The organism is Microvirga terricola (genome assembly GCF_011777495.1).
GTDB lineage: Bacteria > Pseudomonadota > Alphaproteobacteria > Rhizobiales > Beijerinckiaceae > Microvirga > Microvirga terricola.
The window spans coordinates 285,309-399,349 of the sequence record NZ_JAATJS010000001.1 but is presented as its reverse complement, the minus strand read 5'-3'; the positions used below and the strand labels follow the sequence as shown (position 1 = coordinate 399,349).

The 114,041-nt window shown below is 62.8% G+C and carries 103 protein-coding genes, 2 tRNA genes and 1 pseudogene (2 of these 106 cut by a window edge); 61 read left to right on the top strand and 45 right to left on the bottom strand.

Annotated features, from left to right (window positions below; all coding sequences use genetic code 11):
• On the top strand, positions 1-497 hold the final stretch of the coding sequence (locus tag HB375_RS01795; RefSeq protein ID WP_167671237.1) for an MFS transporter. The gene continues 733 nt to the left of window position 1, outside the view; the window shows 497 of its 1,230 coding nt (coding positions 734-1,230); its start codon lies off the left edge, out of view; its stop codon occupies positions 495-497.
• Here HB375_RS01795 and HB375_RS01790 read toward each other — a convergent pair.
• Together HB375_RS01790 and HB375_RS01785 are read right to left on the bottom strand one after the other, a co-directional pair.
• Positions 494-874, bottom strand: a complete 381-nt coding sequence (locus HB375_RS01790; protein ID WP_167671236.1) for a DUF2794 domain-containing protein — start codon at positions 872-874, stop codon at positions 494-496. The two genes, HB375_RS01795 and HB375_RS01790, sit on opposite strands and share 4 nt — an antisense overlap.
• A gap of 657 nt (positions 875-1,531) precedes the next feature.
• On the bottom strand, positions 1,532-2,545 hold the full coding sequence (locus HB375_RS01785; protein ID WP_167671235.1) for a zinc-binding alcohol dehydrogenase family protein: 1,014 nt from the start codon (positions 2,543-2,545) through the stop codon (positions 1,532-1,534).
• A 99-nt stretch (positions 2,546-2,644) separates the two neighbouring features.
• Here HB375_RS01785 and HB375_RS01780 point away from each other — a divergent pair, with 99 nt between their 5' ends.
• From HB375_RS01780 to HB375_RS01770, 3 genes are all read left to right on the top strand, one after another.
• Positions 2,645-2,995, top strand: coding sequence for a winged helix-turn-helix transcriptional regulator (locus HB375_RS01780; RefSeq protein ID WP_167671234.1), 351 nt, complete (start codon positions 2,645-2,647; stop codon positions 2,993-2,995).
• A gap of 117 nt (positions 2,996-3,112) precedes the next feature.
• Positions 3,113-7,948, top strand: coding sequence for an NAD-glutamate dehydrogenase (locus HB375_RS01775; RefSeq protein WP_167671233.1), 4,836 nt, complete (start codon positions 3,113-3,115; stop codon positions 7,946-7,948).
• Positions 7,949-7,950: 2 nt separating this feature from the next.
• A complete protein-coding gene (locus HB375_RS01770) occupies positions 7,951-9,345 on the top strand; it encodes an MFS transporter (protein ID WP_167671232.1) in 1,395 nt (464 codons plus the stop codon).
• A 119-nt stretch (positions 9,346-9,464) separates the two neighbouring features.
• Here the strand turns inward: HB375_RS01770 and purH are convergent, their stop codons facing one another.
• From purH to htpX, 5 genes are all read right to left on the bottom strand, one after another.
• A complete protein-coding gene (gene purH / locus HB375_RS01765) occupies positions 9,465-11,057 on the bottom strand; it encodes a bifunctional phosphoribosylaminoimidazolecarboxamide formyltransferase/IMP cyclohydrolase (protein ID WP_167671231.1) in 1,593 nt (530 codons plus the stop codon).
• A 105-nt stretch (positions 11,058-11,162) separates the two neighbouring features.
• Positions 11,163-11,582 (bottom strand): hypothetical protein, encoded by a 420-nt coding sequence (locus HB375_RS01760; RefSeq protein WP_167671230.1) that lies wholly within the window; start codon positions 11,580-11,582, stop codon positions 11,163-11,165.
• Between the two features lie 53 nt (positions 11,583-11,635).
• Positions 11,636-13,399, bottom strand: a complete 1,764-nt coding sequence (locus HB375_RS01755) for a heparinase II/III family protein (protein ID WP_167671229.1) — start codon at positions 13,397-13,399, stop codon at positions 11,636-11,638.
• A gap of 95 nt (positions 13,400-13,494) precedes the next feature.
• Entirely contained in the window at positions 13,495-14,808 is a 1,314-nt protein-coding gene (rsmB, locus tag HB375_RS01750) for a 16S rRNA (cytosine(967)-C(5))-methyltransferase RsmB (RefSeq protein WP_167671228.1), read from the bottom strand.
• 3 nt (positions 14,809-14,811) lie between these two features.
• Positions 14,812-15,729 (bottom strand): zinc metalloprotease HtpX, encoded by a 918-nt coding sequence (gene htpX / locus HB375_RS01745; protein WP_167671718.1) that lies wholly within the window; start codon positions 15,727-15,729, stop codon positions 14,812-14,814.
• 132 nt (positions 15,730-15,861) lie between these two features.
• Between htpX and HB375_RS01740 the strand changes: the two genes are divergently transcribed.
• The gene (locus tag HB375_RS01740; protein WP_167671227.1) at positions 15,862-16,098 is read left to right on the top strand and encodes a DUF1674 domain-containing protein; all 237 of its coding nucleotides are present in this window, start codon (positions 15,862-15,864) and stop codon (positions 16,096-16,098) included.
• A gap of 108 nt (positions 16,099-16,206) precedes the next feature.
• Positions 16,207-17,535, top strand: coding sequence for a class I SAM-dependent methyltransferase (locus HB375_RS01735; protein ID WP_167671226.1), 1,329 nt, complete (start codon positions 16,207-16,209; stop codon positions 17,533-17,535).
• Here the strand turns inward: HB375_RS01735 and HB375_RS01730 are convergent.
• The 10 genes from HB375_RS01730 to tsaD all read right to left on the bottom strand — a co-directional run bounded on the left by HB375_RS01730 (position 17,502) and on the right by tsaD (position 26,547).
• The gene (locus HB375_RS01730) at positions 17,502-19,160 is read right to left on the bottom strand and encodes a saccharopine dehydrogenase family protein (protein WP_167671225.1); all 1,659 of its coding nucleotides are present in this window, start codon (positions 19,158-19,160) and stop codon (positions 17,502-17,504) included. The genes HB375_RS01735 and HB375_RS01730 overlap by 34 nt on opposite strands.
• Positions 19,157-19,633 (bottom strand): thiol-disulfide oxidoreductase DCC family protein, encoded by a 477-nt coding sequence (locus HB375_RS01725; RefSeq protein ID WP_167671224.1) that lies wholly within the window; start codon positions 19,631-19,633, stop codon positions 19,157-19,159. Before HB375_RS01725 ends, HB375_RS01730 begins: the two co-directional genes overlap by 4 nt.
• Before the next feature lie 43 nt (positions 19,634-19,676).
• Positions 19,677-20,177 (bottom strand): L,D-transpeptidase, encoded by a 501-nt coding sequence (locus HB375_RS01720; RefSeq protein WP_167671223.1) that lies wholly within the window; start codon positions 20,175-20,177, stop codon positions 19,677-19,679.
• Positions 20,178-20,315: 138 nt separating this feature from the next.
• A complete protein-coding gene (locus HB375_RS01715; RefSeq protein ID WP_167671222.1) occupies positions 20,316-20,573 on the bottom strand; it encodes a DUF6356 family protein in 258 nt (85 codons plus the stop codon).
• A 149-nt stretch (positions 20,574-20,722) separates the two neighbouring features.
• Positions 20,723-21,460 carry a hypothetical protein gene (locus HB375_RS01710; RefSeq protein ID WP_167671221.1) on the bottom strand — a complete coding sequence of 246 codons (738 nt, stop codon included), beginning with the start codon at positions 21,458-21,460 and terminating at the stop codon, positions 20,723-20,725.
• Between the two features lie 70 nt (positions 21,461-21,530).
• Positions 21,531-23,483 (bottom strand): acetate--CoA ligase, encoded by a 1,953-nt coding sequence (gene acs, locus HB375_RS01705; RefSeq protein ID WP_167671220.1) that lies wholly within the window; start codon positions 23,481-23,483, stop codon positions 21,531-21,533.
• A 99-nt stretch (positions 23,484-23,582) separates the two neighbouring features.
• Positions 23,583-23,996: a DUF1761 domain-containing protein gene (locus HB375_RS01700; RefSeq protein WP_343232335.1), complete on the bottom strand. Its 414-nt coding sequence runs from the start codon at positions 23,994-23,996 to the stop codon at positions 23,583-23,585.
• A gap of 20 nt (positions 23,997-24,016) precedes the next feature.
• On the bottom strand, positions 24,017-24,430 hold the full coding sequence (locus HB375_RS01695) for an EVE domain-containing protein (RefSeq protein WP_167671218.1): 414 nt from the start codon (positions 24,428-24,430) through the stop codon (positions 24,017-24,019).
• A gap of 10 nt (positions 24,431-24,440) precedes the next feature.
• A complete protein-coding gene (locus HB375_RS01690) occupies positions 24,441-25,424 on the bottom strand; it encodes an NAD(P)H-dependent glycerol-3-phosphate dehydrogenase (RefSeq protein ID WP_167671217.1) in 984 nt (327 codons plus the stop codon).
• Positions 25,425-25,491: 67 nt separating this feature from the next.
• Positions 25,492-26,547: a tRNA (adenosine(37)-N6)-threonylcarbamoyltransferase complex transferase subunit TsaD gene (gene tsaD / locus HB375_RS01685; RefSeq protein ID WP_167671717.1), complete on the bottom strand. Its 1,056-nt coding sequence runs from the start codon at positions 26,545-26,547 to the stop codon at positions 25,492-25,494.
• Positions 26,548-26,764: 217 nt separating this feature from the next.
• Between tsaD and hemC the strand changes: the two genes are divergently transcribed.
• The 5 genes from hemC (at position 26,765) to HB375_RS01660 (ending at position 31,597) form a co-directional block, all read left to right on the top strand.
• A complete protein-coding gene (hemC, locus tag HB375_RS01680; protein WP_167671216.1) occupies positions 26,765-27,691 on the top strand; it encodes a hydroxymethylbilane synthase in 927 nt (308 codons plus the stop codon).
• Positions 27,691-28,401 carry a uroporphyrinogen-III synthase gene (locus tag HB375_RS01675; RefSeq protein WP_167671215.1) on the top strand — a complete coding sequence of 237 codons (711 nt, stop codon included), beginning with the start codon at positions 27,691-27,693 and terminating at the stop codon, positions 28,399-28,401. Before hemC ends, HB375_RS01675 begins: the two co-directional genes overlap by 1 nt.
• A gap of 102 nt (positions 28,402-28,503) precedes the next feature.
• Complete coding sequence (locus tag HB375_RS01670) at positions 28,504-29,766, top strand: COG4223 family protein (RefSeq protein WP_167671214.1); 1,263 nt, start codon at positions 28,504-28,506, stop codon at positions 29,764-29,766.
• Between the two features lie 15 nt (positions 29,767-29,781).
• A complete protein-coding gene (locus HB375_RS01665) occupies positions 29,782-31,332 on the top strand; it encodes a heme biosynthesis protein HemY (RefSeq protein ID WP_167671213.1) in 1,551 nt (516 codons plus the stop codon).
• Between the two features lie 189 nt (positions 31,333-31,521).
• Positions 31,522-31,597 (top strand) — tRNA-Thr (locus HB375_RS01660).
• A 171-nt stretch (positions 31,598-31,768) separates the two neighbouring features.
• Here HB375_RS01660 and HB375_RS01655 read toward each other — a convergent pair.
• Positions 31,769-33,811, bottom strand: a complete 2,043-nt coding sequence (locus HB375_RS01655; protein ID WP_167671212.1) for a hypothetical protein — start codon at positions 33,809-33,811, stop codon at positions 31,769-31,771.
• Positions 33,812-33,957: 146 nt separating this feature from the next.
• Between HB375_RS01655 and HB375_RS01650 the strand changes: the two genes are divergently transcribed.
• Positions 33,958-34,191: a helix-turn-helix domain-containing protein gene (locus HB375_RS01650; RefSeq protein WP_167671211.1), complete on the top strand. Its 234-nt coding sequence runs from the start codon at positions 33,958-33,960 to the stop codon at positions 34,189-34,191.
• Between the two features lie 49 nt (positions 34,192-34,240).
• Here the strand turns inward: HB375_RS01650 and HB375_RS18560 are convergent, their stop codons facing one another.
• A complete protein-coding gene (locus tag HB375_RS18560) occupies positions 34,241-34,561 on the bottom strand; it encodes a DUF6626 family protein (RefSeq protein WP_425515152.1) in 321 nt (106 codons plus the stop codon).
• A gap of 444 nt (positions 34,562-35,005) precedes the next feature.
• Here HB375_RS18560 and HB375_RS01645 point away from each other — a divergent pair, with 444 nt between their 5' ends.
• The 3 genes from HB375_RS01645 (at position 35,006) to HB375_RS01635 (ending at position 37,237) form a co-directional block, all read left to right on the top strand.
• Positions 35,006-35,995: a hypothetical protein gene (locus HB375_RS01645; RefSeq protein WP_167671210.1), complete on the top strand. Its 990-nt coding sequence runs from the start codon at positions 35,006-35,008 to the stop codon at positions 35,993-35,995.
• 175 nt (positions 35,996-36,170) lie between these two features.
• Positions 36,171-36,422, top strand: a complete 252-nt coding sequence (locus HB375_RS01640; RefSeq protein ID WP_167671209.1) for a hypothetical protein — start codon at positions 36,171-36,173, stop codon at positions 36,420-36,422.
• Positions 36,423-36,448: 26 nt separating this feature from the next.
• The gene (locus tag HB375_RS01635; RefSeq protein WP_246728288.1) at positions 36,449-37,237 is read left to right on the top strand and encodes a recombinase family protein; all 789 of its coding nucleotides are present in this window, start codon (positions 36,449-36,451) and stop codon (positions 37,235-37,237) included.
• 51 nt (positions 37,238-37,288) lie between these two features.
• Here the strand turns inward: HB375_RS01635 and HB375_RS01630 are convergent, their stop codons facing one another.
• The 3 genes from HB375_RS01630 to HB375_RS01620 all read right to left on the bottom strand — a co-directional run bounded on the left by HB375_RS01630 (position 37,289) and on the right by HB375_RS01620 (position 40,687).
• Positions 37,289-38,848, bottom strand: a complete 1,560-nt coding sequence (locus HB375_RS01630; RefSeq protein ID WP_167671208.1) for a hypothetical protein — start codon at positions 38,846-38,848, stop codon at positions 37,289-37,291.
• A gap of 160 nt (positions 38,849-39,008) precedes the next feature.
• Positions 39,009-40,025 carry a tryptophan--tRNA ligase gene (gene trpS, locus HB375_RS01625; RefSeq protein WP_167671207.1) on the bottom strand — a complete coding sequence of 339 codons (1,017 nt, stop codon included), beginning with the start codon at positions 40,023-40,025 and terminating at the stop codon, positions 39,009-39,011.
• 239 nt (positions 40,026-40,264) lie between these two features.
• Positions 40,265-40,687 (bottom strand): Lrp/AsnC family transcriptional regulator, encoded by a 423-nt coding sequence (locus HB375_RS01620; protein WP_167671206.1) that lies wholly within the window; start codon positions 40,685-40,687, stop codon positions 40,265-40,267.
• A gap of 93 nt (positions 40,688-40,780) precedes the next feature.
• On the opposite strand from HB375_RS01620, the gene HB375_RS01615 reads away from it, so the two are divergent.
• Positions 40,781-41,761: an NADPH:quinone reductase gene (locus tag HB375_RS01615; RefSeq protein ID WP_167671205.1), complete on the top strand. Its 981-nt coding sequence runs from the start codon at positions 40,781-40,783 to the stop codon at positions 41,759-41,761.
• 7 nt (positions 41,762-41,768) lie between these two features.
• Here the strand turns inward: HB375_RS01615 and HB375_RS01610 are convergent, their stop codons facing one another.
• Entirely contained in the window at positions 41,769-42,656 is an 888-nt protein-coding gene (locus HB375_RS01610; protein ID WP_167671204.1) for a cation diffusion facilitator family transporter, read from the bottom strand.
• A gap of 287 nt (positions 42,657-42,943) precedes the next feature.
• On the opposite strand from HB375_RS01610, the gene HB375_RS01605 reads away from it, so the two are divergent.
• The gene (locus HB375_RS01605) at positions 42,944-44,284 is read left to right on the top strand and encodes a calcium-binding protein (protein ID WP_167671203.1); all 1,341 of its coding nucleotides are present in this window, start codon (positions 42,944-42,946) and stop codon (positions 44,282-44,284) included.
• A gap of 20 nt (positions 44,285-44,304) precedes the next feature.
• Here the strand turns inward: HB375_RS01605 and HB375_RS01600 are convergent, their stop codons facing one another.
• From HB375_RS01600 to HB375_RS01590, 3 genes are all read right to left on the bottom strand, one after another.
• Entirely contained in the window at positions 44,305-46,329 is a 2,025-nt protein-coding gene (locus tag HB375_RS01600; RefSeq protein WP_246728287.1) for a CHASE2 domain-containing protein, read from the bottom strand.
• Between the two features lie 58 nt (positions 46,330-46,387).
• Positions 46,388-50,029 carry a FecR domain-containing protein gene (locus tag HB375_RS01595; protein WP_167671202.1) on the bottom strand — a complete coding sequence of 1,214 codons (3,642 nt, stop codon included), beginning with the start codon at positions 50,027-50,029 and terminating at the stop codon, positions 46,388-46,390.
• Positions 50,030-50,188: 159 nt separating this feature from the next.
• Positions 50,189-50,584: a response regulator gene (locus tag HB375_RS01590; RefSeq protein ID WP_167671201.1), complete on the bottom strand. Its 396-nt coding sequence runs from the start codon at positions 50,582-50,584 to the stop codon at positions 50,189-50,191.
• A gap of 437 nt (positions 50,585-51,021) precedes the next feature.
• On the opposite strand from HB375_RS01590, the gene HB375_RS01585 reads away from it, so the two are divergent.
• The gene (locus tag HB375_RS01585) at positions 51,022-51,759 is read left to right on the top strand and encodes a glutamine amidotransferase (protein ID WP_167671200.1); all 738 of its coding nucleotides are present in this window, start codon (positions 51,022-51,024) and stop codon (positions 51,757-51,759) included.
• Here HB375_RS01585 and HB375_RS01580 read toward each other — a convergent pair.
• Positions 51,756-53,189, bottom strand: coding sequence for a helix-turn-helix domain-containing protein (locus tag HB375_RS01580; RefSeq protein ID WP_167671199.1), 1,434 nt, complete (start codon positions 53,187-53,189; stop codon positions 51,756-51,758). The two genes, HB375_RS01585 and HB375_RS01580, sit on opposite strands and share 4 nt — an antisense overlap.
• A 187-nt stretch (positions 53,190-53,376) precedes the next feature.
• Here HB375_RS01580 and aceA point away from each other — a divergent pair, with 187 nt between their 5' ends.
• The 6 genes from aceA (at position 53,377) to HB375_RS01550 (ending at position 58,978) form a co-directional block, all read left to right on the top strand.
• Positions 53,377-54,693, top strand: a complete 1,317-nt coding sequence (aceA, locus tag HB375_RS01575; RefSeq protein ID WP_167671198.1) for an isocitrate lyase — start codon at positions 53,377-53,379, stop codon at positions 54,691-54,693.
• A gap of 47 nt (positions 54,694-54,740) precedes the next feature.
• Positions 54,741-54,950 carry a DUF4170 domain-containing protein gene (locus tag HB375_RS01570; protein ID WP_167671197.1) on the top strand — a complete coding sequence of 70 codons (210 nt, stop codon included), beginning with the start codon at positions 54,741-54,743 and terminating at the stop codon, positions 54,948-54,950.
• A 190-nt stretch (positions 54,951-55,140) separates the two neighbouring features.
• Positions 55,141-56,055: a glycine betaine ABC transporter substrate-binding protein OsmF gene (gene osmF / locus HB375_RS01565; protein WP_167671196.1), complete on the top strand. Its 915-nt coding sequence runs from the start codon at positions 55,141-55,143 to the stop codon at positions 56,053-56,055.
• A 43-nt stretch (positions 56,056-56,098) separates the two neighbouring features.
• On the top strand, positions 56,099-57,304 hold the full coding sequence (locus HB375_RS01560) for an ABC transporter permease (RefSeq protein WP_425515151.1): 1,206 nt from the start codon (positions 56,099-56,101) through the stop codon (positions 57,302-57,304).
• Positions 57,297-58,235 (top strand): ATP-binding cassette domain-containing protein, encoded by a 939-nt coding sequence (locus HB375_RS01555; protein ID WP_167671195.1) that lies wholly within the window; start codon positions 57,297-57,299, stop codon positions 58,233-58,235. Before HB375_RS01560 ends, HB375_RS01555 begins: the two co-directional genes overlap by 8 nt.
• On the top strand, positions 58,232-58,978 hold the full coding sequence (locus HB375_RS01550) for an ABC transporter permease (protein ID WP_167671194.1): 747 nt from the start codon (positions 58,232-58,234) through the stop codon (positions 58,976-58,978). Before HB375_RS01555 ends, HB375_RS01550 begins: the two co-directional genes overlap by 4 nt.
• Before the next feature lie 4 nt (positions 58,979-58,982).
• Here the strand turns inward: HB375_RS01550 and HB375_RS01545 are convergent, their stop codons facing one another.
• The 7 genes from HB375_RS01545 to HB375_RS01515 are packed head-to-tail and all read right to left on the bottom strand — an operon-like array spanning position 58,983 to position 65,490.
• Entirely contained in the window at positions 58,983-59,948 is a 966-nt protein-coding gene (locus HB375_RS01545; RefSeq protein WP_167671193.1) for an isoaspartyl peptidase/L-asparaginase family protein, read from the bottom strand.
• 5 nt (positions 59,949-59,953) lie between these two features.
• On the bottom strand, positions 59,954-61,006 hold the full coding sequence (locus HB375_RS01540; RefSeq protein ID WP_167671713.1) for a DmpA family aminopeptidase: 1,053 nt from the start codon (positions 61,004-61,006) through the stop codon (positions 59,954-59,956).
• Positions 61,003-61,902, bottom strand: coding sequence for a polysaccharide deacetylase family protein (locus HB375_RS01535; RefSeq protein WP_205800007.1), 900 nt, complete (start codon positions 61,900-61,902; stop codon positions 61,003-61,005). Before HB375_RS01535 ends, HB375_RS01540 begins: the two co-directional genes overlap by 4 nt.
• Before the next feature lie 51 nt (positions 61,903-61,953).
• Positions 61,954-62,709, bottom strand: coding sequence for an SDR family NAD(P)-dependent oxidoreductase (locus HB375_RS01530; protein WP_167671192.1), 756 nt, complete (start codon positions 62,707-62,709; stop codon positions 61,954-61,956).
• Positions 62,706-63,722 (bottom strand): ketopantoate reductase family protein, encoded by a 1,017-nt coding sequence (locus tag HB375_RS01525; protein ID WP_167671190.1) that lies wholly within the window; start codon positions 63,720-63,722, stop codon positions 62,706-62,708. Before HB375_RS01525 ends, HB375_RS01530 begins: the two co-directional genes overlap by 4 nt.
• Positions 63,722-64,417, bottom strand: coding sequence for a creatininase family protein (locus HB375_RS01520; RefSeq protein WP_167671189.1), 696 nt, complete (start codon positions 64,415-64,417; stop codon positions 63,722-63,724). Before HB375_RS01520 ends, HB375_RS01525 begins: the two co-directional genes overlap by 1 nt.
• Positions 64,414-65,490, bottom strand: a complete 1,077-nt coding sequence (locus tag HB375_RS01515; RefSeq protein WP_167671188.1) for a GntR family transcriptional regulator — start codon at positions 65,488-65,490, stop codon at positions 64,414-64,416. The genes HB375_RS01520 and HB375_RS01515 overlap by 4 nt, the downstream gene beginning before the upstream one ends.
• Positions 65,491-65,586: 96 nt before the next feature.
• On the opposite strand from HB375_RS01515, the gene HB375_RS01510 reads away from it, so the two are divergent.
• From HB375_RS01510 to HB375_RS01485, 6 genes are all read left to right on the top strand, one after another.
• On the top strand, positions 65,587-67,167 hold the full coding sequence (locus tag HB375_RS01510) for an ABC transporter substrate-binding protein (RefSeq protein ID WP_167671187.1): 1,581 nt from the start codon (positions 65,587-65,589) through the stop codon (positions 67,165-67,167).
• Positions 67,168-67,271: 104 nt separating this feature from the next.
• The gene (locus HB375_RS01505) at positions 67,272-68,246 is read left to right on the top strand and encodes an ABC transporter permease (RefSeq protein WP_167671185.1); all 975 of its coding nucleotides are present in this window, start codon (positions 67,272-67,274) and stop codon (positions 68,244-68,246) included.
• Entirely contained in the window at positions 68,243-69,136 is an 894-nt protein-coding gene (locus HB375_RS01500) for an ABC transporter permease (protein WP_167671184.1), read from the top strand. The genes HB375_RS01505 and HB375_RS01500 overlap by 4 nt, the downstream gene beginning before the upstream one ends.
• Positions 69,133-70,152: an ABC transporter ATP-binding protein gene (locus HB375_RS01495; protein WP_167671182.1), complete on the top strand. Its 1,020-nt coding sequence runs from the start codon at positions 69,133-69,135 to the stop codon at positions 70,150-70,152. Before HB375_RS01500 ends, HB375_RS01495 begins: the two co-directional genes overlap by 4 nt.
• Positions 70,104-71,108, top strand: coding sequence for an ABC transporter ATP-binding protein (locus HB375_RS01490; RefSeq protein WP_167671181.1), 1,005 nt, complete (start codon positions 70,104-70,106; stop codon positions 71,106-71,108). The genes HB375_RS01495 and HB375_RS01490 overlap by 49 nt, the downstream gene beginning before the upstream one ends.
• Positions 71,109-71,126: 18 nt before the next feature.
• Positions 71,127-72,647: a carboxypeptidase M32 gene (locus HB375_RS01485; RefSeq protein ID WP_167671180.1), complete on the top strand. Its 1,521-nt coding sequence runs from the start codon at positions 71,127-71,129 to the stop codon at positions 72,645-72,647.
• Between the two features lie 12 nt (positions 72,648-72,659).
• Here HB375_RS01485 and HB375_RS01480 read toward each other — a convergent pair whose 3' ends face one another.
• Positions 72,660-73,409 (bottom strand): HugZ family pyridoxamine 5'-phosphate oxidase, encoded by a 750-nt coding sequence (locus HB375_RS01480; protein WP_167671179.1) that lies wholly within the window; start codon positions 73,407-73,409, stop codon positions 72,660-72,662.
• A 73-nt stretch (positions 73,410-73,482) separates the two neighbouring features.
• Positions 73,483-74,343 carry a glycoside hydrolase family 16 protein gene (locus HB375_RS01475; RefSeq protein ID WP_167671178.1) on the bottom strand — a complete coding sequence of 287 codons (861 nt, stop codon included), beginning with the start codon at positions 74,341-74,343 and terminating at the stop codon, positions 73,483-73,485.
• 169 nt (positions 74,344-74,512) lie between these two features.
• Here HB375_RS01475 and HB375_RS01470 point away from each other — a divergent pair, with 169 nt between their 5' ends.
• The 7 genes from HB375_RS01470 (at position 74,513) to HB375_RS01440 (ending at position 81,291) form a co-directional block, all read left to right on the top strand.
• The gene (locus tag HB375_RS01470; RefSeq protein ID WP_167671177.1) at positions 74,513-75,811 is read left to right on the top strand and encodes an amidase; all 1,299 of its coding nucleotides are present in this window, start codon (positions 74,513-74,515) and stop codon (positions 75,809-75,811) included.
• A 157-nt stretch (positions 75,812-75,968) separates the two neighbouring features.
• Positions 75,969-77,522 (top strand): sensor histidine kinase, encoded by a 1,554-nt coding sequence (locus HB375_RS01465; RefSeq protein ID WP_167671176.1) that lies wholly within the window; start codon positions 75,969-75,971, stop codon positions 77,520-77,522.
• Positions 77,519-78,145: a response regulator transcription factor gene (locus HB375_RS01460; RefSeq protein ID WP_167671175.1), complete on the top strand. Its 627-nt coding sequence runs from the start codon at positions 77,519-77,521 to the stop codon at positions 78,143-78,145. The genes HB375_RS01465 and HB375_RS01460 overlap by 4 nt, the downstream gene beginning before the upstream one ends.
• A gap of 110 nt (positions 78,146-78,255) precedes the next feature.
• On the top strand, positions 78,256-78,744 hold the full coding sequence (locus HB375_RS01455) for a GlcG/HbpS family heme-binding protein (protein ID WP_167671174.1): 489 nt from the start codon (positions 78,256-78,258) through the stop codon (positions 78,742-78,744).
• 56 nt (positions 78,745-78,800) lie between these two features.
• Positions 78,801-79,493 carry an ankyrin repeat domain-containing protein gene (locus HB375_RS01450; RefSeq protein WP_167671173.1) on the top strand — a complete coding sequence of 231 codons (693 nt, stop codon included), beginning with the start codon at positions 78,801-78,803 and terminating at the stop codon, positions 79,491-79,493.
• A gap of 773 nt (positions 79,494-80,266) precedes the next feature.
• On the top strand, positions 80,267-80,719 hold the full coding sequence (locus HB375_RS01445) for a hypothetical protein (RefSeq protein ID WP_167671172.1): 453 nt from the start codon (positions 80,267-80,269) through the stop codon (positions 80,717-80,719).
• A 101-nt stretch (positions 80,720-80,820) separates the two neighbouring features.
• The gene (locus HB375_RS01440; RefSeq protein ID WP_167671171.1) at positions 80,821-81,291 is read left to right on the top strand and encodes a helix-turn-helix domain-containing protein; all 471 of its coding nucleotides are present in this window, start codon (positions 80,821-80,823) and stop codon (positions 81,289-81,291) included.
• Here the strand turns inward: HB375_RS01440 and HB375_RS01435 are convergent.
• The 3 genes from HB375_RS01435 to HB375_RS01425 form a co-directional block, all read right to left on the bottom strand.
• A complete protein-coding gene (locus HB375_RS01435; protein WP_167671170.1) occupies positions 81,288-81,515 on the bottom strand; it encodes a hypothetical protein in 228 nt (75 codons plus the stop codon). The genes HB375_RS01440 and HB375_RS01435 overlap by 4 nt on opposite strands.
• Before the next feature lie 4 nt (positions 81,516-81,519).
• Positions 81,520-82,158, bottom strand: coding sequence for an acyl-homoserine-lactone synthase (locus HB375_RS01430; RefSeq protein ID WP_167671169.1), 639 nt, complete (start codon positions 82,156-82,158; stop codon positions 81,520-81,522).
• Between the two features lie 77 nt (positions 82,159-82,235).
• On the bottom strand, positions 82,236-82,970 hold the full coding sequence (locus tag HB375_RS01425; RefSeq protein WP_167671168.1) for a helix-turn-helix transcriptional regulator: 735 nt from the start codon (positions 82,968-82,970) through the stop codon (positions 82,236-82,238).
• A gap of 276 nt (positions 82,971-83,246) precedes the next feature.
• Here HB375_RS01425 and HB375_RS01420 point away from each other — a divergent pair, with 276 nt between their 5' ends.
• From HB375_RS01420 to HB375_RS18015, 3 genes and pseudogenes are all read left to right on the top strand, one after another.
• On the top strand, positions 83,247-83,396 hold the full coding sequence (locus HB375_RS01420; protein ID WP_167671167.1) for a ParB N-terminal domain-containing protein: 150 nt from the start codon (positions 83,247-83,249) through the stop codon (positions 83,394-83,396).
• Positions 83,393-83,581 (top strand): annotated as a pseudogene (locus HB375_RS18555) (recombinase family protein); the annotation flags it as partial. The gene HB375_RS01420 and the pseudogene HB375_RS18555, both read left to right, overlap by 4 nt.
• A 258-nt stretch (positions 83,582-83,839) precedes the next feature.
• The gene (locus HB375_RS18015) at positions 83,840-84,397 is read left to right on the top strand and encodes a resolvase (protein WP_246728286.1); all 558 of its coding nucleotides are present in this window, start codon (positions 83,840-83,842) and stop codon (positions 84,395-84,397) included.
• 332 nt (positions 84,398-84,729) lie between these two features.
• On the opposite strand, the gene HB375_RS01410 is transcribed toward HB375_RS18015, so the two are convergent.
• On the bottom strand, positions 84,730-85,560 hold the full coding sequence (locus HB375_RS01410; protein ID WP_167671165.1) for a DUF2971 domain-containing protein: 831 nt from the start codon (positions 85,558-85,560) through the stop codon (positions 84,730-84,732).
• A 592-nt stretch (positions 85,561-86,152) separates the two neighbouring features.
• On the opposite strand from HB375_RS01410, the gene HB375_RS01405 reads away from it, so the two are divergent.
• Positions 86,153-88,351, top strand: a complete 2,199-nt coding sequence (locus tag HB375_RS01405; RefSeq protein WP_167671164.1) for an AIPR family protein — start codon at positions 86,153-86,155, stop codon at positions 88,349-88,351.
• Here HB375_RS01405 and HB375_RS01400 read toward each other — a convergent pair.
• Both HB375_RS01400 and HB375_RS18455 read right to left on the bottom strand, forming a co-directional pair.
• Positions 88,320-90,116: an ATP-binding protein gene (locus tag HB375_RS01400; RefSeq protein WP_167671163.1), complete on the bottom strand. Its 1,797-nt coding sequence runs from the start codon at positions 90,114-90,116 to the stop codon at positions 88,320-88,322. The genes HB375_RS01405 and HB375_RS01400 overlap by 32 nt on opposite strands.
• 14 nt (positions 90,117-90,130) lie before the next feature.
• Entirely contained in the window at positions 90,131-91,432 is a 1,302-nt protein-coding gene (locus tag HB375_RS18455; RefSeq protein ID WP_167671162.1) for a DNA double-strand break repair nuclease NurA, read from the bottom strand.
• Positions 91,433-91,494: 62 nt separating this feature from the next.
• Here HB375_RS18455 and HB375_RS01390 point away from each other — a divergent pair, with 62 nt between their 5' ends.
• Positions 91,495-91,959 (top strand): very short patch repair endonuclease, encoded by a 465-nt coding sequence (locus tag HB375_RS01390; RefSeq protein ID WP_167671161.1) that lies wholly within the window; start codon positions 91,495-91,497, stop codon positions 91,957-91,959.
• Positions 91,960-92,071: 112 nt separating this feature from the next.
• Entirely contained in the window at positions 92,072-93,061 is a 990-nt protein-coding gene (locus tag HB375_RS01385; protein WP_167671160.1) for a DNA cytosine methyltransferase, read from the top strand.
• A gap of 478 nt (positions 93,062-93,539) precedes the next feature.
• Here HB375_RS01385 and HB375_RS01380 read toward each other — a convergent pair.
• Positions 93,540-93,615 (bottom strand) — tRNA-Ala (locus tag HB375_RS01380).
• 178 nt (positions 93,616-93,793) lie between these two features.
• Here HB375_RS01380 and HB375_RS01375 point away from each other — a divergent pair.
• Genes HB375_RS01375 through folD form a run of 3 tightly spaced genes read left to right on the top strand, consistent with a single transcriptional unit; the run spans position 93,794 to position 95,314 of the window.
• Complete coding sequence (locus HB375_RS01375; RefSeq protein ID WP_167671159.1) at positions 93,794-94,084, top strand: YggT family protein; 291 nt, start codon at positions 93,794-93,796, stop codon at positions 94,082-94,084.
• 13 nt (positions 94,085-94,097) lie between these two features.
• Positions 94,098-94,409 carry a DUF167 family protein gene (locus HB375_RS01370; protein ID WP_167671158.1) on the top strand — a complete coding sequence of 104 codons (312 nt, stop codon included), beginning with the start codon at positions 94,098-94,100 and terminating at the stop codon, positions 94,407-94,409.
• A complete protein-coding gene (gene folD / locus HB375_RS01365) occupies positions 94,409-95,314 on the top strand; it encodes a bifunctional methylenetetrahydrofolate dehydrogenase/methenyltetrahydrofolate cyclohydrolase FolD (RefSeq protein ID WP_167671157.1) in 906 nt (301 codons plus the stop codon). The genes HB375_RS01370 and folD overlap by 1 nt, the downstream gene beginning before the upstream one ends.
• A gap of 22 nt (positions 95,315-95,336) precedes the next feature.
• Here folD and HB375_RS01360 read toward each other — a convergent pair whose 3' ends face one another.
• Positions 95,337-95,960, bottom strand: a complete 624-nt coding sequence (locus HB375_RS01360; protein WP_167671156.1) for an acyloxyacyl hydrolase — start codon at positions 95,958-95,960, stop codon at positions 95,337-95,339.
• A 255-nt stretch (positions 95,961-96,215) separates the two neighbouring features.
• Here HB375_RS01360 and HB375_RS01355 point away from each other — a divergent pair, with 255 nt between their 5' ends.
• A complete protein-coding gene (locus tag HB375_RS01355) occupies positions 96,216-97,640 on the top strand; it encodes an FAD-binding oxidoreductase (protein ID WP_167671155.1) in 1,425 nt (474 codons plus the stop codon).
• Here the strand turns inward: HB375_RS01355 and HB375_RS01350 are convergent.
• Entirely contained in the window at positions 97,637-98,545 is a 909-nt protein-coding gene (locus HB375_RS01350; RefSeq protein WP_167671154.1) for a LysR family transcriptional regulator, read from the bottom strand. The genes HB375_RS01355 and HB375_RS01350 overlap by 4 nt on opposite strands.
• Before the next feature lie 203 nt (positions 98,546-98,748).
• Here HB375_RS01350 and sdhC point away from each other — a divergent pair, with 203 nt between their 5' ends.
• The 14 genes from sdhC to lpdA form a co-directional block, all read left to right on the top strand.
• Positions 98,749-99,144 carry a succinate dehydrogenase, cytochrome b556 subunit gene (sdhC, locus tag HB375_RS01345; RefSeq protein WP_167671153.1) on the top strand — a complete coding sequence of 132 codons (396 nt, stop codon included), beginning with the start codon at positions 98,749-98,751 and terminating at the stop codon, positions 99,142-99,144.
• Between the two features lie 10 nt (positions 99,145-99,154).
• Positions 99,155-99,559, top strand: coding sequence for a succinate dehydrogenase, hydrophobic membrane anchor protein (gene sdhD / locus HB375_RS01340; protein ID WP_167671152.1), 405 nt, complete (start codon positions 99,155-99,157; stop codon positions 99,557-99,559).
• A 12-nt stretch (positions 99,560-99,571) separates the two neighbouring features.
• The gene (sdhA, locus tag HB375_RS01335; RefSeq protein WP_167671151.1) at positions 99,572-101,380 is read left to right on the top strand and encodes a succinate dehydrogenase flavoprotein subunit; all 1,809 of its coding nucleotides are present in this window, start codon (positions 99,572-99,574) and stop codon (positions 101,378-101,380) included.
• 14 nt (positions 101,381-101,394) lie between these two features.
• Positions 101,395-102,177 carry a succinate dehydrogenase iron-sulfur subunit gene (locus tag HB375_RS01330; protein ID WP_167671150.1) on the top strand — a complete coding sequence of 261 codons (783 nt, stop codon included), beginning with the start codon at positions 101,395-101,397 and terminating at the stop codon, positions 102,175-102,177.
• 244 nt (positions 102,178-102,421) lie between these two features.
• Positions 102,422-103,030 carry an AprI/Inh family metalloprotease inhibitor gene (locus tag HB375_RS01325; protein ID WP_167671149.1) on the top strand — a complete coding sequence of 203 codons (609 nt, stop codon included), beginning with the start codon at positions 102,422-102,424 and terminating at the stop codon, positions 103,028-103,030.
• 42 nt (positions 103,031-103,072) lie between these two features.
• Entirely contained in the window at positions 103,073-104,266 is a 1,194-nt protein-coding gene (gene zapE / locus HB375_RS01320) for a cell division protein ZapE (RefSeq protein ID WP_343232334.1), read from the top strand.
• A complete protein-coding gene (locus tag HB375_RS01315) occupies positions 104,263-104,895 on the top strand; it encodes a TetR/AcrR family transcriptional regulator (protein ID WP_167671148.1) in 633 nt (210 codons plus the stop codon). Before zapE ends, HB375_RS01315 begins: the two co-directional genes overlap by 4 nt.
• Positions 104,896-105,125: 230 nt before the next feature.
• Entirely contained in the window at positions 105,126-106,088 is a 963-nt protein-coding gene (mdh, locus tag HB375_RS01310; RefSeq protein ID WP_167671147.1) for a malate dehydrogenase, read from the top strand.
• 97 nt (positions 106,089-106,185) lie between these two features.
• The gene (gene sucC / locus HB375_RS01305; RefSeq protein ID WP_167671146.1) at positions 106,186-107,385 is read left to right on the top strand and encodes an ADP-forming succinate--CoA ligase subunit beta; all 1,200 of its coding nucleotides are present in this window, start codon (positions 106,186-106,188) and stop codon (positions 107,383-107,385) included.
• Between the two features lie 65 nt (positions 107,386-107,450).
• Positions 107,451-107,924: a hypothetical protein gene (locus HB375_RS01300; RefSeq protein ID WP_167671145.1), complete on the top strand. Its 474-nt coding sequence runs from the start codon at positions 107,451-107,453 to the stop codon at positions 107,922-107,924.
• Between the two features lie 7 nt (positions 107,925-107,931).
• On the top strand, positions 107,932-108,819 hold the full coding sequence (sucD, locus tag HB375_RS01295; RefSeq protein ID WP_167671144.1) for a succinate--CoA ligase subunit alpha: 888 nt from the start codon (positions 107,932-107,934) through the stop codon (positions 108,817-108,819).
• Positions 108,820-108,880: 61 nt separating this feature from the next.
• Entirely contained in the window at positions 108,881-111,841 is a 2,961-nt protein-coding gene (locus HB375_RS01290) for a 2-oxoglutarate dehydrogenase E1 component (protein WP_167671143.1), read from the top strand.
• A 61-nt stretch (positions 111,842-111,902) separates the two neighbouring features.
• The gene (gene odhB, locus HB375_RS01285; RefSeq protein ID WP_167671142.1) at positions 111,903-113,120 is read left to right on the top strand and encodes a 2-oxoglutarate dehydrogenase complex dihydrolipoyllysine-residue succinyltransferase; all 1,218 of its coding nucleotides are present in this window, start codon (positions 111,903-111,905) and stop codon (positions 113,118-113,120) included.
• A 118-nt stretch (positions 113,121-113,238) separates the two neighbouring features.
• Positions 113,239-114,041 carry the 5' portion of a dihydrolipoyl dehydrogenase gene (gene lpdA / locus HB375_RS01280; protein WP_167671141.1) on the top strand. It continues 598 nt past the right edge of the window, so 803 of the gene's 1,401 nt are visible here — the first part of the coding sequence; it begins with the start codon at positions 113,239-113,241; its stop codon lies off the right edge, out of view.

The window sequence follows — 114,041 nt, the reverse complement described above, 5'->3', positions numbered from 1 at the left end:
TCTACGTCCTCTTCGCGGTGCGCGAACTCGGCATTCAGCCGGGTGTGCTCGGCTTCGTCATCGCCTTCGGCGGCATCAGCGCGCTCGTCGGCGCACGCTTTGCGGAAAAGGCGGGTTCACGCTTTGCGCCGCGTCCCCTGTTGATGACCACGCTCATCGGCTACGGCGTCGTGGCCTGTCTGATTCCGCTGGCGCAGGGCCCGCTCTGGCTGAAGCTGATGCTTCTCGGCATTCCGCAGCTTCTCGGCGACGGGCTGTGGGTGGTCTTTTACACCAATGCCGTTGCGCTACGCCAAAAGGTGACGCCCGACGCCTTGCGCGGACGCGAGGGCGGCACGCTGCATCTGTTGTCGGGCGGGTTGGGACTCATTGCAGCGCTGATGGCGGGGACGCTCGCGGACCTCGTCGGCATCCGCCTCGTGCTGTGGGGCGGCGCGCTCGGCGTCATAGCCTCGGCGTTCTGGCTGTTGAGCCTGCCCCGGGACGCTGAAGGCTAGTTCGACACCACCCGCAACTTGTCGAGCACGCGAATCACGCGCTCAAGCTCATGACCACGCTTGAGGATCAGGCCGCTTGCCACGACGACCGAATAAGCGCCCTGCTTGCGTGCCAGGCGGGGGGCTTTCTCGATGCGATAGAGCGGCACTTCGGAGGTGCGTCGGTAGATGGAAAAGACCGCCTTGTCGGGCGTGAAATCGATGGCGTAGTCGCGCCACTCGCCCTCGGCGACCATGCGCCCGTAGAGATTAAGGATGACCTGCAACTCGGCCCGGTCGAAGGACACCCGTTTCGGCGCGGCGGGGAAGGGGAGAATGGAAGCCAGCCCCTGCGCCGCGCCGCTGCGCAACGGCTCTGCGACGTCACCTTCGCTCATGAGCCCTCCCTCCCGATGAAGCTTGTCATCTGTCTGTCATGATGGGCCTGTCGCGCGGTTCATTCAACCCCAATGCGCCAGCGCTATTCACAGCCTCGTTGGGCGAATCTTATTGTTGCCGTAATCGTGCCGCGTGGTGGCCCCACTACATGACGATAACATTTACGTTGCCTCGACGGCCCGGCTCGCCGCTTGATTCGGACACGTCAGCCCCCCAGCCCTCCGGGTCATTGCGATGGGTCGGGCCAATTTTAAGTCGAGGTTCAGACCGCCCCTCAAAAGGCGGTCTTCTTTTGCGCAGGGACGTCCCCGAGAGCCTCACGCTTCGGTTTGGATTGCGTAAACCACGAATTCACTGCCTCCGATGTCCAGGGATTTGCGCCAAACGTGTTTTCGATTGGGCACCTCAGCGAAAGGGCTGGAATGTGTCTTCCGACCTAATTCGTTTCTAAGGCTGGGCGTTAATTCGGGCAGGGCGTGGGGAGGAAGGTCCGCGCTCCAACTCTTAGCAAACCCAGTGAAATTGCTACGTCGATCTTGAGCGACGTAGCTGCTGCCTTTGAAGGTGGCAATGTACGTATAAAGAGGCACGATAGGGGCTTCTCATTGATTGTAATACCGATTCATTTTGGATGAGAGCAATGTTGGAGGTCATTGTCAAAACCCCGTCAGCACGATCTTGCCGCGCGCCTTGCCGCTTTCGATGAAGGCGTGCGCGCGCCTGAGATTCTCGGCGTTGATCGCGCCGAAGGATTCGGCCATCGTCGTGCGGGTCGTGCCTGCATCCACAAGGCTCGACACCTCGTTGAGAATGTCGTGCTGGCGCTGCATGTCGGCGGTCTGGAAGATCGAGCGCGTGAACATGGATTCCCAGTGCAGCGAGACGCTCTTGCCCTTGAGGAGCGCGACGTCGAGGACGCCGGGATCGTCGATGAGCGCGAAGCGGCCCTGAGGCGCGATGAGCGCTGCAATCTCCGCAAAATGCGTCGGCGTTTGCGTGATCGAAAACACGAAACCGGGCGCGCCGAGGCCAAGCGCATTCACCTGTGGTGCAATGGGCTGGGAATGATCGATGACATGGTGCGCGCCGAGCGTCTTCACCCATTCCTTGGTGTCGGGGCGCGAGGCAGTGGCGATGACCGTCAGGTCCGTTAGCCGGCGCACGAGCTGGATCGCCATGGAGCCGACGCCGCCCGCCGCGCCGACGATGAGGATGGCCTTTGCCGCGCCCACCACCGGACGCTTGATCTCCAAGCGGTCGAACAGCGTCTCATAAGCGGTCAGGCTGGTGAGGGGCAGGGCGGCAGCAGCCGGGAAGTCCAGGGATTTCGGCTTCATGCCGACGATGCGTTCATCCACGAGGTGATATTCCGCATTGGTGCCGGGCCGGTTGATGGTGCCCGCGTAAAACACCGAATCGCCCGGCTTGAAGAGCGAGGCCTCCGGTCCAACGGCGCTGACGATGCCCGCTGCGTCGAAGCCGAGAATGCGGGCGGCATCCCCTTCCGGCTGCGCCCGCAGGCGGACCTTCGTATCCACCGGATTCACGGAGATTGCCTTGATCTCGACCAGCAGGTCCCGCCCCGTCGGCTCGGGGCGCGGCAGGTCGAGATCGATGAGGGATGCCTCTTTGTCGATGGGCAGCGAAGTCTTGTAGCCGACGGCGCGCATGGCCTGTCTCCTTGTTGCTGGTGGAGACCAGATTGCGGATACGGTTTTTTGTTGCAAGAACGCACTTTAAACGCACATAGTGTCGAAAAGGATACCGTCATGCCGCGCAAAAACGCGAAGCCGCCCCAGTCCAGCTGCTCGGTCGAGGCCACGCTCAGCCTCATCGACGGCAAGTGGAAGGTTATCATCCTCTACAAGCTGCTCGTCGGCGGCACGCTGCGTTTCAACGAGATCCGCCGGCTCATCCCGGCGGTCACGCAGCGCATGCTGACCAACCAGCTGCGCGAGCTGGAGGCCGACGGGCTTCTCATCCGGAAGGTCTATCCGGAAGTTCCGCCGCGCGTCGAATATCGTCTGTCGGAGAGAGGCCGCTCCCTTGAACCGGTGGTCATGGCGCTCAAAGTATGGGGCGACATGAATCTGTCGTCGGAGCGTGCTCGGGCAGCATAAAACGTTTGTGCACCGCAGCGCCCTGCCGCTTCAATGTGCAGAATCGAACGCTGTGGTTGCTTCCGTCGCGGGTCTGTGCGAACGGTCCCCGCAACGATCATAAGCGAGGATGTGCGCATGAAGCTGGAAACGCCGACCAGCGGAGGCGAACTGACGGCGGAAGCCGTCGCCGTGCTGGAAGCCGGGCACAAGGCCATTCCTTCGACCTTCGTGCAGGACCTTTTCGGACGCGTTCCGCCCGAGGATCTTGCCTCCTACTCTCCCCAGGCCCTTGCAGAGCTTGCCGCCAGTGCGTTCGAGCACCTGAAGGCGCCGCGCAGCGGCGGCGGCACGGATCTCCGCCTCGTGGATCTCGAAGTCGAGCGTGGCGGTCGCCATCACGACGTGACGGTTCTCGAAATCGTCAACGACAACATGCCGTTCCTGCTCGATTCGACGCTCGCGGAAATTGTCGACGAAGGATACGAGCCGCTGCTCGTGGCGCATCCGATTCTCGCGGTCGAACGCGATTCCAGCGGCGCGCTGGTCCGCTTGGTCGGTGAGGCCACGGCCTCCGCGCGGGTCGGCGTGAAGCGCGAAAGCTTCATTCACATCCATCTGCCGCGCATCGACGACCAGGACGCGCGCAAGCGCCTGATCGAGGCGATGCGGCGCGTGCATCAGGACGTGTCGCTGGCCGTGCATGACTGGCCCGGCATGCGGGCGCGCGTCACCGAATTGGTGCAGAACTACCGCCTGCATTCCCCGCCGCTGCCCGAGGACGAAATCAAGGAAGCGGTCGCGTTTCTCGACTGGATCGCTGAGGACAATTTCACCTTCTTAGGGTTGCGCGAATATCGTTTCCCGGCCGGCGACACCGCCGCCGATCCGGTGGAGGGCTCGGGCCTCGGCCTGTTGCGCGATCCGTCCGTGCGCATTTTGCGCCGCGGCCGCGAGCTTGTGGCGATCACCCAGGAAATCCGCGATTTCCTGGCGCGCCCGAAGGCGCTCATCATCACCAAGGCGAATGTCAAATCCCGCGTGCATCGCCGCGCGCATCTCGACTATATCGGCGTGAAGCTTTTTGACGACGACGGCCGCCTGCAGGGTGAGCTGCGCATCGTCGGCCTGTTCACGGCGAGCGCCTACACCAACACGACCGGCGAAGTGCCGTATCTGCGCCACAAGGTGGCGAAGGTCATCGCGCGCGCCGGGTTCGACCCGGCAAGCTATGCGGGCCGCGCGCTTCGCAACGTGCTTGAAAGCTATCCGCGCGACGAACTGTTCCAGATCGACGAAGAAACGCTTTATCATTTTGCCATCGACGTCATGAATCTCTCTGAGCGTCCGCGGGTGCGGGCGCTCGCGCGCGTCGATGAGTTCGACCGTTTCGTCTCGGTTCTCGTCTTCGTGCCGAAGGATCGTTACGACACCAACATTCGCCGCCGCATCGGCGAGTTCCTGGCCAGCACCTATGAAGGCCGGGTGTCCGCGTCCTATCCCACCTATCCGGAAGGGCCGCTTTCTCGCACGCATTTCATCATCGGCCGCGACGAGGGCAAGACCCCGCAGGTCAGCCGCGACACGCTTGAAAAAGGCATTTCCGGCATCGTGCGCACCTGGGCCGACGCGCTGCGCGATCAGCTCGACGCCACCGTCGGCGGCCAGCGCGCCCGCGCGCTCGCCGCACGCTATGCGGATGCCTTCAGCGCCGCCTATCGTGAGGCATTTGGGGCCGAGCAGGCCATCGTCGATGTCGGCATTCTCGAACAATTGTCCGACAGCCGTCCGCGCGCGGTCGATCTCTACCGCCGCGAGGGCAATGACGAGGCGCGCGTGCACCTGAAGGTGTTTTCGCGCGGCAGCGCCCTGCCGCTCTCGGAGCGCGTTCCGCTTCTGGAAAACCTCGGCTTCCGGGTGGTGAACGAGCGAACCTATCGCGTCGCCTTGTCCGACACGCCTGAAGCGAGCCGCGTCTGGCTGCATGACATGACGCTGGAGCGCGCCACCGGCGGGCCCATCGACATCGATGCGATCCAACATCTGATTGAGGCCGCGTTGCTTGCCCTGTTCCGGGGCCTTGCGGAATCGGATGCGTTCAACCGCCTCGTGCTCGAAGCCGGGCTCGGTTGGCGCGACGTCGCCATGGTGCGCGCGTTCGGGCGTTATCTGCGCCAGGTGCCGGTTGCCTACGCGCAGGACTATCTCGCCGACACGCTCGCGCGCCACAGCGCGATTGCGATCCGCATCGTCGAGCTGTTCTATGCCCGCTTCGATCCCCGCACCGAGCAGGACGCGAAGCGGACCGCGAGCCAAGCCGCAATCCGTGCCGATATCGAGGAGCGCCTGAAGGCCGTCACCAGCCTCGACGACGACCGGATTCTTCGCCGCTTCATCAACCTCATTGAGGCGGCGATCCGCACCAACTTCTTCCAGCTCGAAGCCAACGGCCTGCCGCGCCAGACCATCGCCTTCAAGTTCGAATGCGCGAAGGTCGAAGGGCTCCCGCTGCCGAAGCCGCTCTTCGAGATCTTCGTCTATTCGCCGCGCGTCGAGGGTGTGCATCTGCGCTACGGCAAGGTGGCACGCGGCGGCTTGCGCTGGTCCGACCGGCCGCAGGATTTCCGCACGGAAGTGCTCGGCCTCGTCAAGGCGCAGCAGGTCAAGAACGCGGTCATCGTGCCGGTGGGCGCGAAGGGCGGCTTCGTGCCGAAGCAGCTGCCTCCGGCAAGCGACCGGCAGGCTTGGCTCGCGGAAGGCACCGAGAGCTATCGCATCTTCGTGCGCACCCTGTTGCAACTCACCGACAACATCGTCGACGACGCCTTGGTGCCGCCGCCGGATACGGTGCGCCATGACGGGGACGATCCTTACCTCGTGGTCGCCGCCGACAAGGGCACCGCGACCTTCTCCGATACTGCGAACAAGCTCTCCGCCGAAAAGGGCCATTGGCTCGGCGATGCCTTCGCCTCGGGCGGCAGCCAGGGCTATGACCACAAGGGCATGGGCATCACGGCACGCGGCGCGTGGGAAGCGGTGAAGCGTCATTTCCGCGAAATCGACATCGATATCCAGTCGGAGCCGGTGACGGTGGCGGGCGTGGGCGACATGTCGGGCGACGTGTTCGGCAACGGCATGCTTCTGTCGCGCGCCATCAAAGTCGTCGTAGCCTTCGACCACCGCGATATCTTCCTCGATCCGAATCCGAACGCCGAAACGTCCTACGTAGAGCGCGAACGCCTGTTCAAGCTGCCGCGTTCGAGCTGGCAGGATTATGACAAGGCGCTGATCTCGAAGGGTGGCGGTGTCTTCTCGCGCAGCGCAAAGTCCATCGCGCTGTCGGAAGAGGTACGCACGCTTCTCGGCCTCGACGCGGCGGAGGCGACCCCCGCCGAGGTGATGACCGCGATCCTGAAGGCGCAAGTCGGCCTGCTCTGGTTCGGCGGCATCGGCACCTATATCCGCGCCTCCACTGAGACTGACGAGCAGGTGGGCGACCGCGCCAACGATGCTATCCGCATCGCCGGGACGGACGTGCGCGCCAAGGTGATCGGCGAGGGCGCCAATCTCGGCATGACGCAGCGCGGGCGCATCGAAGCCGCGCGCGCCGGCGTTCGCCTCAACACCGACGCCATCGACAATTCGGCGGGCGTGAACACCTCGGACGTCGAAGTGAATATCAAGATCGCGCTGACCGTGCCGGAGCGCGACGGCCGCCTCACTGAAGAGGCGCGCAATGCGCTTCTCGTCGACATGACCGACGAGGTCGGCAAGCTCGTCTTACGCAACAACTACCTGCAGACGCTGGCGCTCTCGCTTTCCGAGCGGCGCGGCGTGGGCGATCTCGGCTTCGCGCGTCGTCTGATGCACATGCTCGAAGGCCAAGGCCGTCTCAACCGCAAGGTCGAATACCTGCCGGACGACGCGACGCTCACCGAGCGCGCCCGCCGTGGCGAGGCCCTGACACGGCCGGAACTCGCGGTGCTGCTGGCTTATGCCAAGCTCTCGCTGCACGACGAACTGCTCGAGAGCGCGGTGCCGGACGATCCGTATCTCAGCAAGGAGCTGGAGCGTTATTTCCCCGCCGAGATGCGCGAGCGCTTCCCCGATGCCATTGCAAGCCATCGCCTGCGCCGCGAGATCATTGCAACGCAGCTCGCCAATGCGATCATCAATCGTGGCGGCGCGACCATGGTGGCGCGACTGGTCGATCAGACCGGCGCGGATGCGCCCACCATCGCGGCGGCCTATGCGGCGACCCGCGATGCCTTCGGCCTTGCCGATCTCAATCAAGCCATCGATGAACTCGACGGCAAGGTGCCGGGACAGCTCCAGCTTCGTCTCTATGGCGATTTGCAGGAACTGCTCATGAACCGCATCGTGTGGTTCATCCGCAATGTCGATTTCGCCAACACGCCGCTCGACGCTATCGTCGGCGCCTATCAGGCCGGCATTGCGGAAGTGGAGCGCAATCTCGAAAAGTCCCTCTCGCACGAGGAACGTGCGGCGTGGGATGCGCGGATCAAGGCGCTCGTCGACGAGGGCGTGCCCGAGGCTCTGGCGCGTCGTATCACGGCATTGCCCGATCTCGTCGCCGCGCCCGACATCGTGCTCACCGCACAGAAGACCGGAAAGCCGGTGCTCGACATCGCGCGCACGCACTTTGCGCTGGAGACGGCCTTCCGTCTCGGCTCGCTCATCTGCGCGGCGCGGGAGATCAGTGTCAGCGATTACTTCGACCGTCTCGCGCTCGACCGCGCTATCGATGGCATCGCCTCCGCTCATCGCAATCTCACGGCAGAAGTCTCCGCGCTCAACATCGCGGGAACGGAAGCAGTGAACGCGTGGAGCGAGAAGCGCGGCGCGGATGTCGTGCGCATCCGAAGCGCGGTCGACAGCATCGTGTCGTCGGGTCTGACACTGTCGAAGGTCACCGTGGCGGCGAGCCTCCTGGGCGATCTCGCGCGGGCATGAACATGGAACGGCCCTTGTCGTCGCGGGGCGGGGATGACACCCTCGCGCCGATGAAAGCCGTTCCCCGCCGCGCGATTCTCGGCTGGCTCCTGTTCGACTGGGCCTGCCAGCCCTTCTTCACGTTGGTCACGACCTTCGTCTTCGCGCCCTATTTCGCCGCGACGCTTGCGCCCGATCCGGTCGCCGGGCAGAGCCTTTGGGGCTATGCGACCGCAGCGGCGGGGCTGGTGCTGGCTTTCCTCTCGCCTGTGCTCGGCTCCATCGCCGACGCAACTGGCCCGAAGAAGCCCTGGATCGCGAGCTGCGGCCTCGTTCTCGTCTTGAGTTCCTTCGCGCTCTGGTACGCCGCGCCGGGCGGAGCTTACGCCATTCCCATCGCGCTTGTCGGCTTTGCCATTGGCACGGTCGCGGTCGAGGTCGCGGCGGTGTTCAACAACGCCATGATCCCGCATCTCGTGCCGCCGGAGCGGTTCGGGCGGCTCTCCGGCACGGGTTGGGCCATCGGTTATTGCGGCGGGCTGGTCTCGCTGGTGATCGTGCTCGGCTTCCTCGCCGCCGACGGCACGACGGGGAGGACGTTTTTTGGCCTTACGCCGCTCTTCGGGCTTGATCCGGCTTTGCGTGAAGGCGACCGCATCACCGGGCCGTTCTCGGCTGTGTGGTTCCTGCTCTTCGTCATTCCGCTCTTCGCCTTCACACCGGACATCGTGCGCACGGGCGTGAATTTGCGCGATGCGGCGCGGAAGGGCCTCGTGCAGGTCAAAAGCACTATCGCCGATGCGCGCCGCCATGAGAGCGTGGGCCGCTTCCTCCTCGCCAACATGGTCTATCAGGATGCACTCGTCGCGCTCTTCGCCTTTGGCGGCATCTATGGCGCGGGCGTGTTCGGCTGGGAGGCGACGGAACTCGGCGTCTTCGGCATTCTGCTCACCATCACCGGCACCATCGGCGCATTGATCGGCGGACGTCTCGACGACGCCTTCGGCGCAAAGCCGGTGATCCAGGGCGCCATCGTCGTTCTGTCCCTCGTCTGCTTCGGCGTGTTGTCGCTCGGGCGCGATCACATTCTCTTCGTCGTCGCGACCGACCCGTCCACGGGTGGGCTTTATGGCAGCCTGCCGGAAAAGGCGTTTCTGGCGCTCGGCCTCGTCATCGGCGCGGTCGCGGGGCCGTTGCAAGCCTCCTCGCGCAGCATGCTCGCGCGTCTCGTCCCCGCGCGGGAAGCGGGGCGTTATTTCGGGTTGCTGGCGCTATCCGGCAAGGTCACGTCTTTCCTCGCCCCGCTTGCCGTGGCGACGGCGACATGGGTTTTCGGCACGCAAGCCGCGGGGCCCGCCGTGCTGATCGTGTTCTTCAGTGTCGGCGGATGGTTGATCCGGGGTGTGAAGCGGGTGTGACCTTCACCGCTGTCATCCCGGGCTTGTCCCGGTGATCCCGATACGAAGCGTCTCTCATGAATCGAGATGGCCGGGACAAGCCCGGCCATGACAAGGGTTTGGATGTTCGCGCCTGAGTGCTAGTGCCGAAAGTGCCGGTGCCCCGTGAACACCATGGCGAGGCCTGCGTCATCCGCGGCCTTGATCACTTCCTCGTCGCGCATCGAGCCGCCCGGCTGGATCACCGCGGTGGCGCCAGCTTCCGCTGCCGCGAGAAGGCCGTCGGCGAACGGGAAGAAGGCGTCGGAGGCGACGACGGAGCCCTTGGCGAGGCTCTCCGGCAGGCCTGCGGCCTTCGCTGCTTCGGCGGCTTTCCAGGCGGCGATGCGGGAGGAATCGACGCGGCTCATCTGGCCGGCGCCGACGCCGACGGTGGCGAGGTCCTTCGCATAGACGATGGCGTTCGACTTCACGTGCTTGGCGACGCGGAAGGCGAAGCGAAGATCCTGCAGCTCGCGGTCGGACGGCGCGCGCTTGGTGACGACCTTCAGGTCCATGGCGTCGACCACCGCATTGTCGCGCGATTGTGCCAGGAAGCCGCCCGCGACGGTGCGCAGCGTCAAGCCCTCCTGACGCGGATTGGGCAGGCCGCCCGCGAGCAGGAGGCGCAGGTTTTTCTTCGCGGCAATGATGGCGATGGCTTCTTCGCTCGCATCGGGCGCGATGATGACTTCGGTGAAGATTTCGGTGATCGCCTTCGCGGCCTCCGCGTCGAGCGGACGGTTCATGGCGACGATGCCGCCGAAGGCCGAGACTGGATCGCAGCGCAAAGCCTTTTCATAAGCCTCGCGAAGCGTCGTTCCTTCCGCGACGCCGCAGGGGTTCGCGTGCTTGACGATGACGATGGCGGCGGAGCGTTCGGGCAGGAACTCTGCCACCGCCTCATAGGCCGCATCGGTGTCGTTGATGTTGTTGTAGGAGAGCTGCTTGCCCTGCACCTGCCGCGCGGTGGCGACACCGGGGCGCTGCTCGGGCGTGCGATAGAACGCGGCCGATTGGTGCGGATTTTCGCCATAGCGCAGCACTTCGGCAATCGAGCCCCCGAGCGCGCGATAGGCGGGCGTGTCCTCGCCGAGCTCGGCAGCGAACCAGTTGGAGATCGCGGCGTCGTAAGCCGCCGTGCGCGCATAAGCCTTCTGCGCCAGCTTGCGGCGAAGCTCCAGGCTCACCGCTCCGTCATGCTTGGCGAGTTCGTCGAGAACGGCGGCATAATCGCCGCCATCCACCACCACGGCCACGTCGTTGTGGTTCTTGGCAGCGGCGCGGATCATCGCGGGGCCGCCGATATCGATGTTCTCGATGCAGTCGTCGTAAGGTTTGTTGGCGGCAATAGTGGCCTCGAAGGGGTAGAGGTTCACCACCAGAAGGTCGATGGGCACGATACCGTGGGCGAGCATGGCCGCTTGATGCTCAGGGTTCCCGCGGATGCCGAGAAGGCCGCCATGGACCGCCGGGTGAAGCGTCTTGACCCGGCCATCCATCATTTCCGGAAAGCCGGTGAGGTCGCTCACATCCTTCACCTTCAGGCCCGCCTCGCTCAGCGCTTTGTGGGTGCCGCCGGTCGAAACCAGCTCGATGCCGCGCGCCGCAAGCGCCCGGGCGAAGTCCACGAGACCCGTCTTGTCGGACACGGAAAGAAGGGCGCGGGAAACACGCTTCAGGTCGCTCGGCATGGGGCGGCTCCATCAGGGATTTTTAGATTGCCGGCGCGATAGCACGATGGCGGCGGCAGGGGAACCGGGTAGGCGACAGAAGCGCCGGAACCGGCCAACCTGACCCTACTCGCTCCGCCACCAGTCAATGCGCCAGCCCCGCAATGCCGAGAGTAGCACGAACGCGGCGTAGGGGATGACAATCCAATAGGGACTGGGCGTCGGATACCACCAGGCAGGCGTCGAGTTCAGAAGCGCGACCGCGATCCCTAGGAAGACGATCGTCGCCAGCAGAAAATGTCCTTTGTTCACGACGCGTTGTCGTCCGCTGTAGGGGTGGATTCCACGCTCGCCTCTCCAGAACACGATTGCCAAGGCTATGCACATCGCGGCCGGGACAACGTCAGAGAACAGGCCCAAGCGATGCATCCATAATGCCAAGATCACGACAGAGGCAGTGATCCCATACCATGAGCGTTCGTGAGCCTGGTCTTCAGAGGGATTGGGTTTGCTGAATTGTTTGATGAAATCCCACATCTGATCCATTCCGATGCCCTTAGGGCTACCTTGCGTGCCTCAACGGATTGACAGGTCCGCGCTCAGATCAATTCAGGCGTCGCCGCGCCCTGCTGCGCCTCGGCATTGTAGGGACGTGCCAGGCGCTCGAAGCGCCAGCGGATGGAGGGCGTCTCCAGCGGGCGGATGGCCAGGACGATCTGTTCTGTGCGGCGCATGCCGTCGGAGGCAGCAAGGAAAACGCTGTCCTCGACGAAAGCCTCGCCCGGCGCAACGGAGAACTGCCACGCCTCGCGGTTCGGCAGGAGCAGCATGACCACCCGTCCCCCCTGCGCGCGGCTGGCCTTCACCCCCGGCGCGAGGTGGAAGCGGATGATGACTTCGCCGGGCTTCGCCTCGCCGCCGTCGCTGCGGAAGACGTCCTCGCCCAGCAACGCCTCGCCCTTGGGCGCCAGCAGCCAGCGCCGCTCATGGATGAGGCCGAAGCGGGCGCGATAGCCGTCATGGCTGGCATGAAGGGTCGGGGCGTGTTCGCGCTCGCCGCGCTCAGTGCTGACCTGCTCCGGACCGCTGATGACGACGGGGCCGATCCGCTTCAGGAGCCAGCGCGCCACCGCGCGGTCGAGCGCCATGCCTTTGACCGTGACCATCTGGCAGGAGGAGATGTCGTCGCAGGAGGCAGTGGAATGCGCCACCGTCGAGCGCGCGGCCTGCAAAATCGTGTCGGTGGCGATGCGCGGCGTGCCGCAATTGACGACGATCCGCTGCGGGCCGCTGGAAAACTCGAAGGACAGGCAGCCCGCGCCCGCTTCCGCCGAGAGCAGGGTCGGCGGCACGCCGCCGACATCCGCGATGACGAGCGAGCGCCCCGCCTCCAGCCGCTCATAGCCGGAATAGGGCGCGTGCTGGATCGGCTGGCTGCGCATGTCGTCATAGGTCAAAAGCGTCGCCAGATGGTCCGCTGCTGTCACGCCCATGCCGTTGAAGTGCGAGAGCGTGCCGTCGCCATGGCGGAACAGGCGCACCATCGGCAACATGCGGTCGATGGCGTGCAGCAGCTCTTCCGGCGTATCGACCTCGCGGCTCGCGAACATCTGGCGCAGGGGCAGAAGGTCGAACAGGAGATCAACGACCGCACGCGGGTTGCGGCTGGCATGGCCGCCATCGGCCAAAATCTGACGTTCGAGTTCGCGCACCAGAAGGCGGCTCGACCGTCTCAAAGTCTTTTCTAGCCCCTCGCAGCACAAGCCCGCATAGCAAAGCGCGATGGCGGCGATGAGCTGGTCGTAGGGAAGGGCACCCGCGCGGACATGGCGTTCGAGGTCGCGGACGCTCTGGCCGATGATGCGCAGGAAGCGCTGGTAAAACGCGTGGTCCGCACCTTCGAGAATCAACGGTGACTGGCTGATGAAGGACATCAGCCGCCGCGCCAGCACTTGCGTGTTGGAGGCGACGCTGCGGTCGCCGAGTTTCGAGGTCACGAATTCGTCGACGAGCGAACGGGCATTGGCTTGGGCGAGCGCCGTGCCAGCGGCGCGCAGGTGGCGCAGCCAGCCGAAGCCATAAAGCGTTTCCGCCCAGGCGCGGCTCGGCGGCGCGAAACCGAAAGGCGAGCGCCCGCTGGTCGTGATCGCGCGGCCCGCGAAAGAGAAGAAGCCGGAATAGATGTCGGTGGCAATGGTCGGGTCGGCGGTGCGCAGATCCTGCGGCGCGAAGAGCAGCCGCGTCGGAACCGTGGTGCCGAGGAAAACCTTGGACAGGCCCCAGGCGACGCCGCCACGCAAAGCGCGACCGCTCTCGCTTAAGGCGAGACGGTATAGCCGCCAGCGATCCGGCCCCCAATCCAAGCGTCGCGCTCCTCTTGTCATGCCTAGTCCAACGGCAGCTTAGATTAGGAGTTCTCGCCAATCGGTTAACAACTGGTAATCGGCGGGCCCGACTCTCAAGACTCGCTGTGGATGAACCGCGCCGCGAAGAACCCGTCGAGGCCGCTGCGGTCGTGGTCGGGCAGATCCAGGTGGCAGGGCAGGGTGCGCAGGTCGCCGGCGGGCGTCAGGCACTCAGTCATGCCGCCGATCTCGTCCGGCGTGATCGGCTCGCGCTTCATTTCGGGATGGCGGTTGAGGAAAGCCTCCGCTTGGATTTCACCTTCCTCGGCTTCGAGGGAACAGGTGCAATAGACCAGTCGTCCGCCGGGTTTCAGCAGGCTTGCCGCCTTGTCGAGCAGACGCGACTGGAGGGCCGCGAGCTTGCGCAGGTCATCCCCGTCCTTCGTCCAGGCGACGTCGGGATGGCGGCGGATGGTGCCGGTGGCGGAGCAGGGGGCATCGAGCAGGATGGCGTCGAAAGGCTTTTCGTCGAGCTTTTCTGCGTCGATGGCGCGGGTCGCGACCGTCAGGTTGAGGCGCGCCAGATTCTCCTCGAGCCGCTTCAGGCGCTTGGCCGAGCGGTCGACCGCGAGCACATCGGCGCCGGCGGCGGCAAGCTGCGCCGTCTTGCCGCCCGGCGCGGCGCAGAGATCGGCGATGCGCTCGCCGGGTTGCGGGCGCAGAAGACGGGCGGGGATGGCAGCGGCGGTGTCCTGCACCCACCACGCGCCTTCGTCATAGCCGGGCAGGTCGCGGATCGCGGTGCGTTCGGTGAGGCGCACGCTGCCGGTCGGCAGCAGAATGCCGCCGAGGCGCTCGGCCCAAGCAGCCGCGTCGCCCTTCACGGTCAGATCGACTGAAGGCATGGCGCGATGAGCCGCGGCGATTTTTGCAGCCAGCTCCTCGCCGTAATGAGACACCCAGCCCTCTTCGAGCCAGGTCGGCGTGTCGAGCCAGGCATCCTGCTTGCCTAGAATCGCCTCCCGCTCGCGCGCCACGCGGCGCAGGACGGCATTGATGAGTCCGCCTGCATGCTTCAGTCGATGCTCGGACTGCGCCAGCTGCACGGCGGTGTCGACGGCGGCATGGTCGGGCACGTCGAGATAAAGAATCTGCGCCGCGCCGATGGCGAGAAGGTGCAACAGCCGCTCATCCCGCGCGGCCTTGTCGAGCCGGTCGCGCAAAGCCTGCCCGATGGTGCCGAGGCGGCGGAAGGTGACGATGGCGATGGCGCGGGCCAAGGCTTCATCGCGCGACGAAAGGTTTTCCGCTGGTCCTAACTCATCGAGAACGTCGTCGAGCGGCACGCGGCGCTTCAGCGTCTCGGTGACGGCGTTCCAGGCGAGACGGCGCGGGCCGAGGCCCGCCTGTTCTTGAGATTGATCCACGTCTTAACCCCAGGGTCCGCGGCGGGTGGAGGTGTTCCACGGGCTCGTGGAAGCCTGGCGCGAGAACGCGCCGGGCGCGGCGGTCGCGCCCATCTGCTGCGCCAGCGCCTGCAGAGCGGCGATGCGATTTTCCGTCGCCGGATGGGTCGAAAACAAATTGTCCATACCTTGGCCCGAGAGGGGATTGATGATGAAGAGCGGCGCGGTCGCCGGGTGGCTTTCCGCGTCGGGGTTGGGGATATGGGCCACACCGCCCGCGATCTTGGCAAGGGCGGAGGCGAGCGCCAGCGGCTGGCCGGAAATTTCCGCGCCGATCCGGTCGGCTTCATACTCGCGCGAGCGGCTGATCGCCATCTGAAGAATCATGGCGGCGAGAGGCGCGATGATCGCGGCGAGAAGTCCCGTCATTGCGCCGCCTCGGTTGCCGCGCCCGAAAAACAGGCCGAATTGCGCAAGCGAGGAAATCGCGCCCGCAATCGTCGCGCTGATCGTCATGGTCAGCGTGTCGCGATTCTTGATATGCGCCAGTTCGTGCGCCATCACGCCCGCCAGCTCTTCGCGGGAGAGGGCTTGCAGAATGCCCGTCGTCGCGGCCACCGCCGCGTTTTCCGGGTTGCGCCCGGTGGCGAAGGCATTGGGCTGCGGATTGTCGATGAGATAGACTTTTGGCATCGGCAGGCCCGCCCGCTGCGACAGGGCGCGGACCATGGCGAAAAGCTCAGGCGCGGCGCGCTCGTCCACCTCGACCGCGTGATGGGCAGCGAGCGCGAGGCGGTCGGAGTTCCAATAGGCGAAGGCGTTGGTCGCCACCGCAAGCCCGAGCGCGATGAGCATGCCCGCAGTGCCGCCGAGCAGGTACCCGACAACGCCGAAGAGGGCGGTCAGCGCCGCCAGCAGCATTCCGGTCTTGACGGTGTTCATCGGGGTCTCCACCTCGTTTTTGTTCATCGGGGTCTCCACCTCGTTTTAAGGCCTCTCTGCGGTGATGTGGGGAGGGTTTCGCCCTGTCCCAAGGCCTCGCAACGGCCCCAAAGAGCTGGCATAAGACGCCTCATGAGCACGAACGAGACGACCAAGACAAGCCTTCCGCATGAAATCGCAGGGGCGGCCCCCGGCAAGGACCTCTCCCCCGCCGCCCGGCGGGCGCTTGCAGAGGCGGCCGAGCGCCGCCGCGAGATCGACGCCCGCGCGGCGGAGCTGGCCAAGCAGAAGGAACATCTCGGACGCGGCGGGTTGGAGCCGGTGCGCTACGAGGATTGGGAAGTCAAAGGCCTCGCGAGCGACTTCTGAAAACCGTCTCATCTTTTTCAGGGGGTAACGCGCCCGTTGCCCCTGCCGGGGGCGTTGTTCCCTGGCGAGGGTCCCGTTACGGTGTCGCCGACCAAAGGGGGTAAGGATATGACGGGGGCAAAAGAGCGGCTGGAGATGTTTCGCGATCTCCTGGCCGAGGCTCGGCGGGCGCTCGACCTCTCTTTCGGCTTCGAGTTGTGGGACGGCTCCACGGTCCCAGTGGATCTTGCGCCCCACGCCATGCGCCTCGTGATTGCCCGCGAGAGCGTGATCGCGTCTCTCTTGCGTCGCCCGACCCTCGACACCGTCATCAACGCCCACGTGGCGGGCCTGCTCGATTTGAAGAACGGCACGATCTTCGATCTCGCGGCGCAGCGCCCGCGCGGCAAGGTCGCTCGTCAGCTGCGCGGCGTAAGCAAGCTGAAGGCGCTCAAGACGGCTTTCCAATTCCTGAAAGCGCCCGCGAATATGCCGCGCCCGCTCGACGGGGTGAAGGACAACCCCGATGCGCGCGACGGAAAGCCTGAGACCAACAAGCGCAACGTCGCCTATCATTACGACGTGTCGAACGAGTTCTATCAGCTCTTCCTCGACCCGGAGATGGTCTATACCTGCGCCTATTTCACGCCCGATTGGCACAACGACATCGCCAAGGCGCAGTTCGACAAGCTCGATATGATCTGCCGCAAGCTGCGCCTGCAGCCCGGCGAGCGCTTTCTCGACATCGGCTGCGGCTGGGGCGCGCTCATCTGCCATGCGGCGCAGCACTATGGCGTGAAGGCGACGGGCGTGACGCTGGCCGAAGAGCAGGCCAAGATCGCCCGCGAAAAGATCGCCCGCCTCGGCCTGCAGGAACGCGTGAAGGTCGTGCTGAAGGACTACACGCAGATGGAAGGCGAGTTCGACAAGATCTCCTCCATCGGCATGTTCGAACAGGTGGGCCTGCGCAACCACGCCGAATATTTCAGCTCAGTGAACCGTCTGCTGCGCCCGCGCGGACTTTATCTGCATCACACCATCGCACGCCGCGCCAAGCGCTCCGACAAGGCGTTCCAGAAGCTCAAGCCGGAATACAAGGCGCTCACGCGCTACATCTTCCCCGGCGGGGAACTCGATCATCTCGGCATGTCGGTCGCCAATCTCGAACGCCACGGCTTCGAGGTGCACGACGTCGAGGCTTGGCGCGAGCACTATCAGCACACGACGCGGCTGTGGTGGGAAAACCTCAACGCCCGCCGCGCCGAGGCGGAGGCGCTCGTCGGCCCCGAGAAGACGCGCATGTGGCTCATCTATCTCGCGGGCTGCTCGCTCGCCTTCGAGCGCGCAGCGGTGGGCGTCAACCAGACCCTCGCCTCCAAGCGCACCCGCGGCCCGGCAGGACTGCCGTCGACGCGGGCGGATCTTTATTCGTCGACCGGCAGCAACCAGCCGCGATAGCGCACCAGCCGCCCGAGGAAGGGCAGCGTGATCGTCACGTCGAAGCTATAGCGGCCCTCCTCGTCGACGAAAGCCTTCGAAGGCGTTCGCGGTGCGAGACATTGAGGCAGGCGCAGGGGGCCGATGCGCCATCCGACGACGGCCAGCGTGAAGCCGGATTCGTCAGGCGTCACCTCCAGCTCGAAATCGAACGGGCCGAAGCGCTCATAGACACGCCGGGGCGCGGGACCGGGCTTGAGCGTGCTGTGAAACGCCGAGCGCCCGAAGCGGCGGGTCCAGATTTCCTTGTTGTCGTGTCGCTTGAGCAGAACGTCCGCTGTTTCATCCGGCGTGCCTGCGGGAAACCGAAAAAGCCGCGCGATGATTCTCGCCATCCAATGCGGGGCGCTCTCGATGGTGGCGCGGCCCGTGAGACGGACGAGAGCGCTTGTGTGAATTTTTCGCACAGAAGGCGGAAGGCGCGCGATGTCGGGGCCGATGGCTTTCGCGAACACGCTGTCGCCTTCAGGCCAACTCAAGGCGCGGCGCACCGTGATACGAAAGCGGGCGAATTCGCGTTCAATGGCATCGAGGGAGAGGAGATCGCTCGCGATCCTTGCGCCGCTTGCCGCGATGTGGCCATCGAGCTGGCCGCGGATGAGCGCGAGCGCCGGCAGGACCGGAATGTTGGGGCCGTCGCCGGCCTCCGCGACCAGCGACCAGACGGCCTGAATGGGGCGGCCATCCCGATCTCGGCCTGAGGCTTCTACACTCATGCCGCCGCGATCCGTGCCGAAAGGTTCGAACCAGGATGCGACGGTCTGAAGGAGGAACGCATAAGGACGAAGAGAGCGGATGATCTTCAGGCGCACCGGCAGCGTGAGCAGCCAGAGCCCGAGATGCAGGATGGAAAGCTCCAATCCGGCACGAAAGATGACCGTGCGGGCCGAAGGATAGCGAACGGGCAGAAGGTCGAGATCCGGCGTTTCGCACAAGGACAACCAGCGCGGCCCGGGGCCCGGCATGTCGCGCCTCACCAGCGCGCCCCAGCCGCGGCGCGTGGTCCAACGGCCATCGAGCCGGAGGTGGATGGGTTGTCCCGCATAGGCCAGGATCGCGGCGATCACCGACAGGCCGCGCGGCGCACGGTTGCCGGGCGAGATGGCGAGAGCGATCTCATCGACCTGCCACCAGCCATCCGTCAGCGCCGCCAGCGCTGCGCCGGAAAGGGCCGGCGTCGAGCTCGCGCCTGTCACGGCCAGGACATTCGCCTCGCGCGCCGCCTCATCGAGACCCGTGAAGCCGGCCACGAAATCGCGGGCATCAGCCAGGTCCACATAATGGCAGCCTGTCGCAATCGCTGCGCGCCCAAGATGAGGCTCTTCACCTTGAAATGGCCCGGCGGCATCAATCACGCAGAAGGGCTTTGCTGCGCCGAGCACTTCGAGGGCTGCATTGCGGTCGATGATGAGCGTCTCGGTCCGCCCATGGCCGTAGCGATTCTTGAAATCCTGAATCAGGTTCGCATGACGCTCAGGATTGCGCCCGCCGATGAGCACCACGGCATCCGTTGTGGCGAGAAGGCTTTCGACGAGCCTCCGGCCGAAGGCGCCCGCACCGCCGACGACAAGAATGCGCCGCTTCATGATGCGTTCGTCACGCCGGCATCGTCGAGGCATCGCGCCCGCATTTCAGGCGTCGGCCGCAGGCAGGCCTCATCGCGCCCGAACCAGGCATAGCGATTGCGGGCGATTCTATGGTAAAACAGGTTGCGCAAACCCCTTGGGACAACGTGAAGGATGCGCGTCCATGACAGGCCGCGGAGGTTGCGTGCGATCATCAGAGCCGCATCGGACTTGAAATAGGCCATGCTGTCGATGATGGCGACGTTGGTCTGCGGCTCATCCGGGTCGATGCCGAAGCTCTCGGCCAGCGCACGCCCTTGCGGAGATTGCGTGCGCAGAAAACGGAAGCCGAAGCCGTCGTCCCGCTCCACTACGAAACGCGCCCAGGACGAGCAGAGCACACAAACGCCGTCGATGAGAATGAGCCGGTCCGGCGCGCCGGGCGCAGGCTGAGGTAACCAGCGATCGGGTGTTTCTGGGCAACGAGGTTTCATTGCCCTACCTGTAGCCCAACGCAGACCGGCTTGTAAGAGGCCCCTACCGCTCCACCACCACCCGCGTGCCGACGCCGACCTGTTCATACAGGTCCACGATGTCCTCGTTGAACATGCGAATGCAGCCGTAGGACGCGAAGGTACCGATGGAACTCGGGCGGTTCGTGCCGTGGATCGCATATTGACCGCGGTCGAGAGTGATGGCGCGCGCGCCCATCGGATTGCCCGGCGAGCCACCCGGAATCACGCTCGGCAATCGCGGGTTATCGCGCCTCACCTCATCGGGCGGCGACCAGGCGGGGCGGACGAACTTTCCGTCGACGCGCGCTTCGCCGAACCATTGCTTGCCGAGACGACCGACAGCGACTTTGTAGCGGAAGGCGGTTCCGTCACCGCGCACGAGATAGAGTTTTCGTTCGGCGGTCTTGATCACGATGGTGCCGGGCATCGCACCGACGGGAGAGGGAACGACTTCGCGCGCCATGGCGCCTGCGGAAGAGAGACAGCCGAAGCCGATCAGGATCGCGTAGGCGACCTTCGCCATGTTTCAATCCTCCTGCACGAGCTACGCGCGGGAGAGACGCGAAATGAAGGCGTAAGGTTCCTAGACCGAAAGAGTTAGAATCCCGCGTAAAACGCGGATTCCCGTTCCCATCCTCGTGAGTGTGTCGGCCGGATGTTTTTAGATCACCGGATCCCAGGCCATCATGCGGTCGGCTTGCGCAACCGGACGCGGCGTGCGGTTCGTCATGCGCGCATAGAGGCGCTTCACGGTCGCACTCGCCGTCGTGACACAGAGGAACGGCAGGAAGGCGTGGATCAGCGCTGCGAAACCGGCCGCCAGGAGCGGACCGGCGAAACTCAAGGCGACGAACATATGCTCGACATAAGATTCGCCGACGGATTCGGGGTGCTCGGTGAACAGCCGTTTCAATGACATGGGAATCTCCTTTGGAGGCAGCCATCCTAAGGCCGGCATGGCGCTGGCTCAAGAGCGGTCGGATGCTGAAAATCTCAGGCGGAGAAACGCGTTTCTCCGCCTGACGATCCCGATGCAGAGAGCTCGATGAAGGAGAATGCTCTCTACCTTCAGGAACCTTGCCCCGAAAAAGCGGTCAAGATCCGATGCGCGTAGCCGTCCTTCGGGAGATCTTCAGCAACAACCTTTCGAATGAATTCGTGCTCGGCGACATTTCTCGAAAGAGCGACAAGAATGGCACTGGCCAATGCCATGTCGAGGAGGGTCGCGCGATCATATCGCTCCTTGAGCCAGCGGATGTCGCCCTTCTTTGTCTGCATGAACTCCGATATGGCGAGGATATCGTTTGCTTTTTCCGGTTGGTCGACCAGCTGAGTGAAGCGTTTCACGATAGCGCGAATGTAGAGAGGGTTGCCTGTGGCGAAGGCCGCGCCCCAGAGATAATCCAACTCTGTTGGGTTTCGCACCGTCAGCGTTTTGAGGGATGGAGCGGAGCGGATGAAGGCCTGTCTCTTCTCGTCAAGGCCGATCTGTCGGGCAATCGCCAACCCGCGCTCGGATTGCCCGGAAAGACTGTAGGCCAATGCGAGATCGGCCTGGAGCACCGTCGACGCGTCATTGGGCAGGAGATCGAAACGGCTGGGATTCTCGATCAGAATTCCAGCAATGAAGCCGATAATGGGCGGGTGTGCCGTCCAATCCCCTCCCGCAGATCGATCGAGATCTTGCAAAAGATTGGGAAGCCCACCGACATCGCGACTCTTGTAGAACGAGCGAAAACGAGTGTGGGCCGAAGAGTCTTGCTCCGGAGAAATGGTTTGAGCTTCGGCGCTGGAGAGAATGCCCAAAACTAGGGCCCCCATGAGGAATTTTCTGACATTCGCCATGGGGGCTTTATAGCATAAAAGTGTTATACTGCTACGCCGCCTGCGTGCGCTTGTTCTGGCGGTTCGTCACCAGATCGTCGACGACGCCGGGATCGGCGAGCGTCGAGGTGTCGCCGAGATTGGAGAACTCGTCCTCGGCGATCTTGCGCAGGATACGGCGCATGATCTTGCCGGAGCGGGTTTTCGGCAGGCCCGGCGCGAACTGGATCAGGTCCGGCGAGGCGATGGGGCCGATCTCCTTGCGCACCCAGCCCACAAGTTCCTTGCGCAACTCCTCGGAAGGCACTTCGCCCGCCATTAGCGTGACATAGGCGTAGATGCCCTGGCCCTTGATGTCGTGCGGATAGCCGACGACGGCGGCCTCCGACACCTTGGGATGTGCGACAAGTGCGGATTCGACTTCCGCCGTGCCCATGCGGTGACCGGAAACGTTGAGCACGTCGTCGACGCGGCCCGTGATCCAGTAATAGCCATCCGCGTCGCGGCGGCAGCCATCGCCGGTGAAGTACTTGCCCGGATAGGTCGAGAAATACGTCTGCACGAAGCGCTCATGATCGCCATAGACCGTGCGCATCTGGCCGGGCCAGGAATCGGCGATGACGAGATTGCCTTCCGCCGCGCCGTTCAGCACGTTTCCTTCAGCATCCACCACCTGCGGCTTAACGCCGAAGAAGGGGCGCGTCGCGGAGCCGGGTTTCAGGTTCGTCGCACCGGGCAGCGGCGTGATCAGGATGCCGCCGGTTTCCGTCTGCCACCACGTATCGACGATGGGGCAGCGGCTGTCGCCGACCACGCGATGGTACCATTCCCAGGCTTCCGGATTGATCGGCTCACCGACCGAACCCAAGAGGCGCAGCGACTTGCGCGAGGTCTTCTTCACCGGCTCCTCGCCCGCCTGCATCAGCGAGCGGATGGCGGTCGGCGCGGTGTAGAAGATGTTGACGTTGTGCTTGTCGATCACCTCCCAAAAACGGGAGATCGAGGGATAGGTCGGCACGCCTTCGAACATCAGCGTCGTCGCGCCGTTCGCGAGCGGTCCGTAGAGAATGTAGGAATGGCCCGTCACCCAACCCACGTCGGCGGTGCACCAGTAGATGTCGCCGTCGTGATAGTCGAAGACGTATTCATGCGTCATCGCGGCATAGACGAGATAGCCGCCGGTGGTGTGTAGCACGCCCTTCGGCTTACCCGTGGAGCCGGAGGTGTAGAGGATGAACAGCGGATCTTCCGCATTCATCTCCACGGCTGGGCATTCATCGCTGACCATTTTGGCGGCTTCGTCGTAATAGACGTCGCGACCCGGCACCATGTTCACGGCTGCGCCGGTGCGGCGCACGACGAGCACATGATCGACACCGTCGACACGAGCGATGGCGGCGTCCACGTTGTCTTTCAACGGAACTTTGCGTCCGCCACGCAGGCCCTCGTCGGCGGTGACGACGAAGCGGGATTGCGCATCCTCAATGCGCCCGGCCAGCGATTCCGGCGAGAAGCCGCCGAACACAACGGAATGGATGGCGCCGAGCCGCGCGCAAGCGAGCATCGCATAGGCCGCTTCTGGGATCATCGGCATGTAGATGGTGACGCGGTCACCCTTCGAGACGCCGCGATTGCGCATGATGTTCGCCATGCGGCACACTTCGGCGTGCAGCTCGCGATAGGTGACCTTTTTCGATTCCGACGGGTCGTCGCCTTCCCAGATGATCGCGACCTGATCGCCGCGTGTCTCAAGATGCCGGTCGATGCAGTTATAGGCGACGTTGGTGGTGCCGTCCTCGAACCAGCGGATGGTGACGTTCTCCGGGCCGAAATTGGTGTTCTTCACCAAAGTGAAAGGCTTGAACCAATGGATACGCTTGGCCTCTTCCGCCCAGAAGCCGTTGGGGTCCTTCACCGAGGCCTCGTACTTCGCACGGTATCCGGCGTCGTCGAGGTAAGCGCGGTGCTTCCACTCGGCGGGAACCTCGTAGATCTTCTCTGCCATGGCGTTTCTCCCAGACCTTTGTACCTAGTTGGCATTAGCTTTACGGAAAGAGCGAGGCAGCGGGCAAGCGCTGGCGGATCGGACTTTCGTCGCGAACGATCAGCGCCCGAACGCGCCGATGATCGCTCCCTGGATCAGCATGACTCCGAGCCAGTGGCCCGCGTCGATGACGGTGAGCATCGGCCGTGCTCCGCCAAAGCCGTGATTGACGGCCATGGTGGTCAGAACGAAGCCGAACCACGCGATGAAGGCGGTTGAAAGGCCGCTCGCCACCGTCACTGGCCCGGCGTGCCAGATGATGCCGGAGAGCACCACGGCCATGATGATTTCGGCGAGGAAGGAGACGATGAAAGGAATCGGCGAGGGCTTGCCCGAGGGGCCCATCAATTCGGCCTTGCTCTTACCGAGTGCACTCATCCAGGGCTTGGCGAGCGCCATGTACCAGACTGAGCCGAACAGCCACGCCGCGATTGCCGCAATGAGAATCGCCCAGAGATTGGTTGTTGCGAGCACTTGGGAGCCCCCTGTTTTTGTTACAAACCGCCCATCTTGCAGATGAGCGCCCATTCCGCGTCGGTGACTGGCTGCACCGAGAGGCGCGAATTGTTGACGAGAATCATGTCTTTCAGCTTGGGCTCAGCCTTGATTTCCTCCAGCGTGACAGGTCTCTTCAGCGGCTTCACCGCCTTGATGTCGACCATGCCGAATTTGCCGCTCTCATCCGTGTGATCCGGATAGTATTCCTTGATCACTTCGACGATGCCGACGATCGCTTTGCCCTCGTTCGAATGGTAGAAAAAACCTTTCTCGCCCTTTTTCATGGCCATCAAATTCTGTTTCGCAACGTGGTTGCGCACACCGCTCCAGAACGTGCCTTTGGCGCCCTGCGCCACTTGCTGATCCCAGGACCAGACGGATGGTTCGGATTTGTAGAGCCAGTAAGCCATGGGGGTCGTCTCAAGTTTCGGATTTGAGGGGACGGTTCATCAACGCATCGACGGCCTGATCGACCGTCCAGGCGCCGCTCAAAATCTGCTCGACTGCTTCCGCAATCGGCATGTCGATCTCTTTGTCGCGGGCGAGCGCCATGAGCGCGCTGGCGGTGGCGGCACCTTCCACGAGCTTGCCGCCTGCGGCAGCCTCCGGGGACAGGCCCTCGCCGAGACGCATGCCGAAAGCGAAGTTGCGCGATTGCGGGGTGGAACAGGTCAGCACGAGATCGCCGAGGCCCGAGAGGCCCATTAGCGTTTCCGCCTGCCCGCCATAGGCGCGGGCGAAGCGCAGCAATTCGGCAAAGCCGCGCGCCACGAGCGCGGCTTTAGCGCTCTCGCCGAGCTTACGTCCGGCGACAGCCCCGCAGGCGATGGCGAGCACGTTCTTGGCCGCGCCGCCGATCTCGACGCCGCGGATGTCCGTGGCGTGATAGACCCGAAAGGTCGGGCCCGAGAGGGCAGCGGCGATGGTCTCGGCCAAAGCGGCGTCCTCGCAGGCGAGCGTCACAGCGGTGGGCAGGCCGCGCGCGACGTCGTGGGCGAAGCTCGGGCCGGAGAGCACCGCAACGGGCGCGTCGGGGCGCACTTCCTGCACCACATTGCAGAGAAAGGCGCGGGTCTGGCGCTCGATCCCCTTGGCGCAGAGCACCAATGGCGTTGCGGGCGGCAGCACGGCGGCAAGTGCTGCCGCCATTTCGCGGGTCGTCTGTGCGGGGGTGACGAGGAGCACTGCATCGGCTCCAGCCAGATCCGACAGATTCGTGGTCAGGCTGATCCGATCATGCAGCCGGATTCCGGGCAAAAAGCGCTCGTTGGTCCGCGTCTCGGCAAGCGCTGCGCACTGGGCGGAATCGCGCATCCACAAAATCACATCGTTTCCGGCCAAGGCGGCGGCATTCGCCAGGGCCGAGCCCCAGGCTCCTGCTCCTGCAATGCCGATCACGCTCATGAAACGGGCCTATGGGTTCGGGATGAGAAACGTCTGCCAATGCGGATTGTGTCCGGGCACGGGCGCATCAGGCTTTGGCTCCGGCCTCGTCGCGGCTGGTGTCAAGCGGCCAGCGGGCGCGGGCAGGGGCGGCAATATCGTCGATCAGGCCGAGCCGCAGGCGTTCGAGCCCGGCCCAGGCGATCATCGCGCCGTTATCGCCGCACAGATTGAGCGGCGGCGCGATCAGGCGAAGACCCGTCTCGACCGCAAGCCGCTGCAAGCCGGAGCGCACGGCCCCATTGGCGGAAACGCCGCCCGCCACCACAAGCGCAGTCGGGTGGCCCGCGATGTCGCGGAAGGCGCGCAGCGCGACGCGGGTGCGGTCCACCACCACGTCGACGACGGCCGCCTGGAAGCTCGCGCAGAGATCGGCCACATCGCTCTGGGTCAGGGGGGCGATGCGCTCCGCCTCCAACCGCACGGCGGTTTTGAGGCCCGAGAGCGAGAAGTTCGGCTCCGCGCGACCCTGCATGGGGCGGGGCAGGGCGAAGCGCTCGGGGTTACCCTTGGCCGCTTCCTTCTCCACATGCGGCCCGCCGGGATAGGGCAGGCCCAGAAGCTTCGCGACCTTGTCGAAGGCTTCGCCGATGGCGTCGTCGATAGTGGTGCCGATGCGAACATAATCGCCGACGCCGCGCACCGCGACGAGCTGGGTATGGCCGCCAGAGGCGAGAAGCAGCAGATAGGGGAAGCCGACGCCATCCGTCAGCCGCGCGGTCAGCGCATGGGCTTCGAGGTGGTTCACCGCCATCAGCGGCTTGCGGGTCACGAGCGCCATCGCCTTGGCTGTGGTGAGGCCCACCAGCACCCCGCCGATCAGGCCGGGACCTGCGGCGGCGGCGATGCCGTCGATGTCCTTGATGGTGCAACCGGCTTTTTTGAGCGCCCGCGCGATCAGGCGGTCCAGCACCTCCACATGGGCGCGGGCGGCGATTTCCGGCACCACGCCACCATAGGCGGCATGCTCCGCGATTTGGCTCAAAACCTCGTTGGAGAGAATTTCCCCGCGACCGTCGAAGCTCACGCCGACCACGGCGGCGGCGGTTTCGTCACAGGTTGTCTCAATCCCGAGAATGCGCATGGTCGTCGACAAGGTCCTTCGCGGTGATTGTCGGGCTTTGCGCCCCCATATCCTCCCCCTAGAGCATTTCGCTTTTCGATGGAATCGAAAAGCGTTCTTATGTTTCTGGCACCGCATGATTTTTCGCGAAAAAGTGGCGTCCACTTTTTCGCATCATGCTCTATAGTCCGCCGCGCCCGACACGATCGGATGTCGCTTGCAGGAGTTTACGACAGGAATGGCCGATTCATCCGCCCTGGTCATCGGCACGCGCGGCAGCCCGCTCGCGCTCGCCCAGGCTCACGAGACGCAAAACCGGCTGGTCGCCGCCCATGGCTGGACACTGGAACAATTGCCGCTGGCCATCATCAAGACCACCGGCGACACGATTCAGGATCGCGCGCTCTCGGAAGCAGGCGGCAAGGGCCTCTTCACGAAGGAGCTGGATATCGGCCTTCTCGACGGCTCGCTCAATCTCGCCGTCCATTCCGCAAAAGATCTGCCGACCGTTCTGCCGGAGGGCCTCGTGATCGCCGGCTACCTGCCGCGCGAAGACGTGCGCGATGCCTTCATCAGCCGCCGCTTCAAGAGTCTTCGGGATTTGCCCGCCGGTGCGGTCGTCGGCTCGGCCTCGCTGCGGCGGCAGGCGGAGATCCGCCGCCTGCGGCCGGATCTGAAAGTCACTCTGCTTCGCGGCAACGTGCAGACGCGGCTCGACAAGCTTGAGCGGGGCGAAGTCGACGCGACCCTGCTCGCCATGGCGGGCCTGCGGCGGCTCGGCCTGACCGATCACGTGACGACGGTGCTCGAAACCGACGACTTCCTGCCGGCAGTGGGGCAGGGGGCGATTGCCATCGCCATCCGCACCGATGATCAGCGGGCGCGGGAGGCTCTCGCGCCGATCCTCGATGCGCCGACCGGCATCGCGCTTGCGGCCGAGCGGGCTTTTCTGACCGTGCTCGACGGCTCCTGTCGCACGCCGATTGCGGGCCATGCCCGTATGGTTGGCTCTGACCTTGAAATCCGCGGTCTCGTGATGCGTCCTGACGGCTCGGAAAGCCTGGAAGTCGTGCGGCGCGGTGCGCCCGCCGACGCCGCCGCGCTTGGCCGCGAGGCGGGGCTCGATCTTCGCGCCCGGATGCCTGCAGGGTTCACCGAGTCCTGATGCGCATTCTCGTCACCCGCTCGCCGGAGGATGCCGAACGCACCGCCCAGCGCCTCGCGGCGCTTGGAGCCGAGGCGCTCATCGCGCCCGTGACACGCATCGTGCCGACCGGCGAGCCGATGCCACACGAGATGCCGCAAGAATCTTGGGACGCGCTGATCGTCACCAGCGCCCACGCGCTCGAAGCCTTGAAGACGGTGGAGGACAAACGGATTCCGGTTTTCGCGGTGGGGCCGCATACGGCCTCTGCCGTGCATGACGCCGGGTTCTCCTCCGTCCTCGTGGCGGATGGGGATGCGATATCGCTTTCTGCGCTCATCCGTCATGCGTTGAGCCCCGGTTTGAAACTGCTGCATGTGACGGCGCGGCATCATAAGGCCGAGCCAGCCACCTCGTTGCGCGCTGCCGGCTTTTCGGTGGCGCATTGGCGGGCCTACGAGGCGCAAGCCGTCGAGGCCTTGCCACCCTCCGCCCGGGAGGCGCTTTCCGCTGGCCAGATCGATGCCGCGCTCCACTATTCCCGCCGCAGTGCCGACATCGTTCTGCGGCTGACGCAGGAGGCGGGGCTGCTTGCCGCCCTAAAATCCGTCCCACAGCTCTGTCTGTCGGCGGATGTGGCGGCCCCGTTCGAGGCGCTCGGAATCGAGACGATGTCCGCGTCCCAGCCGGATGAAGACTCGATTCTGGCGCTGCTGGAGCGCCTGCCGTGACGGTTGTGACCGGTTCCTTTACCATCTGCTCTTAGGAGGGAACCAAAGGCAGCGCCTAAGCTTGCCCCATCGAGACCGCAGAGCGACCGCCAAGAGGGACCCGTGACCGATTCATCCGATCCCAATGCCCCGAACTCCACCCGCAAAAAGACGACGCGGGAACCGGCGACTATCGACCTGAGGGCGACCGTCATCGATAACGGGGCGCGGAGCGGCGAGAGGACTGCCGCTGAGGCGGAGCGGATGTCCGAGGAGACGTTGGCGCAGCCGGAAGAGACGTTCGATTCAGGGGCGGGCACCGATTCCATCGGAGGGGCGGCTCTGCCGCCGCCTGCGTCCCCGCCGATCCATCGCCATCAGACAGCGGCCTTGATCGGGGCCGGGCTGATCGGCGGCCTTGTCGGTGCGGGGCTCGTCTATGGCTTCGAGGCCTGGCGCGGGGCGGAGGATTCACGGATCGCCCAGCTGGAGCAGAAGATCGCGGCCTTGAGCCAGCCGGGCACCCTGCAGACCCTCGATGGGCGCGTCAAAGCGCTGGAGACAGCCCGAACCGTGTTCGACCAGCGTCTGCAGGGCGCGCAGGCCACGGCAGAAAGGGCGTCGACGCGCGCTGAGGAAGCCATAAAGCGCCCCCTCGCCGTGGCACCCGCTCCGCAAAACGACGTGGCGGTGCTGGATCTGACGAAGCGTTTGTCCGCGCTCGAGGATCAATCCCGTACCGAGGGGCAAAGCACCGCCGACGTGAGCAACGCCGTTCAAACCCTCACGCGCCGCACGGCCGAGCAGGATCAGCGTGTCGCCGCTCTCGCCCAAAAGATCGCCGAGAACAGCAGAAACGTCGAATCGGCGGGCCAGGCCGGCATCCGCCTTGTGCTCGCCGAGCGCCTGGGCGATGCGCTTCGCAGCGGCATGCCCTTTTCCGATCTTCTGGAAGGCTTGAAAAAGACCGGGTCCGACCCGGAGAAGCTGAAAGCCCTGGAGCCCTTCGCTGCGAAGGGTGCGCCGACCGCCTCCGCCATGCTCCAGAGCTTCGAGCCTCTGGAAGCGCAGATCCTGCGGGAAGAGCGCGCGGCCTCCAGTACGTGGTCCGATCGGCTTTGGCGCATGATCGACAAGGTCGTGACGGTTCGGCCCGTGACCGAACCGGGCGAGGTGGGCACTCCGGCCATTCTCGCCCGCATCCGCCAGGCTCTCGCCTGGGGCGACATGGGCGGGGCGGCGGCAGCCTGGGCCTCTCTGCCCGAGCCGGCGCAGAAGGCCTCCGAGGATTGGGGGCAGCGGGCTGCGGCTCTTGCGGGAGCGCAGCAGGCCTCCCGCGCGATCTCCGAAGAGGCGCTGACCGCCCTCAACCGTTCGACGCAATAAAAGGAAAAGCCGGTCATGTGGCGTGCTCTCCTCTTCATCGGTCTTCTTTGCGTCGCCGCCCTCAGTGCGGTCTGGCTCGCCGACCGGCCCGGCACGGTGCTCGTCACCTTCGGCGGGTATGAGATTCAGACCTCGGTCGCGGTGGCGGCAGTCGCGTTGATCGGCGTCGCTCTCCTCCTGACCCTGCTCTGGTCGGTGATCACCGCCGTCATCGGACTCCCCTCCCGCCTGACCTTCGCCTCACGGGCGCGCCGCCGGGCGCGGGGCTATCAGGCCGTGTCGCGCGGCATGGTTGCTGTCGGCGCGGGCGATCCCGTTGCCGCCCGCCGCTTTGCGGGCGAGGCGGAGCGCCTGCTCGGCCAGGAGCCGCTGGCGCTGCTTTTGAAGGCGCAGGCGGCGCAGGTTTCCGGCAATCGGGCAGGCGCGGAGGCCGCCTTCACCCAGATGATCGACAAGGACGAGACGCGGGTGCTGGGCTTACGCGGCCTGTTCGTTGAGGCCCGCCGCCGCGGCGATGCTGCCTCCGCTCGCGAATACGCCGCCGAGGCGATCCGCCTCGCACCTGCCGCCTCCTGGGCGAGCGATGCGGTACTCGAAGCCCGCTGCGCCGACCGCGATTGGCGCGGGGCGCTGGAAGCTATCGAACGCCGCGCTTCGCTGGGGCTCGTCGACAAGGCGACCGCGAAGCGGCATCGCGCGGTGCTCCTGACCGCCGACGCACTCGACCGGGTCGAGCACGATCCCGAGGGCGCGCTCTACAGCGCGCAGGAAGCGGTCAAACTGGCGCCAACCCTCGTTCCGGCTGCCGCGCTGGCCGGCCGTCTCCTGTCCCACAAGGGCGAGCTGCGCCGCTCCGCCAAGGTGGTGGAAACCGCCTGGCGCAATGAGCCGCATCCGGATCTCGCGGATGTCTATCTCAATCTCCGTCCTGGCGATTCGGCCCTCGACCGGTTGAAGCGCGCCGACACTCTGCTCAGGCTCTCGAACGGCGCGGCGGAAGGCCGCCTCGCGGTCGCCCGCGCCGCGCTCGAAGCGCGCGAGTTTGGCCGCGCCCGCGCCGCCCTCGACCCTCTCATCGCCGACCGCCCGACCATGCGGGTCTGCCTGCTGATGTCCGATCTGGAGCAGGCCGAGCATGGCGCGACGGGTAAGGGCCGCGAATGGCTCGCCCGCGCCACGCGCGCGCCGCGCGATCCGGCCTGGATCGCCGATGGCGTCGTGTCGGAGCACTGGGCTCCGATCTCTCCCGTCACCGGTCGTCTCGATGCTTTCGTCTGGGAAGCCCCGCCGGAGGTGCTCATCGCGCCCGAACTGATGATGAGCGACGAGGTGACCGCCGATCCTGACGAGGAACCGAAAGCTCTGCCCCCCGCTCCGGTTGCACCGCCCCCGGCGGCTAGAGAAGAGGTGGCCCCGCCTGTGGCCAAAGCTGTCGAGCCGCCCGTCAGAGAGAAGACGGCGCCGCCTGTCCCAGCTACTCCTGAGCCTGTCGTCTTTCCCGCGACCCCGCCGGATGTCCCCGCCCCAGAGGAGGCACCCCCGGCGCGCAAGGGGCTTTTTCGCTAAAGTACTTTCTGATCTGATAGGATCAGATCGGATGCTCTATCTTTTTGTTCTTGCCGCATTTTCTTCGCCGAACCGGTGTCCACTTTGCCGGAAAATGCTCCAAAGGGCACACACCCGCGTCTGGCATCCCTTGCCAAGCGCCGGGCTTGAGGTTATGAGGTCGCCCTCTCCAGATCGCATGATCGCGACGCCGCAATAGCTCAGCTGGTAGAGCACCTCATTCGTAATGAGGGGGTCGGGGGTTCGAATCCCTCTTGCGGCACCATCATTGTTTTTCAATGACTTAGCGGCGCATTTAGCTGCAATAGCTACAGCTTTTAGATACAAACTCTCGCGCCGCGTGAAAGCCGATCTTGAGCGGGGGCGATCAGGAAAAACAATTTTCTGACGAATCGCCCCCGGTTCAGGTGCGGCCAAATCTCTCGCTCCAACTCCGTCAGATGACGAAGAAGTCTTTATGGGTCAGGCCCAAGCCCTTTGAGATTGTGGCGATTTGAATTGCCGCACCTTTTCCCGACCCATCGGCATCGTACAAAAGCGCGCCTGTCTTCTTGTTGTAGATAATTCGATCATCAGCCTCATGAGCCTTTGATCCGATCCAAAATGCACCGCTCGCGAGCGTCCCCTTCTTTGCGATCTTCGAGAAAATTGTTTTCGCCAACTGGATCGTATCGTCCTTGACGTTGAAGTCGGTGATTTGAACAAGGTTCGCCTTCGAGAGTTTCACGTCGAAGACAAAGGTGTCCTTGCCCGCACCGCCGGTCAGAATATCGCGGCCTCCGCCGCCCGAAAGCCGGTTAGACCCAGCGTTCCCGACGAGAGTATTCGCCAAAGCGTTGCCCGTGAGGCTGATCCTTCCGCTTCCTATGGCTTCGAGATATTCCACTTCCACAGACGCGCCGAGGGTGAAACTCGCGCTCGCATAGATGATGTCATGACCGCCGCTCGCGCTTTCGATCACCTGATCGTTTGCGTCGTCAACGTAGTACGTGTCGTTGCCGGCAAACGCGGCCATGGTATCCGCACCGCCCATGCCGTTGAGCACGTTGTTCCCAGTATTTCCGAGAATTTTGTTGGCGAAGGAGCTACCTGTCAGGTTGATGGCCTGAGACGAATTTTGATCGATTGTCCGCAGAACCTCGACCTCTGCCTCAAGGCTAAGGGTATAGCTGGCGCTCGCATAAACGGTGTCCGTTCCTTCGCCCGCAAACTCCACAACGACATCTAAGGCGCGGTCCACGTAGAAGGTATCATCACCGAGACCGCCCTTGAGCGTATCGGCCCCATCGCGGCCATCCAGGAAGTCGTTGCCAGCATTGCCAGTGAGAACGTTGGCAAGTGCGTTGCCATGAAGAACATCGTTGAAGTCCGTTCCGGTCGCATTCTCGACGCGGACGAAGGTGTCTGTCGTTCCAAAGCCGTCTTTGGCCGTACCGAGCGCAAGATCGACGGTAACACCGTGCATGCCGCCCCGGCTCTTGTCGCGGGCATAGCTAACAGTGTCATTTCCACCACCGCCGTCGAAGCTATCCGCGCCGCCTAATCCCTCGAAAGTCTCGTCCGCATTGGAGCCGATAACAGTATCATCGTTCCCGGTTCCACGGACGCGCTCGATACCGGACACATGGTCGGTGTCGCCCCAGGGGTCGATCACAATGCCGGTCGAAAGATTTGCATTCAGCTTCCCGGTTCCCGCATAGTCCGAGTACATGATTGTATCGAAGCCGGAGCCGCCAAGGATAGTGTCAGCCCCGCGACCGGGTGAAAAGAGGTCGTCGCCGTCTAGGCCGCTCAGGCTGTCGTTTCCGGCTTCTCCGTAGAACCCATTGTTTCCATTGTTGCCGGTCAGTGTGTCATTGTACGCGGTCCCCGAGACACCTTCTATGGAAATAAGCCGGTCGATGCTTCCCCATGGATCGAACACCGTCCCAAGGCCGAGATCGACGTTCACGCCTTTGTCGGATTCCCCGTAACCGACGTAGTCGAAACCGTCACCGCCATCGACGATGTCCGACCCCCAGCCGGGGCTGATATCATCGTCTCCTGCGCCACCGCGAATGGTGTCATCGCCTCCGCCGCCAAAGAGCGCGTCTTGCCCCGTGCCTCCGACAACGCTGTCATCTCCCCCGAACAGGAGACCTGCCGGACCGGCTGGCGAGTCCAGGGCTGGTCCAAAATCGGCCAATGCGATGTTAAAATCGCTGATTTCTACGATCTTGTGATCGTATGCTCTGGACCAGAGTTGGATGGAACTAATAGTGCCACCAAGCCATGGATTTGCCTGCATAGGATCGAAAACAAAATCCGAACCGGCCAGAACGAGCCGATCCCCGGAGGCGGTGCCCAGCACGAGCGTCGTCGGCGAACTGAACCGGACGGAGGCAGACGTCACGCTCTGAAAAAGCATTTGTACGCGGTAGACCTCGTAAGGCAGAGGCGCGCCATAATTGTCAGATGATGTAACTGCTAAAACGGTCACCGCTCGCCTCTGTCGCTATTAGATTTTACCGGTTCAATTGCCTATTGAACCGCATGATTAGGAACATTTCCATATAGAATGTAGCATCATTTCATATGTAGTATGCGACATAGCGTCAACTGCCTGTCCTTGGCTCCGTCTCGGCCATGGACATTCAAACGGCAGTGGGTCGCAACGTGAGGAAATACCGCCTCGCCGCGAACCTTTCACAAGATGAATTGGTAAAACGTCTTAAGGGCGGCGCGCCTGAAGACTGGTTCGATCAGGCCTACATAAGCCGCTTGGAAAACGGTCAGTGGAACGTAACCATTAAGACCCTCTGGCACATCTCCCGTGCCCTCGGCGTCACGGTCGCGCAACTGGTCGAGACGGAAAACTAATTTTTCGCCGGGCGAGGCATCGCACGGGCGGTTTTCAGAAAATCAATTTTCATGTCTCGCCCCTGGACGTTTGGGGCGCTCGCATCAGTAAATTGGCAACCGCGACAGAACAATCAATGTCGTGAACGATGCCCGCAATTTCCGCGCAAATGCCGTCTGGCATACGGGCAGATATCGCGCAGAGCCGCGTCCGTAACGTAGAAACTGTGTCCAGCGACACTCGTTCTCGGCTCCTTCCTTCACGAAATTCGAAGTCTCGCAGGTAGGTCTTGCCGCGCCCCAGCCATCTTCGGGCGAATTCGCGTTTTGACCTCGTAAGGCCCAATGCGAGCATTTCTCCATAGATTTTTATGAGTGTACTGCCAAACATGCTCTTCAATTCAATTATGTTAAATATTGTAGGATAAAAGTATTTGTGAAATAATTACGACATTGCTTTGTAATTGTTTTGAAAGGTAAGTTTGGACTACAATTTTGATAATCAATTAATTATCCAGCGTTTTATTAGTAATTATTTATTGGATGAGATGGAGAGCGTCTGGGCCATCGAGGGCGCGTACATCTCGGCTCGGACTATAGGAAACCGGTGCGGGGTTCCGCCCGACGCGCAGACCAAACGCTATTTGATCGAGCACGCGGATCAGGGTTGGGCGCTGTCAGTGCGCGCCGTGTGGCGGTCCGGCAGGCTTATGCAGCCAGCGGCAGTTCACACTGCAATCGAGCGATATTACGCGGATGACGACGATCTTAAAGCCTCATGCTCAAAGGCGAATGAGTGGCTGCGATCTCTGCCTCTGTAACTCAGGGCAGCGCAATGGACATCGAAACATGGCGGACGACCGTCGACGCTGCTTACCTGACCATGGCACGAACGCAACGCGAGCGGCTGCGCTGGATCACATTGATCATGGCCGTTCGGGTGGTCAGGCTTGGCGACGATCTCTCCGATGAGGTCATCAAGATCATCGAGCAGTTGACCGACGAGTTGCGGGCTTGTGCAATGATGTCGGGATACCTCAAGCGCGGCACCCGATGGGCTGGCGTGGTCGAGATCGACCTCGTGCATCCGAAACTCTTGGGGAGCGAGACCAAACGCGATCTGATTGGCACTCTCGCCGGGGTCGATCCCAACTCACTGGCACCCGATCAGCGACTTATCGTCGTTCACTTGCACGCTGTTGTGGACTGCAAGGGCCACGCAAAACCTGACCTCCTCGTTCGCGATATGCGTAAGTGCTGGCCAGGACCGCGCCGGGTGCATTCGGCCTCGATTTGGGAGGACGGAACAGTCGCGGAAAATCTCACCCGGCTGGCGAGCTATAGCACGAAGTTGTGGAGCTACTACAGCGAAGCGTGGGAGGGGCGGCCAACCCGTCGCTTGATGGACCGTGAGCCTGAGTGGGACGCGTGGATGGACCGCTTGATCGACAATGTAGGGCTATCCAACATGATCGTCGCGTCGGTCTCATCGCGGGCTCTCTGGTGTCCACGTGATGATGAGGAAAGCCTTGTAGCGTCTGGGTTCGATGAAGATGCCGATGAGACCCAGTTAAATAATCAAGATAACCCCCAAAAGCCTCAGATCATGACAATCATGAAGGCAATCATGGAGAAGAAGAACAATGCGGCATTGCCATCTAACGAACTATCTCGACGATCAACACCGACGATTGGCCAACCGTCGCGAAACCATCAAGCGGCAGGTTCAGGACGATATCCTGAAATTGAAGCAGGACATTGTCTTGTTATTCCGGTTGCTTCGGCGGATGAAGCACGACCGACTGACCGAGACGAAGCCGGTTAAGCCCATGACGCCAGAACAGTCGATGAAGAAGGCGGCTGCGGATCGGAACCGCCAGCAGAAGATCAGGGATATTCAGGCGTCGGCGAACAAGCGAATTGCCGACATCAGGGCCAAGATCGGCTGATCATTCCCTTCGCTTGAAACAAGCGTGACAATGCGATACTACTGAAATGTAGTGTTCGAAAGTGTGCGCTGCGCCGAACCCGCCCATGGCGGGTTTTTTTGTCGGTACGAATCTTCCCGCCCTGTGTTTGAAAACATCGGGGACTGGATGCTCTCCGCGATCACGATCATCTCGTTCGCCCTCCAGCTTTGGCAGATGATGAGCCCGCGTCCGCGCCAGCGGTCTCGGGTCTTTTTTCGCAAACTGAAGATCGGGTTTATCGAGATGACCTCCTACGAACGCGAAGACGACATCCGGTCCTAATCCTCGACCTATAGCTTGAGTTCCTAATGGAGCAGCATGGAGCGAGGCCGTTGACACATGGTCGAGTTGTTCTTATTTCTTCAGAAATCAGAACATATTATGAGTTTAAACTCTTACAAATTATGGCAAAAGCACATAAAGAAACTGTCAAAGTCGTTGCCTATTATCGGACTTCCAGCGCCGCCAACGTTGGCCCGGATAAAGACAGCCAGCGCCGCCAGCGTGAGGCCGTTCAGGCGCATGCAAAACAAGTCGGGTTCGAAATTGTTGAGGAGTTCTATGACGCCGCCGTAAGCGGTGCGGACCCCGTTGAGACGAGACCCGGCTTCTCTGCCCTTCTCGACCGGATCGAAGGCAATGGAATTCGCGTAGTCCTCGTTGAGGACGCAAGCCGCCTTGCTCGCTCAGTTCTCGTTCAAGAAACTGCCATTTTAGTGCTGAAAGCCCGCAATGTTCGCGTGCTCGCGTCCAATGGCGACGATCTCACCGAAACGGACGACGAGATGAAAGTTGCCATGCGGCAGATCGGCAGCGCGTTCGCTCAGTTGGAAAAGACGCGCCTCGTGAAGAAATTGCGGGCCGCTCGTGACAGGAAGCGAGCCACAGGCGTGAAGGTCGAGGGCCGGAAATCACATGCAGAGACGCGGCCCGAGATGATCTCTGAGGCGAAGCGCCTCCGCCGCCGTTCACCCAAGACAGGCAAATGTCGGTCGCTCCGGGAAATCGCGGATGAACTTGCGCGTAAAGGATATAAGGCCGCCAGTGGACGCCCGTTTTCCTCGTCAGTCGTGAAGGCGATGGTTGAAGCCCGATAACTGACCGTTATCGGGCTTGTTCAAAACAAGGGCACATCGCGTTTAAGCGCATCAAGTGTCCGCGTCATCATTATATGCGTCCGGATCGGGAGCGAAGCTCGCCTCGTCATAGCATCCGATAAGTTCCACGTACGGTTTAAGCACGGTCATCGCGAACCCCTTGCCATATCCATCCGCGACGGTCTTCTTTTCATGGCCGAGGATGGCCCATTGGACGTCGACGGGGCAAGCCTCGGCGCGCAGCCGGTCTTTGGCCCGGTGTCGGAATGAATGCAGCGTCTTTGTTTCGTCCGTGATCCCAAAGCGCCGCATCGCTCGGTTGAGATTCTTACCGACGTTTATTGGGTCGTCCGTGAACAACGATCCATCAATTTGCGTCGGGAGGTGGGGCAGTAGAGCATCCGGGATCGGGATGCGACGGACCGATTGTTCGTTCTTGGACCCGAACCAGATCACGCGCAGCCCCTTCTCCCTCGTCTCCTCGATCTGCCACGCTTCGCCGCGACGGCAGCCCGTATGTCGACAGATGAGATACAACAATCGTTCGTTCGATCCGAGCTTGTCGAGGTTCCTGTCGATACGCTTCAGGTCCTCATTATAGAGAGGTGACTTGCGCGTAGCGTCGCGGACGTCCGGCACGACGCCTCGGAATGGATTGAAACGAATTTTCGGATTCTTATTCTTAAGCTGGTGGTTTATCGGCGCGGACAGAAAGTTGAGTTTTTTGGCAACGGTCGCGGTCTTGATGCCTTGCACGCCGGTCTTCCTGGCTTTCAGCGGCACGTGCTCTTTTAGATAGTATTGTGCCAGTTTCTCGCCGTCCGGGAGGTCCGCTCGATTGAACGTCTTTCCAACGATCCGCCGCCAGTCTTCATAGACTTCGCGGGCCTCTCTCTCCCACGCCTTGGACTTGTTCTTGGCGTCGATGTACGCGTTGACAATCTGCCAATCGGTGTCGCCGGTCCGGTTGGTCAACTGCTCTTTCCGTTGAGTGGCAATAAGAATGCCCCGCCGCTCATTTTCGGTCATGAAGATCGGTTTGATACCGACGATACTCTCATTGGGTCGGGTCGCCACGGTTTTGCCATTGGCGTTGACGAAGACCTCGGTCGGAGTGGCGAAGGAAGTTGTCCCATCCGCGTTCTCGACCGTCGTAAACGGCTCCTGGCTCGGTCGGGCCGGACTGGTGATGAGTTCCACGATGTCTTGCAGAGACAGCGGTTGCGCAAGAGTGGCCTTCAGCTTGTCGTGCATGGCCCGGACCTGCTCGTGCTCGGCGATATCTTCCTCCGTCGCCAAGTCGAGCACGGACCGGCCTTCCTCAATCACCTGCTTTAGTTTTGCAAACATGTCCCGCATTGGTTTGTGTGCGGCACTGTCGCTCTCCGGCATGATCCATTGCTGGGTCATGCCGCGCTTGATTTGATTGCGGAGAGCGAGAAATTGTTTGTGCTCGATGATGTCATTCGCGACCGCAAGCCACGCTTCATCGTAATTTCTCTTGCCTGTCGTGCGTTGGAGCGTCTTGATACCCAATTCTTTTGGGTACTGAAATTTTACCCAGTACATATCGCCGCGCTTAAAAAGGTAATCCCCTTTTCGTCCTGCCATTATTTGTTCTTTTAACTACATGGTTTAGGTACAAAAATTTATATACACGTTTAGATACAGTCAATATTTTCCGAAAGGGCTTAAAATAACGGACAAATTACGATTGAGAAAACTAAGTTTCCGCATCCCTCTTGCGGCACCATTTTCCCGACGCTGAATTTCATAACGCAAACAGTCCCAATGCTTCGCGCAGCTCGTCCAACGTTGCCTGCGTGAGTTCCTTCGCCCGTTGGGTGCCGGTGCGCAGCACGTCCTGCACATGGTCTAGCTCCTGCGCCAGCGCCGCACGGCGTTCTCGAATCGGGGCCAGAAGGGTCTGCAAAATCTCCTCCAGACGCCGCTTCACAGCCATGTCGCCGAGCCCGCCGCGGCGGTAATGGTCCTTGAGTTCCTCGACAGTCGCGCGGTCATCATCGAAGGCATCGAGGTAGGTGAAGACCACGTTGCCTTCCACGGTGCCTGGGTCGGAGGCGCGCAGGTGGTTGGGGTCGGTGTACATGCGCCGCACCGCATCGCGGATCTCATCAGGCGTGGCGGACAGGGGAATGGCGTTGCCCTGTGATTTGCTCATCTTGGCCTTGCCGTCGACGCCGGGAAGCCGGCCCATGTCGGGGATCAGGGCCTTGGCCTCGGGCAGAACGGGGCGCCCGATCTGGCGGTTGAGGCGGCGGACGATTTCGTTGGTCTGCTCGATCAGCGGTGCCTGATCTTCGCCCACGGGCACGAGCGTGGCCTTGAAGGCGGTGATGTCGGCCGCCTGGGCGACGGGATAGCAGAGAAATCCCGCTGGGATGTCACGCCCGAAGCCACGGGCCTGGATTTCATCCTTGATCGTCGGGTTGCGCTCCAGCCGAGCGACGGTGACGAAGTTCATGTAGAGAAGCGTCAATTCCGCAAGCGCAGGCAGGCCTGACTGCACGCAGATCGTCGTCTTTTCGGGATCGATGCCGACGGCGAGATAATCGAGCGCGACTTCCAGCACATTGCGGCGCACCTTTTCAGGGTCACCCGCATTGTCGGTGAGCGCCTGCGTGTCGGCGAGAAGCAGAAATTGCTGGCAGGTATCTTGAAGGGCGACGCGGTTCTTGAGCGAGCCGACATAGTGCCCGAGGTGAAGCGGGCCGGTGGTGCGGTCCCCCGTGAGGATCACGGGGCGCTGATCGGTTGCGATGGACATGGCGATGTTCTCCGGAAAATGGAGCCGCCATGGAAAAGACCTGTCTTGTGAAATTAAGAACGCGCCGGCCTGACCATGGCGGCGACGTTCGTTGCAAGGCATGACGACGGGCCGCTCCTAGAAGGAGCGCCACCAAAGGGTTCTGGTCAGGGTCCGGCCGTCGATCATGGGCGGGATTGTTGCCACGGGTTCTGCTCGCAAGCAAGCAGTCATGGGTCCTCGCTGATCGGCGAAGAGCATCAGCCGGGCAGAACGAGGCAGGTTCTCACGGAACCGACCTCCGGCAGCGCGGCCACGCGATCGCGCACGGCACTGAACGCGTCTGGCCCGCTCGCAACGACATGGACGACGACATCGATTTCGCCCGAAACAGCCCGGCAGCTGCGTACGCCGTCGATTCGACGGATCGATGCGACTTGGCGCGAGCACAGTCCTGAGCCTAGACTGACAAGCAGATAGCCTTCCGTCACCGACGAGTGGGGCTCCCGCGTTTCCGTTGTGTAGCTGAGGATAACGCCGTCCCGTTCGAGTCTCGCAATCCGCTCTTGCGTTGCGGAGCGCGAAAGACCGACCTGCCGGGCGATTGCGACGACAGGGGCACGGGCATTGGCGTGGAGGACGGCGAGGATCGCCGTATCTTTTGCGTCGAGTTGTTGCTTCATGGCGACGAACTGCCGGGTTTCACGACATTTTGCTGAATAGGAGAACGGCGACGGGGAATCTAGTTACGCCATAACGCTCAGGAGACCGTGTTTATGCAAGCTGCTTTTTACACCTGCCAGGGGGACGCTCACGAGGTGTTTCAGGTCGGGGCTCTGCCAGACCCAATTCCGGGGCCTGGCGAAGTTCTGGTGCGCGTCGAGGCGTCGGGGGTGAATCCGTCGGATGTGAAGGGGCGCCAGCTGGGACGTGGACCGATGGAACACCCGTTGATCGTTCCGCATAGCGACGGAGCGGGAACGGTTGTGGCGGTTGGGCAGAACGGGCCTTCCCAATTGATTGGGAGACGTATCTGGACGCATAACGCGCAATGGAACCGTGCTTTTGGAACAGCCGCCGAACTGATTGCTCTGCCCTCCAATCTTGTGGCGCCTCTGCCTGACGAGATGAGTTTTGAAGAAGGAGCCTGCCTGGGGATCCCAGCCATGACCGCTCATCAGGCGATCTTCGCGGATGGGCCTGTGTCGGGGCGATGGGTTCTCGTCACCGGCGGCGCCGGAAGCGTCGGGCATTATGCGATCCAGTTTGCCAAATGGGGTGGGGCACGCGTCATCGCGACGGTCAGTGGGGAAGCGAAAGCCGCCCATGCCGCCAAAGCTGGTGCAGATTACGTTCTGAACTACCGCACGACCGACATCGCTGCCGCAGTCCTGGATCTGACAAACGGCAGGGGTGTCGATCACCTCGTCGAGGTTGAATTTGGGGGCAATCTCGAGACGACGAAACGGGTCATCGCGGAAAATGGCAGCATCGCGGCCTACGCCTCATCCGCTGACAGGTATCCTTCCTTGCCATTCTACGAATTCATGTACCGCAACGTCCTGCTCCGCACGATCCTTGTCTATTCGATGAGGGATGAAGCGAAGGCCGGCGCAATCAGAGGCATTCTCAAAGCCCAACAAGATGGCGCTTTGACCCATGCGATCGGAGCGCGCTTCGATATCCGCGATATTGCGGCTGCCCACGAAGCGGTGGAGCAGGGCTCAATCGGCAACGTCATCGTGACTCTGAGATAGTCTGGACCTACAGCACCACGATGCCCGCGTGCTTGGCCTTGTTGTCAGGCTCCACGTGGATCGTGATCTGCGCGTCCTGCACTTCGCTCTTCAGCGCCCGTTCGATGCGGTCGCAGATGTCGTGGGCATCGGTGACGCTCATGGCGCCGGGCACGACGAGATGGAAATCGATGAACGTCAGTTTTCCAGCGTGCCGCGTGCGCAGATCGTGCGCTTCGATGGCGCCTTCCGCATTGCCGGAAATCACGTCGCGCACGCGGGTGAGCATCGTTTCGGGAATCGCCTCGTCCATCAAGCCGCTGAGGCTTTCTTTCATCAGGCCCCAGCCGGACCAGAGGATGTTGAGCGCAACGAGCGCGGCGAGCGCCGGGTCGAGCTGATACCAGCCGGTGAGAGGTACGAGGAGCAGGCCCGCCAGGACACCGACCGAGGTGATGACGTCTGTCAACAGATGCCGCCCGTCGGCGGTGAGCGCGGGCGAGCGGAGCTTGCGGCCCTGGGTGATTAGGACCCATGACCAGACCACGTTCACGAAAGTCGCCAGTGCGTTGACGGCGAGGCCTTCGAACGGTGCATCCAGCGCCTTGGGCGAGAGGAAGCCGAAATAGGCTTCCCGCAGAATCGTCAGCGCAGCGACGATGATCAGCACGCCTTCCAGAACGGCGGAAAAATATTCGACCTTGTGGTGGCCGTAAGGATGGTTCGCATCGGCCGGCTGCGCGCTGAAGCGCACGGCCATGAAGGCCACGACGGCCGTGACGACGTTGATGATGCTCTCGAGCGCGTCCGAATAGAGCGCGATACTGCCTGTGAGGTAATAGGCGGCGTATTTCAGGACGAAAACCAGCGTCCCAATGACAATACTGCCAATGGCAAGTTTTTGGATCTTGTCCATCGCGTCACACACAATTTCGAGGCGGCAGGGAGTTGCGGAGGCGACCTTATAAAGCCTGAAGGCGAAGGCGCAAGCCTTTGTTTATATTTGCAAATAGCTTGCAACAGCACGAGGATTCAGCTGAGCAAATGGGGATGGAGCCGGGGTTCCATGCCTGGCGTCTCGATAGGAGGGCTTTCCTTTAGAAACTCCATTCTCTACAAGCTTCCCAAAGGGAAGGTGCGCGGGCGGCATGTCGATTCCAGGGCTGTCGCTGCAGACGCGAAATCGTTGCGGGGATGACGTTGATGCGGAGAGACGGCGCAGAGATCGTCGGGAATAGCGCAGGAACAGTGGGGTTCTCGACTGAGATCCTCTTCGGCGAGTTGGCCGGGGTGCCGAGAAGCGACTATTTGATCCAAATCCTGCCTAACAGAGGCTCGAGGGAGGGTCAGACCCTCATTCAGGTCAATGCCCTGATCGTGCAACGCGATGCCGCGACCATCCCCTTTTCCGTCCGTATGAATAAAACGAAAGTCACCGCAATATCGGTCGGGGATATTGTGAGCGCGGTCTTCGGAGCCGCTGTCGGAGCTCCGATCACCTGGTCGAACACGCTGTCGGATCAGGAAAATTTCAAGACCAATCCAGGCCTGTTCTCCCGGTACAATCCCCATCTCCCGGCCATAGCTTTGTCAGGCGCTGACAAGATCGTGGGCGGTGGAGGAAACGACACGCTCAATGGGTATGGCGGTAATGACACCATCGATGGTGGTGGAGGTGCCGATATTCTGACGGGCGGCAGCGGCACGGACGTGTTTTCCGGCACCGCAGGCTCGCTGTCCGGCGACACGATCACCGACATCGAGGATGGCGAGACCATCGTCCTCATCGGCGGCATTTTGAAATCGGCGTATCTTTCAGGCGGAATCCTCTCGTTCCGCGTGGATCATCGTGATTACACGATGACCTTGAGCGGGGCGCACGGACGCGTCATCCACTCGGGCAATACCATCACCTACACGAGTGCACCTGCATCTCTGGCTGATGACGAACTGTTTTATGGAGATGGCAAGAGCGGCGTCCTCTCCGGCAACAGAGAGAATAATTACCTGAACGGCGGTGCGGGCAATGACACGGAGCGAGCCGGTGCAGGGCGGGATACCGTCAAGGGTGGATTAGGTAACGATCTGCTCTACGGCGATGCCGGTGACGACATCCTCTATGGCGGCAGCGGCAACGATACCATCACTGGCGGCAGCGGTAACGACATCATCGTTGGCGGCATTGGAGCCGACCGGCTCAAAGGCCAGTCCGGCCGCGATGCCTTTGTGTTCAATACCAGGCCGAGCACGAGCAACGTCGACACCATCACGGACTTCAACGTGATAGATGACCAGATCTGGCTGAGGAACACAGTGTTCAAGGCCCTCGGCAACAAGGGCTCCGCAGCCGCGCCCGTGCAGATCAAAAAGGGTGAATTCTACAAGGGCAAGGCCGCACACGATCGCGATGATCATATCATCTACGATCAGACGACAGGCGCCCTCTACTACGACGCAGATGGCACCGGCCCATCGGCCCAGATGCAGATTGCGCGCCTCTCCAAGAACCTGAAGATGACCTATAAGGACTTCTTCGTCATCTGAGAGCCGTCCGACATCGACGCTCAACCTTTTTGGGGATGGGCTCCCCCGCGCTCTGAAAACCGCGCAGTCAGACGGGTGTAATAGGTCGAGAGCGAGGGCGCGAGGATCTTGCACCGTTCAATCAGCACGGCGGCTTCGTCGAACTGTCCGGCGCGCAAGGCGGTGAGAAGGCGTGGGTGGAGGGTTTCGAGGTCGGCAATCATCGGCGCCGTGCGCTCCACTGCCGGAGCGACGACGGTGAAGATCGCGGATTCGGTCGCCCGCCCGCGCACGGCGATACGGTCGAGTTCGATCAGGACATAGTGATTGCGCACGGCCTCAGCCGTTGCGGGGCCCAGAATCAGCGAGACGCCATATTCCTTCGACAGGCTTTCCAGCCGCGAGGCGAGGTTCACCGCATCGCCCAACACCGAATAATCATAGCGCCAGCGCGAGCCCACATTGCCCACCACGCAATCGCCGGTGTTGATACCAACCCCGACCGCGAAGACGGGCGCGGTATCGCCTTGCTCTTTGCGCAGCACGCCGTTCAATTCGGTGACGGCCTCCATCATGCGCAGCGAGGCGCGCACGGCGCGCAAGGCATGGTCCGGCGTCGGCAGCGGAGCGTTCCAGAACGCCATCACGCAATCGCCCATATATTTGTCGATGGTGCCGCCCTCGGCGAGGACCGCTTCCGACAAGGGATCGAGCAGGCGGTTGATGAGGCTCGTGAGCCGCTCGGGCGAATCCTTCAGCTTTTCGGAAAGCGTCGTGAAGCCGCGCACGTCGCAGAACAGGATCGAGAGATTGCGCCGCTCGCCGCCGAGCTTGAGCGCACCGGGATCGCGCGCCAACTGTGCCACGAGTTCCGGCGAGAGATAGCGGGAGAAGGCCTCGGAAACCGCGTGGCGCATCTGCCGCTCGCGGGCGAAGTCGAGGCCGAAGCGCGTACCGAAAACCGTGAGCGTGGCGGCCACGGGCAGCGCGGGCGCGGCCCAGACGCGCCCAAACCGCAAAAGGGCCCACGCGCCGAGAACGAAGAACAGGACGCTCCCGCACGCGACAAGACCGGTCCGCCACGAAACGCCGCGGCGACTGAGGGCTGCGGCGGCAAGGGCGGCAGCAAGCACCAGGCCTGCCATCGCAAGACGCGGGGCGGGCAGGGCGTAAAGGCCGTGTTGGAGATTGTCGAGAATCGTCGCATGGACCTCGACACCGGCCGTGAGGTTCTCGTCGGTCAGCGTATAAGCGGTCAAAAAGCTGTCCGGCGTGCCGCTATCGGCCGAGGTTGCTGCCTTCAGGCTCAATCCGACCAGGACGATCTGGTCCTTGAAACGGCCGGGCGGCAGAAAATTCTCGGGGTCCAGCGCCTGGTAATAGGACACCGTTGGGTAGGTACGGGACGGCCCGAAATACTGAATCAGCGCGCCTTCCGGCGGCGGTGTTGCTGCGCGCCCACTGAGCCGCAATGCCTGCGCCGCAAAACCATCGGCATAGGTCGGCATGCGGCGTAGATAGGCGTCTCCATCGAGATCAACTGAGGTCACGCCGGGGCTGACGTCCGCATCGAGAAAGGGGTCGATTGGATTGACGCGCGTCGTCTGGATGCCCTGATCGAGTGGAGTTGTGACGTCATCCGCCGCCAGCACCACATCCGGGCCGAGTGCTTCGGCCAGTTTCTCGTCCGCCTCGTCTTCCGAGGGCTCGGCGAAGATGATGTCGAAGGCGATGACCTTCGCACCCGCTTTGCGCAGGCTCTCGATGAGCTTCGCGTGCAGATCGCGTGGCCAGGGCCAGCGTTGGCCCACTTCCGAAAAGGACGGCTCGTCGATGGCGACGATCACGGCTCCCGGTTGCGGTGGGCGCGGCGGCCCGACAATCGAGAACAAGTCGTAGAGCCGCATCTCCACCAGATGGAACGACTTGGTGAACGACACGGGGATCAGGAGCGCCCCAATCAGCGCTGCCATGGCGAAGTGACGCCAGGGCGAAGCCGCGTCAGTGGTTCCCGACGCCGCTGCGCCCTTGCTGCCTACGGACCCGATGGGCGCGGCCATTGTCATCGCATCCGCTCTTTCATGACGAGGTCGGACAACCGGGCTCAAGTCGTCCCATCATGCGCTAGAAACGCGCCTTGATGGTAGCGGCAAAGGTGCGTCCGGTTCCGGGCACGCCCGGTGCGAATTCGAAACGCTGATTGAAGAGGTTGAGGAAGGTCAGGCCGAAGAGCATGCGTCGGTCCGGCGTCTCCCAGGTAATGTTCGCGTCGGTGGTCCAGTAGTCGTCGAGTTTCAATCCCGCGAGATTGCCTTTGCGGTCGCCGACGAAGGTCGCGGCGACGGCGACCTTGAGGCGGCTCGGATGAGCGAAGGTGACACCCGCCCGCGCGAAGCGGCCCGAAACGAAGGGGATGTCCGCGCCGAATGAATCGCCCGAGCGGACATCGCTCGACAACGTGCCGACCGTGCCGAAAACGCCGAAGCCGTACCCGAGCCAGAGATTGGCCGTCGCCGCCAACCGGTCGATGCGGCCTTTGTCGATGGAGACGGTGTCGAACGTGTTGATGATGGGAACCTCGAGGCCCTTCACGTCCTGCCGCTGATATTCGACTGACGTGAAAAGTTGCGGCGTCCATTCCGCATCCCAGCGCAGCGCCATCGTGTCGGTGCGTCCGCCGAGCGATACGGGGAGATTGTTGGCAGCAAGGCCCACCGTCGTCACCGGCGATAGCGTGAAAGACACAGGCAAAACGCCGTCACGGCGATAGGCGGCGCGCAGCCATTGTCCGTCGAAGGGGGACACGCCGATGCCGATGCGCGGCGCGGCCGTGTCCTCCGAGCGGCGCGATCCGATATCGAGGAAGTCCCCCTCGATCCCGGCCTGGATCTCAAAACGATCCGAGGGGCGCCAGAACATATCGGCGTAAAGGCGCGTGGCCTGGAACGTCGTCTTCGTCCGATCGTCGATATCGACGGTGTCGAATTCGTTGGTCAGGAAGTTGAAGGTCAGCGAGTTGCCGAGAACGCGCCCGAACGTCCGGCCCTTCTGTCCCTCAACGCCGTAGTGCAGGGTAAAGTCGCCAAAGCCGACCACGTGGCTCAAGGCTGCCGTGACACCTTCGGTTCGGTTGCGGGCCCATTGCTCGCCGGAAACGAGGAACGGGAAGAGATCAAGGCTCGCGACCTTGGAATAGCGCTGGTCGATGCCGCGAATGGCATAGACCGCGCCGGTCAGTACGTTCCGGTCGCCGAAGCTGTGGCTCCAGCCCGCGCCCGCCTGCAGGGAGGTCAGCTCCTGCGTGCCGGTGAAGAAGCGCGTGGCGTTGTCGACCTTCACCAGTCCAGGCTCGAGGGTCGAGGCTGAGCCGAAGACCAGGAAGCGGTCGGCTGCGGAGGGCGCCATGCCGATGAAGAAGGAGGCGTTGCTCGTGTCCTCCTTGTCTAGCGAGTTCTTCGGACCCACGAGCGCGCGGCCTGCCGCGAGCGAGAACGACGTTGGCACCGGCTCGTTCGAGAAGCCCTGTACGCTGGCATCGGCTTCCCAGCCGACCCGGTTGTTGCGGACGAGAAGGCTGCCGCCGAATTCCGTGTCGATGAAGGGGCGGCGCAACAGGTCGGTTCGCCCAGCGCGACCCGAGACAGCCAGCGGATCGAAGAAGAGCCCCTGGATCGTCAGCGTGTAGGACGTCAGGTCGAAATCATCGCCTTGCGCGGATGAGATCGTCGGCCTGGTGGCGAAGATGCTGGGGCGTCGTGCGGCCGCCTGGTCGAAATAGCTTGAGCCGGTGAAGGGGTCGAACACGCGGTCGCCGTAAAAGCGCGCCCATTCGTCGAGATTGAGAAACCGATAGGCCTGCGCCGGGTAGGAGCCCGCCTGACGGTTTACCGCAATGCCCGCGAAGTCGCCGCCCCGCTGGCGGAAGCGGCGCACGGCCTCGCGTGCGCTCACGATGGCCTCGTCGGCGCGGTATTGATCGAGCGCGATGGCGGTGCGGACGATGGACACGACCGGATCGTTCGGGTCGAGCCGGTCGGCGTTGTCGAGCGCCTGTTCCGCAAGCTCCACATCGTCATTCTGGTAATAGGCGATGGCAGTCAGGAGCAGACCTTGCGAGTAGGCCGGATTGGCTGTGGAACCCGCAAGGATGGCTTCCAGTCCCTTTGCCGTCTCGCCCTTCTGAAGAAGGTAGCGGCCGAGCGCGATGTATCCGACATTAAAGGAGGGATCGATGGCGAGCGCCTTTTCGATCAGCGCGCCGGCCTCATCGACACGGCTCTGGTCGAGCAGCAGGATCGCGAGATTGGCGTAGGCGACTGGGCTTTCCGGATCTTCCGCGATGGCGCGGCGGAACGCCTCCTCGGCGGCGAGCGGCCGGTCCTTCGTCGATTCGAAAAGGCCGATACCATTCCAAAGGTCGGTATTGCCCGGCGCGACGGCAGCGGCGCGGCGCAGATCAACAATGGCCTTGTCGATCTCGCCGTCGATCTCGCCTCTAATGGAGGCTTGGGTCAGGATGACGTTCGGATCGTCCGCGTCGATGGCGACGGCGCGCTCGACCGCCTTGCGCATGTCCTCGCGCTGGTTGAGCGCCATGGCAAGCTGCGCGGCGAAGATCGCGACGCGAGCATTGCGCGGAAAGCGCTTCTCGGCCTCTTTAATGATCTTCGCCGCCGCAGGCAGCCCCTCGCGGAAGGCGACCACATAGGCGTGGGCCAGCACCGCTTCCGGCTCGTTGGAGTTCAGTTTGGGTTCGGGCTGAACCCGCTTGGGATCGGCGAGCGATTGCGTGATGTAGCGGCCGTAAATCGCGCCGACGCGGCGCTTGGCATCGAGGCCGCCTTGTTCCGCCCGCGCGAAATGGGTGGCAGCGTCCTTCCAGCGCCTCTGTGCGGCGGCGAGCACGCCTTCGACCAGTTCGGCTCGTGCCCGCTGCGTTCCGCTCAGCGAAAAACGGCGCGCCTCGGCGAGCGCCTGAGTCGCGAGGGGGCGACCATCGAAGTAGGAGGCGATTTCGGCGAGGCTCAGCCAGTCCTCCGCCTTGCGCCGCTCGGAGGCTATGGCCTCGATCCGCGCGCGCTCGGCGCGCAGTGCCGGCCCCTCGAGCGGGGAGAGCGACATCGACGTGAAGGCGTCGCGAAGGGTCATGTAAAACAGCATCTGCTCGCGGTCGTCGGAATTCACGAGCACGAACTTCGTCGGCGCGGCTCCGATGGATGCGACCGCACCCTCGCCCTGGCGGACCGTGACGGACCCTTGTGCGTTCTTCAGCTCGACCACGCCTTCGAGCACGACGAGCGCGGTTTTTCCTGACCCGTCAACGGTGAGCGACCAGTCGGTGCCGCGGATTGCCGCCACCGCAGCCGGCGTCTTGACGTCGACGCCGGTGCCCCCGCGCGCGGCACGCGCCCAGATGTTGCCGCTCTGTAGATCGAGCTGGGTCGTCCCAGCGTCATTTTTCGCGACGTCGCTGACGGTCAGGGTCGAATTGCGCCCGACCCTGATCTGCGTCCGGTCGGCAAACAGAATGGCGAGATTGCCGATGGCGTTGGTGCGCAGGGTGTCGCCGCCGAGAATATCCTGCTTCAACTCTGCCGCGCGCCAGTTGTCCTCCCGCACGAAGCGAAGTTCTTCCCCGCCCTTGGCGGCAACGATGGAACCGGCAGCCGTAGCCGAACGCGCCACGGGAGACTGGGCGTGTGCTGCCGTCAGGCCGATCGCGAGAGCGCTCGTCGTAATGAGGAAACGGAGAAAGCGGGTTTTCATAGGAAAAGAGATGACAAAGTTACAAAGTATCCCAAGGGCACCAGGACCTTAGCAGGGATGAAATAACTTTAAAGCCGATTCCGCGGTCACAAGATGTGTTTCACGACACATTGTGAATAACGTAACGGAATGTGTCGAGGAAACCCGCTCTGCTTAAATTTAACTGCCGCGGGCGAGCAGGAGCTTTTGCTTAAGATCGTGCTGAGCAAAGGGTTTTTGCAGCACCGGGCGGTCGCGGAAGACGTCCCGAATGCCCGCGCTGCCGTAGCCGGTCGAGAAGACGAAAGGAATGGAGCGCGCGGCCAGCGCCTCGGCGACCGGATAGATGGGCTCACCCGCCACGTTCACGTCGAGAATGGCAAGATCGACCTTTTCCCGTGCCACCACCTCCAGCGCCGCCGACAGCCGCGCCGCCGGGCCGACCACCTCGCAACCGAAATCGAGCAGCATGTCCTCAAGCAGGAGAGAGATCGCGGCTTCATCCTCTACAACGAGGATACGCAGGCCCGTGAGGCCGCCTGTCGCGGTTTCTGTCACGATTTGTCTTTCTTCCATGCGAGTGGGCCGCAAGGCCTTTTGCAGCTATCGAGAGTCGCTCGCTTGTACCATTCCCGTGCGTCGTCGCAAAAGGCAGGCGGAAGCCAACGGATCACGTGCAGCCCAAAGCCTTGGGACTATATGCAAAGATATAGCGTCGACAAAGATTGATAAAAAGCTCCGTCTAGTCAATGCGTTGGTCTTAAGTCCTAAGACACTCGCTGCGATTGCGCCGCGATTTCCCTCCCTTCCGGATGATCGACATGAGGAGGAGATAGATCTTAAGGATAACGGTTAAGGTTTTTCTCACGGGCCGGCGGGTGGGGGCCTACGCTGAAAAGCTTGCGGAGAGCGTCACAGCGCCGAATAATCGGCTATGCCCATCACGCCACACCTCCCTTCCTTGCCTCGCCAGACAGCCGAATTCGACCGCAGCGCGCCATCGGGCCAACGCCATGGCTGAGCCCGCTGACAAAGCGCCGATCCTCGTCGTCCTGCACCAGGAGCACTCCACGCCGGGGCGTGTCGGGCGTCTCTTGTCGGAGCGGGGTCATGCCCTCTACATTCGCCGCCCGCGCTTCGGCGATCCGCTGCCTGAGACGCTCGCGGAGCACGGGGGCGCGATCATTTTCGGCGGACCGATGAGCGCGAACGATCCAGACGACTTCATCAAGGCCGAGATCGACTGGATCGACGTGCCGCTCAAAGAAAAGAAGCCCTATCTCGGTCTTTGCCTCGGCGCGCAGATGCTGGCGAAACACCTGGGTGGAACGGTCTGGGAGCATCCCGATGGCAAGGCCGAAATTGGCTACTACCCGCTCTTCCCGACGGATGCCGGCGAGGCGCTGAGCGAGCGCTGGGGCATCTCCTGGCCAAGCCATGTCTATCACTGGCACCGGGAGGGGTTCGATTGTCCGCCGGGCGCGGAAATGCTTGCGACGGGCGACGACTTTCCGACTCAGGCCATCCGGGCGGGCGAAGCGGCGTTTGGCCTGCAATTCCACCCCGAGGTCACGCATGCCATGATCTGTCGGTGGACGGTGCGCGCCGCGGAGCGTCTGTCGATGCCCGGTGCGCAGGATCGCGCGCGTCAGATCGAGGGCCGTCTTCTCTACGATCCGCATGTCTCCCGCTGGCTCGACCTGTTCCTCGACCACTGGCTCGACGGGGCGAGGTTTGCTGAGCAAACTTAAGTCGCGTCGAACTCGAACGGTGACACGCCGCGTTTCATCTCGTCCACGATGAGCGAATGCATCAGCGGCGGCGCGGCGCGCTGCGGGCATCCGACCCGCTCGCACAGGCGGCAATTGATGCCGATGGGCGTCGGCTCCGGCGAGGAGAGGTCGAGCCCGCGCGCATAAACGAGACGGTGGGCATATTTTAATTCGCAGCCCAGCCCTACGACGAATTGCGGATCGGGTGTGCCCCAGGGGCTGAAGGCGCGCTTCACCGAGCGCGCGACGGAGAACCAGCGCGAGGTGTCCGGCAATTCGATGATCTGCGTCACCACCTGGCCGGGTGTCTTGAACGTGGCGTGCACGTTCCAGAGCGGACAGGTGCCGCCGAACTGCGAGAAAGGAAAACGCCCGGACGAGAAGCGCTTGGAGACGTTGCCCGCCGAATCCACCCGCACGAGGAAGAATGGGATGCCGCGCGCGCCGGGACGCGCGAGCGTTGTGAGGCGGTGCGCCACCTGCTCGAAACTCGCGCCGAAGCGCGCGCCCAGCACCTCCACATCGTAGCCGAGCGCTTCCGCCGCCGTGTGGAATTTGCGGTAGGGCATCATCAGCGCGCCCGCGAAGTAGTTGCCGAGCGAAACACGCAGCAGACGCCGCGCAGGACCCTCTACCGGCTCAAGTCTCGTGGCGAGCGCATCCAACGTCTCACGCATCTCGGTGAAGGCGAGTTGATACGCCGCCTGGAAGGTGCGGCCCGCGGGCTCGACCATTTCGGAGATCAAGAGTTGACGCCGGTGATGATCATACCGGCGCAGCGTGTCGGACATGATGTCGACCGGCATGATGCGCACGCGGATGCCGTGCTTCGCATTGAGTCGCTCGGCAATGGCGTAGAAGGGCTCGTGTCCTGTGAGCTGTAAATCGGAGGCGAGCGTTTCGGCGGCTTCGTCGAGCTCGGGAAAATAGTTTTTGGCTTCCTGAATCAGATCGCGGACTCGGTCGACGGGGTTGTCGCGCGGCGCATCCTCGGCGCGGTCGCGGTCGCTCAACGACGGCATGCGCGCATCGCTTGCGCCGCGCATGGCGACATAGGCGCGATAGAGCCGGTTGATCGCGTCGACGAGTGTGGGCGCGCTCTCCACCGTCTCGCGCAGCTCAAGCCGCGCGACGGGCGCGTTGCGAAACAGCGGGTCGGCAAAAACCTCGTCCAGCTCCGAGATCGTGCGCTCGTGATCGTCGGTGGCGAATTCTCGCGGGTCGAGCGAATAGGCGTGCGCGAGGCGGATCAGTACCTGGGCCGTGATGGGCCGCTGGTTGCGCTCCATCAGGTTCAGGTAACTCGGCGAAAGACCCAGCTCCTCGGCCATGCGGGCCTGGCTGAGGTTGCGCTCACGCCGCAGGCGTTTCAGGCGCGGACCGACGAAAAGCTTTCGGCTCTCATCCATTTGTAAATAACTTTACAGTTTTACATACCGTGATCTGTCATTGTGTGACAGCGCGACTTTTCTTCGAAATTCCTTCGTTGAACGGGGCGATGGCTTCCGAATTAATACGAGACATCGCCCTGCCAACACCATGAGATTGGAACCGGCAGGCGCGCTTTGTCAACGGATGTAAATGGAAGAAAAGATAATGAGCGCCCAAGCCAAGCCGTCCACGTTCGAAGCCCTGATCCCCTCGGCTCCCGCCGGGCGGTTCGATGGGGTCCGCCGTCCTTACTCCGTGGACGATGTGCTGCGGCTGCGCGGCTCCTTCCCGATCGCGTACACGCTCGCCGAACGCGGAGCGAACCGGCTGTGGCAACTGCTGCATGAGCGTCCTTACGTCCATTCGCTCGGCGCGATGACTGGCAATCAGGCCATGCAGATGGCGCGTGCGGGTCTCGAGGCGATCTATCTTTCTGGCTGGCAGGTGGCGGCGGATTCCAACGTCGCTGGCGCGATGTATCCCGATCAGTCGCTCTATCCGGCGAATTCCGGCCCGGAGCTCTGCCGCCGCATCAACCGCGCTCTTCAACGTGCCGACCAGATCGAGCACGCCGAAGGCGGCGCGAAACGCGACTGGTTCCTGCCCATCGTGGCCGATGCGGAGGCCGGATTCGGCGGACCACTCAACACCTTCGAGATCATGAAGGCCTATATCGAGGCGGGCGCGGCGGGCGTGCACTTCGAGGATCAGCTCGCGTCGGAAAAGAAGTGCGGCCATCTCGGCGGCAAAGTTCTGATCCCGACCTCGGCGCATGAGCGCAACCTCGTCGCCGCGCGCCTTGCCGCCGACGTCATGGGCACGCCGACTCTCATCATGGCTCGCACGGATGCGGAATCGGCCAAGCTCATCACCTCCGACGTGGACGAGCGCGACCGTCCCTTCATCGAGCCCGACAGCCGCACGCCGGAAGGTTTTTATCGCCTCAAGGACGGCACCGGCCTCGACCATTGCATAGCGCGCGGCCTCGCTTACGCGGAATACGCAGATCTCTTGTGGTGGGAGACCTCGCATCCGGATCTCGACGACGCGCGGGCCTTCGCGGAGGCCATTCAGAAGCGCTATCCGGGCAAGCTTCTGGCCTATAACTGCTCGCCTTCGTTCAACTGGAAGAAGAAGCTCGATGACGCGACCATCGCCAAGTTCCAGCGCGAACTCGGCGCCATGGGCTACAAATTCCAGTTCGTGACGCTCGCCGGCTTCCATCAGCTCAACTTCGGCATGTTCGATCTGGCGAGCGGCTATCGCGAGCGCGGCATGGGCGCGTATTCGGAACTCCAGGCCCGCGAATTCGACGCCGAGGAGAGTGGTTACACGGCGACCCGCCACCAGCGCGAGGTTGGAACCGGCTATTTCGACCAGATCTCGGTGGTGATCACCGGCGGCAAGTCCTCGACCACCGCCATGGGCGACTCCACCGAAACCGCCCAGTTCCACACCAAGAAACTGCAGGCTGCCGAATGACACGCGAAACTCATCCAGGCGAAATCCATCCCAATCGGAGAACGAACATGAACCAGTCCCGCTTTTGGGTCGTCGGAGGCGAATATACCTCCACCGATTTCGAAACCCTCATCAAGGGCACGGAACGAATCGCGGGCCCGTTCGACAGCCGAGGTGACGCGGAGCGCACTTGGCGCGCTCTGTCGGAGGATTACCGTCCGCTGGCCCGTGTCCGCTTCACCATCGCACAAGAGCCCCCCGCGGCCCTGAACGCCTGACGGCGGCCAGAGCCCACACCGGTCCCGTCGTCGATCCTTCGACCGGCGGCGGGTTCGCCTTTTGGGGGACCCGGCTGCTCAAAATTTGTCGTGGGCGGGGGCCAACTTACCGTACGCCCCCTCTGCCACTCCGCGATGCGTGACCTAGAACAGGAAAGCTGCTCAGTCGCCGTTGCTGGAGAGGGTTCCCATGAAAGCCGCCCTGAAGTCCTTAACCGTCGCGCTGGCCCTTGGCCTCGCCGCCGCAACCACTGCCAAGGCCGATGTGGTCGTTTCTTCCAAGATTGACACGGAAGGCTCGGTTCTCGGTAACATCATCCTACTGACGCTCAACGCCAACGGCATCAAGACGCAGGATCGCATCCAGCTCGGTGCGACGCCTGTGGTGCGCAAAGCCATCACCGCCGGCGAGATCGATATCTATCCCGAATATACTGGCAATGCGGGCTTCTTCTTCAACAAGGCGGACGATCCGGTCTGGAAAGACGCGAAGAAGGGATACGAAGCTGCCAAGATGCTGGACTACGACGCCAACAAGATCGTCTGGCTTCAACCTTCACCCGCCAACAACACCTGGGCCATTGCGCTCCGCAAGGACGTCACCGGGCAGAACAAGCTCGTGACCCTGTCCGATTTCGGCAAATGGGTCGCAGGTGGCGGCACGGTGAAGCTTGCGGCCTCTTCCGAGTTCGTCAATTCAGCCGCGGCGCTGCCGGCCTTCCAGGCGGCCTATGGCTTTACCATGAAGCCGGACCAGCTCATCGTTCTCTCCGGCGGCGACACAGCGGCGACCATCAAAGCGGCGGCCGAGCAGACCAACGGCGTGAACGCGGCGATGGTCTATGGCACCGATGGCGGCATCGCGCCGTCCGGTCTCGTGGTGCTCGATGACGACAAGAGTGTGCAGCCGGTCTATGCGCCTGCGCCGATCATCCGCGAGGCGGTGCTGAAGGAAAATCCGAAGATCGCCGAGGTTCTGAAGCCCGTTTTCGAATCTCTTGACCTGACCACCTTGCAAGGCTTGAACGCCCGTGTTCAGGTCGGTGGTGAGGCGGCGAAGGCTGTCGCGGCGGATTATCTGAAGTCCAAGGGCTTCATCAAGTAACCGGACATCCCAAACGGGATTGCGGAGAGAAGCCAGGCCGATTGTGAACGCGATCTCTCCCCACACCAGCGCGCCGCGCACGGCATCCGCCGGCGCGGCTGTTTCTCTGGATCGGCTCGGCAGCGTCGTCGCCGTGCTGATCGGTGTTGCCCTGTTTGTTGCACCCTTCGTGACCTATCGCGCCAACCGCATCGTGGCGGGCGAGGCGCGCATGGTGCTCGATGCGCTGCCGATGACGCTTGCCATCGGCGTCATGGCCGCTGCCCTCGGCGTGGCGCTTGTCTCAGTCACGATCCGCCAGCCAATCATCCGCCTCGTGGCGGCAGCGTTGGGGCTCGCGGTGATCTTCGTCGCCGTTGGCCGCGCGCCTGCGTTCCTGACGCCGCCCGGCAACACCTTTGCGCGGATCTCGCCCGCCTTCGGTTTCTGGCTGCTGACGCTCGCCTTCGCGTTGCTTGTTGCCGATTCCATCACGCGCCTGCGGCTCGGACCCTTTGCGCGGCTTGGGGCGTTCGCCGTCGCGGCTGCCGCGCTCGCCCTGCTGCTCGTATCCGGCGCGTGGGATGGGCTCTCGCTTCTGAAAGAATATGCGACGCGGGCAGACAGCTTTTGGCGCGAGGCGCGCCAGCATGTGTTTCTTGCACTCGGATCGCTTGCCGCCGCGGCGCTCGTGGGCCTACCGCTCGGCATGGTGTGTTATCGCGTTCCGCGGGTGAAAGCCGCGATTCTACAAATCCTCAACATCATTCAGACCATCCCGAGCATCGCACTCTTCGGCCTTCTGATGGTGCCGTTGAGCATCCTCTCGGCAAAGGTGCCGCTGGCGGCCTCACTCGGTATCCATGGCATCGGCGCGGCGCCTGCTTTCGTGGCGTTGTTTCTTTATTCCCTGCTTCCCGTCGTCGCCAACACGGTCGTGGGGCTGGAGCAGGTGCCTGCGTCCGTCATCGATGCGGCGCGCGGTATGGGGCTCTCAACGCGCCAGCGGCTATGGCAGGTCGAATTGCCGCTTGCCTTTCCCATCATCCTCACCGGCATCCGCATCGTGCTCGTGCAGAATCTCGGGCTTGCGACGGTCGCCGCGCTCATCGGGGGAGGGGGCTTTGGCACCTTTGTCTTTCAGGGCATCGGCCAGACCGCCATCGACCTCGTGCTGCTCGGCGCGATCCCGACAGTCGCGCTCTCCTTCATGGCGGCGGTGATCCTCGATGCGGCCATCGATCTCGCAAAGGGTCCGGTCCGTGATTGAGATCCAAAGCCTCACCAAACGATTTGGCGATACGGTTGTCGTCGACGACATCTCGCTCACTGTGGATGAAGGCACCATTTCGGTGTTCGTCGGCACGTCAGGCGCGGGTAAATCGACCCTGCTGCGCATGATCAACCGCCTCATCGAGCCGACCTCCGGCCGCGTGCTGATCGACGGCCAGGACACGATGGCGATTCCTGAGGACGATCTCAGGCATCGCATCGGTTACGTGATTCAGGGCTATGGGCTTTTTCCGCATCGCACAGTGAGCGAAAACATTGCCACCGTTCCGCGCCTTTTGGGGTGGGACAAGAAGCGTATCGCCGCGCGCGTCGAAGAACTGCTCGATCTCTTTCAACTCGACTCGGGCGAGTTCGCAAGAAAGTATCCGCATGAATTGTCGGGCGGACAACAGCAGCGTGTCGGCGTGGCGCGGGCGCTTGCCGCGAAGCCCGCGCTTCTTCTGATGGACGAGCCCTTTGGCGCTCTTGATCCGGTGATCCGCCACAAGGCGCAGGATGATCTTTTGGCGATTCAGCGTCGCCTCGGCACCACCATCATGCTTGTGACGCACGATATGGACGAGGCATTTCATCTCGGCGACAAGATCGCGGTGATGGATCAGGCGCGCCTTTTGCAATATGCGACGCCCGCCGAATTGCTGACGCGCCCGGCGGAAGAGTTCGTCGAAAAGCTTGTCGGCACGGCGGAGCGGCCCTTCCGGCTGCTGGCGCTTGGTAAGGTGCGCGAGGCCGTCGAGCCAGGTGCGGCGACGGGCAAGCCCGTATCTGCCTCCGCGACCTTGCGCGAGGCGCTGTCGCAGCTTCTCTGGATGGGGCGTGAGAAGCTGCCTGTCGTGGATGCGGATGGCACGCCTCTCGGCCGGATCAGCATCGGCGGTATTCTCGCCCATGGACGGCAGCCCGCATGAGCGCCGGGCCGATCCTCTGGCGGCTCGCGGCCCTGGTCCTCCTCGTGGTCTTCATCACGAAGCCGGAGCTTTTCGCGCCGCTCTTCGAGCCGCTGACGATCAACAACGCCCCGGCGATCTACAACCAGGGCAGCCTGCTCTCCCTGACGCTGGCGCATCTCGGTACGGTCTTCAGCGCCGCCCTAGCAAGCGCGATCATTGCGGTGACGCTCGGCATCTTCGTCACGCGGCCCTCCGGGCTCGAATTCCTGCCGCTGTCGCGCAGCCTCGTGAACATCGGCCAGACTTTTCCGCCCATCGCGGTTCTGGCCATTGCCGTGCCGCTCGTCGGGTTCGGCGAGAAGCCGACGTTGATTGCGTTGTTTCTCTACGGCCTGCTGCCGATTTTCGAGAATACGCTGAGCGGCCTCACACAGGTCTCGCCGCTGACCCTGGAAGCAGCGAAGGGCATGGGCATGAGCCTGAGGCGACGTTTGATGGAGGTGGAATTGCCGCTCGCCCTGCCGGTGATCCTGGCAGGCATCCGGCTCTCGGTCGTCATCAGTCTCGGCACCGCAACCATCGGCTCGACGGTGGCGGCGAAGGGGCTCGGCGAGGTCATCATCGCCGGGCTTCAATCCAACAACATGGCCTTCATTCTGCAAGGCGGCCTTGTGGTCGCCCTGCTGGCTGTGTTGACGAGCGACGCACTCATGGCGGTCGAGCGGTTTGCGGCGCGCAAACTCGGCCAATCGCCGTCGTGACGCGTCAGCCCTGACAGAACTCGACCATCGGCTCGTCGTAGATCGCCGTGCGCAGCACGTTGTCGCCGCGCACATAACCGCGATACATTCCGGAGCAATTGAAGGGGAGCGACACCGCGCCCGTATGATCGACGGCGATGATGCCGCCCGAGCCGCCGACAGGGGCTAGCATATCCATCACCACGACCCGCGAGGCCTCTTCCAGCGACTTGCCCGCATAGCGCATGAGCGATGCGATTTCGTGGCCCGCCGCGTAGCGGATGAAGATTTCGCCATGGCCGGTGCCCGACACCGCGCAGGTGGCGTTGTCGGCCCAGGTGCCCGCACCGATGACCGGGCTGTCGCCGACGCGGCCCGGAGCCTTTGCGGTCATGCCGCCGGTCGAGGTGGCGGCTGCGAGATGGCCCTTGCGGTCCCGCGCCACCGCTCCGACCGTGCCGTGCTTGCGGGATTCGTCCTGATCCTCTGCGCCGGAATTGCGCATGGCGAGCGTTTCCTGCAGCGCGTTCCAGCGCTGTTCGGTGTAAAAGTAAGAGGCATCTTCGAAGGACAGACCGCGTGCGCGGCAGAAATTCATCGCGCTTTCGCCGATGAGGAAGACGTGGCCGGAATGCTCCATCACCGCGCGCGCCGCAAGAATCGGATTGCGCGGGCCGAAGATGCCGGCGACGGCTCCCGCCGCGCGGTCGCGTCCGTCCATGATCGCGGCATCCATCTCCTGCTTGCCGGCGGAAGTATAGACCGCGCCGCGCCCGGCATTGAACAAGGGCTCGTCCTCCAGCGCCATCACGGCAGCGGTGACGGCATCGAGCGCTGCACCGCCATCGGCGAGTACCGCACGGCCCGCTTCGAGCGCGCGGCGCAGGCCGGCGTGATAGGCCGCTTCGCGCTCCGGCGTCATCTTGCTGCGCAGGATCGTGCCGGCGCCGCCATGGATGGCGAGAACGAAATCGTCGTGTGTGCTGGTCATGATTTTCAGGCTTTTGTTGAGGAGAGGTTTTTGAGGGCGTCGGCGAGGCCCGGGCGATGATGGCCGGAGCGGCCGGTCATGGGGCCGGCGGCAACAAGCGCGTCGAGCACGGCTTCCTGCGTCGTGTCGGCCATGGCCTCGAAGAGGAGGTCGATGCGATCCTCATTGAGGAGCCTTTGGCTTACCAATGCTGCCCTCTCGTCATGGTGCACGATATTGGCGGTGGTGAACCCGAGCGCGATATCACCACTGCCGTGTCCCCAGAAGGAGCCGAGCCGCGCAAGCCCGACGCCGGAGCGGCGGATGACGCGTCTGAGCTGGCGGTCGCTCAAAGGAATGTCGGTTGCGGCAACGATGATGATGGAGCCCTTCTCCGTCGCCGCGGGCTCGGCCATCGCGGGCGTGACGACCGTACCGTCCGGCAGACGCAGGTCGCCGGGCCTGCCGAAGTTCGACAGAACCAGCACGCCGAAATGAAAGGCCTTGCCGTCGAATTCGATGACGCGCGAGGCGGTGCCGATGCCGCCCTTGAACCCAAAAGTGCTCATGCCGCAGCCCGCACCGACTGCCCCCACGGCGAAGTCGGTGCGGGCTGCTTCAAGCGCAGACCGTGCGTGTTGTTCTGTTACGGCCAGCGCCTGAATATCATTGAGAAAACCGTCGTTGCACTCGAATACGACCGGGTTCACGGTCGCGGTCTCGCGGCCGATATCCGGGTTATGTTCGATGGCATGGCGCACCAGCGCGGTCGCGCAGGTGCCGACCGAGAGCGTGTTGGTGAGCAGAAGCGGCGTCTCGATGGCGCCGAGTTCCTCCACCTGCACCAATCCTGCGCTCTTGCCGAACCCGTTCAGGACATGAACGGCGGCGACCGGTTTTTCGCGATAGAGATTGCCGCCATGGGGCAGGATGGCAGTCACACCCGTGCGCAACTCGCCTTCATTGAGCGTGACATGGCCGACGCTGACGCCCGGCACGTCGGTGATGGCGTTGTTCGGGCCCGAAGGCAGCTTGCCGCAGGCAAGGCCCGCATCCCGTGCGCGCAGGTTCTTGCTCATTTTGGACATTCCGCCTTCACATAGGCCGCAATTTCCGCGTGGGTTGCGATCCACACGTCAGAGCGACGGGTGATTTCCTCCAAAAGCTTCTCCAGAATCCAGATGCGCGAGCGATAGCCGGTGACATGCGGATGCATGGTGAGGAGGAAAAGCCCGCCCTCCTCATAGGCGCGCTCGAATTCGCGGAAAAAGATGTCGAACACGGCGGTGGGCGGCGTGTGCGGGCGCAGGCCGTTGAAGCGGTGCATGTTGAAATAGACCGCGTCGTCGCGAATCCACTCTACCGGCAATTCGACGATGCCGGTCGGCTCGCCCTTTTCGATCAGCTCGTAAGGATCGTCGTCGGCCATCAGGGACGAATCGTAGAGCAGACCGAGTTCGCGCTCGATGCGCAGCGTATCGGGGCTGAAATCCCAGGAAGGGGTGCGCATGCCCACAGGCCGCGTGCCGGTGATGCGCTCCAGCATATCGGCGGCGCGGAACATCAGGTCGCGCTCGGTCTCGTAGGGAAGGGTGCTGTTGAGTTCGTGAATCCAGCCATGGATTCCGACCTCGTGGCCTTCGGCAACGACGCGCCGCTGCTCGTCGGGATAAAGCATCGCCGCGACGGCGGGCACGAAAAATGTCGCCTTGGCATTGTGCTTGGCGAGCGCATTCAGAATGCGCGGCACGCCCTGGCGATTGCCGTATTGGCCCTGCGACATGCGCCCGATGGACTTGCCGCCGTCGCGCAATTCGTTGGTCTCGTGGTCCGAATCAAAGGAAAGCGCCACGGCGCAGCGTGCGCCGTTCTTCCACTTCGCAGGCTTCATGGAGCGGCCGGCGCGCACGTGATTGACCTTGCTGCGCCAGGTTTCTTCCTGCCAACTCCAGGGCGGGGGTGTCATGTCGTTCATCAATTCATCCTGACAATGGTGTTCGATAAAAAGAGGCGGAAGCGGGCGCTTTTATGAGCGTCCGCCATCTACGGAAATGATCTGGCCGGAAACCCAGGACGCCGCGTCGGACGCCAGAAACATCACGGTCTCCGCGATGTCCTGCGGACGGCCGAGGCGACGGGTGTGAATGCTTTCCACGAGCTTTGCCTGACCCTCTGCCCCATAGCTTTCCCATTGGCGCTGGGTTGCCGGATTGGACAGGACGAAGCCCGGCGCGACGCTGTTCACCGTGATGCCGAAGGGTCCAAGCTCGAAACTCAGCTGTTTCGTCAGGCCGACGAGTGCGTGTTTCGAGGCGGTATAGGCTTGGATGCCGGTGAGCGACGGGCGCAGGCCCGCGCCGGAAGAAATATTGACGATCCGGCCGGCCTTCTGCCGCTTCATGTGCGGCGCGACGGCTTGAGAGCACCAGAACGCGCCGTGCACATTGGCCTCGAACAGCACGAGCCAATCCTGCTCCGCCACGTCCTCGATGGGCTTCGCAACCTGGCCACGAACGCCGCCGGCGCAATTGACCAGAATGTCGATGCCACCGAGCGAGTCCGCCATCTCATCCATGACACGCCCGACCGCCGCGCGGTCGGCGAGGTCCAGCGTGCGGGTGGCTTTTGCGCCCGCCTCGGTGGCTGTGCGCAGGCCCTGCTCGTCGAGATCGAGCGCCCAGACCCGCGCACCTTCAGAAGCAAGCGCCTGGACGATGGAGCGTCCGATGCCTTGAGCCGCGCCTGTGACGACGGCGCGGCGGTTGGTGAAGTCGAGTTTCATGGCGTCAGCAACAGGTCGAGAGTGGCCCAGGATTGTTCGCGCCGATTGTCCTCGATGTCGTGGATCAGCTCGACGAGCTTGTTGATAGTCGGCGTCGCGATGCCCGATTCAGCGGCGAGCGTGCCGATGATCGCGATCTGTGCATCGACCTCGGTCTTGCGCTTGCGCACGGCGAGATCGCGCCAGATGCCGGAATGGGTTTTGGCGGTGTGCCGGTTGAACTCGGCCATGTCCGCCACGGAGCGGCGCGCGGCGTCTTCCGGCGCGCCCGGCATGAATGCTTGCGGGTCGAAGCCGTTGAAGCCGAGCGGTTTCATGCCCCGCTTTCCGGCTACCGCCATGACCTCGCGGCCCAACGCGTGGAAGACCGGGAAGTGACGCTCAGAAGCGAGGTTCTCCGACATGGAGGCGGGGGTGAGCGCGGTCGCAAACAGCATCGCGCCGTAGCCGAGCTTGCCCCACAGATAACCCCAGATGTTGTCGGTCAGCACCGCCTTTGGCTCGAAGATCGACAGGAGGCGGTGATAATCCTCGACCGCCTTCGTCGCCACGCCATCGAGCGCGCCGACGGCGACCGCCGCGCGATTGCCGAAAAGAATGCGGCCAGGTTCCAGCCAATCCGCACCGAAATTGACGAAGCAGCCGACGGTGCGCTCCGCGCCGATTTCTTCGGCGATCACGAGTTCGTTGAGGCCGTTCTGCGCCGAGAGTACGGTGCCGTCATCGGCAAGATGCGGTTTCAAGGCGCGCACCGCATCGCGTGTGTGGTGCGCCTTGACGGCGAGAATGATGCGCTTGAACCGGCCTTTTACGCCGTCCGGCGTCGTTGCCCGCACGGCCTGCGTGAAGGTCTCGACGGGGCCTTCGATGGCGAGGCCCTTTGTATTCATGGCGGCAACATGCGGCTCGACGATATCGACGAGAAGCACGTCCTCGCCGGCGCGGGCGAAGTAAGCGCCGAGAGTGCCGCCGATGGCGCCGGCCCCCCAGATCAGAATCGTGTTCTCGTTCATTACCAGTTCTCGATCAGCGCGCGGGTTTCTTCCAGGGCTACGGCCCAGATGGCGTGCATGTCTTCATCGGAGCGCTGGAAGCGACCGCCGAAGTTGCCGTCGGTCAGGATCTCGCGCACGCCTTCCGGCCCGAAGGTGCGCATGCGCTCCAGATCGACCATCGGCTTCTGATAATCGGGCTGCGCGACGCCGGGCAGACGCGTCCAGGGGAAGTTTTCCATCCAGGAGGCGTGCGAGGCGACGGGGTCGATCTCCTTCACCTTCTCGAAGGTGCGGGGCGCGTTCCACCAATTGTGGAAGCGCACGCGGCAATCGGAGTTCTTGTCCATCCATTCGATGGCCGCCGTCTGACCCGGCGAATTTCCGCCATGACCGTTGACGAACAGAATGCGGCGGAAGCCCGTGCGGCGCAGCGAATCGAGAATGTCGGTGATGACGCGAAGATAAGTTTCGGCCTTGAGGGTCACGGTGCCGGGATAGGCCATGAAGTACGGCGTGATGCCATAGGCCTGCACGGGAAACACCGGCACCCCGACGGGTTCGGCCGCTTCCACCGCCACGCGCTCCGCGAGAATGCTGTCGACGGACAGGCTCAGATAGGCGTGCTGCTCGGTGCAGCCGAGTGGCACCACGGCACGGTCGTCCGTCTTCAGGTATTCTTCCACCTGAAACCAGTTCATCTCGCTGATTTTCATGAAGGCTTGTCCTCTTGTCTGTTGTTCGACGAGCGTTGGCGCTCGAGCACGGGCAGCAACGTGGCGCGGATAGCATGCGGATCCGGCACGTAGCGGAATTCCATCGCCTGACGCCCCGGCGGCAGGAGCTGTTTGACCTTTGCCTCTGCGCCACTGGCGTAGATCGCCACATCGACGGAAGCAAGGAACGCTTCGAGATCGGGCGCGGTGAGCATGCGCACGTCCACATCGGAAACGTGCGGCGCGAAGCGCAACACACCGGGCTTCATCAGCGCCATGAATTCGGGGAAGATTGAGACGATGCCGACGCGCGCCATCGGATCGATCACGGCAAGCTGCGCGCGCGTTTCCTCTGACGGGATAAAGCTCAAGCCCACGACGGGGATGCCGCTCGGAATCAGATGCTCCACCTCGCCGCGCCGGTGGGCGAGCGTGACGCAGACATCGCAGGGCTGCGGAAAGGGCTCGCCCGCCTGCAAGGCATCGACGGTCGTTGCGACAATCGTATCGTCCGCTTGCAGATACTCCTTGATCCGGTCCGCATATTGCTGCGTCGTGTCGATGAAGTTGCCGACCATGACGAGGCGTAGGGGGCGGCCATGCGTGCGCCCGCGCGCCGCGCGCGCATTGACGAGAGAGGAGACGACGGAGGGCGCAAGCCCTAGCTCCTCCGCTTCGTTGAACAGGGACTCGATGCGGCGTTGAATCTTGCGAATGGCGGAAGAGCGCAGCCCATCGCTGGTGTGTCCGTCGCCGACATAAGTGCCTGCGCCGGGCTTGGCTTCAATAAGCCCTGCCTCGCGCAATTCGCGATAGACGGTGGCGACGGTCATGTTGGCGATGCCGGCGCGCTCAGCGAGTTCGCGCACGGAGGGAAGACGCTGACCGGCCGGCAATTCCCCAAGCGCAATGCCGAATTCGATCAGGCCGCGAAGCTGAATGCCCAACGGCACGGGAAGAGAACGGTCGAGAGCCCCCGCGAGGTTGTTCAGAATGCGCTCCTCGGGCGCCTGTTCTGATCCGTTATAACGGATGCTCTCGGAATGGTCAGAAGATGGTGGCGATTTGGGCACGACAGTGTTGACTTTGATAAACCGAGTGACCTACCGTTCTAATCGATAAGAACACCTTGGACGAAAAGATCGGTTCTTAGCAAGAGGGGATCTCGCATGAAACTTAATTTCAAGTTGGGCGGAGCGCTGGCCGCGGCTCTGCTCCTCGGGACTGCGCTGGGAGGCGCGGTATCGGCGCAGACGCTGACCATGGGCGTCCGCGCGGGTCCGGACTCGATCGACCCCCATTGGTCGACGCTCGGCAGCCAGGCGGAAACGCTGCGCCATGTCTTCGACACGCTGGTGATGGCGGACGAGAACCTGCAGATGAAGCCGGGTCTCGCGACGTCGTGGAAGCCGGTTGACGACACGACCTGGGAATTCAAGATCCGCCAAGGCGTGAAATTCCACGACGGTTCCGAATTGACCGCCGAGGACGTGAAATTCTCCATCGACCGCATCCCCGTAGTGACCGGGCCGATGAGCATGACGATCTACACCAAGCAGGTGAAGGAAACGAAGGTCGTCGACAAGTACACCCTGCATGTGATCACGAAGGCGCCGGCGCCGACGCTGCCGAACGACTTCATCCGCCTCTTCGTCGTGTCGAAGTCCATCGGCATGGAAGCACGCAACGAGCAGTTCAATTCGGGCAAGGCCGCCATCGGCACCGGCCCGTACAAGTTCGTGTCGTGGGAACCGAAGGGTGACTTCGTCGTCGAGCGCTTCGATGGCTACTGGGGCGGCAAGCAACCGTGGGCCAAGGTGATCCGCAAGGAGATCCCGAACGATCCGGCCCGCATGGCGGCGCTGAAGTCGGGCCAGGTCGACATCGTCAACTACGTTCCGGCCACCGACTACGCGGCGATGCAGAAGGACAAGTCGGTCGACACCTTCGTTGCCGACACGGTGTACTACTTCAACCTCTCGCCGAACGTGAAGGAAACCCTGCCGAAGCCGGTGAAGGTCGACGGCAAGGAAATCACCGCCAACCCGCTGCGCGATCCGCGCGTGCGTGAAGCGCTCGATGTCGCCATCGACCGCAAGACGCTCGTTCGCGTGGTGCTGGAAGGCCTCGGCCGTCCTGCCAATCAGCTGATGCCGCTGAACTTCTTCGGCAGCAGCAAGAACCTGCCGGAGCGCGCGTTCGATGTTGCGAAGGCTAAGAAGCTTCTGGCCGACGCGGGCTATCCCAACGGCTTCGAGATCGACTTCCACTGCACCAACAACCGCCTGCCGGGCGATGGCGCGATGTGCGAAGCCCTCTCGCAGATGTGGGCGCGCGCAGGCCTGAAGGTGAACGCCAACGCGCTCAACGGTACGGTGTTCTTCCCCGCACAGCAGAAGGGTGAATTCTCGCTGTGGATGAGCGGTTGGGGCACGCTGACCGGTGAGGCGAGCTACACCTACGGCTCGCTCGTTCACACCGCCGATCCGAGTGTCGGTCTCGGCGCCTTCAACAAGCAGGGCTACTCCAACCCGGAAGTGGACAAGCTGCTCCAGGAAGGCAGCCGCACCATGGATGACCCCAAGCGTCGCGGACTCTTCGAGAAGGCGGTCGAGATCTCCATGAACGACCGCGCGCTGATCCCGACGGTTCAGCTCCAGACGGTCTGGGCCGCGAAGAAGGGCGCCATCACCTTCGCGCCGCGCGTCGACCAGGAGACCCTGGCCTACGAGATGAAGCCGAAGAGCTAACCATTCGGCGATCGATGCCGGCCGGGCGACCCGGCCGGTCTTCCTTCCGGAGCGGCTCACCTCGGGCTCGCTCCGGATCGTTTCTAACCCATGCATGAGCGAGCATGATCGGTTTTCTCATCCAGCGCGTCCTGCAGGCGGTCATGGTCATGATCGCGATGTCGGTCATCGTGTTCCTTGGCGTTTACGCCATCGGGAACCCGATCGACGTGATGATCGACCCTGCTTCTTCCCAGGCTTTGCGCGAGGCGCTGATCCAGCGCTATGGCCTCGACCGTTCGCTGATCGAGCAATACTTCGTGTTCATGAACAACATGCTGCACGGGGATCTCGGCGAGTCCTTCATCTACCGCCTGCCGGTCATCAGCCTCATCTGGTCACGTTTCCCCGCGACGCTGGAACTGGCGCTCACCGCCATGATGATCGCGACCTGCCTCGGCATTCCGCTCGGATTGTGGGCTGGCTATAAGCCGGATTCATGGTCCGCGAAGGCGATCATGGCCTTCTCCGTGCTCGGCTTCAGCGTGCCGACCTTCTGGATCGGGCTTCTTCTCATCATGACCTTTGCGGTCGAACTTGGCTGGCTGCCGTCCGGCGGGCGCGGACCGGTTTCGAACATTCTCGGCCTGAACCTCTCTATCGGCTCGCTCGAAGGATGGAGCTACATCATCCTGCCGGCCTTCAACCTCGCCCTGTTCAAACTTGGCCTCTTGATCCGCCTGACCCGCGCGGGCACCACCGAGGTCATGAGTTCGGACTACGTGCGCTTCGCCCGCGCGCAAGGACTCTCTGAGGGCAAGGTCGTCGGGCTGCATGTCCTGAAGAACATCTCGATTCCCATTGTCACCGTGTTCGGCCTTGAACTCGGTTCGACGCTCGCCTTCGCTGTCGTGACGGAGACGGTGTTCAACTGGCCCGGCATGGGCAAGCTCATCATCGATTCCATCACTGTGCTCGACCGGCCCGTGATGGTCGCCTACCTCATTCTCGTCGTGTTTCTGTTCGTCATCATCAATCTCGTCGTCGATCTGGTCTATGGCCAGCTTGATCCTCGCATTCGTGTGAAGGCCGCGTCATGAGTGCCCCTGTCGAAACCCGTTGGGGCCGGCTTGCCAATTTCTGGGCGGATTTCCGCCAGAACCCGGTGGCTGTCGCGGCCCTCATCGTCATCGTCGCCGTGGTGCTCATGGCGATCTTCGCGCCGCTCGTTGCGCCGCAGGATCCCTATAACCAGAAGGCGCTCGACCTGTTCGATGCGCGTCTGCCTCCCGGCGAAGTCGGCTCGGGCGGATATGTCCATTGGCTTGGCACCGACGCAGCAGGGCGCGACCTGTTTTCCGCCATTCTTTACGGCCTGCGCACAAGTCTCATCATCGGCATGATGGCGGGTGCCTTCGCCCTCGTGCTCGGCGCGACGGTCGGCCTGATCGCGGCCTATCACGGCGGGCGGATCGAGGCGCTGATCATGCGCGTCATCGACCTGCAGCTCTCGCTGCCGGCGATCCTGCTGGCGCTGGTGCTTGTGGCGCTGCTCGGCCAGGGACTGCCCCAGCTCGTCGCCGCGCTGGTCGCCGCGCAATATGCCTATTTCGCTCGCACCACGCACGGTGCGGCGAGCGCTGAACGCCGCAAGGATTATATCGAGGCCGCGCTCTCGACGCCGCTTCCGGCGCGAAAAGTGCTTTTTAGGCATCTGTTGCCGAATGCGCTGCCGCCGCTGATCGTCGTCGCAACCGTGCAGGTGGCAAATTCCATCGCGCTCGAGGCGACCTTGTCGTTCCTCGGCCTTGGCTTGCCCCTCACGCAGCCTTCGCTTGGCTCGCTGATTTCCAACGGCTTCCAGTTCCTGCTGTCGGGCCGCTATTGGATCTCGATCTATCCCGGCATTGCGCTGATGCTGACGGTGGTCGCCATCAACCTTGTCGGCGATCAGGTTCGCCACGTACTGAACCCGAGGCGTAGCCGATGAGTGAAGCCGTTCTTCGCGTCAAAAATCTCCAGACGCAGTTCAAGACCCGCACGGGTACGCTCAAGGCCGTCGATGGCGTCAGCTTCGAGGTCGGTCGCGGGCGCATTCTCGGCCTCGTCGGTGAATCCGGCTCGGGCAAGAGCGTGACCGGCTATTCGATCCTCGGTCTCATCGAGGCTCCCGGCGAGATTGCCGGCGGCGAGGTGCTGCTCAACGGCCGGGATCTCACGCGCCTGAAGGGCGACGCCATGCGCCGGATGCGCGGCGCGCAGATCGCCATGGTCTTCCAGGACCCGATGATGACCCTGAACCCGGTCCTCAAGATCGGGACGCAGATGATCGCGGCGGTGCGCGCGCACGACAAGGTTTCCCGTAAAGAAGCCTGGACGCGCTCGCGCGATGCGCTCGCCAAGGTCGGTATTCCGAGTCCGGAGGAGCGTCTCGACGCTTATCCGCATCAGCTCTCCGGCGGCATGCGTCAGCGCGTGGCGATTGCGATTGCGCTGCTGCACAGCCCTGCCGTCATCATCGCGGACGAGCCGACGACCGCGCTCGACGTGTCGATCCAGGGGCAGATCCTTGCCGAAGTGCGCCGCCTTGCGGATGAGACTGGCACGGCCTTCGTGTGGGTGACGCACGATCTCGCGGTGGTGTCGAGCCTCGCCGACGACATCTGCGTCATGTATGCGGGCCGCGTCGTCGAGACGGGCGCTGCAGCCGACGTCATCGCGTCGCCGCGCCATCCCTATACCGCGGGGCTGCTCGCCTCCGTTCCAGCGGAGCACGAGCCCGGTGAGCGGTTGCCGCAGGTTCCGGGCTCCACGCCCTCGCTCGCCAATCTCCCGGCCGGTTGCGCCTTCGCGCCGCGCTGTTTCAAGGCTGGCCCCGCCTGCACCACCACGCCGCCCGTCCAGACTTTCGCAGATGGACGCTCCGCCCTTTGCCATTACCCGATCGAGTCCGATTCATGTCAGCCGCTTTCCTCGACATCGACCACGTATCGAAGCGCTTCGTAAAGCGGCCGAGTCTCGGCGAACGCATCGCGGGGCTTTTGGGCGCGGGCCGCAAGATCGAGGTCGTGCGTGCGGTCAGCGACGTCAGCCTATCCGTGCGCAAGGGCGAAGTGATCGGCCTTGTGGGCGAATCCGGCTGCGGAAAATCCACGCTCGGGCGCATCATCGCCGGCATCTATGCGCCGAGCGACGGCAAGGTCCTGTTCGGCAACGCGCCTGTCGCGAAAGAGCAAGGGCGCGTCACGCACAAGCTGACGACGAAAGTCCAGATGGTACATCAGGACCCCTTCGCCAGCCTCAACCCGCGCATGCGCATCGGCGAGACCGTCGCCGAGGGGCCGGTGACGCACAATATCGTCAAGGCGCGGGAGGCGGACGACTACGTTGCCGATCTTTTGGGCCGCGTCGGGCTCGATCCGAGCTATCGTCGCCGGTTTCCTCACCAGTTCTCCGGCGGCCAGCGCCAGCGCATCGCCATCGCCCGCGCACTCGCCATGAAGCCGGATCTACTCGTGCTCGACGAGCCGGTGGCCTCGCTCGACGTGTCGATCCAGGCGCAGGTGCTGAACCTCTTCATGGATCTGCGGCGCGATCTGGATCTCACGGCGATCTTTATCAGCCACGATCTCGGCGTGGTGCGGCATGTGTCGGACCGCGTTGCGATCATGTATCTCGGCCGCATCGTGGAGATTGCGCCGACGGCGGAACTCTACGCGTCGCCGAGCCATCCCTATACCAAGGCTTTGTTCGAGAGCGTTCCGCGCGTCGGCGTCGGTCGCAAGGACTTTCGCCCGATTGCCGGCGAAATTCCCTCGCCCCTCAACCCGCCGAGCGGCTGCCACTTCCATCCGCGCTGCCCGCTCGCCGGCCCGCGTTGCAAGCGCGAGGCACCTGTCTTGTCGGAGATCGGAAAGGGGCGCGCTGCGGCCTGCCATCTCAACGCCGGCGGAACGAACTAACCAGAAGAGAGAGGGATCATGAGCCAGGAAGCCTCACTTGCGGCGCTGAAAGAGCGCATCGCCTCCGTCAACGACGTGCTGAACGCCACGTCACTCCTGACATGGGACTCCCGCACCATGATGCCGCCTCAGGGAGCGGAGACGCGCGGGCATCAGATCGCGACGCTCACGCGCATCGCGCGTGATCTCCTGTTGGCGCCCGAAACCGAAAAGGCATTGGAAGCCGCCGAAAAGGCTGTCGCGGCGCTGCCGGAGAACAACGCCGACAGCCGCCTCGTGGTGCAGACGCGTCGGGCGTTCGAACATCATCGCCGCGTTCCCGCGTCTCTCATCCAGGAGCGCGCGGCGCTTCGCACTGTGGCGCAGGCCGCCTGGATCGAAGGCCGCGCGAAAAGCGACTTTTCGATTTTCGCGCCGCACCTGAAGAAGACCGTCGAGCTATCGCGCGCCTATGCGGACTGCATTGGCTGGACCGAGCATCCTTACGACGCCATGGTCTCGATCTATGAGCCGGGCGAGACGGCGGCGAGCCTCAAGAGCTTGTTTGCGACGCTGCGTGCTGGCCTCTTGCCGATCCTCTCTGCTGCCCGCTCGCGCTCCGCGCCGCGCTCGGATTTCCTGTTCCGGGATTTCGCAGAAGAAGGCCAGCGTGCGTTTGGCCTGAGTATGGCGCAAAAGCTCGGCTACGATCTTCAGCGCGGCCGTCTCGACACCACGGTTCACCCGTTCGAGGTGTCGTTCACTCGCAACGACGTGCGCATTACCACGCGTTACAATCGCAACTACCTGCCGGCTTCGATCTTCGGCACGGCGCATGAGACCGGTCACGGCCTCTACGAGCAGGGCGTCGATCCGGCCTATACGCGCACGACGCTGACGACTGATCTCGTCGGCCTCTACGCCGTCGGCGGCACGAGCTTTGGTGCGCACGAATCCCAATCGCGCCTGTGGGAGAACCACGTGGTGCGCAGCCGCGCCTTCTGGCAGCTGCATTTCCCCGAACTGCAGAAGCAGTTTCCGAACGAGCTGGGCGATGTAAGCGCGGAAGAGTTTTATTGCGCCGTCACGCGGGTCGAGCCCGGCTTCATCCGCGTCGAGGCGGACGAGCTGACTTACGATTTCCACATCATGCTGCGCGTCGATATCGAATGCGCGCTCATGGATGGTTCGCTCGCCGTTGCGGACCTGCCTGCCGCCTGGAACGCAGCGATCAAGCGCGATCTCGATCTCGACGTGCCGAACGACTCTCGTGGCGTGCTGCAGGATGTGCATTGGTCGACGGGCTATATCGGCTCGTTCCCGACCTACACCGTCGGTAACGTCATGGCGGCGCAGATGATGGAAACGTTGCGCCGCGACAGCGCGCTCGATGCTGCCATCGAGGCCGGGGACTATACGGGTTTGGCGGAAGCACTGCGCACCAAGATCTGGCGCCATGGTCGCCGCTTTAGCCGCGACGAGCTGTTGGTGCGCGAAACCGGCCGCGCCCTCGATCCCGCGCCCTACCTCGCGTATCTCAAAGCGAAATACGCGGCGTAAGGCTCTGTAGGGCTATCGTCCCCGGGCTTGTTGCGCCAGATTGACGAGCACCGGCCGCAGATCGCCCGTGCTCGTCAGGCGCTCTGGAAAGACGAGGCGCAGGATCTCGTCGCCGAGCGCAAGCTGTGCACCCTCCGGATCAAGGCCGATCAGCTTCCATGCGCCGTCCCGGCCGCCACACAGTTTGGTGGCGTAGAGGGCAATGGCCTCTTTGTGATCCATGTTCATGTGCTCGACGGCTTCCGCTTCGAGACCGGCAAAGCCGTCGAGCCCCGTCATATCGGTCACGATGTCGGTGCGGACCATGCGATAGGCCCGTCCGAATCCGCCGTTGAGAACAGCGGATGTCACGTTGAGCCGCCAGAACGCGAAATCGGGAAAATCCACATAGAGCGCGGCCTTCGGGTGCTGCATCAGATAGCGCTGCCGAATCGCCTGCGCCTCATCCGATCCGGGCTCGAGCCGTTGTGCTTTGGTCAAAAGCGTCATGCGCGGATGGGCGAGGGGATCGCCCTTGCCGATGTCGGACAACAACAGTGAGCAGCGGGCATCCGCCTCCAGCAACTTCGTATGAACCGAGAGTTGGGAGGTGAGAATGATGGGGGTTCCGTCGATCGTGGTACCCACGGAGACGAGACTGGCGAAGGGGAAACCGCTCGCGCCATCGTTCGTCGCCAGCGCGCCCGCGCGCGCCGTGCGCAGCAGCCGTTTGGCGAGAAGGCGGGCCTCGTCGTCGACCGGAAGGGTTGGGTCTTTCTGCATCGCGTCTCACCACTCTTGCGCGGTTGGGGCTTTGGTCTTTTAACGCGGCGCAGGCCCTTTCGTCAGCAGGGCATCAGCGGGTCTTGTAGGCCCTGATATATTCGACCTCCATGGCGGCCGGGAAATGGGTGCTCTCATTGGGGTCACCCGGCCATCGGCCACCGACGGCGAGGTTGACCACGAGATAGAACGGCTGATGCATATCGGCCGGTGTCGGCGCGGAATAGGTCGGGTTTCCGTCCAGGTACCACGTGATGGTGTCAGGTCCCCAGTAGATGCCGTAGGTGTGAAAGCCGCTCGACGTATCATTGACCCTGATACTTCCCTGCTGCTCCGTGCTGCGGCCGGACGCCTTTGAATGCACCGTCATGTAGATTTTGCCCGGATCGTGGCCGAGCATCTCGACGACATCGATCTCAGGCGGCCAGTGACCGTTGGCGGGAAGCAGCCAGAAGGCGGGCCACATTCCCTTGCCCGCCGGAAATTTCGCTCGCATCTCGAAATAGCCGTAGGTCTGGCTGAAGCTGTGATAGGTCGAGAGCATTCCGGATGTGTAGTTGTAGCCATTGATGAGCGGCTTGACGGAAGGCGGTGCCCGATCAGCCGTGATGATCAGCTTGCCATCGCTGATGTGCCAAGGCTTGATCGACGCGGTGGGCTCATAGCGGGCATTGATGTACCATTGCCGCTCACGGTTGGTGAACAAGGCCGCGCCGTTTGCCGCGGACCACGGGAAGGCCGTGTCCCAGGTCCCATCTGCGCCGTTCCACAAATTCAGCGTGCTGAAATCGTCGGAGAACGTGAGGACCCCCGTTTCGCCGGGATTGTGCGGATCTATCGCGGTTTTCTGAATCGCGAGCGAAGCGGGACGCAGAAGCGGCATGCCAATGAGCACGGCAAGGCCCGCGATCAGCACGATGGCGATTCGTATCATTCCTGCCCGGCCCGCTGCGCATCTTGATTCCCCAGGAAGGGCAACGGTCGCGCATAGGTCCTGTTCCTTAACCTCTAAGGAGTAGGGCAATCCTCGAAGGCCCGAACTTGACAGAGTCATGTGGCTTCGATGCAAAACTATCATCACCAGTTTCCGCTTTGGATCGATCATGACACCTGCTCGAGACGCGCTTGAAAATATTCTCGCCCGATTGGCCGCCCGCGCCGCGGATGAGCGCGTGTTCCTCCGCATCTACGCGAGCGAGGCGCGCTCCGCCGCCGATGCTGCCGATGTGCGTCGGCGCGACGGGATCAGCCTTGGGCCGCTCGATGGCCGCATCGTCTCGATCAAGGATCTGTTCGATGTCGCCGGAGAAGCGACCACGGCCGGTTCGATCGTGCTGCGCGATGCGCCGCCCGCCACAAGCGATGCCGCCATCGTTCGTCGCCTGCGCCAGGCCGGTGCGGTGATCATCGGCAAGACCAACATGGTCGAGTTCGCCTATTCCGGAATCGGCTTCAACCCTCACTATGGCACGCCAGGAAACGCCGCCGATCCGTTGCGCGTGCCAGGCGGTTCGTCTTCCGGCGCCGGCGTGTCGGCGGCCGAGGGTACGAGCGAGATTGCCATCGGCAGCGACACCGGCGGCTCGGTGCGCATTCCGGCGGCCTTCAACGGCGTCGTCGGTTTCAAGCCCACGGCGCATCGCGTGCCGCTCAAGGGCACATTCCCGCTTTCTTACACGCTCGACTCCATAGGCCCGTTGGCACGCAGCGCGCAGGACTGCGCCTTCGCGGATGCCATCATGGCGGGGGAAGAGCCGCGCACACTCACGCCCTATCCGCTCGCCGGCTTGCGGATCGGTGTTCCAGAGGGTCGGCTGTTTACGGAAACGGAACCCCTGGTCGCCGAGGCCTTCGAGGCGAGCGTGAAGCGGCTCTCGCAGGCGGGCGCGCGGATTACGTCCCTCGGTATCGACGATCTGCTACAGGCCATGGCGGAAGCGACGGCCCGAGGATCGATTGCCTCTATCGAAGCCTCGGAGATTCACGCGGATTGGATCGAGGCGAAAGCGCATATGATCGATCCGCTCGTCAGGGGCTCGATTGCGCGCGCCGGTAAGGTGCCGTCGCCGGTTTACATCCGCACACTGCGCCGCCGGCAGGCGCTGGTGGCCGCCATGGACGAGCGACTGGCGCCCATCGATGTCCTCGCATTGCCCGCGACAGCCATTTCCGCACCGCTGACCGCGCCCCTGCTTGCGGACGAAGAGCTTTATGACAAGACGGATTGGTTGATCTTGCGCAACCCCATGTTCGCCAACCAGTTCGACCTGACTAGCATCTCGCTGCCGATCTCTGGCCAGGCGCGCCCGGTAGGCTTCATGCTGGTCGCCCGCCACGGCCACGACCAGCGCCTCTTCGACATCGCGGCAAGTGTCGAAAAGGCCTTGGCTCCCGGCGTCTAAAGAGGTGCGCCGAGAGAATCGTCCTGATCCGAAAGGGGGCTCGCCTTCGCGTTCTGTCCTCTGAACGACAGCGCGACGCTATCGCCCTGAGGCCGGACAGTCGACGAAAGAGCATTGCGCCGTTAGTTTGGGGCCATGCTTATTCTTGTCTGCGCCGATGAATAGACGAGTCGCCGGAGCCCTTGCTGCCTGGGCGACGCTGATGGTTGTTGCGGTGGCGGCAGTCGCCGCCGTCAACTTCGTCCGGGCCCGCAACAGCTTCGAGGCGGAAGCCCGTACGCTGCACCGCGTCGTTTCGCAGCGCGCGGACCAGCATGACGCGCATCTGACGAGCCTTGCCGCTGTGCTGGCGAGCCCCGAACGCTCATTTACGACCTTTCGCGCCGTCGCCGACGCTGTCTTACGTTTCTACCCGCGGATCGCCGCCATCGATGCGGTTAGCCTCGTGCCCGTTCCGGATGTGGTGTTCACCACCCGCGAGCTTCAGTCTAACAGGCCGGGAATCCTCGAGCTTGCGGCAACCGCCACCACGCTGTCCGCCGGACAGACGATCGTGATGACGGACCCGAATGGCGCGGCAGCCTATCACCTGGTCAAAAGACTTCCCGAAACCATTTCGCAGGCGGGCGCCCTCGTCATGACCATCGACGCCGGGCGATTGATGGACCCGGAGGCGGATTTGTCCGCGGGGATGTGGTTCGCCTTACGCGATCCATCAGGGCGCGAAGTCGCCCACAGGGGACAGTCGCCATCTCCCGATGGGGTGCTGCCGCTTCTTGCCTTCGAGAAAGAACTTGGCAGCCGGTCCCAACCGCTCCTGCTGCAGATTTCCCGGAGCCCGGCGGTGAGCGAGCTTCTGCCGCCCATCGCCATCGTGCTCCTGGCAGCGCTGACAGGAATCGGGGTCATCCTCGCCTCTTTCGTGCTGCGTGAACGTCGCGCCGCTCGCGAGGCCCGAGAGCGAGCAAGCTTTCACGAGCATCAGGCCCGGCTCGCGCATGCCATGCGGGTCAACACTGTTGGCGAAATGGCTTCCGGGATCGCCCATGAGCTCACCCAGCCGCTGACCGCCATCCTCAGCCGCAGTCAGGCAGGCCTGCGTCTCGCCCGCTCCTCTTCTCCGGATCGGGGCGAGATTATCGACGTGCTCGATGCGAATGTTCGCCTGGCCAAGCGGGCCGGCGACATCCTCTCGCGCCTACGCGCCTATGTGTCGAACAGCGGGCCGGCGCCCGAGCGGACGAGTCTCAATCGGCTGGTCCGCAACGTCGCCGAGCTGGTGCAGGGCGATCTGGCACGCCGCGGCATCGTGCTGAAGCTCGACCTCGACCCACGCGATCCTTCCTCCATGATCGACCGGGTCTCGATCGAGCAGGTGGTGCACAACCTCGTGCGCAATGCCGCGGACGCGATCGAGCCCCTGCCCGAGGACCGGCGGACGATAACAGTCGCGACGTTTGTCGAGGGTGGCTTGGCCGGAGTTGCGGTCAGCGACCGGGGCCCGGGGATTCCGCCTGCGGACCTGCCGCGCCTGTTCGAGCCGTTCTTCACCACCAAGCCGGACGGCATGGGCCTTGGCCTGTCGCTCTGCGAGCGCCTCGTCGAAGCCTTCGGCGGGCGCATCGTTGCGGCCAATGTGCCGGAAGGGGGCGCGGTGTTCATCATCCACCTGCCGCTGATCGCCGAGGGCCGCAGGGAGGCCGCCGAATGACGGCGCCGTCCCGCACCGTATTCCTCATCGACGACGACGAGGATGTTCGCGACGCACTCCGGCTGCTCCTGCGCACGGCCGGGTTTGCCGTCGAACCCTTCCCGAATGCCCTTGCCTTTCTGGAGCGGCGCGACAAGGCCGCCGTCGGATGCATCGTCGCCGATGTGCGGATGCCCGGCCTCTCGGGCCTTCAACTTCTGGAGCGGCTTGCAGCAGAGGGCGAGCGCCTGCCGATGGTGGTGATCACCGGCCATGGCGACGTGAATGCCTGCCGGCGCGCCTTCAAGGGCGGCGCTGTCGATTTCCTGACCAAGCCGATCGACGAGCAAGTGCTGATCGAGGCCATCGAGGCGGGCTTTGCGCGGCTCGAGGCGCACCGGAGGCACGCGAACGAGGCGGATGAGGCGCGCACGCTGCTGGCCCGCCTCACACAGCGCGAGAGTGAGATCCTCGACATGGTGGCCCGCGGCTGGATGACGAAGGAGATCGCCCGGACCATGGGTGTTTCACCGCGCACGGTCGAGACGCATCGTGCCAATCTCGCCGAGAAGCTCGGTACGACCTCGGTGGCCGAGATGGTGCGCCTCGTTCTCCTTGCGCGCCCGGCCGACATATCTCCGTAGAACTACGGAAGCTGCTCCGGTTCCGCACCGATAACCAGCCGGATCCCGCCCGGCTAGGGTTGCAGGCGTCGAACAACCGGGATCGTCACGATCCCAATTGGAGAAGCCTCATGTCGAAAATTCGCGTTGCCGTTCTCGCGGCTCTCACCCTGGCTCCGGTGGCCGCCAGCGCCCAGGTCCTTCAGGAGCGGAACATCTCCCTGGCAGTCGCCCAGGAGCTGGCCCAGGCCACCGTCGAGGCATGCGCCGCCAAGAACTTCAACGTGACGGCCACCGTCGTGGATCGCGCCGGCCTCGTGCGCGCCGTGCTTCGGGCGGACCGGGCCGGTCCCCACACGGTCGAGGCGAGCCGCGCCAAGGCTTACACGGCGGCCTCCGCCCGCAACAACACCACGGCCATCATGGAAAACGCCGAGAAGAACCCGGCTGCCCGTCACCTGGCCGCCATTGAAGGCTTCCTGCTGCTCGGCGGTGGGGTTCCGGTGAAGGCCGGCGAAGAGGTCATCGGCGCCGTGGGTGTCGGCGGCGCTCCGGGCGGACAGCTCGACGAGGAATGCGCGAATGCCGGCATTGCCAAGGTGCAGGCGAAACTGAAGTAACAGCCGACGGTGGCTGGCTTCAGCGCCAGCCACCGCGCACGGCTTGGAGATGTGCCATGACTCATGCATTCGCGCTCGTTGGATTGATCGGGTTTCTGGCCTTCTCCGGAGGCGCGGCCCTTGCGCAGACCGCTCCCACGCAAACGGAATTATCGGCCTATCGCGGCCTGCATGCAGCAGCAGCCGAAGGCTCTGCCGAGAGCATCCGGCGGCTGGCTCAAGCCGGCGCGGACCTCAACGCTCGTGATGGCAATGGCCGTACGCCGCTGCATGTGGCGGCGTTCCAGGGCCACGGCACAGCCATCGGGACCCTGATGGCAGCCGGGGCCAATCCCGGCCTTCTCGACAACCAGCGCTACGACGCCGTGACCATCGTGGCCGTCCGGGACGACGTGCCGACGCTGAAGGCGCTCATCGCCGCCGGCGCCAGCGCGAAGCTCGTCACCAGCATCTATGACGGAACCGCGCTGATCGCGGCTGCCCATCTCGGCCATGACGGCGTCGTCCGCGAGCTCATCCGGGCCGGCGCGCCGCTCGATCACGTCAACAACCTGGGCTGGACCGCCTTGATCGAGGCGGTGATCCTCGGCGATGGCGGGCCGCGTCATGTTGAGACCGTGCGGGCTCTCGTCGAGGGTGGAGCCAATCCCGGGATCCCGGATCGAAACGGCGTGATGCCTCTGAGACACGCCGAAACGCGCGGCTACGAGGGGATCATCGCGATCCTGCGCCGGGCCGGTGCGCGCTAGCGCCTGAGCCGCGTTTGCGCGGAAGCGCCCCCGGACCTTCCTTCGAGTCTGATCCCTTAGAGCAAGCTCAGTAGGCGGTTGGCATCACTGTTGAGGATGTCGCCCCGTTCAAGCCTCGTATATGCCACTGTGGCACGCCCCGGCGAAGCGTAAGCTGCTGATTGTGCGGGATTTGCCTGAAAAACCGCCCTTTTAGGGGCGCTTGGTGGTGGAGGTAGTCCTACGGCAACCTGTCTCCGACAGCTTCGGCTCACCCAACCGGAAAAGCTTTGTCCGATAGAGACCTCTTTTCCTGCAAGACCTGTTTTTCCGAATATTAGGTTGGAGATCGAACGCGCCCTGTAGAAAAGTTCTTATATTTCAAATAATTGTAACGACTTAAACGGGTGCGAGGCCTTCGAATAACAGGTGCCTAGCAGGCCCATAACAGGGCCGTATCAGGCAGCCAACACGGCAGTAGCAGGCTGCTATTCAGGTCGTCATCACGCAAGAACTGGATGGATGATTACAACTAATGGGCGAATTCATCCGTAAGGCGCCGCATAGTCCAGTAAGGCGCCCCTAATCGTGACTGCCCCTGCATTGAGACAACGCTGCAATTTCGCCGTCAAGCGCCCCTCAAAGGACGGCAGATGCCACAAGTGCCTGAATAATAAGCATCAAGTGACGTTACGTGCCCTCTGTTTGGAGAGTTGATGCCTCACCCGATTGCAATAATGGGTTGCGGTTTAGACAAAAATGCACGTGTAATAACAATGCCAGTAGCCCCGTCGATGGCCGCCACCTCCGTGGCGGTCCGCGCCAATGAATTGACTGATGCAACCCTTGAGGGGGGTGGCGCCGGCGTTCTGTCGCTCGTTGGTGGCGGAAGGTTTGATCTGACATTGCCGGTTGTGTTTTCGGGTTTTGAGACCGTCCAAGGCTCGGACCAGCATGACACGATCGTCGTAAACCAGGAGCGCTTTTCCGGAATTAAGGTGTTCGATGGGGGAGCCCTACCGAAGGCCCGGTGGGACGAGCTTATTCTCGTCGGCGACAGCTTCGATTTCAGCACCAAGACGCTGATCGGCATCGATCGCCTGACCCATCCGAAAGCGAGTAGGGCTTCTCCGTTTTTGGACGGACGTGCGGATTTCGTCGGCATGGGCGGGTGCTCATGCCGGCCGAATCTCAAGCTTTCCGGTTTGTTAGCCTCCTGCTTGCCAAGGCTACTCTGCCCCGCGTGATCGACCGGCCCACCGGCCGCGACCCGATATGGAGCCGACGTGCATCGCGGCGTCCATTTGAGTCGAGCACAAGCGGATGATTGGCGCACGGAATGGTTGCAATGTTGCGTTATGGCATTTACCGCTACGCTTGGAACGATGAGGTGAGCGTGGTGAAGAAAAGTCCGAGTGACGCCGACCGGCACGTCGGCATGCGTATCCGGCTGCGGCGGGTCTCGATCGGCATGAGCCAGGAACGGCTTGGTGATATCCTCGGTCTCACCTTCCAGCAGGTCCAGAAGTACGAGAAAGGCACCAACCGTGTCGGAGCAGGCCGCCTCGTCGATATCGCCGGGGCGCTGGGCGTGTCCGTCGGCTACTTCTTCGAGGGCTATGCGAAGGCGACGCCCTCGAACAGCCTGCACGACGACTTGCAGCCGCTCATCAGCACGCATGATGGGCTGGCCCTCGCGCGCGCTTTCGCCCGAATTGGGGATACTGCCGTGCGCAAGAAATTGGTCGCCATGGTCGCGTCCGTAGCCGACGCCCTTCCCATGCCAGAGACACCGGAAACGGCGCGCCAGAAAGCCTAGGTCTTTCTGGCGCGAGGCATATTTGCGGCCTGCGTGTCGGCGAGGTCATTGCCCCATCCGATCCCGTCCGGCAGCGTCTTGGCGACTTCAATCGCTTTCGACAATCCCGGCACCGATTGGATCTCCTCCGGCGTGAATGTCCGCTTGATGTCCATGGCCTGGGCCCAGAACTGCAGGATGGTGATCTCCTGCTCGGCACTAATCTTGATGGACGGGCGAGTCATCGCACTAGCTCGCGAGGTATAAGGGCATGGTGTTTGCCGGCTGGACCAGGACGCGCTGGCAGTTGCCACGCATCTCCTGCAGGCGGACGAGCGTGCGACGGTCGAACGCCGCCGTCACCGCGACCGTGTCTTGCCCACCCACCGGCTGCGGTAAGCCGAGGGGAGCCGTGCGGAAGTGCAACTGCACCAGGCGCAGGAGCCACAAGGGGTTCATCTCGATGATGATGGTGTTGACGCCGCTCTCCAGTCCCCATTCCACGATGCCCGACAGCAGAGCGTTGGCCACGGGGCTCAGCGCCCTGCCTCGTTCCCGATGGGCTGGCTCGACGCAGTAGCGCGTCCATTCCCAGATGTGCGGGCCGGCCGGACGCTCGTCCTCGCACAGCTGCGGCAGCACGTCGGAAAGCAAATGCGGTCGTGTCGAGGGCAGCATGCGCTGGTAGCCCAGCACCTTTCTGCCATCGTCGATGTAGAGCATATGCACGGCGTGTTCGTCGTCGAATTGGTCGATCTCGCGGCCATCGGGTTTCGCGAGGTCGGTCCACTTCATCTCGTCGACGAAAACGCGGTGGCGGAGCCTGTAGGCTTGCTCCATCTCGTCTTTGTAGAGATGCGCGTTCTCAGGCGTCACGATATGAATCATTTGTGCCCCCACTAGTTGTTTGTGGGGGCGATTTTGCCGATCGCTCCGGCCGACGAAAGTACGCCTTTTCGTACCCTCTATCTAATCAGGTTCCGGCGCAGCGCTTCGGCGACAGCATGCGCCCGGGTGACCGTGCCGAGCTTGGAGCGGGCAGCTCGCATGTGCTTGTCTACGCCATGCTCCGAGATCCCCATCTTCTCGCTGATGTCGCAATCTGAGAGTCCTTCGGCGACCCATTGCAGGGCCTCGCGCTCACGCAAGGTTAGATCGGCGGCCGGCACTTGTGGGATCTTCCGCAACGGCAGGGCGCGTCCGAGCGCATAGGTGGCGACGAGGACGAGCATAGACCGCTCCTCGGGCGACATTTCCAGCCGCTCGCCGGCGAGTGAGAACCCGGCGACGTCTCCTTCGATCGTGACCAGAGGGATGGTGTAGCCCTCCTTCAGTTTGAACTCGCTTGCTTCCTCCATGATCCGTCGGGCTGCGAAGTCGGAGCGATAGGCCGGTTCAAGCTCGCTCCACAGAAAGGGCGTTGCCGCTTTTTGCACCTGCTCGATTGTGGGATCACGGAAGAGATAGTCGTGCGAAAAATACCGGCGCGACCACTCCTCCGGCCAGGCACTCATGACAACGTGCGACAGCTGCGTGCGGCGGTCGGCCCCGGGCATCGGGATAAGTCCAGCGAGCACGCGCTCCACGCCGAATCGGCGCGTGATCTCGAGTAGCATCGCGCAGACGTCGTCGGGACTGCGCGCTCGGTCGAGCTTCCGGATAAACGCGATCGTGTCGCTGAGTTCTCTGCCGCCCGCCATGTCCGTTCTCGTTTTACGGCACTCTGGAACACGGCTCGGGCGGACGTCAACATTGTAACGATGCCGCAATATGCTGCCCTAGCGGAAGTTTTCCGGTTCTTTGAGCCGGTCCTTGTCGTCCGCCACCTTCTCGCCGATGACGCGGCCCGTCTTCGCGACGATCAGCGCCGCGAGCTTGAGGCTACGATCACGCAAATTCGAGCGAAATCCCGTGAATGCGCCTCGGCTGAAAGCATGGAAGGACCTGCTTCGGGCAAACACAGCACGGAGCTTTCCATGTCCCTTATTCAAGATCAGCGTGTGGAGCTGATCGCCGTTTCTACGCTCAAGCCTTATTCCAGGAATGCCAGAAGCCACTCGAAGGCCCAGGTGAAGCAGATTGCAACATCGATCGAGCGTTTCGGTTTCTCTACGCCACATACATGACTTGTGGCAGCGTCCACACGCTAAAGAATTGGCTGAATGGGGAGGACCGTCGCCTTCCTGTCAGGACTGACGGTACAGGCAAGCAGACCGGAGGCGGCCTGTTCAGCCGGGGCCATCTCTACAAGATCCTCTCGAATCCGGTCTATGTCGGCGATATCGTCCACAAAGGACAGCGATATTCCGGGCAGCATGAGGCGCTGATTGATCTGGCCTTATGGGATGCAGTTCAGCGCCAGCTCGCGGAACAGGCTCAGACATTCAGGAACCGTCGTAGCGGATCTGATGCGCTTCTGCTGGGGCGGCTATTTGACGACCGCGGCAACGCCATGAGCCCGAGTTATGCTCAGAAGGGGAGCATCCGTTATCGCTACTACGTCTCGCAGGCACTTTTGCAAGGGCGCAAAGCCGAGACGGGCTCATGCCCTCGCGTGTCGGCCGCCGGGGTGGAGCAGGTTCTGCTCGACTACCTTCGAAGGCTTTCCTTCTTCCCGCCGAATGCGACTGACACGGACGATCAACGTCCCGCAAGCGGTGACCGAATTTTGGTCGAAACGCATCTAGAAAAAGTCGTTGTCCGGAAAGGCAAGCTGTCACTGCTACTCAAGTCGAAAGGGGACGACGGGAGGGAGTTGAGCGGCGTCGAAATCGACTGGAGCCCAAGCGGTGGCACGCGCGCGCGTGAGATCATCGGGATTGATCGTCAAACCGCTCGTCCCATGCGCTCTGAGGCTAGGGAAAGGCTGCTTGTTGCCCTGACAAAAGCCCGGCGCTGGTTGGCGGAAATCATCACCGATCCGGAGACGACGACGCAGGTGATCGCGGCGAGGGAGGGCTGCAGCGAGCGAGCCGTTCGCATGAATCTCAATCTCGCCTTCCTGTCTCCCGCGATAGTGAGAACCGTCATCGATGGGGCGTTGGAACGGGGGACCGGAATGTCAAAAATGAAGGATCTGCCGGTTAGCTGGATTGATCAGACGAAGATGGCTTCGCGGCGCCCTTGACTAACGATGATTGCTCAACAAAGACCGCCTTGGAGCGCAACTGCGTAGTTTTGGCGCTTCAGTATGTCGACCTGTTCAACTCCGGAGTGCAACCAGAATTCTATCGATGGGCAAAACTAGTGCGCTAACTCGCCCCACTGAGCAGAGGCCGCTGCCCGTTGGGCGCCGGGCGTTTTCCCAAATGCGGACGCCAGCGCGCTCAGACCGTGACTGATGTCAGCGGACGACAATCATGACCGGTTGGAGGGCCTCTCCAGATACCGAACGATCCTTTCCAACACGGCATATGCTCCGGGCATAGAGCCCCGGGGCGGCGACCTCCGCCGATGCCGCTAACGAATCGGGATTTGACTGCGAGCCAAACTCGCCCTCGGGGCGTGCTCCGCAAGGATACACTCCACCGCTTCGATCACGGTGTGGTCGGCCCTTCCGCCAATCGTCACCTCAAGCTCGTCAAGTGCAGAGGGGTCGAGAGGGATGAAGAGCGCTTCCGTCTCGATGGGGTAAGTGCCCAAGTCGAGAGCCACATTGTTTAAGTATTGGTCATCCGGAAATTGCGTTTCGAAGGGGAGCGCGGCGATTTTGAACCGCCATTCCTGCTCGTAGGACCAATATGTTCCCTTCACCATGCCAAGGTCATACGGATTGAAACGCGCCATGCCTTCCTCACGGGAAACCAGCTTGCGGTTCCGATAGGCAGGATCATCGCTGTACCAAATTTTGTTCGGCCCAATGATACCGCGACCGCTTGTGCTCATCGCTGGAACTTTCCGCTTAATGCTGTAAATGCCGTCGAACGTGGACAGCGCTCCACCCTTCTCGTGCACGATAGGCTTTCTGCGACCCGAGAACATGTTGGACGGCAGCCTGATCCGGACACCAGCGAAATTCCGCCCATACATTGACCACATCGGGATGTGCTCGGCTTCACCAGCCGACCAGCAGGATACGAACACCGAGCTAGCCGCGTGCGGCAGGTCGGCCGCCGTGGCCTCCTCTGGATCGTTCATCGTGTCGAGACGAGAAAAGCGAAGGCTGCGGGTTTCCAGTATCTTCTCGAGGCTTTCGACGGACGTATACTGATATAGCGTCGTCGGCAGATCCTCGATGCCCATGATATTGAACATAAAATCGTCGGTGTAGAAGCAGTCCCGACCAGTCAAGCATTACCCTCCGTCCTGATGTTCCTACGGTGCCCTTGTTCTTCATTTGCTTCTTGATATCACGACCAGGGCCCACCTAGCATGGTCGGATGCTCCCGATCCTCTGATCTAAGCAGCGCTTTCGACCGCGTTCGGTCATCAAGTGATCAGCGTTCCATAGAAGCCAAGAGGAGAGGCCCAGGACGGAATGCTCATAAAAATCAATGGAATACGACGAGCTAGGAATGGTCTTTGTACAGTCTCGTGTACCAACAAAGGGTCGTTGCGCATTGATTATTTATGCGCCGCAGCACATTAGAAATTTACACTGGCTTCAATGGCTCAACTGATATCGAGCGTGAGCCAATATCACCCCGGGGCCCGCCAAGTCTCCCTCCGCCGGCGTCCTCCCCCAACAAAAATTGAGACGAGTGGCACTCTGCCGGGGTTCTCCATTAGGTTGTGCAGACCGGGGTCTTGCTCCTGCCCGCAGAGTGATTGATCCTTTGCGCTACGCTCCGTCTGCCGGGAATCGGTTGCGGCGCAATATCTTAGTTCAGACGTGTAGGCGGAAACCCCGCCACTGCAGACTGTCGAGACCGGGGGAGCCTTAATGACGGCCCAGAGCATATCGCCTGTCATTTCCATTGAGGAGGAGAAGGCGACAGAGTTCGCAGATGTCCTTCGCGAACAGGTGCGCGAGTTCGCCGAAACCGAGGGGAACGACCCCCTGTTATTGGACGGACACCTGCTGGCTGTATCCATGGATTACCTCGAAGACCAGGGCGGGGTGTCCACCGACGTCGGTGACGATGCGGTGGGCTCTGACGATTTCGTGCGCTGCCCGTTCAAGGCCAAGGTTCAGAATACTAATCTGATGATCCTCGGGTATCTGCCCGTGAGCTCGGACGGTCAGCTGACGCTTTTCACCGCGCGTTACGAAGACGATCCGGCGACCAAGACCCTGGCGCTGACCGAATTCCGGAGCCGGGTGGAGATGGTGCTCCGGTGCTTCCGGATGGCGTACAACAACCCTGAAGCGCTCCAAGGCATTCGCGAGGTGCGCCCGCTCGTCGATCATATTGGAGAGCACGCAGAGCGGATCACCGAGCTTCGGGTCGTATTCGTAACCAACCTCCGGCTCGGTACGAAGGAGTACGACCGGGCGGCGAGCTTTGGGCACATCGAGGTCGTGTATGACATCTACGATGTCGACCGGCTCTACAAGCTTTCGGACGATACCTTCAGCCCTGCCGACATCGTGGTCGATTTTAGGGAGGGACTCGGCGGCGCCGTGCCATGCCTGGAGGCGACCGGTCGCGACCATTTTTACAAGAGCTACCTTCTCATCCTCAGCGGGACGACCATCCATTGGCTGTTCAAGCGATACGGACCCCGACTCTACGACACCAACCTGCGCTCCTATCTCGACAACAAAACGAAGGTGAACAAGGAGATCATTAAGACCGTCAAGGACCAGCCGGAGCGCTTCCTGGCCTACAACAACGGCCTGACTGCGACGGCGCAAGAGATCGAAATCGAGACGATCCATGGGCAGCCTTGCGTGACTCGGATCGCGGGCCTTCAGATCGTTAACGGCGCCCAGACTACCGGCTCAATCTACAAGGCGCAGGAGGGCGCCAAGAAGCAGGGTGGCGCCGACCTTTCTCAGGTCGCCGTGGCCGTCAAGCTCACGAAAGTGGCGAGTGAGGATTTGCGCGAGTTCGTCCCGCGCATCACCCGCTATGCCAACACGCAAAACCCCATCCAAGCAGCCGACCTGGAGGCCAATGAGGAACTCCATCGACGGATGGAGCAGCTTGCGAACGACACTTGGTGCCCCGGGCAGGCGATGCGCTGGTTCTACGAGCGTACACGCGGTTCCTACCAAGCCGCCATGAACCGCGAGGGGACTACGCCGAAACGCAAAGCCGACTTCAAACGGCAGATCCCGAAGGACCAGCGGTTCGGGAAGACCGACATGGCGAAGTACTGGATGGCGTGGAGTCTCTATCCGCACCTCGTCAGCAAGGGGGCGCAGAAGAACTTCGACGCCTTCAAGAAGATCGTCTCGGCCACCGATGGCGGCATACCCATAGAATCCGTCGACGAGACATTCTTCAAGCACATCGTCGCGATGGCGATCCTGTTCCGTGCCGCTAGTGGCGCAGTCGCAGATGCGGGCATTGGAGGCGGCGTTGGGTCGATGGTGAAGGCCTACCTCACCTCGTACCTCTCGTATCGGCTTGGTGATCGGCTGGATCTTGACGAGATCTGGCAGAACCAAGCCGTGTCGCCGGAGATCCGGGAACTGCTGGATGCGTGGGCGCCGCTCGTGTTGGAACGTATGACACTGAACGTTGGTCAGCACACAACTGAGTGGTTCAAGAAGGAGGCGTGCTGGGCAGACGTGAAGGGCCTCTCCCTGGATCTGCCGGCGCCCCTTCCACCGGAGTGCCGCGCGCCCGAGCAAGCCGCTGCTCCGATCCATGTTTCAGAGCCGGGTGCCGGCCACGGGCTAAACACAGTGGTTCTAGCGGATCTCGGCCAAGTCTGTTCGGAAGGTGAGGGGCCCCTGGACCTGGATGACGACGTCGCGGTCACGAAGGCGATGACACCGGATCAATGGTTCGAGGCATCAAAATGGGCCGCGAACGCCGAAGGTTTCTCTGACTGGGACCGCGACTTCGCGCTCGACATGGCGAAGCAAGCCAACCGCGGCTGGCCAAAGGCGCCATCTGAGAAGCAGGCAAAGTTCGCAGCGCGGATCGCCCGCGGCGCTATGCGCGCGGGCGTTTACCAGCTCCGTTAGGCTTGCCTCCTCGGGTACCAGCGTTGAACGTGACGTCGGGAAGCGGAGCCCGCTTGCCAGCCCTTTTGGTGGCTGGAGAGGCGGGTGGCTCAGGCGGAATGACCTCGTCGACGATGCTTGCGATCTCTTCCCGGACTGGATCCGGCGACCAATCCTTGGCTTTCTTCACAAAATCCTCATCCCCGATGGCCTCGCTGACAAGATCTTCGTCGAAATCGATATCGACCAGGAGGGGGAATCTGACGGCCTGACCGGAAACTATACCCTGGCCAGGCCCAAAGGTCTGCAGGATGTTGGCGTCGCTCTCGGACAGGTTCTCCATGACGGATCGGACGAAGTTCTTGTCCTTTGGGTTGACGAGGCGCAGTACCAGAAAGCTGTTGCACTGGGACAGTATCGTCTCGTCAAGGCGGGCGGGTCTTTGCGAGATAAGCATGAGGCCCGTGCCGAACTTGCGGCCCTCGGTGATCACTTTTCGTACGGTCGCTAACGAAGGCGTGTCCTCGGTTCCCTCGCGGCGGCCGGGCACGAAGTTGTGTGCCTCCTCGATGACCGTGAGGAAAGGGGCAATTCGGTCGGTCAGCTTTGCCCGGTGAGCGAACAGGTGCTCAATCACAATCGAAGCAATGGCCGACTGCGTGAGGTGATCGAAGCCGGCGAGATAGATGATCGAAATCCGCCCTGGGCGGACGATCTCGTCCGGAGACGTCTGCGGATCCGGCAGCTCGGTAAAGGCGTAACCTTTTGGCTTGAGCTGCGCCATCAGGCGCTCGTTGTTGGTCTGCATTGAATTGAGGGCGCGGCGGACGAAGTCCAGAGAGCGCCGGACCGCGTTTACCGTCAGGGCGTTGAGCCGGTCGCCCCCGTTCCCGCCGCCATCCCGGAGTCTGCCACAGGTCGTGATGAGCTCGGCGATGTAGCGCTCGGCGGTCATTCCCGGCTCAAGATTGGTCTGGGCGACAACGGTTTGGAAGAAGTCCTTCTGCGGGTCGGTAAGGCGATGCCCCATCTTGGCGATAAGTTCCTCGATGACGCCAGAATCGGAGCCGTAGACGCGGATCGCCGGGTAAAAGAGTTTGACGTCGACACCGCCGAGCTCCCTCCGCTTCTCGAAGAACGCGAGATAATCCCCGTGCGGATCGAGGATCACGATGGGATAGTTGATGGCGGTGAGTTCCCGTAGAACGCGCCGGGCTGCCACGGTCTTGCCGCCGCCTGTCATCGCAAGGATCGCCAAGTGGCGCGAGACGATCTTATTCGCCTGAAGCGAGACATCAACATCCTTGCGCCCGATCAACGTACCGAGGCGGAGCTTGACCTGGTTATTATCGCCGCCGGTGAGAAGAACACGGATCGCCTCCGCCGGCGGGCTGAAAACGCCCGCAGAGGGTTTCACGGGGTAGGTCACGGGCGACAAGCGCAGGTTGGTAACGTCCATATTCTTGGTCGCGCCCAGGATAAGGACCTCCGCCTGCAGATAGTCACGTGTCGTGGAGAGCACGGTATCGAGCAGGTTGATGTCCTGTTCCGAAAGTTCCTGTGCGGCCTCAGCCGGGAAGAAAGGGTTGACGCGGTTAATGCCGACTACGCGACCCCAGATGATCGCGCCGTAGGTGCCCGCGTGCCCGGGCACATCCGTCGGGGTCGCGACGATATCGCCCAGCTTTGCACTGAAGCTCTTCAGGATGAAGGTGTAGGTATCGGTCGAGGCATCGCCGACGACTGTTCCGATCCGACGTTCGTTGCTCTTGATCCAGTCGGTCATGGTTGGTGCAATCCTCAGATCTTGGGTCGATAGAGCCAGTCGCGCCCAGAGGCGGACAGCATTCGGATCGAGAAGTCCCTGACCTTCTCGTTGTCCGTGGCGAAGGCCTTCCGCAGCAAGTTCACCTTGTGCCCGGTAGCGATCTGACGTCCCATCCAGTCCGGCACCTTGGCGAACCTATCGACGACGTCCAGGCCGACGGGGAAGCCGTAGCGAGGCAGCAGACGACTGGTGTGGAGGACGAGCGATAGCAGATCGTCAGAGGCAGTGCCTTCGAAGGTCTCCACCCTGAGCGGTTGGACGTTCTCGGATGGCTTAAGGAACGTGGTGAGCGCTAACGGAAACTGCCCGATCTCGTTCTCCCACTTCTTCGGCCACTTGTTTTGTTCGTCGGGCCCGCCCTGCCGGTTGATTGCGAGAGGGAGCACGTACTCGCCCTCGCGGAGGATGAGATCCAGCAGCTGAGTATCAGATAGGCTGTACTTCTTGAGGAAGTTCTCCGCTCTGGTTCGCCGCGCGTTGTCGAGCTTCCCACGCTCTACCATCTGGTCGAGAACGTTCTTGATGAAGCGACGTCCCCCACCATCACGCTCGACGACGCCGGCAACGATGCTCCCCCGGTCTCTGAGATCCCGGAGAATCCGAAGATAGAGGGGGATAAAGTGGCGGTCACGGTCAGACAGACCGGCTTGCCGGCAGAGTTTCTCGGATGCCGAAGCCGTATAGGCCGGAAAACCCGGGGTGCCATATGGAGACACGGGATTGATCAGCGGCCCCTGGATCAGCAGGGCATCGATGTCGCCGGCTTCCTCGAAGAGGCTGCGGCATGCTCCCGCCTCGGCAATGATCCGGGCGGCGTCACGGAGCTTGGCTATGTCCTCAAAATCGTTGTCGTAAACGTCTTGGGCAGGGTCGTAGAGATCGTCCACGAAGTGCATCTGCACCGCGAAGTCCTCACGGTCAGCGCCCTCGCGCCCTGGGCGGACCAAATAGGCTCCGACCCTGATGGCTAACGGGGCCGCGCCCGGCAATGCGACATTGGCTACGCCTCCGTCGATGAATGCGAACCGCCTGCCTCTCTGGGCAGGCCAGTACTTGCCAGGTAGGTAATCCATCCTCGCGATCCGACCGTCGCTCCGGAGAAAGCCGTCGAGGAGCTTCGCGGTATCGCAGAGGTGTTTCGCAAAGGACTGCTGCACGTCAGCCTTCTCGGCCCCCGCGGCGCGTAGGATATTCGCCATGAAGTGCCCGAGTGAGACGCGCGTCTCGATGCGATGCTGCACCTCCTCTTCGGGGAGGGTATCCTCAAACGCCACAGATGTTGCCCCCGGGGGTTATCCTAGTGCCCTAACACTGCAGCATCTCCTGGATTCGCGTCATGGACAACATCGAAAATTCGCGGCCCAAGCGCCTGCATCGCGGCGACATCATGAGTCCCGAGAAGCGCAGCGCAGTGATGTCGCGTATCCGCGGGAAAGGCACCAAGCCCGAGCGCCTGATCGAGGAGGCGCTCGCGGCGATGGGCTACTCCTTCGAGACACACGCGCGGGACCTGCCCGGGCGGCCGGACTTCGTCTTCAGGGAGGCGCGCGTGGCGGTGTTCGTTGATGGGGATTTTTGGCACGGCTACCGTTTTGACGAGTGGCGCCTCAAGCTGAGCGAGAAGTGGGAGGCAAAAATCGAGGGCAACCGGTGGCGCGACCGGAGAAATCACCGGCTTCTTCGGCAGGCCGGCTGGCGCGTTCTGCGCCTCTGGGAGCATCAGGTCGCAGCATCGCCTAAGCGCTGCCTTCGAAGGATTGACCGCCTGCTGACACAGACGGCGACGGCACCAGTGGATTAAGCGACGACAGGCCTAGTGGGACCCGATAAAGCCAGGTAGCTTTACGCCGAACAATGCAGTGGGGCACCGGGGCCAAGCTCCGCGTGCCCGCTCTGATTCATGCGGGGGCACAATGTTGCGGGGCGTTGATCTGTTCTCGGGTGGAGGGGGCAGCAGCTGGGGGGCTCATCTGGCGGGTGTCACCATGGTCGGTGCTGTCGACGCCTGGGACATCGCCACGCGTGTGTACGCGGACAACTTTCCAGAAGCCAAGGTGGTCAACACGCGCCTGACAATCGACACCGGGCCCGAGATTTTTGGGAGGATGAAGAAGATCGACATCCTGATCGGATCTCCCGAATGCACGCACCACTCCGTTGCGCGTGGAGCTGCGCCGCGCTGCGAGGAGAGCCGACGTTCAGGGTGGTACATGATGCCGTTCATCCGTGGGATGAGACCGAGGTGGATCGTCCTTGAGAATGTCACGGGCATGCGCAACTGGCAGGGCTATGACGACCTGATCCAGGCGCTCCGGAGCGAAGGTTACCATTTGCAGATCCAGTCCCTGGACGCCGCCGATTTCGGGGTGCCACAAAACCGACGGCGCCTTTTCATCATGGGCGACCGGAAGCGCCAACCTGGGAAGGTCATCCCTCCGAAAGTGAAGCTGAAGACAGCGGCCAGCATCCTCGATGGCCCCCTGCGGTGGCACGCCGGGCCGGCGTTCACCGAACGGCGCGCTGAGGCGACAGTGGCGCGCATCAACCGCGGCATCGAGGCCCTGGGCAAGGGGACGGACTTCCTCATCGTCTACTATTCGACCGACAAGGGTGGAGGGTGGCAGCCCCTTAACCGGCCGCTCAGGACGCTCACAACCCTGGACCGCTTTGGCCTAGTGCGCTGGGTCGACGGTAAGCCCACACTCCGGATGCTCCAGGTACCGGAGCTCATGCGAGCCATGGGTTTCAAGCGGGATCCGGAGACGAATCGCTCGTTCCAGCTCAACCATGGGAGCCGTAGGGACCAGCTAAGGATTCTGGGTAACGGGGTCTGCCCGCCGGTGATGAAGACCATTATCGAAAACCTCACCGCCGGTGATATCTCGTTAAAGGCCGCCGCCTAGTAAGCATCTGCGCGCGGCGCGGAATGCCGACCACAATATTTGCATCATTTGCAAACCGATCCTCGTGCGGGAAGTACGTACGGCCTTGCCACGAAGGACCTCCCAGCATGACAGGTGCCTTCCGATGGCAGTTTACGACCGACGCGTGGGAGATCGGGCGCAGATTGTAATTGTAAAGTGGAATCTGAGGGGATTCGAAGTCACGAACTCTGTCTTTAAGTGTCACCCCAACCCGCGGTGGAAAGAGTAATTCTTAGAAAACAAGCTTTTATCGCAAACGAACCTGTCTCTGCATCCGATTGGCGAGTTACTTGGAAACTGAATGAAACGCACCTGAGACTTGGGCGTTTGCAGACAATGAATTAGTATGTTGTTGATGAAAAATAGCGTCTCTATATACCTAATATTTAGCGTAACTCTTTAGAAGTTGCGCTAAATTCACGTATTCTCTACCTTGATATAGGAATATAAGTCTGCTTGGTGGAGCTGAGGGGATTCGAACCCCTGACCTCTGCAGTGCGATTGCAGCGCTCTCCCATCTGAGCTACAGCCCCGGTCGCTTTTCAAAGACCAAGCGGCGGCGTTTTAGGCCCGAGGGCTTTAGTCTGTCAATTGGCGTCGTGGGGCGGGCCTTCATCTTTTGCGGGGGAGGGCCGCCTTCGGCTTATTCCTGGGTTGTTCCCGCCCGCAAGGGACGCTACATGAGCAGCGCCCGGTCCTGACGAGTTTCCCATGCGCGCTCTGCTCGAAGTCATTCTGCTGGCTCTCAATCTCTACGTCTACCTGATCATTGGCTCTGCGATCCTGAGCTGGCTCGTGGCCTTCAATGTGGTCAATACCCGCAACGATTTCGTCCGGGCGATCTGGAATTTCCTGGATGCGGTGACCGAGCCGGCCCTGCGGCCGATCCGGAACATCCTGCCCAATCTGGGCGGGGTCGATATTTCCCCGGTCATCCTGATCCTGATCATCATCTTCATCCAAAAGCTGATCGGCGACTACCTCATGCCGGTGGCTTTCTGAGGCGGGCGCGGCCTTGCCCTGGCGTCCCCGCCCCAATGGGTTGGAGGTCCGCGTCCGCGTGACCCCCAAGGGTGGGCGGGATGCCATCGATGGGGTCGATGCGCTCTCCGATGGGACCCGCGTGCTGAAGGTGCGCGTCAGAGCCGTCCCGGAGGATGGAGCGGCCAATGAGGGCGTTCGGCGGCTTCTAGCGAAGGCGCTGAAGGTTCCGGCCTCGGCGGTGCGCATCGAGGCGGGCGCGACTTCCCGGCTGAAAACGTTTTCGATTGCGGGCGATGCGGGCGGTCTCGCCGCTGCGCTCGCCGCTTTGACAGGACAGGATTGATGAGCGCCACGATCATTGACGGAAAAGCCTATGCCACCGGCCTTCGCGCCCGCATTGCCGAGGCTGTGTCGGGTCTCTCGCACCGGGGCGTGGTTCCTGGGCTCGCCGTCGTGCTCGTGGGTGAAGATCCGGCAAGCCAGATCTATGTGCGCAACAAGGCGCGCCAGACCATGGAAGTCGGCATGAGCTCCTTCGAGCATGTGCTGCCTGCGACCACGAGTGAAGCGGAGCTTCTGGCGCTTGTGGCCAAGCTCAACGCCGACCCGGCGGTCGACGGCATTCTGGTGCAGCTGCCTCTGCCGAAGCAGATCGATGCGCAGAAGGTGATCGAGGCCATCGATCCGGCGAAGGATGTCGACGGTTTTCACCCCATCAATGCGGGCAAGCTGATGACCGGCGTGCCGGGCTTCATCTCCTGCACGCCGCTCGGCTGCCTGTTACTGATCCAATCCATCCGGCGCGATCTCGCCGGGCTCGATGCGGTGGTCATCGGGCGCTCCAACATCGTCGGCAAGCCTATGGCGCAGCTCCTCGTCGGACAGAGCTGCACGGTGACGGTGGCGCATTCGCGCACGAAAGATCTGCCGGAGGTGTGTCGCCGCGCCGATATTCTGGTCGCCGCCGTGGGTCGTCCTGAAATGGTGCGGGGCGATTGGGTCAAGCCCGGCGCCATCGTGATCGATGTCGGCATCAACCGCGTGCTGAACCCGGATGCGGGGGAGGGCAAGACCAAGGTGGTGGGAGACGTGGCTTACGCGGAAGCGGCTGCTGTTGCATCGGCCATCACACCGGTGCCCGGCGGCGTCGGACCGATGACGATTGCTTGCCTGTTGCGCAATACGCTCGAAGCGGCGTGCCACAGGCGCGGGGTGGCAATGCCTCAGGTGGATTTCGCCGCCTCATAGAACATGCGTCATGGACGAGGCCTCAGAACGAGTAGCCGATCCGCAAACCACCGGCGGTGACCCCGCGGTTCTGATGGCAGAGGCCGCCATTCGAGACATGCTCGATCGTTGCCATCACACTCCAGTGCTCGTCGAAGCGGTAACCGAGCGAAGCGGACTCGCGAAAGAGCGTATGGCAGCCAATCCTGGAGTGGTCGGGCGGTACGAAGTCGCCGGTCCGACCGTTGTTGACGGAGACCCCGAAGGTGACTTCGGCGAATGCGCCGCGCCAGATCAGATTCTCCAAGGTCCAGGTGAAACCCGCATAAAGATAGCTCGTGCGACCGGCGGTATTGATGGTACCGCCGACATGCAGGCGCGGCACCAGCCAGGCGTAATCGGGATTGGATAAGGTCGCGATTCTGCGGGTCAGGATTTCGGCATTGACGTCGGCGGTGCCGCGTTCGGGATCGCCGATCCCATGAGCATATCCTCCGAGGCGCACTTCGTTGAAGAAATAGTCCGGTGCGAAAGTCGGCGGATAGATGATGGGCTGCAGTTGCGGATAATCGGCCGCTTGTGCGGGCAATCCAAGTAGCAGAAACAGCGCGCTCGTGCAGATGGATGTGAGAGCCTGCGCAAGTCGTCTCAGCACGGCCCTACCCATGATGATCTCCCTCCGCCTTGGCGTTTTTCAAGCGCTACTGCATTGAGCTTATAGTCACAATCCTCCCCAATCGAGGTATCGCTTTGGGCTGATATCGGACAAGGCGGATCGCGTGAAATCTTTGGTGGAGGAGGCATAAGCCCTATCCCGAAGAGCTCAGCGCGGCCGCGCGCGGCCGCCTTGCGCCGCCTTAAGAGCGCGCGCAGAATGCGCGCCGCGGGGGCGACGGTTCATTCACCGGCTTGGGAGCGAACCATGAACGACATGAGCCTCACGAATCTGCAATCGGGAACGACGACGGTCAGCGCAGCCGCCATTGCAGCGCTGGCGGCGCAGCTGCGTGGCAGAGTGCTCGATGCGGGCAACGCTTCTTATGACGAAGCGCGCACGATCTGGAACGCCATGATCGATCGCAAGCCCGCCTTGATCGTGCAATGCGCCGGTGCTGCGGATGTCATCAACGCCGTGCGGTTTGCGCGCGACAACCAACTGCTCGTCTCGGTGCGCGGAGGCGGCCACAACATTGCGGGCAATGCTGTTTGCAACGGCGGATTGATGATCGATCTGTCGCCCATGAAATCAGTGCGCGTGGATGTGCAAGCGAAGCGGGCTTTCGTCGAGCCCGGCGTGTCGCTTGCCGACGTCGATAAGGAAACGCAGGCCTTCGGTCTTGCGCTGCCGACGGGCATCAACTCTACAACGGGGATCGCTGGCTTGACGCTCGGCGGCGGGTTCGGCTGGATCACGCGCAAGTTCGGCCTGACCATCGACAACCTCATCTCGGCCGATGTCGTGACGGCGGATGGCGAGATGGTGCGTGCAAGCGCAACGGAGAATCCCGATCTCTTCTGGGCCTTGCGCGGCGGCGGCGGAAACTTTGGTGTCGTGACCTGTTTCGAGTTCAAGCTTCACGACCTCGGCCCGCAAGTGATGTCGGGTCTCGTCGTGCATCCGTTCGAGGACGCGGCGACGGTTCTTGCGCAATACCGCGATGCTTTGGAAACAGCGCCCGATGAACTCACCTGCTGGGCGGTGATGCGACGTGCGCCGCCGCTGCCTTTCCTTCCAGAAGAGTGGCATGGCAAAGAAGTCGTGATCCTCGCCATGTGTCACTGCGGCGGCCTTGCTGCGGGTGAGGAGGCGACTGCCCCGTTGCGCTCCATTGGCAAGCCCATCGCCGATGTCGTCGCCCCGCATCCTTTCGCGGGCTGGCAGCAGGCCTTCGATCCGCTTCTAACGCCAGGCGCGCGCAATTATTGGAAGAGCCTCGATTTTACCGAACTCTCCGACGCAACCATTGCCATTCTGCTCGATGCGGTTCGTGAATTGCCGGGCCCGGAATGCGAAATCTTCGTCGGTCACGTCGGCGGTGTCGCCGAGCGAATTCCGGTGGAGGCGACGGCCTTTCCGCAACGCAGCTCGCACTTCGTGATGAACGTTCATGCGCGCTGGCGCGAGCCGGACATGGACCGGACCTGCATCGGCTGGGCCCGCAAGATTTTCGAAGCGGGCCGGCCTCATGCTGCGCCGACGGCCTATGTGAACTTCATGCCGGGAGATGAGGAAGACCGCGTCGAGACGGCCTATGGCGGCAACTACCAGCGGCTTGCCGAGATCAAGCGGCGCTATGATCCGCAGAACCTGTTTCGCATGAACCAGAATGTGCGGCCGGCGCGTTAGGTCGTTTGCGGTGGCCCTTCGGCGCCACCCCGCAGATGCGCCACTAGTTCCCGCGCCGTGGCGGTCAGCTCGCTTTGCGAGCGGACGCACAGGGTCAGGTCTCGCGCAGCCCACGGATCCTCGAGGTCGATGGCGGTGATCGCCATGGTGTGTCCGGCGCGGCGGGCGGTGGTTTCGGGCACGATGCCGAGGCCGACGCCCGCCTCCACCATGCGGCACACTGCATCGAAGCTGCGTAGCTGAACCCGCAGGCGCAGTGGCAGGCCGATCCGGGTCGCCTTGGCCGCGAGAAAGCGCTGCAGGGCGCTCGCCCGGTCGAGGCCAACAAAATCGTATTTCAGCACTTCGGCGAAGGTGACCTTGGTGCTTGTCGCCAGAGGGAGCCCCTTGGGCACGACGAGGACGAACCGGTCACTGCGGAAGGGAAAGGTCTCAAGCCGCCCCGTATCGACGGTGCCGGCCACGATGCCGATGTCGCCGACCCCTTCGGCGATCAGCCCGACGATCTCGTCGCTCAGGCGCTCCTCCAGATCGATGCTCACCTGCGGATGGTGGGCGAGGAAGGCGCTGAGCGCCTCGGGCAGGAACTCGGTCAGGGCGTTGGTGTTGGACAGGATGCGGATCTGGCCCGCGAGGCCGCCGGTGAAGGAGGCGAGATCCTCCCTCAAGCGCTCCGCCTGGGAGAGGAGAGCGCGGGCATGCTGGAGCAGGGTGCGTCCCGCCGGCGTCGGCACCACGCCCTGACGGTTCCGCAGGAGGAGAGGCGCGCCGAGCGACTTCTCCATGTTGCGGATGCGGGTGCTGGCGGCGGCCAGCGCCAGATGGGCCCTTTCCGCTCCGTGGGTGATGCTTCCGGCCTCGACCACATGGCGAAAAAGGCTCAGGTCCGTCAGATCGAATTGCATAAGGCTCCCTTCGCGTTTCGCGAAGGTAGATATGAATTATTAAAGATTGTCTAGAGTATGTCCCTTGGGCACACTTCGCGGCTGACGAAGTTTGCCTGATGTCACCATCTCTCGCAGAAGGCGCATTGCGGTGCCCGCGCGCATCAGATACGAACCGTTCTAACTTTCAGCGCGACTTGCGCCGCCGATCAGGAGCGAACGCCATGGCTGAGGCGAAAGAGGCCCAGAGGCCCCTGTCCCCGCATCTTCAGATTTATCGTTGGACCTGGACGATGGCCATGTCCGTCTTCCACCGGGCGACCGGCACCGCGCTGTATTTCGGGTTCGCCCTGTTCGCGATCTGGCTCGTGGCGCTGGCCACCGGGCCGCGGGCTTTCGCGGCGGTGCAGGGGTTCTTCGGCTCGCCCTTCGGGCTTCTGATCCTGTTCGGCTACACTTGGGTGCTGATGCACCACATGCTCGGCGGCATCCGCCATTTCATCTGGGATTTCGGCTACGGCATGGAGCGCGATCAGCGCATCGGCATGGCCCGTCTCACCCTGGTCGGCTCCATCGCCCTCACCCTGGCGATCTGGGCCGCCGCCCTCACGTTCCTCTAAGGAGAGCGCCATGGCCGACAACAACGTTTCCATGCGCACCCCCCTGTCCCGCGTGAAGGGGCTCGGCGCTTCCGGTCACGGCGTGGAGCATTGGTGGCTCCAGCGTCTGACGGCGGCAGCGAACGTGCCGCTCATGATCGCCTTTGTCTTCATCGTTGCGGCGCTCGCCGGAGCCAACTTCGCTGACGCTCTGGCGCTGATCTCGCATCCGCTTGTCGCGATCGTCCTCATTCTCGCGGTGGTCTCGGTGGCCAACCACATGCGCCTTGGCATGCAGGTCATCATCGAGGACTACGTGCAGGGCAGCGGGCTGCGTGTCGTCGCGATCATCGCGAACAATTTCTACTCCGTCGCCGTCGCGATCGCGTGCCTCTACGCGATCCTGAAGGTCAGCCTCGGCCGGATTCTGTTTTAAGGAACGTCACACATGGCCCAAGGAACCAACGGCAACGCCTATAAGGTCATCGATCACACCTTCGACGTGGTGGTGGTCGGCGCGGGCGGCGCGGGGCTTCGCGCCACGGTAGGCTGCTCGCAGGCGGGCCTCCGCACCGCCTGTATCACGAAAGTGTTCCCGACCCGCTCGCACACGGTCGCGGCGCAGGGCGGCATCTCCGCCTCGCTCGGCAATATGGGGCCGGACGATTGGCGCTGGCACATGTACGACACCGTCAAGGGTTCGGACTGGCTCGGCGACCAGGACGCCATCGAGTATCTCTGCCGCAACGCACCGGCCGCCGTCTATGAGCTGGAGCATTGGGGCGTCCCGTTCTCGCGCACGGACGAGGGCAAGATCTATCAGCGCCCCTTCGGCGGCATGACGACGGATTACGGCAAGGGCACCGCGCAGCGCACCTGCGCCGCCGCCGACCGCACCGGCCACGCGATCCTGCACACGCTCTACGGCCAGGCGGTTCGCAACCAGACCAACTTCTTCATCGAGTACTTCGCCCTCGATCTCATGATGAACAGCGAGGGCCGCTGCGTCGGCGTCGTCGCGCTCGACATGACGACCGGCGAGATCCACCGCTTCCGCGCGCACATGACCATTCTCGCGACGGGTGGCTACGGACGCGCCTATTTCTCGGCGACCTCGGCGCATACCTGCACGGGCGACGGCAACGCCTTGGTGCTGCGCGCCGGCCTGCCGCTGCAGGACATGGAGTTCGTGCAATTCCACCCCACCGGCATCTACGGCGCGGGCTGCCTCATTACCGAGGGCGCGCGCGGCGAGGGCGGTTACCTCACCAACTCGCAAGGCGAGCGCTTCATGGAGCGCTATGCGCCGTCCGCGAAGGATCTTGCCTCCCGTGACGTCGTCTCCCGCGCGATGACCATGGAAATCCGCGCCGGCCGCGGCGTAGGCAAGAACAACGATCACATCTACCTGCACCTCGATCACCTCGATCCGAAGATCCTGCACGAGCGCCTGCCCGGCATTTCGGAAAGCGCCAAGATTTTCGCGGGCGTCGATGTGACGAAGGAGCCGATCCCGGTTCTGCCGACCGTCCACTACAACATGGGCGGCATCCCGACGAACTATCACGGCGAAGTGTTGACCCTGAAGGACGGCAACCCGGATACGGTGGTGCCGGGTCTGATGGCGCTCGGCGAAGCGGCCTGCGTGTCGGTGCACGGCGCAAACCGCCTCGGCTCCAACTCGCTCATCGATCTCGTGGTCTTCGGCCGCGCGGCCGGCCTGCGCTGCGCCGAGATTTTGACGCCGAACGAAAAGCATTCCGATCTCCCGAAGGATGCGGACGCTCTCGCGCTCTCGCGCCTCGACAAGTTCCGCTACGCCAACGGCTCGACCCCGACTGCGGAACTGCGCCTCGATATGCAGAAGACCATGCAGAACAACTGCGCCGTCTTCCGCACGGGTGAGGTGCTGGCCGAGGGCAAGGAGCTGATCCACAAGGTGTGGAACGCTTCGTCCGACATCAAGGTCACGGATCGTTCGCTGATCTGGAACACCGATCTCATCGAGACGCTTGAATTCGACAACCTGATCGGTCAGGCGGTCGTGACCATGGAAGGCGCGCTGAACCGTCAGGAATCGCGCGGCGCACATGCCCGCGAGGACTTCCCTGAGCGCGACGACAAGACCTGGATGAAGCACACGCTGGCCTGGCTCGACGACACCTCTCACAAGGCGACGCTCGATTACCGCCCCGTGCACACCTACACGATGTCGAACGAGATCCAGTACATCGAGCCGAAGGCTCGCGTGTATTAAGGAAGAGCTCACCAATGGCCCAGTTCACGCTCCCCAAGAACTCCCAGTACACCGAAGGCAAGACCTGGCCGAAGCCGGCCGAGGCCAAGAACGTCACGGCGTTCCGCATCTATCGCTGGAATCCGGATGACGGACAAAAGCCGCGCATCGACACCTATTATGTCGACCGCGACGATTGCGGGCCGATGGTTCTCGATGCGCTTCTGTGGATCAAGAACAAGGTCGACTCGACGCTGACCTTCCGCCGCTCGTGCCGCGAAGGCATCTGCGGGTCCTGCGCCATGAACATCATGGGGCAGAACACGCTGGCCTGTACGCTCGGCATCGACGAGTGCAACGGCGGCACGGTCAAAATCTATCCTCTCCCGCACATGCCGGTGCTGAAGGATTTGGTGCCGGACCTGACGAACTTTTTCGCGCAGCATGCGTCCGTCGAGCCCTGGCTCCACACGGAGACGCCGGAACCGGAGAAGGAATGGCGCCAGACGCCGAAAGAGCGCGCGAAGCTCGATGGCCTCTACGAGTGCATTCTCTGCGCCTGCTGCTCGACCTCGTGCCCGAGCTACTGGTGGAACGACGACCGCTTCCTCGGTCCTGCCGCTCTGCTCCAGGCCTATCGCTGGCTCATCGACAGTCGCGACGAATCGACCGGCGAGCGTCTCGATGCGCTCCACGATCCGTTCAAGCTCTATCGCTGCCACACGATCATGAACTGCGCCAATACCTGCCCGAAGGGCCTGAATCCGGCGAAGGCGATTGCCGAGATCAAGAAGATGATGGTTGAGCGCGTGGTCTAAGGATCCGTGCATTAGGGGTACGCTTCAAATTGCGGCGGGATATCGTTGCAATTTGGGGCGCCCTAGCCGTTTCTGGTCCTCTCGTCCCAGCGCCGGGTCGAAGGTGCGCCGACATTGTCACAGGTGCAGTCCCTCAAGCGCCTCAAAGACAGGCTTGGCTTGACTCGTTCCTGATTCCTGCCATTTCAGGTTCCCGGGCGCAGGAGCGGTAAAACCAGAAGCCGCAAGCACGATCGAGGTCAGAATGAGCCTTCGCGTTTATACCGTTGCCATCGTCGGCGTGATGGCGCTTGCGCTGGGCGCATGTTCCTCCTCTTCCCGATTTGGCGGATCGCCATTCCGCAGCGCCCAGGCCGCGCCCGTCGTGCCGCAGCAGGAGCCGGTTGAGGCCGTGCCGTCCGGGCCGATCACCGCGGAGCCTCTGCCTCCGATTGCCGGCCAGCCGCTGCCGCCCGTCGCCGGTGCGCCGATGTCCGGCTCCCCCGGCCTGCAGTCCGGTGGCACCGATCTCGCGGCACTACCTCCCGCCGCTCACGCTCCGGTCGAGACGCCCGCAGCTCCGGCTGCTCCCTCCAGCCGCACCTCTATGGTCGGCAACTGGACCGCGAGGGATGCCGCGGGTGGCTCCTGCCGGGTTCAGCTCTCATCCGCACCCGCGCTCGATCTCTACCGCGCGTCGTCCTCCGGATGCTCGAGCACGGATCTCACGAAGGTCAATGCGTGGGACTATCGTGATGGCGAGGTCTATCTCTACCAGCAGGGCGGGGCGGTCGCCGCGCGTCTGCGCGGGTCGTCCAGCGCGCTCAGCGGCGTTCTCGCAAAATCCGGCGCGCCGCTTTCGCTGTCGCGATAAGCCGTTTGCGCTGAACGCTTCAGGGCGGTATCGGTCATTTCCGTGAACGATACCCCGCTCCTCCCGCCGCAATCCATCACAGCCCGCTACGACGCTCTCGTCGCCGCCGGGGCCATTGAGCGCGATCCCGCGCAAGTGGTTCTTCTGCGGCAGCTCGAAACACTGGCTGACAGCCTGCGCGGCTTCCGCCTGGCGCGTAAGACCAACGTGCTCGGCTGGTTCTTCAGCAAGCGTCATCCGCATGTGCCGAAGGGCCTCTACGTCTGGGGCTCCGTCGGGCGCGGCAAGACCATGCTGATGGACCTTTTCTTCGAGGCGCTGCCGGTGCAGCGCAAGCGGCGGGTCCATTTCCACGCCTTCATGGCCGATGTGCACGAACGCATCCACCAATGGCGCCAGCAATTGAAGAATGGCGCGGTAAAGGGCGACGACCCCATCGGGCCGGTCGCGGATGCGCTGGCGAAAGAATCCTGGGTTCTTTGCTTCGACGAGTTCACCGTTACCGACATTGCCGATGCGATGATTTTGGGCCGCCTGTTCACGGCCTTGTTCGCGCACGGCGTCGTGGTGGTCGCGACCTCCAACGTCGAGCCCGACCGGCTTTATGAAGGTGGCCTCAACCGCACGTTCTTCTTGCCGTTCATCACGCTTCTGCAAGAGCGCATGAGCGTCGTGAAGCTCGAAGCCCGCACGGATTTTCGGTTGGAAAAGCTAGCGGGCAGCCCGGTCTTCTACGCCCCCGCCGATGCGCACTCGCACGAAGCGCTGACCCATGCCTTCCAGAATCTCTCAGGTCGGAAGCATGGCGAGGCCATGACGCTGACCGTTAAAGGGCATCCGGTCGAGGTTCCTGAAGCGGCCGGCGGCGTCGCGCGGTTCGCTTTCGAGGATCTCTGCTCTAAGCCGCTCGGCGCATCGGACTACCTGATGATCGCGGAAGAGTTTCACACCGTGATCGTCGAAAACATTCCCCGCATGGGGTTCGACCGACGCAACGAGGCCAAGCGCTTCATCATGTTGATCGATGCGCTCTATGACTCGCACGTGAAGCTGTTGGCCTCCGCCGAGGCCGAGGCGACGGAGCTCTACCGCGCCGAGACGGGCCGCGAGGCTTTCGAGTTCGACCGCACAGTGTCGCGGCTCATCGAGATGCGCTCAGAAGAATACCTCGCCCTGCCGCACGGCCCCGCCGACTCCACAGCGAGCGGCGAAACAACTGGTCTGGTCGAGACATGAAGCGGCCTCGCAGCGGTTCCTCGCGCTTCGCGGAGGCCACCGCACCCGCTGATACCCGGCTTCTCGCCATCGCGGCCGATCATCTCAAACGCTTCGGCCCCCGCCATGTGACGGTCGTCAGCATCGCCGACGCGGCGGGGATGACCCATGCCAATGTCTATCGCTATTTCGCCTCCAAGGCGGCGCTGATCGATGCGGTGGCCGGGCAATGGCTTAAGGTCCTCGAAGCCCTCGTTGCCGAGGTCGCGGACTCCCCCGACCCGGCCGACGACAAGCTCGAGCGCCTGCTCCAGGCCTGGTCACGCACCCAGCGCGAGCTTTTGATCGAAGACTGCAACCTTTTCGATGTCTATTGCTCCGCGACCGAGACCTCCCGGGCGCTGATCCGCAAGCATCGCTCCCGGATGCGGCAGTTGATCGAGCGGGTGCTGGACGAGGGGATCAACACGGGCAAGTTCGATCCGCGGGATCGGGAACGGGCGCTCTCCTTCATCAGCGATGCGGCCTACCGGTTCATCAACCCTATCGCCATCCGGCTCGATGCGGAGATGCCGCAGGACAGGCTGGACCAGCGCCTTGCGGGGGTCGTGCGGGTCATTTTGCGGGCGCTCGCGAATGGCAGCGTCTGACGTAGGTTACAAATTTAAAAAGATGTAACATGAAATTATCGAGGTGGCTCGATACCCTAAGACTCTGAAAACAGGGGTCTATTCCAGCTTGTCGCAGGCGGGGCTGGTCGCGAGAGGCCGCAAACCCTTGCCGTTTAACCTTTCGCTGACTTGAAGCAGGCATATTTCTGAGTCACACAGCGCCACTCCTCAAAAGGCTCGCGCCTTTCCCAAAACCCAAGGACATATCCATGGCCCGTCATAAGATCGCGCTCATCGGTGCTGGCCAGATCGGCGGTACGCTCGCCCATCTCGTCGGCTTGAAGGAACTCGGCGACGTCGTTTTGTTCGACATCGCGGAAGGCGTCCCCCAGGGCAAAGGTCTCGATATCGCCGAGTCGGCTCCGGTCGACGGGTTCGATGCGAAGTATCAGGGCGCGAACGACTATTCGGCCATCGCGGGCGCGGACGTCATCATCGTCACCGCCGGCGTGCCGCGTAAGCCGGGCATGAGCCGCGACGACCTTTTGGGCATCAACCTCAAGGTCATGGAAGCGGTCGGCAACGGCATCAAGCAATATGCGCCGAACGCCTTCGTCATCTGCATCACCAACCCGCTCGATGCGATGGTGTGGGCGCTCCAGAAGTTCTCTGGCCTGAAGCCTGAAAAGATCGTCGGCATGGCCGGCGTGCTCGACTCGGCCCGCTTCCGCCACTTCCTCGCGGAAGAGTTCAACGTCTCGGTCGAGGACGTGACCGCCTTCGTGCTCGGCGGCCACGGCGACGACATGGTGCCGCTGGTGCGCTACTCCACCGTTGCCGGTGTTCCGCTGCCCGACCTGGTCAAGATGGGCTGGACCACTCAAGCCAAGCTCGACGCCATGGTCGAGCGCACCCGTAAGGGCGGCGGCGAGATCGTCAACCTGCTCAAGACCGGCTCGGCTTTCTATGCTCCGGCGGCTTCCGCGATTGCGATGGCCGAGAGCTACCTCAAGGACAAGAAGCGCGTTCTGCCCTGCGCCGCGTATCTCACCGGCCAGTACGGCGTGAAGGACATGTTCGTCGGCGTGCCGATTGTGATCGGCGCGAAGGGCGTCGAGCGCATCGTCGAGGTGTCGTTCTCGGGCGACGAGAAGGCGATGTTCGAGAAGTCGGTCGCTTCCGTGCAGGGCCTCGTCGACGCTTGCAAGCAGATCAATCCGGCTCTGAAGTAAGGCGACTGGTGAGTGGTGAATGGCGAAGCCCTTCGCCATTCAAGCCGTTCACCCGCCTCATTCGCGAAATCACCATTCGCCATAAGAAAGCGAACACATGAATATCCATGAATACCAAGGCAAAGCCGTCCTGAAGGAATTCGGCCTGCCGGTCTCGCGGGGCAAGGCCATCTTCTCAGCCGCAGAAGCCGAGGCAGCGGCCAAGGAACTCGGCGGCCCGCTCTGGGTCGTGAAGTCTCAGATCCACGCGGGCGGCCGCGGCAAGGGCAAGTTCAAGGAAGCCGCTGCCGGCGAAAAGGGCGGCGTGCGTCTCGCCAAGTCCGTCGACGAGGTGAAGCTTTTTGCGCAGCAGATGCTCGGCAACACGCTGGTCACGATCCAGACCGGCGAAGTCGGCAAGCAGGTCAACCGCCTCTACATCGAAGACGGTTCGGATATCGAGCGCGAGCTTTATCTCTCCATGCTCGTCGACCGCGCCACGGGCCGCGTCGCTTTCGTCGTCTCGACGGAAGGCGGCATGGATATCGAGCAGGTCGCCCACGACACGCCCGAAAAGATCCTGACCTTCTCCATCGATCCCGCGACCGGCGTGATGCCCCATCACGGCCGCACCGTCGCCAAGGCGCTCGGCCTCACCGGCCCGCTCGCCAAGGAAGCGGAAGACGTGGTGATCAAGCTCTACACGGCCTTCATCGCGAAGGACATGGAGATGCTCGAGATCAACCCGCCCATCGTCACCAAGGACGGGCACCTCAAGTGCCTCGACGCCAAGATCTCGTTCGACGGCAACGCGCTTTATCGTCATCCCGACATCGTCGCGCTGCGCGACATCACGGAAGAGGACGAGAAGGAAATCGAGGCCTCGAAGCACGACCTCGCCTATATCGCCCTCGATGGCACCATCGGCTGCATGGTCAACGGCGCCGGTCTTGCGATGGCGACGCTCGACATCATCAAGCTCTACGGCGAAGAGCCCGCCAACTTCCTGGACGTCGGCGGCGGCGCTTCGGAGGAGAAGGTGACGGCGGCGTTCAAGATCATCACCGCCGACCCGAACGTGAAGGGCATTCTGGTCAACATCTTCGGCGGCATCATGAAGTGCGACGTCATCGCGCGCGGCGTGCTCGCGGCGGTGAAGGCGGTCGGTCTTCAGGTTCCGCTGGTCGTGCGTCTCGAAGGCACCAACGTCGAAGAAGGCAAGAAGATCATCCGCGAATCCGGCCTCAACGTGATCCCGGCGGACGATCTCGACGACGCGGCGCAGAAGATCGTGAACGCGGTTCGCGGCGGAAAGTGACCATGCGGGTTTTAGTGCTAACCCTCACTGCAATCTTGTATGCGACAAGTGCCGCGAAGGCCAACATGCAGGAGGTCATGGTCGATGCCTTCAAGGAGATTTGCACTAAAGCAAGTCCCCTGATGAATGTTCTCGAGAAAACTGGCGCTGCTAAGGGCTGGAGCCGTGAATCTTTCAACGAAGTTAAGCGTTTTGAAACACAGGTTGTCACGACGTCAATCTGGAAAGTTCAAAGCGCCAGCAATGTTTCGGTGAAAGTATCAGTCGCGACATTGGTGGATCCTAGAAAAAGTACTGCAAGCGATTCAGAGGTTTGTACTGTTTTCGCGGAGCCTTATTCTGATCCGCAAATTGAAGCCTCTTTTGCGAACGCGCTTAAACTGAATTCTCCAGTTCGCCGCGTGTACGAGACGGAAAGTATGACTCGCTGGGAGCCGAAAAGCTCTCAGGGGCCACGATTTGCTTATATCGAGAAACGCAAATCGAATGGCACCGAAACCACACTCATGACGACGCGCAATATCAACCGACGCAGGTGATTCCAATATGTCCATCCTCATCGACAAGAACACCAAGGTCATCTGCCAGGGCTTCACCGGCAAGAACGGCACCTTCCACTCCGAGCAGGCCATCGCCTACGGCACCAAGATGGTCGGCGGCACTTCGCCCGGTAAAGGCGGCTCGACGCATCTCAACCTTCCCGTCTTCGACACGGTGAAGGAAGCGCGCGAGAAGACCGGCGCCGACGCCTCGGTCGTCTACGTTCCGCCGCCGGGCGCGGCTGATGCGATCTGCGAAGCCATCGACGCGGAAATTCCGCTCATCGTCTGCATCACCGAAGGCATTCCGGTGCTCGACATGGTGCGCGTGAAGCGTTCGCTCCAGGGCTCCAAGTCGCGCCTCATTGGCCCGAACTGCCCCGGTATCGTGACGGCGGGTGAATCGAAGATCGGCATCATGCCGGCGAACATCTTCAAGCCCGGCTCGGTCGGTATCGTGTCGCGCTCCGGCACGCTGACCTATGAGGCCGTGTTCCAGACCACCAACGAAGGCCTCGGCCAGACCACGGCGGTCGGCATCGGCGGCGATCCGGTCAAGGGCACCGAGTTCATCGAGATGCTCGACATGTTCCTCTCCGACCCCAAGACCGAGTCGATCGTCATGATCGGCGAGATCGGCGGCTCGGCGGAAGAAGAGGCGGCCGAGTTCATCGCCCGCGAGGCCAAGAAGGGCCGCAAGAAGCCGATGGTCGGCTTCATCGCCGGCCGCACGGCTCCTCCCGGACGCCGTATGGGTCACGCCGGCGCAATCATCTCCGGCGGCAAGGGCGGCGCTGAGGACAAGATTGCTGCGATGGAGGCTGCGGGCATCCGCGTGTCGCCGTCACCGGCCCGCCTTGGAAAAACCTTGGTTGAGGTTCTCAAAGGCCGATAAAGCCACCGGCCGCCCCGGAATGGCTGGGGCGGCCATTCGCATCGTTTGATTGAGTATTGCCATGGCACGCCAAGACGCCAACGAGAAGTTTCTCAACACCGCCTTCCTCTATGGGGCGAACGCGTCCTATATCGAGGAACTTTATGCCCGTTACGAAGAAAATCCCTCCTCGGTCGATGCCGAGTGGCAGGCTTTCTTCGGCGCGTTGAAGGACGACAAGCAGACCGTTCTGGAAAACGCGCGCGGCGCGTCGTGGGAAAAGCCGAACTGGCCGATCCCGGCGAACGGCGAGTTGATCTCCGCGCTCGACGGCAACTGGGCCCAGGTCGAGAAGGCCGTCGGCGACAAGATCAAGGCCAAGGCGGAAGCCAAGGGCGCGCCCATCAGCCAGGAGCAGGTGCTTCAGGCGACCCGCGATTCCGTGCGCGCGATCATGTTGATCCGCGCCTACCGTGTGCGCGGTCACCTTCACGCCAAGCTTGACCCGCTCGACATCAATCCGCGTCCGAGCGACGAGGAACTGCATCCCTCGCATTACGGCTTCACGGAAGCCGACTGGGACCGCAAAATTTTCCTCGACAACGTGCTCGGCCTCGAATTCGGCACGATCCGCGAGATCGTCGCCATTCTCGAGCGCACCTATTGCCAGACGCTCGGCGTCGAGTTCATGCACATCTCCGATCCGGCCGAGAAGGCCTGGATTCAGGAGCGCATCGAGGGGCCGGATAAGGAGATCACCTTCACCCGCGAGGGCAAGCGCGCGATCCTCAACAAGATCGTCGAGGCGGAAGGTTTCGAGAAGTTTCTCGACCTGAAGTACACCGGCACCAAGCGCTTCGGCCTCGATGGCAGCGAGTCGCTGATTCCGGCACTGGAGCAGATCATCAAGCGCGGCGGTAACCTCGGCTGCCAGGAAATCGTGCTCGGCATGGCTCACCGTGGCCGTCTCAACGTGCTGACGCAGGTCATGGGCAAGCCGCACCGCGCGCTGTTCCACGAGTTCAAGGGCGGTTCCTTCGCGCCCGACGACGTGGAAGGCTCGGGCGACGTGAAGTATCACCTCGGCGCTTCATCGGATCGCACCTTCGACGGCAACAATGTCCACCTGTCGCTGACCGCAAACCCTTCGCACCTCGAAATCGTCGATCCCGTCGTGCTCGGCAAGGTGCGCGCGAAGCAGGACCAGCTCGGCTGCGCGCCGGATAACCGCACGGCGGTGATGCCGCTGCTCATCCATGGCGATGCGGCCTTCGCGGGCCAGGGCGTCGTGGCGGAGTGCCTCGGTCTGTCGGGCCTGCGCGGCCACCGCACCGGCGGCTCGGTGCATTTCATCATCAACAACCAAATCGGCTTCACCACGGATCCGCGTTTCTCGCGTTCGTCGCCTTATCCGTCGGATGTGGCCAAAATGGTCGAGGCGCCGATCTTCCACGTGAATGGCGACGATCCGGAAGCGGTGGTGTTCGCGGCCAAGGTCGCGACCGAATACCGGCAGAAGTTCCAGAAGCCTGTCGTGGTAGACATGTTCTGCTACCGCCGCTTCGGTCACAACGAAGGCGATGAGCCGGCTTTCACCCAGCCGCTCATGTACCGCACGATCCGCTCGCATCCCTCGATCCTGGAGATCTATTCCAAGAAGCTGCTTGCCGAGGGCACGGTCACCGAGGCCGAGATCGACGAGATGAAGAACGCCTGGCGCTCGAAGCTCGACGCCGAGTTCGACATCGCTTCCAACTACAAACCCAACAAGGCTGACTGGCTCGATGGCCGCTGGGCCGGCCTCAAGGCCGTGCGCGAAGACGCAGATGATCCGCGCCGCGGCCAGACCGGCGTGTCGGTCGCGACCTTGCAGAACATCGCGAAGGCGCTCACCACCGTGCCGGAAGGCTTCCACCTCCACCGCACGATCCAGCGCTTCCTCGACAACCGCAAGAAGATGATGGAGACGGGCGAAGGCATCGATTGGGCGATGGCGGAAGCGCTTGCTTTCGGTTCGCTCCTCGTCGAAGGCCACCGCGTCCGCCTGTCTGGTCAGGACGTGGAGCGCGGCACCTTCTCGCAGCGCCATTCGGTGCTGACCGACCAGGAGAACGAGGAGCGCTACACGCCCCTCAACCACATCTCGGAAACCCAGGGCCGCTACGAGGTCATCAACTCGATGCTCTCGGAAGAGGCGGTGCTCGGCTTCGAGTACGGCTACACGCTCTCCGAGCCCAACGCGCTGACGCTTTGGGAAGCGCAGTTCGGCGACTTCGCCAACGGCGCGCAGGTGGTGTTCGACCAGTTCATCTCGTCGGGCGAACGCAAGTGGTTGCGCATGTCCGGCCTCGTCTGCCTCCTGCCCCATGGCTATGAAGGCCAGGGACCGGAGCACTCCTCCGCTCGTCTCGAGCGCTGGCTGCAGATGTGCGCGGAAGACAACATGCAGGTGGCCTACTGCACCACGCCGTCGAACTACTTCCACATCCTGCGCCGTCAGCTGAAGCGCGAGTTCCGCAAGCCGCTGATCCTGATGACGCCGAAGTCGCTGCTGCGCCACAAGCGCGCCGTGTCCTCGCTCGCCGCGATTGCAGAAGGCACGTCCTTCCATCGCGTACTGGCCGACGACGCGCAGCGCCTGAACGACGGCATCAAGCTGGTGAAGGACGACAAGATCCGTCGCGTCGTGATCTGCACCGGCAAGGTCTATTACGACCTCTACGAGGAGCGCGAGAAGCGTGGGCTGGACGACGTCTATCTGATGCGCGTCGAGCAGCTCTATCCGTTCCCGGCGAAGTCGCTCGCGGCTGAACTCGCCCGCTTCAAGAAGGCCGATGTGGTTTGGTGTCAGGAAGAGCCCAAGAACATGGGCTCCTGGAGCTTCGTCGAGCCCTATCTCGAATGGGTGCTCAAGACGGCAGGCTCCAAGGTGGATCGTCCGCGCTATGTGGGCCGCGCCGCCTCTGCCGCCACCGCCACGGGCCTGATGTCGAAGCATCTGGCCCAATTGCAGGCTTTCCTCGACGAGGCTTTCGCGGCTTAATAGCCGCGGAAGACTTTATCCTTATCCTTGGGCCGCACGGCTCTAAAACCACAAGACGAACATGGCGACCGAAATCCGCGTACCCACCCTTGGCGAATCCGTTTCAGAGGCCACCATCGGCCGCTGGTTCAAGAAGCCCGGCGATCCCGTGAAGGCCGACGAGCCCGTGCTCGAGCTTGAGACGGACAAGGTGACCCTCGAGGTCAATGCTCCGGTCAGCGGCACACTCGGTGATATCATCGCCAAGGACGGCGAGACCGTGACCCCCGGCGCCGTGCTCGGTTCCGTGGTCGAAGGCGGCGCAGCGGCTGCTGCTCCCGCGCCCAAGGCTGAAGCTCCGAAGGCTGCGCCCGCTGCTCCGGCTCCGGCCGCCGCTCCGGCTGCCGCCAAGGAGCCCGGCCCTGCCGTCACGCGCCTTGCTGCCGAAAGCGGTGTTTCGCCCGCCGGCGTCGCCGGCACCGGCAAGGATGGCCGCGTGACCAAGGGCGACATGCTCGCGGTCATCGCAGGCGGCGGCGCTGCCGCTCCCGCGCCTGCCGCTCCGGTTCAGCCGCGGGCTCCCTCCGCGCCGGCCGATGCATCGCGCGAAGAGCGCGTGAAGATGACGAAGCTGCGCCAGACCATCGCGCGCCGCCTCAAGGATGCACAGAACACCGCCGCCATGCTCACCACGTTCAACGACGTGGACATGAGCGCGGTGATGAATCTGCGTGCGCAATACAAGGATGTGTTCGAGAAGAAGCACGGCACGAAGCTCGGCTTCATGGGCTTCTTCACCAAGGCAGTGATTCAGGCGCTCAAGGAAATCCCGGCGGTCAATGCCGAGATCGATGGTCAGGATCTCGTCTACAAGAACTACTACCACATCGGCATTGCGGTGGGCACCGATAAGGGCCTCGTCGTTCCGGTCGTGCGCGATGCGGACCTGCTCTCGGTCGCCGGCATCGAGAAGACCATCGCCGATTTCGGTCGCCGCGCCCGCGACGGCAAGCTCTCCATCGACGAGATGCAGGGCGGCACCTTCACCATCACCAACGGCGGCATCTACGGCTCGCTGCTCTCGACTCCGATCCTCAACGCGCCGCAATCGGGCATTCTCGGCATGCACCGCATCGAGGAGCGTCCTGTGGTCCGCAACGGCCAGGTCGTCGTGCGCCCGATGATGTATCTCGCGCTGTCCTACGATCACCGCATCGTCGACGGCAAGGAAGCCGTGACCTTCCTTGTGCGCGTCAAGGAAGCGCTGGAGGATCCGGCGCGTCTCGTGCTCGACCTGTAAGTTTTTCAACATGACTGTCATGGCCGGGCTTGTCCCGGCCATCTCGATCGGAAGGGCTGAACCTTTCGTATCGCGATCACCGGGACAAGCCCGGTGATGACAGAGTGAGGGTAATTCAATGTCCTACGATCTCATCGTCATCGGTACCGGCCCCGGCGGCTATGTCTGCGCCATCCGCGCGGCCCAACTTGGCTTGAAGACCGCCGTTGTCGAAAAGCGCAAGACCCATGGCGGTACCTGCCTCAACGTGGGCTGCATTCCGTCGAAGGCGCTGCTGCACGCATCGCACGCGTTCGAAGATGCGAGCACGCATTTCGACAAGCTCGGCATCAGCGTTGGTACGCCGAAGATCGATCTGAAGAAGATGATGGCCTTCAAGCAGGAAGGCGTCGACGGCAACACCAAGGGTGTCGAATTCCTGCTCAAGAAGAATAAGGTCGATGTGTTCTTCGGTGCCGGCCGCATCGCCGCTGCCGGTCAGGTCGAAGTGACGGCAGACGACGGTTCGAACCAGATTCTGCAGACCAAGAACATCGTCATCGCCACCGGCTCGGATGTCACGCGCCTTCCCGGCATCGAGATCGACGAGAAGGTTGTGGTGTCGTCCACGGGAGCGCTTGAGTTGGAGAGCGTTCCGAAGCGTCTCGTCGTCATCGGCGCGGGCGTCATCGGTCTCGAACTCGGTTCGGTGTGGCGTCGCCTCGGCTCGGACGTGACGGTGGTCGAATATCTCGACCGCATCCTGCCCGGCATGGACGGTGAAGTTGCGAAGAACTTCCAGCGCATGCTGTCGAAGCAGGGTTTTGCGTTCAAGCTCGGCTCCAAGGTCACGAAGGTCGAGAAGAAGGGCAAGGGCGCTCTTGTCACCATCGAACCCGCTGCCGGCGGTGCTGCGGAAACCATCGAGGCGGATGTCGTGCT

Bases quoted from the DNA above. Each gene is read 5' to 3' on its own strand.
- HB375_RS01790 (WP_167671236.1), bottom strand. From the start codon at position 874: ATGAGCGAAGGTGACGTCGCAGAGCCGTTGCGCAGCGGCGCGGCGCAG.
- HB375_RS01785 (WP_167671235.1), bottom strand. From the start codon at position 2,545: ATGCGCGCCGTCGGCTACAAGACTTCGCTGCCCATCGACAAAGAGGCA.
- HB375_RS01780 (WP_167671234.1), top strand. From the start codon at position 2,645: ATGCCGCGCAAAAACGCGAAGCCGCCCCAGTCCAGCTGCTCGGTCGAG.
- HB375_RS01775 (WP_167671233.1), top strand. From the start codon at position 3,113: ATGAAGCTGGAAACGCCGACCAGCGGAGGCGAACTGACGGCGGAAGCC.
- HB375_RS01770 (WP_167671232.1), top strand. From the start codon at position 7,951: ATGGAACGGCCCTTGTCGTCGCGGGGCGGGGATGACACCCTCGCGCCG.
- purH (WP_167671231.1), bottom strand. From the start codon at position 11,057: ATGCCGAGCGACCTGAAGCGTGTTTCCCGCGCCCTTCTTTCCGTGTCC.
- HB375_RS01760 (WP_167671230.1), bottom strand. From the start codon at position 11,582: ATGGATCAGATGTGGGATTTCATCAAACAATTCAGCAAACCCAATCCC.
- htpX (WP_167671718.1), bottom strand. From the start codon at position 15,729: ATGAACACCGTCAAGACCGGAATGCTGCTGGCGGCGCTGACCGCCCTC.
- HB375_RS01740 (WP_167671227.1), top strand. From the start codon at position 15,862: ATGAGCACGAACGAGACGACCAAGACAAGCCTTCCGCATGAAATCGCA.
- HB375_RS01735 (WP_167671226.1), top strand. From the start codon at position 16,207: ATGACGGGGGCAAAAGAGCGGCTGGAGATGTTTCGCGATCTCCTGGCC.
- HB375_RS01730 (WP_167671225.1), bottom strand. From the start codon at position 19,160: ATGAAGCGGCGCATTCTTGTCGTCGGCGGTGCGGGCGCCTTCGGCCGG.
- HB375_RS01725 (WP_167671224.1), bottom strand. From the start codon at position 19,633: ATGAAACCTCGTTGCCCAGAAACACCCGATCGCTGGTTACCTCAGCCT.
- HB375_RS01720 (WP_167671223.1), bottom strand. From the start codon at position 20,177: ATGGCGAAGGTCGCCTACGCGATCCTGATCGGCTTCGGCTGTCTCTCT.
- HB375_RS01715 (WP_167671222.1), bottom strand. From the start codon at position 20,573: ATGTCATTGAAACGGCTGTTCACCGAGCACCCCGAATCCGTCGGCGAA.
- acs (WP_167671220.1), bottom strand. From the start codon at position 23,483: ATGGCAGAGAAGATCTACGAGGTTCCCGCCGAGTGGAAGCACCGCGCT.
- HB375_RS01695 (WP_167671218.1), bottom strand. From the start codon at position 24,430: ATGGCTTACTGGCTCTACAAATCCGAACCATCCGTCTGGTCCTGGGAT.
- HB375_RS01690 (WP_167671217.1), bottom strand. From the start codon at position 25,424: ATGAGCGTGATCGGCATTGCAGGAGCAGGAGCCTGGGGCTCGGCCCTG.
- tsaD (WP_167671717.1), bottom strand. From the start codon at position 26,547: ATGCGCATTCTCGGGATTGAGACAACCTGTGACGAAACCGCCGCCGCC.
- hemC (WP_167671216.1), top strand. From the start codon at position 26,765: ATGGCCGATTCATCCGCCCTGGTCATCGGCACGCGCGGCAGCCCGCTC.
- HB375_RS01675 (WP_167671215.1), top strand. From the start codon at position 27,691: ATGCGCATTCTCGTCACCCGCTCGCCGGAGGATGCCGAACGCACCGCC.
- HB375_RS01665 (WP_167671213.1), top strand. From the start codon at position 29,782: ATGTGGCGTGCTCTCCTCTTCATCGGTCTTCTTTGCGTCGCCGCCCTC.
- HB375_RS01650 (WP_167671211.1), top strand. From the start codon at position 33,958: ATGGACATTCAAACGGCAGTGGGTCGCAACGTGAGGAAATACCGCCTC.
- HB375_RS18560 (WP_425515152.1), bottom strand. From the start codon at position 34,561: ATGTTTGGCAGTACACTCATAAAAATCTATGGAGAAATGCTCGCATTG.
- HB375_RS01645 (WP_167671210.1), top strand. From the start codon at position 35,006: ATGGACATCGAAACATGGCGGACGACCGTCGACGCTGCTTACCTGACC.
- HB375_RS01635 (WP_246728288.1), top strand. From the start codon at position 36,449: ATGGAGCAGCATGGAGCGAGGCCGTTGACACATGGTCGAGTTGTTCTT.
- HB375_RS01630 (WP_167671208.1), bottom strand. From the start codon at position 38,848: ATGGCAGGACGAAAAGGGGATTACCTTTTTAAGCGCGGCGATATGTAC.
- trpS (WP_167671207.1), bottom strand. From the start codon at position 40,025: ATGTCCATCGCAACCGATCAGCGCCCCGTGATCCTCACGGGGGACCGC.
- HB375_RS01620 (WP_167671206.1), bottom strand. From the start codon at position 40,687: ATGAAGCAACAACTCGACGCAAAAGATACGGCGATCCTCGCCGTCCTC.
- HB375_RS01615 (WP_167671205.1), top strand. From the start codon at position 40,781: ATGCAAGCTGCTTTTTACACCTGCCAGGGGGACGCTCACGAGGTGTTT.
- HB375_RS01610 (WP_167671204.1), bottom strand. From the start codon at position 42,656: ATGGACAAGATCCAAAAACTTGCCATTGGCAGTATTGTCATTGGGACG.
- HB375_RS01605 (WP_167671203.1), top strand. From the start codon at position 42,944: ATGCGGAGAGACGGCGCAGAGATCGTCGGGAATAGCGCAGGAACAGTG.
- HB375_RS01600 (WP_246728287.1), bottom strand. From the start codon at position 46,329: ATGACAATGGCCGCGCCCATCGGGTCCGTAGGCAGCAAGGGCGCAGCG.
- HB375_RS01595 (WP_167671202.1), bottom strand. From the start codon at position 50,029: ATGAAAACCCGCTTTCTCCGTTTCCTCATTACGACGAGCGCTCTCGCG.
- HB375_RS01590 (WP_167671201.1), bottom strand. From the start codon at position 50,584: ATGGAAGAAAGACAAATCGTGACAGAAACCGCGACAGGCGGCCTCACG.
- HB375_RS01585 (WP_167671200.1), top strand. From the start codon at position 51,022: ATGGCTGAGCCCGCTGACAAAGCGCCGATCCTCGTCGTCCTGCACCAG.
- HB375_RS01580 (WP_167671199.1), bottom strand. From the start codon at position 53,189: ATGGATGAGAGCCGAAAGCTTTTCGTCGGTCCGCGCCTGAAACGCCTG.
- aceA (WP_167671198.1), top strand. From the start codon at position 53,377: ATGAGCGCCCAAGCCAAGCCGTCCACGTTCGAAGCCCTGATCCCCTCG.
- HB375_RS01570 (WP_167671197.1), top strand. From the start codon at position 54,741: ATGAACCAGTCCCGCTTTTGGGTCGTCGGAGGCGAATATACCTCCACC.
- osmF (WP_167671196.1), top strand. From the start codon at position 55,141: ATGAAAGCCGCCCTGAAGTCCTTAACCGTCGCGCTGGCCCTTGGCCTC.
- HB375_RS01550 (WP_167671194.1), top strand. From the start codon at position 58,232: ATGAGCGCCGGGCCGATCCTCTGGCGGCTCGCGGCCCTGGTCCTCCTC.
- HB375_RS01545 (WP_167671193.1), bottom strand. From the start codon at position 59,948: ATGACCAGCACACACGACGATTTCGTTCTCGCCATCCATGGCGGCGCC.
- HB375_RS01540 (WP_167671713.1), bottom strand. From the start codon at position 61,006: ATGAGCAAGAACCTGCGCGCACGGGATGCGGGCCTTGCCTGCGGCAAG.
- HB375_RS01535 (WP_205800007.1), bottom strand. From the start codon at position 61,902: ATGAACGACATGACACCCCCGCCCTGGAGTTGGCAGGAAGAAACCTGG.
- HB375_RS01530 (WP_167671192.1), bottom strand. From the start codon at position 62,709: ATGAAACTCGACTTCACCAACCGCCGCGCCGTCGTCACAGGCGCGGCT.
- HB375_RS01525 (WP_167671190.1), bottom strand. From the start codon at position 63,722: ATGAACGAGAACACGATTCTGATCTGGGGGGCCGGCGCCATCGGCGGC.
- HB375_RS01520 (WP_167671189.1), bottom strand. From the start codon at position 64,417: ATGAAAATCAGCGAGATGAACTGGTTTCAGGTGGAAGAATACCTGAAG.
- HB375_RS01510 (WP_167671187.1), top strand. From the start codon at position 65,587: ATGAAACTTAATTTCAAGTTGGGCGGAGCGCTGGCCGCGGCTCTGCTC.
- HB375_RS01505 (WP_167671185.1), top strand. From the start codon at position 67,272: ATGATCGGTTTTCTCATCCAGCGCGTCCTGCAGGCGGTCATGGTCATG.
- HB375_RS01500 (WP_167671184.1), top strand. From the start codon at position 68,243: ATGAGTGCCCCTGTCGAAACCCGTTGGGGCCGGCTTGCCAATTTCTGG.
- HB375_RS01495 (WP_167671182.1), top strand. From the start codon at position 69,133: ATGAGTGAAGCCGTTCTTCGCGTCAAAAATCTCCAGACGCAGTTCAAG.
- HB375_RS01490 (WP_167671181.1), top strand. From the start codon at position 70,104: ATGTCAGCCGCTTTCCTCGACATCGACCACGTATCGAAGCGCTTCGTA.
- HB375_RS01485 (WP_167671180.1), top strand. From the start codon at position 71,127: ATGAGCCAGGAAGCCTCACTTGCGGCGCTGAAAGAGCGCATCGCCTCC.
- HB375_RS01480 (WP_167671179.1), bottom strand. From the start codon at position 73,409: ATGCAGAAAGACCCAACCCTTCCGGTCGACGACGAGGCCCGCCTTCTC.
- HB375_RS01475 (WP_167671178.1), bottom strand. From the start codon at position 74,343: ATGATACGAATCGCCATCGTGCTGATCGCGGGCCTTGCCGTGCTCATT.
- HB375_RS01470 (WP_167671177.1), top strand. From the start codon at position 74,513: ATGACACCTGCTCGAGACGCGCTTGAAAATATTCTCGCCCGATTGGCC.
- HB375_RS01465 (WP_167671176.1), top strand. From the start codon at position 75,969: ATGAATAGACGAGTCGCCGGAGCCCTTGCTGCCTGGGCGACGCTGATG.
- HB375_RS01460 (WP_167671175.1), top strand. From the start codon at position 77,519: ATGACGGCGCCGTCCCGCACCGTATTCCTCATCGACGACGACGAGGAT.
- HB375_RS01455 (WP_167671174.1), top strand. From the start codon at position 78,256: ATGTCGAAAATTCGCGTTGCCGTTCTCGCGGCTCTCACCCTGGCTCCG.
- HB375_RS01450 (WP_167671173.1), top strand. From the start codon at position 78,801: ATGACTCATGCATTCGCGCTCGTTGGATTGATCGGGTTTCTGGCCTTC.
- HB375_RS01445 (WP_167671172.1), top strand. From the start codon at position 80,267: ATGGCCGCCACCTCCGTGGCGGTCCGCGCCAATGAATTGACTGATGCA.
- HB375_RS01440 (WP_167671171.1), top strand. From the start codon at position 80,821: ATGTTGCGTTATGGCATTTACCGCTACGCTTGGAACGATGAGGTGAGC.
- HB375_RS01435 (WP_167671170.1), bottom strand. From the start codon at position 81,515: ATGACTCGCCCGTCCATCAAGATTAGTGCCGAGCAGGAGATCACCATC.
- HB375_RS01430 (WP_167671169.1), bottom strand. From the start codon at position 82,158: ATGATTCATATCGTGACGCCTGAGAACGCGCATCTCTACAAAGACGAG.
- HB375_RS01425 (WP_167671168.1), bottom strand. From the start codon at position 82,970: ATGGCGGGCGGCAGAGAACTCAGCGACACGATCGCGTTTATCCGGAAG.
- HB375_RS01420 (WP_167671167.1), top strand. From the start codon at position 83,247: ATGTCCCTTATTCAAGATCAGCGTGTGGAGCTGATCGCCGTTTCTACG.
- HB375_RS01405 (WP_167671164.1), top strand. From the start codon at position 86,153: ATGACGGCCCAGAGCATATCGCCTGTCATTTCCATTGAGGAGGAGAAG.
- HB375_RS01400 (WP_167671163.1), bottom strand. From the start codon at position 90,116: ATGACCGACTGGATCAAGAGCAACGAACGTCGGATCGGAACAGTCGTC.
- HB375_RS01390 (WP_167671161.1), top strand. From the start codon at position 91,495: ATGGACAACATCGAAAATTCGCGGCCCAAGCGCCTGCATCGCGGCGAC.
- HB375_RS01385 (WP_167671160.1), top strand. From the start codon at position 92,072: ATGTTGCGGGGCGTTGATCTGTTCTCGGGTGGAGGGGGCAGCAGCTGG.
- HB375_RS01375 (WP_167671159.1), top strand. From the start codon at position 93,794: ATGCGCGCTCTGCTCGAAGTCATTCTGCTGGCTCTCAATCTCTACGTC.
- folD (WP_167671157.1), top strand. From the start codon at position 94,409: ATGAGCGCCACGATCATTGACGGAAAAGCCTATGCCACCGGCCTTCGC.
- HB375_RS01360 (WP_167671156.1), bottom strand. From the start codon at position 95,960: ATGGGTAGGGCCGTGCTGAGACGACTTGCGCAGGCTCTCACATCCATC.
- HB375_RS01355 (WP_167671155.1), top strand. From the start codon at position 96,216: ATGAACGACATGAGCCTCACGAATCTGCAATCGGGAACGACGACGGTC.
- HB375_RS01350 (WP_167671154.1), bottom strand. From the start codon at position 98,545: ATGCAATTCGATCTGACGGACCTGAGCCTTTTTCGCCATGTGGTCGAG.
- sdhC (WP_167671153.1), top strand. From the start codon at position 98,749: ATGGCTGAGGCGAAAGAGGCCCAGAGGCCCCTGTCCCCGCATCTTCAG.
- sdhD (WP_167671152.1), top strand. From the start codon at position 99,155: ATGGCCGACAACAACGTTTCCATGCGCACCCCCCTGTCCCGCGTGAAG.
- sdhA (WP_167671151.1), top strand. From the start codon at position 99,572: ATGGCCCAAGGAACCAACGGCAACGCCTATAAGGTCATCGATCACACC.
- HB375_RS01330 (WP_167671150.1), top strand. From the start codon at position 101,395: ATGGCCCAGTTCACGCTCCCCAAGAACTCCCAGTACACCGAAGGCAAG.
- HB375_RS01325 (WP_167671149.1), top strand. From the start codon at position 102,422: ATGAGCCTTCGCGTTTATACCGTTGCCATCGTCGGCGTGATGGCGCTT.
- HB375_RS01315 (WP_167671148.1), top strand. From the start codon at position 104,263: ATGAAGCGGCCTCGCAGCGGTTCCTCGCGCTTCGCGGAGGCCACCGCA.
- mdh (WP_167671147.1), top strand. From the start codon at position 105,126: ATGGCCCGTCATAAGATCGCGCTCATCGGTGCTGGCCAGATCGGCGGT.
- sucC (WP_167671146.1), top strand. From the start codon at position 106,186: ATGAATATCCATGAATACCAAGGCAAAGCCGTCCTGAAGGAATTCGGC.
- HB375_RS01300 (WP_167671145.1), top strand. From the start codon at position 107,451: ATGCAGGAGGTCATGGTCGATGCCTTCAAGGAGATTTGCACTAAAGCA.
- sucD (WP_167671144.1), top strand. From the start codon at position 107,932: ATGTCCATCCTCATCGACAAGAACACCAAGGTCATCTGCCAGGGCTTC.
- HB375_RS01290 (WP_167671143.1), top strand. From the start codon at position 108,881: ATGGCACGCCAAGACGCCAACGAGAAGTTTCTCAACACCGCCTTCCTC.
- odhB (WP_167671142.1), top strand. From the start codon at position 111,903: ATGGCGACCGAAATCCGCGTACCCACCCTTGGCGAATCCGTTTCAGAG.